Genomic DNA, 115,343 nt, shown 5'->3' with positions numbered 1-115,343 from the left:
GCTGACGGATGAGGCCTACGCCGGCTTGCCGGAGAGCGAGCGCGCCGCCTTTGACCGTGCCCCGGAGCAGGATGGGCGGCTGCATGTCTCCGTTACCGCGTACTCCGATACGGACGGCGGCACGTACGGCTACGATCTGGGCAGCCTGACCGACGGGAGAAGCCTCAGCGTCTCGAAAGCCAAGGACATCGCCATCGCAGCCGTCGAGGAACGCGGCGCGGGCGAGGCGACCGTACGCTACCGGCTGCGCGATTGGGGCGTCTCCCGCCAGCGCTATTGGGGCTGTCCGATCCCGATCATCCATTGCGACTCCTGCGGGATGGTCCCGGTGCCGGAAGACCAGCTTCCGGTGGAACTGCCGCGCGACGTCTCCTTCGACCGTCCCGGCAATCCGCTGGACCATCACCCGACCTGGAAGCATGTCGCCTGCCCGACCTGCGGCGGGAAGGCGACGCGCGAGACGGACACGTTCGATACCTTCTTCGAATCCTCCTGGTATTTCGCGCGCTTCTGCTCGCCCCATGCCGAGGAAGGGCTGGACGGGGCGGCCGTGGATTACTGGATGCCGGTCGACCAGTATATCGGCGGCATCGAGCATGCGGTCCTGCACCTGCTCTATTCCCGCTTCTTCACCCGCGCGCTCAGGCATTGCGGCTATCTGGGCGTCGACGAGCCCTTCGCCGGACTGATGACCCAGGGCATGGTCGTCCACGAGACCTACCGCGCGCCGGACGGGACCTGGCTCTATCCGGAAGAAGTGGAGTTGCAGGGCGACGCCGCCGTCCGCCTGTCCGACGGCGCGGCCGTTGAGCGCGGCCGGCTGGAGAAGATGAGCAAGTCCAAGAAGAATGTCGTCGGGCTTGAGCATGTGGTGGAATCGTACGGCGCCGACACGGCCCGGCTGCTGCTGCTGTCCGACAGCCCGCCGGAGCGGGACCTGGAATGGACCGATGCCGGCATCGAGGGCGCCTGGCGCTACGCCAACCGCCTGTGGCGGCTGGTCGATGACGGGCTGGCGGCCCTTCCCCCCGCCGGCGCGCCGAAGCCGGATCGCTTCTCCCAGCCCGCGCAGGCGCTGCGGTCGAAGGTGCACAAGACCATCCAGGGCGTCGATGAGGATCTGGAGAATTTCCGGCTCAACCGAGCGGTCGCCCGCATCCGGGAGCTGACCAACGCGATCGGCGAATTCACGCCCGCCGGAGACGGCGACGGCTGGGCCTATCGGGAAGCGCTGGAGGCTTCGGTATTGCTGATCGGCCCGATCATGCCCCATCTGGCCGAGGAGCTGTGGCAGGCGCTGGGTCATGCCGCGCCGGTGTCGGAAAGCCCGTGGCCTGCCTTCGACCCGGCGCTGACCGTGGACGACACCGTGACGGTCGCCATCCAGGTGAACGGCAAGCTGCGGACCACGCTGGCGCTGCCGAGGGATGTCGCCCGCGATATCGCGGAACGAACAGCGCTGGACGATCCGTCGGTCCAGCGCGCGCTGGACGGGTCGACCGTCCGGAAGGTCATCGTCGTGCCGAACAGGGTGGTGAATCTTGTTGTCTGACCTGCTGCGCCCGCTGGCGATCCTCTTCTGCCTGGTGGAACTGGCCGGCTGCGGCTACCAGCCGCTCTACGCCGAAACCCAGTCGGGCGTCGCGGTCAGCGAGGAGCTGGCCGCCGTGAAGGTGGAGATCATCCCCGATCGGCGCGGCCAGATCCTGCGCAACTACCTTCTCCAGAGCCTGAACCCGTCCGGGCAGCCCGATTCGCCGGAATACAGCCTGCGCGTCAATGTCAGCGAGGCGCGGCAGGATCTCGGCATCCAGGACGACGCCACTCGGACCCGGTCCAACCTGCGGGTGACGGCGACCTACACGCTGAACACGGTCGCCGGCGAGCGCGTGACATCCGGCTCTATCACCTCGATCACCAGCTACAACGTGCTGGACGACGAGTTTGCGACGCTGAGCGCCGAACGGTCGGCCCGCGAGCGCGCCCTTCGTCAGTTGAGCGAGGACATCCGCACGCGCCTGGCGCTTCATTTCACCCGAGAGACGTAGGGACCGGACTGGTGAAGATCTCGGCCTCGAAGGTCGACGCCTTCGTCGCCCGTCCGGCGGCCGGAATCCGCGCCATCCTCATCTACGGCCCCGACAGCGGCACGGCGCGGGAACGCGCCCAGGTCCTTGTCGCCGGCGTGCTGGGCGGAGAGGACGACCCCTTCCGTCTGTCGGAGTTGACGGGCCCGGAGATCATGAAGGACCCCGTCCGGCTGGTGGATGAGGCGACAGCGCGTTCCCTCACCGGCGGGCGGCGTGCCGTCAGGGTGCGCGATACAACCGATGGCGCGGCCGCCGCGATGCGCCTGGTGCTGGACAGCCCGGATTCCGACACGCTGATCGTCCTGGAGGCCGGCGATCTCGGCAAAAGCTCGGCCCTGCGGAAGCTCGCCGAGCAGAGCGACCGTATGGCGGCCCTGCCGTGCTACCTGCCGGAAGGCGGAGATATCGGCCTGATTGCCCGAACGGTCGCGCGGGAGGCGGGGCTGACGCTGGAAAATGGGGCGGAGGATGCCCTTATGTCCCTGCTGCCGCCCGACCGGCAGCTCGCCCGGCGGGAGATCGAGAAGCTGGCGCTTTACGTCCAGCCCGAAACGACCATCACCGCCCAGCATGTGGCGGCCTGCCTGGGCGATGCGTCCTCCAGGACGATGGATGATCTGGTTCTGGCGATGGCCGACGGCGACCGGGCGGGGGTCGACGGGGCGGTGCAGCGTCTGCTGGCGGAAGGTGAATCGCCGATCAGCCTGCTGAGGGCGGCCCAGCGTCATTTCGGACGGCTTCACGCCGCCGCCGGCGCGGTCAAATCCGGCCAGACGGCCGACCAGGCGATGGCGGGGCTGCGTCCGCCGGTCTTCTTCAAGGTGCAGCCGCGCTTCCGCTCCCAACTCCGCCGCTGGGCTCCGGAGCGCCTGGGCGACGCGCTACGGCGTCTGATCGATACCGAAATGGACTGTAAGAGAACCGGAATGCCGGCGGAAATCCTTTGCGCCCGGGCATTCCTGCAGATATCGAGCCTGGCAGGGCGGTAGATTTGTTCTGAAATCAGAACTATTCCTAAACCCGTCATGCTGGACTTGATCCCATAGGCGCTAACTTTGGTCGTAATTTTCCCCTCTCCTGCTTGCGGGAGAGGGAGGGGCCCACCGCGAAGCAGTGGGAGGGTGAGGGTGGCTCTGATGCTCACTGCCCCAAAGTTAGCGCCTATGGGACTTGATCCAGCATCCATACGGTGTCGATGGAAGCCAGGATCGCGCCTTTTCCTTTGCCGTCAGTGAAGCGGCGAGAGCCTATGGATTCCAGCCTCCGCTGGAATGACATTCCCCCTACCCCGGCGCGCCGCGGCTGCCGTGGCTCAGGCGGTGGAGGACGTCGTCGAGTTGCTCCAGTGTGCGGTAGTGGATCGAGAGCGAGCCGGCCTGGCTGCCGCCATCTTCCGTCTGGATCGAGACGCGCAGGCCGAGAAGATTGGACATCTCCTGCTCCAGGGCGACGATATCGGCGTGTTTTTCCGCCTCCCCCGTCTCCAGCGCCTTTCGGGGGACTGGAGGGGCCGAACTTTTTGCGCTGCCGGAGCCGGAGCGCGCTTTGGGCGCGGCGCCGTCGCGGGCGAGAGCCTCGGTCTGCCGGACATTGAGCCCGCGGCTCACGACCTCCCGCGCCGCGGCGTCCGGATCGGGACAGGCCAGGAGCGCGCGGGCATGGCCGGCGGTGAGCTGGCCTTCATGAAGAAGCCCGCGCACCCGCTCGGGAAGGTCCAGCAGCCTTAGCGTATTGGCGATATGGCTCCGGCTCTTGCCCACCGCCTTGGCCAGATCGTCCTGGGTGTAGCTGAATTCCTGGATCAGCCGGCGATAGCCTTCGGCCTCCTCCAGCGGCGTCAGGTCGGACCGCTGGACGTTCTCCACGATCGCGATCTGGAGGGCTTCGAGATCCGACAGCTCGCGGACGATGACCGGAACGTCGTGAAGCTGCGCTTTCTGGGCCGCCCGCCAGCGGCGTTCGCCGGCGATGATCTCATAGCGTGAATCGTCCCCGGCGATCGGCCGCACCAGAATCGGCTGGAGAACCCCCTGCTCTCGAACCGAATCGACCAGATTCTGAAGCGCCTCCTCATCGAACCGGCGGCGCGGCTGATGCGGGTTGGGGACAAGATGCTCTATCGGGACGGTGCGCGTCTGCCGCAGGCGGTCGAGCGGGCCATAGCCGTCGCCCTCCTCCCCGAACAGCGCATCGAGTCCCCGGCCCAGATTGGTGCGGCGGCGTCCCTGATCCTCGCCGGTCACGCCGACAGCCTCCGTTCGCGCCGGAGAACCTCGCTCGCCAGATGAACATAGGCCTGGGAGCCCGAACATTGCAGATCGTAGAGCAGCACCGGCTTGCCGTGCGACGGCGCCTCGCTGACCCGGACGTTCCTGGGAATCACCGTCTCATAGACCTTGGTTCCGAAATGGCTGCGGACATCCTGGGCGACGAGGTCGGAAAGGTTGTTCCGCTTGTCGAACATCGTCAGGACAACGCCCTGGACATCGAGATTGTTGTTAAAGGCCCGACGCACCCGCTCCACCGTGCGGAGAAGGTGGCTCAGCCCTTCGAGGGCGTAGAATTCGCATTGCAGCGGCACCAGGACCGAATCGGCCGCCACCAGCGCGTTCAAGGTGAGAAGCCCCAGCGCCGGCGGACAATCGATCAGCACATAGTCGAAACCGGACGGCGTCTGGCGCAGCGCCTCGCGAAGCCGGTATTCCCGCCGCTCCGCATTCACCAGCTCTATCTCCGCGCCGGACAAATCCACCGAGGAGGGGATGAGGCTGAGTCCGGGAACCGACGAGGCCGTAGCGTCGGTTCGGACGTCGATTTCCCCGAAGACGAGCTGGTAGGAGCCTTTTCCACGCTGCGCCCTCGGGACGCCGAGCCCCGTGCTGGCGTTGCCCTGGGGATCGAGATCGATGATCAGGACCCGCTTGCCGCAGGCGGCGAGTGCGGTGCCCAGATTGATGGCGGTGGTCGTCTTGCCGACGCCGCCCTTCTGGTTCGCGATCGCGATCACGCGGGTATCGTTCTTGATCAGGAACCGGGCGGCGGAAGGAATGGTAGGCGTAGCGGTGTCAGGCACGGCACAGCCCCTTGATGCGCAGAATGGTTGCGGAAGCGTCCGTGGCGCTGGGTACGGACTCTATATCCATCATCGTATCTTTAGTGGCGAGGGTCAATTCCTTCGCTACATCTTGTCCCTTTGGGAAGAGGCATATCCCGTTGGGGGCGAGCAGCCGGTGGGCCATTACCAGGAGCTTGTTCAACGGGGCCAACGCCCGGGCCGTCACGACATCGGCCTGGAGCGGCGGAGCCGCTTCGATGCGCATGGAGTGGAGCGTGACGGGAGCGTCTGTTTCACGTGAAACTTCCCGCAGGAAGGCTCCCTTGCGCCCGTCGCTTTCGATCAAATGCACTTCGGGAAAGCCCATGATCGCCAGCACCAGCCCCGGGAAGCCCGCGCCGCTACCCATGTCGGCGAGACGCTTTGCGTTGTCCGGGATGAGGGGAAGGAGCTGGGCGGAATCCAGCATATGACGACGCCAGAGGTCGGCCACCGTGGACGGGCCCACCAGATTGATCTTTGGCTGCCATTTCCGAAGCAGGCTGGCGTAGATCTCCAGTCGCTCCAGCGTTTCACGTGAAACGTCCGTCAGGCGGCGGAATCCCTCGGCATCAAGAAGGTCAGGCGCTGAGTCGGTCATCCCGCCGCTTCACATGTTTCAGAAGGGCGATTAGGGCAGCGGGAGTCACACCGGGCAGACGCGCTGCCGCGCCAAGCGTATGGGGGCGACTGGCCTCAAGCTTCTGCCGAACCTCGTTGGACAGGCTGCCGACGGCGGCGTAATCCAGGCTATCGGGAATCAAGAGCGATTCATCCTTGCGGAAGGCGTCGATATCCCTCTGCTGCCGATCCAGATAGCCGGAATAGCGGGCCTCGATTTCCGTCTGCTCGGCAATCTCCGGTTCGAACGCCGCCAACTCCCGCCAAACCGCGGCCAGGCGAGGGACGGTCACATCCGGCAGCCGCAGGAGGTCAAGGCCGGTTCGCCGCTGCCCGTCCTGGTTCACCGCCAGCCCTCGCCGTTCCGCCTCGGCGGGGGTGAGGCTGACGGAGGCGAGCAGGGACCGCATCCGCGACAGCGCGTCCCGCTTTAGGGAGAAGCGCGCCCATCTTTCGTCCCCGATGCAGCCGATCTCCCGCCCCCGCGCGGTGAGGCGTTGATCGGCATTGTCCGCGCGCAGCACCAACCGGTACTCGGCGCGTGACGTGAACATGCGGTAGGGCTCCAGCGCTCCCCGCGAAATCAGATCATCGATCATGACGCCGGCATAGGCTTCCGATCGATCCAGCGTGAAGGTCCGGCTCTGACCCTCCGCCAGCAGGGCCGCATTCAACCCGGCGACAACGCCCTGGGCGGCCGCTTCCTCATAGCCGGTCGTGCCGTTGATCTGCCCGGCGAGAAACAGGCCGGGGAGTCGCCGCGTCTGCAATGTCGGTCCCAGCTCACGCGGGTCGATATAGTCATATTCGATCGCATAGCCGGGCCGGATCATCTCCACCTCTTCCAGCCCCTCGATCGCGCGGACCAGCCGAAGCTGCACGTCGCGGGGAAGGGAGGTCGAAATTCCGTTGGGATAGACGGTCGGATCGTCCAGCCCCTCGGGCTCCAGGAAGATCTGATGGCGCGACTTGTCCGCGAACCGGACGATCTTGTCCTCGATGGAGGGGCAGTAGCGCGGGCCGATGCTTTCGATCTGGCCGGAATAGATCGGCGACCGATGAAGATTCTCGCGGATGATGTCGTGGACCGCCGGCGTCGTATAGGCGATGCCGCATTCGATCTGCGGCGTGGCGATGCGGTCGGTCATGGTGGAGAAGGGCTGGGGAGGATCATCCCCCGGCTGGCTCTCCAGCCGATCCCACGCGATCGTCCTTCCGTCGAGGCGGGGCGGCGTGCCGGTCTTGAGCCGGCCCATCGCAAAGCCGGCGCTGCGGAGGGTGCGCGACAGGCCGATCGACGGGGCCTCGCCCACGCGGCCCGCCGGAATTCTCTCCTCGCCCAGATGGATCAACCCACCCAGGAAGGTGCCGGTGGTCAGCACCACCGCGCTGGACCGGATGATCTCCGAATTTTCCAGGATCACGCCGGCGGCGGCGCCATTCTCCGACCGATGGATGTCCTCCACGGCGCCATCGAGGATGTCGAGATTCCGTTGCTCGCGCAGAAGGCGCTGCATGGCCTGCCGGTACAGCTTCCGGTCCGCCTGGGCGCGGGGGCCGCGCACGGCGGGGCCCTTGCTCCGGTTCAGCACTCTAAACTGGATGCCGGCGGCGTCGATCGCCCGAGCCATCAGCCCGTCGAGCGCATCGATCTCCCGCACCAGATGGCCCTTACCCAGCCCGCCGATGGCAGGGTTGCATGACATCTCACCGATCGTGTCGATGCGATGGGTCACCAGAAGGGTGGCCGCACCAAGCCGCGCCGATGCGGCCGCAGCCTCGCATCCGGCATGGCCGCCGCCCACGATGATGACGTCATAGCTCTTCATGGCGCGGAATTTAGGAGCGTCAGCCCGTCAAGTCAAAGCGGCCCGTCACGTTTCACGTGAAACATCGCTCATTTTCCGATGCAGAAATCACGGAAGATCACGTCCAGCAGATCCTCGACATCAACCTTGCCGGTGATGCGGCCCAGCGCGCGGGTCGCCAGCCTCACATCTTCCGCGCTCAACTCCGGCAGCGCCGCCTCAAGCGCGCGGGCGAGGTGGGAGCGGCAATCCTCCAGCGCCTCCCGATGGCGGGCGCGGGTGAGGGCGATATCCGGTCCGCCGATAGCGGCCGCAACCTTCTTCTCCAACAAAGCCAGCAGTTCCGGCAATCCGTCGCCGGTCCGCACGGATACCGCCAACGCGCCCGAAAGGGGCGCTTCGTAATCCGGCAGCAGATCCGTCTTGTTGAAGACGATGATGGCGCCGTCGCCGGCCAGATCGCCAATGGAGCGGGGGAGGCTCTCCCGCGCGTCGACCAGGATGAGCTTGAGGTCCGCCGCTTCGGCGCGGTGCAGGGCTCGTCGCACCCCCTCATCCTCGATCGCGTCCGATGTCTCCCGCAGCCCGGCGGTGTCCGCCAGGATCACCGGATAGCCGCCGAGGTCGAGATGAACCTCGATCACGTCCCGCGTCGTTCCCGCGACCTCCGACACGATGGCGACATCCCGTTGCGCCAGCACGTTGAGCAGGCTCGACTTACCGGCATTGGGCGGCCCCACTATGGCGATCTGCACTCCCGATCTCAGCCGCTCTCCCCGGCGGTTGTCGGCGAGATGGGCCTCGATCGCCGACAGCAACTCCACGATCTTCGGGCGGACCTGATCGGCGACGTCCTCGGGAAGATCCTCGTCCGGGAAATCCAGGTCGGCCTCCAGATGGGCCAGCACCCGGATCAGCCCCCGCCGCCAGCCCTCATAGAGACGGCCCAGCGCCCCGCCCATCTGGTCCAGGGCCTGGCGGCGCTGCGCCTGCGTCTCCGCATCGATCAGATCCGCCAGCCCCTCGGCCTCGGTCAGGTCCATCTTGCCGTTTGCGAAGGCGCGACGGGTGAATTCCCCGGGCTCAGCGACCCGCAGACGGGGGAACGACGAGAGCGCCTCCAGCACGCCATCCACGACGGCGCGTCCGCCATGCAGGTGAAGCTCCGCCGCGTCCTCTCCGGTGAAGCTTCCGGGGGCCGGGAACCAGAGCGTCAGCGCCTTGTCCAGCAGCTCTCCCGTCCGCGGGTGGCGGAGAGCGCCCAGTGTCGCGACCCGCGGACGCGGCCTCCTCCCGGCGACGAGACCGTCGAGAGCGACACCGGCATCAGGACCGGAGACGCGGATGATCGCGACCCCGCCCCGGCCCGGCGGGGTGGAGACCGCATAGATCGTGTCGGCCATACCCAGGCCGACCGCTAGCTCTTGTCCGAACCGGAGGACTTGCCGGCGGAGGCCTGACCCCAGAATGCCTTCTGAAGCTGCTCCCAGTTCTGCAGACCGGCCGGCAGCCAGGTCTTCATCAGCGAATCGGCGTCCATGGCGGAGAGGTTCTCCCGCATCTTGTCCGTCAGCTCCGCCATCATGGCGTCCTGCATCGGCTTCACGTCGGGAAGCCCCAGAAAGGCGCGCGCCTCTTCCGGCGTGCAATCGATATCGATGGTGACTTTCACTGTCGTTCTCCCGCCGGTTGTCGAAGGTTGGCCAAGGGTCTCGTCGAAAGGGGGTTGGGCTGATCCGCCCGCAGGGCCACACTATAGAGGAGTCCGAAGAGCCGGAAGTCGCCAGACCATGAATGCTTCGACCAACGCCGCCGTGAACGCCCTTGCCGGCGAGACGAGCCCCTATCTTCTCCAGCACGCCGACAATCCGGTCGATTGGCGGCCCTGGAACGCCGAGGCACTGGAAGAGGCGGCCCGCTCGAACAAGCCGATATTGCTGTCGATCGGATATGCCGCCTGTCACTGGTGCCATGTCATGGCCCATGAAAGCTTCAGCGATCCTGAGATCGCGCGGCTGATGAACGAGCGCTTCGTCAACATCAAGGTCGACCGGGAGGAGCGTCCGGACCTGGACCATATCTACCAGGCGGCGCTGGCGATGCTGGGACAGCAGGGCGGCTGGCCGCTGACCATGTTCCTGACTCCAAAGGGCGAGCCCTTCTGGGGCGGCACCTATTTCCCGCCAACCGGGCGCTGGGGTCGGCCGGGATTCCCCGACGTTCTGAAACTGATTTCCTCGACCTACGCCGACGATGCCGACGCCGTTTCGCAGAATGTGAAGGCGCTCCAGGCGGGGCTGGAGAAGCTGAACGTCAACCAGGGCGGCGACCGGCCGTCACGGGAGATCGTCGAACGCTGCGCCGCGCGATTCCTGGAGGAGATCGACACTCTCCATGGCGGCATCGGCCAGGCCCCGAAATTCCCCCATACCGAAATCCTGCGCCTGCTCTGGCAGACCGGCCTGCGGACGGAAAACGCCGGCATGAAGGAGGCGGTCGTGCTGTCGCTGACTGCCATGTGCCAGGGCGGGATCTACGACCATCTGGGGGGCGGCTTCTCGCGCTACGCCACAGATCGCGAGTGGCTGGTCCCCCATTTCGAGAAGATGCTCTACGACAACGCGCTGCTGGTGGATCTGATGGTCCAGGTCTGGCGGCGCACACGGCTGCCGCTGCTGGAGGCCCGCATCCGGGAAACCGCGGCATGGCTGATCGAGGAGATGTCGGCCGAAGGCGGCGCGTTCGCCGCTTCCTTCGATGCCGACAGCGAGGGGGAGGAAGGGCGCTTCTATGTCTGGCGGGCGGAAGAGGTGGAGTCCGTGCTGGGGCAGGACGCGCCTCTGTTCGCCGAATATTACGATGTGACCGAGGAAGGCAACTGGGAAGGCTGGACGATCCTCAACCGCCGCCGCGCGCCCGCGTCGACTGACGATCGGGCCGAGGCGCTGCTCGCCAACTGCCGGCGACGGCTCAAGAAGACACGCGACCGGCGGGTATGGCCGGCGCGGGACGACAAGGTGCTGGCGGACTGGAATGGCCTTGCGATCGCCACGCTGGCCCGCGCCGGCCGGACGCTCGGGGAGAGGCTCTGGATAGAGCGCGCCGCGAGAGCCTTTGCCTTCGTCAAGGAGGCCATGTCGGAAGACGGACGTCTCCGCCACTCCTTCAGGGCCGGCCGGGCGGCTCATACGGGACAGTTGGAGGACTACGCCAACATGGCCGATGCGGCCCTTGCCCTGCATGAGGCGACAGGCGAGAAGGCCTATCGCGACGATGCCGCCCGATGGGTCGAAATCCTGGACCGATGGTTCTGGGACTCCGCGAATGGCGGCTATTTCCAGACGGCCGCGGATGCCGATCCGCTGATCGTCCGGCCGAAGACCGCCCATGACGGCGCGGTTCCCTCCGGCAACGGTACGATGATCGGCGTGCTGGCCCGCCTGGCGCTGCTGACCGGCGATACCGCCTATGCCGATCGCGCCGAGGCGCTGGCCGCCGCCTTTGGCGGAGAGATTGAGCGCAACGTCTTCCCGCTGGCGTCGTTCCTGGCCAATCTCGCCTGGCTGGACGATCCTCTCCAGATCGTCATTGTCGGCGAATCTGAGGATCTTCATCGCATGGCGCTCGATCTAGCACCACCGGCGAGTGTGATCGTCACGCCGAAGCCGGACGAGCCGCTGCCGGCGGGACATCCGGCGGCCGGAAAGCGGATGGTCGAGGGGCGGCCGACGGTCTATGTCTGCCGCGGAATGACCTGCTCGCCGCCGACGACCGAGGCGGCCGGGCTGGAAAGCCTCCTGACGGAGATGCCGCATTGACGAGCCGCACGCTGAAGGCGCCCATCGGCCTGCTTACGGTGACGGAGCGCGACGGCGCGCTGGTCGCGATCGATTGGGGCATCGAGGCCGAGCACCAGGATCGCCGATCGCCGCTGCTGGACGAGACCGAGCGGCAGATCGCGGCCTATTTCGACGGGAAGCTGAAGCGGTTCGACCTGCCGGTGGCGCCGGCGGGATCGGCCTTCCAGCGCCGCGTCTGGGATATGATCGCGGAAATCCCGTTCGGAGAGAGAGCGAGCTACGGTGGAATCGCCCGGGGGCTGGAAACCGCGCCCCGCGCCGTCGGCGTCGCCTGCGGCCGGAACCAGCTGGCGCTGGTGGTGCCCTGCCACCGTGTGGTCGGCGCGGGCGGCCTGATCGGCGGGTGGTCGGGGTTCGGCGGGCTCGACACCAAGAAATGGCTTCTGGCCCATGAAGGCCAGCCGGTCGCCTGAACATTCCCAGCCCAGCAACAGGAGAGGAACCAGATGACCAAGGTAATGATCGATGCCGCCGATGGCGGACAGTTCTCCGCCTACCTGGCCGCGCCGGAAGGCGATGAAGGGCCGGGCGTCGTCGTGATCCAGGAGATCTTCGGCGTCAACAAGGTGATGCGCGATACCTGCGACGCCCTGGCGAAGCAAGGCTATTTCGCCATCTGTCCCGACCTGTTCTGGCGGCAGGAGCCGGGCGTGGACATCACCGACCAGAGCAAGGAGGAATGGGACAAGGCGTTCTCGCTGATGCAGGGGTTCGATATCGACAAGGGCGTCCAGGACCTTGCGGTGACGCTCGCCCATCTGCGGGAGAATCCGGGCTGCAACGGCAGGGTCGGTGCGGTGGGCTTCTGCCTGGGCGGGCGGCTCGCCTATCTGATGGCGACGCGGACGGATGTCGATTGCTCCGTCGGCTATTACGGCGTCTCGCTGGAAACGATGCTGGACGAAGCCGGCAACATCCGGAAGCCGCTGATGCTCCATGTCGCGGAGAAGGACAAGTTCTCCTCGCCGGAGGCCCGGGCCAGGATCGAGGCCGCGCTGGGCGACCTGCCGAAAGTGACGCTTCATTCCTATCCCGGAATGGACCATGCTTTCGCCCGCGTCGGCGGCGAGCATTATGACGCCGAGGCGGCCGAGCTTGCCAACCGGCGCACGGCGGAATTCTTCAAGTCGAACCTGCAATAGAACGGAATTAACAGGACATGGTCCACGCGATCCGCATCCATCAGACCGGCGGTCCGGAACAGCTTCACTGGGACGAGGTCGATCCAGGTTCTCCCGGGCCGGGACAGGCGAGGGTCCGGCACGGCGCCGTCGGCGTCAACTATATCGACACCTACCACCGGACGGGCCTCTACCCGCTGCCGCTGCCTGCGGGCATCGGCATGGAGGGCGCGGGCGTGGTGACCGAGGTGGGGCCGGATGTGCCGGATCTCAAGGCGGGTGATCGCGTCGCTTACGCCGGCGGCCCGCCGGGTTCCTATGCGGAGGAACGGGTGATGCCGGCCGACCGGCTGGTGAAGCTGCCGGACGGCATCAACGATAAGCAGGCCGCAGGCATGATGCTGCGCGGCATGACGGTGCAGTACCTGCTGGAATCGACCTTCCCCGTCAAACGGGGTCAGACCATCCTGGTCCATGCTGCGGCCGGCGGCGTCGGGCTGATCCTCTGCCAATGGGCGAAGCATATCGGCGCGACGGTGATCGGCACCGTTGGGTCGGAGGAAAAGGCGAAACTGGCGCGGGCCAATGGCTGCGACCATCCAATCCTCTACAAGACCGATGATTTCACGAAGGCGGTCAAGGACATCACCGGCGGCGAGGGCGTGCCGGTGGTCTATGACGGCGTCGGCAAGGATACCTTCTCAGGCTCGCTCGACTGCCTGTCGCCGCGCGGCATGATGGTGCTGTTCGGCGCGGCGTCCGGCCCCGTCCCACCCTTCGACCTCAGCCTGCTCGCCAGCAAGGGCTCTCTCTTCATCACCCGCCCGACCCTGTTCACCTATACGGCGAAGCGGCCGGACCTGCTGGCCAGCGCGGAGAGCCTGTTCAAAGTGGTGACCGGCGGGGCGGTGAAGATCGATATCGGCCAGGAGTTCCCGCTGAAGGACGCGGCGGAGGCGCATCGAGCGCTGGAAGGCCGACGGACGACAGGATCGACGATCCTGATCCCGTAACGAAAAGGCCCCGGTTCGTCTGAGCCGGGGCCTCAAGTTCCGCACCTATTGGTTCATGCTGTCGAAGAAGTCCGAATTGGTCTTCGTGTGCTTCAGCTTGTCCAGCAGGAAGTCCATGGCGTCGGTGGTGCCCATGGGCATCAGGATGCGGCGCAGGACCCACATCTTGCTCAGCACGCCGCGATCGACCAGCAGCTCTTCCTTCCGGGTGCCGGACTTGCCGATGTCGATGGCCGGGAAGGTCCGGCGGTCGGCGATCTTGCGGTCGAGGATCAGCTCGGAATTGCCGGTGCCCTTGAACTCCTCGAAGATCACCTCATCCATGCGGCTGCCGGTGTCGATCAACGCCGTGGCGATGATGGTCAGGCTGCCGCCTTCCTCGATGTTCCGGGCCGCGCCGAAGAAGCGCTTCGGCCGCTGCAGGGCGTTGGCGTCGACGCCGCCGGTCAGCACCTTGCCGGAGGACGGGACGACGGTGTTGTAGGCGCGGGCGAGGCGGGTGATCGAATCCAGCAGGATCACCACGTCCTTCTTGTGCTCGACCAGGCGCTTGGCCTTCTCGATCACCATTTCCGCCACCTGGACGTGACGGACAGCCGGCTCGTCGAAGGTCGAGGATATGACCTCGCCCTTCACCGACCGGTCCATGTCGGTCACTTCCTCCGGCCGCTCGTCGATCAGAAGGACGATCAGATAGGCTTCGGGGTGGTTGGTGGAGATCGAGTTGGCGATGTTCTGCAACATCACCGTCTTGCCGGTGCGGGGCGGCGCGACGATCAGCGCGCGCTGGCCCTTGCCGATCGGCGATACCAGATCGATGATCCGGGAGGTGAAGTTCTTCTTGGTCGGATCCTCGACCTCCATCGCCAGCCGCTCGTCGGGGTAGAGCGGCGTCAGATTGTCGAAATTGATCCGATGGCGGACCCGGTCGGGATCCTCGAAATTGATCGTGTTGACCTTGGTCAGGGCGAAATAGCGCTCGCCATCCTTCGGCGCCCTGATCTGGCCTTCGACCGTGTCGCCTGTCCGCAGGCCGAACCGCCGCACCTGGTTCGGCGATACATAGATGTCGTCCGGCCCCGGCAAATAATTCGCTTCGGGAGACCGAAGGAAACCAAATCCATCCGGCAGAACCTCAAGAACGCCAGATCCGAAGATCGCGACGTCGTTATCGGCCAACTGCTTCAGGATCGCGAACATCATATCCTGCTTTCGCAGGTTACTGGCGTTCTCGATCTCCAATTCTTCGGCATACGCCAGCAAATCGGCTGGCGATTTGTTCTTAAGCTCTTGCAGATGCATTAGGGGGTCCCGATGCCGGGTTCGTTGGCGCCCGTGAAGGCATGGCAGGTTGGGGAAAGGGGTCGGTAGCGGCTGCCCGCGGTGGTTGAAACGCCGCGAGTCGTTGGGATCGAAGCCAGCGACCGACCATCAAGACTTGCAGATGGTTACCGAAACGGCCTTGGCAAGTCAATCTATCCCGATCCTCCCATTTCACCTGTTGGTAACCGGGTGTGGGGGAAACTCCCGGTCCATGATGAAATCCTACGTCGTCCCCTGTTCCTCCCGCTTCCGCGACGCCGTGACCGACCTGGCGCGCCGGCGGGGCGCCACCCTGTCCGGGCTCGCGCGGGAGGCCATCTGCCTCGGCGTCGACCGGGCCGAGCGACTGGCCGATCCCGGCGATGCGGAGCGCGGCGACCGTGAGGAGATACGGCTGCGCCGCGGCCCCCGTCGGGGCCGGACGATGCGCCGCAAGCCGCGCCTCCAGCTCCGGCTGCCGGACGGGCTTTCATCGCCGGCGATCCGCCGGCTGCTCGCCCTGCGCCTGGCCGTGGAGGAGCGCGACCCGCTGGCGGCGCTTGAGGAAGCGGTGGCCGAGGCGCGGGCGGAAGCGGCCGATCTGCGCCGGGACCGGGCGGTTCTGGCGTTCGACCTCCTGCCCGGCGGCGTCAGAACCGCGCGGGACGCGCTCTACGTTCTGGGATTCCCGCCTTCCGCAAAGCCGGATCGTCCCGCCCAGAAAACGCGGTTCCGGGCCTTGTCGCTGATTTTCCATCCCGACCGGCCCGGCGGCGACGCGGCGCGGATGGCGCAACTCAACGAAGCGATCGCGCTGCTCGGCCGGGCAGCGCCGTGACGTCCGCGCTCAGAACGGGCGGACGATCACCATGATGACGATGACGACCATCAGAAGGGCCGGAACCTCGTTGACGATCCTGTAAAATCGTTCCGATCGCGTGTTCTTTCCGGCCTCGAAATCCTTGCGGCGCGCGGAAAGAAAGCCGTGGATGCCGCTCAATACAAGGACACAGGCCAGCTTCACATGCAGCCATCCCTGCTCCAGAAGGGCGGTGTTCATCACGATCATCGCGATGCCGAGGATCCATGTCGCCGCCATGGCCGGATTGATGATCGCGCGAAGCAACCTGCGTTCCATCACGACGAACTTGCCGGCGGCCTCGGAGTCCGGCGCGACCTGACAGTGATAGACGAAGAGCCGGGGCAGGTAGAGCATGCCGGCCATCCAGGCGATCACGGAGATGACGTGGAAAGCCTTGACCCAACTGTAGAGATCACCCGCCATGACTGCGACTCCCTGTCCCGCCGGATTTTACAGCGCCGCATCGTCCCGGGGCCGATCCGCGCTATATAGGCGGCAAGTCATAACCGAAATTGCCCCCTGAACGCCATGTCCTCCCTTGCCGCACCGCCAGAAAATTCCCGGCCCGCCGACCACCCGCGGATCGCGCCGGACGGAACCGGCGTCCTGCTGGTCAATCTGGGAACGCCCGACGGCACCTCCTATTGGCCGATGCGCCGCTATCTGAAGGAATTCCTCAGCGATCGCCGCGTCATAGAGATGAATCCGATCCTGTGGAAAGTTATCCTCAACGGCCTGGTCCTGACGACCAGGCCGTCGCGCAGCGGCAAGGCCTATGAGGCCATCTGGAACCGGGAGCAAAACGAATCCCCGCTCCTGACCGTGACCAGAAGCCAAGGCGAAGCGCTCAGCGAAAGGCTGGAAGGCGAGGTCAGAGTGGACTGGGCGATGCGCTATGGCGCGCCGTCGATCGAGGAGCGGCTGAAGGCGCTGATCGAAGCCGGTTGCCGCCGGATCCTCCTCTTCGCGCTCTACCCGCAATACAGCGCCGCCACCACGGCCACCGTCCACGACAAGGCGTTCGACGCGCTGAAGAAGATGCGCTGGCAGCCGGCGATCCGGACCGTGGGGTCCTATCACGACGATCCGGCCTATATCGACGCCCTGGCGCGATCGGTGGAAACCCATCTCGCCGGGCTGGACTGGGAGCCGGAAGTGGTGCTGGCGTCCTTCCACGGCCTGCCGAAGGATTACCTCCTGAGAGGCGATCCCTACCATTGCCAATGCGCGAAGACCGCGCGCCTGCTGCGCGAAAGGCTGGGTTGGGACGAAAGGCGCCTGCAACTCACCTTCCAGTCGCGCTTCGGCCGTCAGGAATGGTTGAAACCCTACACCGACGAGACACTGAAGCGCCTGGCCGAAAGCGGCGTGCGGCGGGTCGCCCTCGTCATGCCGGGATTCGTCGCCGACTGCGTGGAGACGCTGGAGGAGATCGGCATCGCCGGCCGGGAACTGTTCCTGGAAGCCGGCGGCGAACGCTTCGCCCGGATACCGTGCCTGAACGACAGTCCCGACGGAATGGACGCCATCGAACGGGTCGTCCGCCGGGAGCTTTCCGGCTGGATCGGCTGAGCTAGGCCGGGTTCGCGCCCCGGATCAGGTCGGCCAGCAGCCCGACATGCTCCGGCGGGGTGTGCTGAAGCACGCCATGGCCAAGATTGAAGATGTGGGGTCCGCCGGACAGCCCCTCGATGATGGCTTTCGCCTCCGCCTCAAGAGCTTCGCCGCCGGCCATCAGCATCACGGGGTCGAGATTGCCCTGAACCGGCATCCGCGATTGCAGGCGGTCGACGGCCCAACCCAGCGGGACGGAGGTGTCCAGCCCGATGGCCGTCACCTCCGTCTCCGTCGCATAACGTTCGTAAAGCGCGCCTGCTCCCTTCGGAAACCCGATGATGGGGACCGTCACGCCCCGCTGGCGGAGCCCCCGGACGATTCGCCGCGTCGGCGCGATCGACCAGCGGGCGAAGGCGGATTCGGGCAGGACGCCCGCCCAGCTATCGAAAAGCTGCAGCGCCTCCGCCCCCGCCTCGACCTGGGCCGCTAGGTAGCCGACAGTCGCCGTCACCAGAAGGTCGATCAGCGCCCCGAAGCCCACGGGATCCTGATAGGCGAAGCGTTTGACGGCGGCGAAATCCCGGCTGCCTCCCCCTTCCACCATATAGCTGGCGACGGTCCAGGGCGCGCCGGCGAAGCCGATCAGCGCGACCTCGTCGGGAAGGGCCGCCCGGACCCGCCTCACCGTTTCATAGACCGGCGCCAGCACCTCGTGCAGCCGGTCGTCCTTCAGCCGTGACACATCGCCAGCGCTCGTCACCGCGTCCAGTTTCGGGCCTTCGCCCTCGACATAGCGGAGCGGCTGGCCCAGCGCATGGGGCACGACCAGGATGTCGGAGAAGAGGATGGCCGCATCCATGCCGAAGCGCCGGATCGGCTGCAACGTCACCTCCGCCGCGAGAGCCGGGTTGTAACAGAGATCGAGGAAGCTTCCCGCCTCCGCCCTGACCGCCCGGTATTCCGGAAGATAGCGGCCGGCCTGCCGCATCAGCCAGAAGGGGGGGCTGGGAAGGCGTTCGCCATTGAGGGCGCGGAGGAAGGGTTTGGAGGTCATTCGAACGGTGTCCGGGTCTTCGCGATCGGCGGCCAAGGGGTACGACACTCCTCCTTCACATTAAAGAGGAATAGGGTTGTGGTAGTGGTGGATGGCTGTGAAACCCGGGGATCACCGGAAGCCGCCGGATTGTCCACACACTTATCCTCGACCGGTGGATTGTTTGGCCACCTCTGTGGATAACCCCGTGGATTGCGAGCAAAAGCGGTAGGCGGAAGGACCTGAATCGCCGGGAAAAGGTATCGCGTCCGAACGTCACTCCCGCTGTGGCGGGCCAAGCAGCGATCTTTGTCCACGGGTGGAAGATGAAGTCCGCGCTTTCCGTCCCAGCGGGGATCGTTGGCGACCGGCCGGCCCGGGCGGCGGAGTTGCCCACATTTTTGGACAGACTTTCCCCAGAGCGCTGGTAAAACTTGGCTCCATGATCGAATCCAAGAACTTTCATCTCCATCTCGTTTCCGACTCCACCGGCGAAACGATCCAGAGCGTCGCGCGCGCCTGCGTTGCCCAGTTCGAGGGCGTGGAGCCCGTGGAGCATTTCTGGAACCTGGTGCGAACCGATCGGCAGCTCGATCTGGTGCTGGAGGATGTGCAGCGGAATCGCGGGATTGTCGTCTATACGCTGGTCGACGACCATCTGAGGCAACGGCTCCAGGATATCTGCCTGCAGCACGACGTGCCCTGCGTCTCGGTCCTCGACCCCGTCATGGTCGCCTTCGCCCGCCATTTGAACATGCAGAGCCAGAGCCGGCCAGGCCGCCAACATATGCTGAACGCGGCCTATTTCAGCCGGATGGAGGCGATGGATTTCGCGCTGGGCCACGATGACGGCCAATCGACGGAGGAGTTGCACCGGGCCGACGTGATCCTGGTCGGCGTCAGCCGGACTTCCAAGACGCCGACCTGCCTCTATCTCGCCAACCGGGGGGTGAGGGCCGCCAACGTGCCGTTCGTGCCGGGCGTCCCGCTGCCGACGGAGTTGGACCAGCTTGCCCAGCCGCTGATCGTCGGGCTGACCAAGGATCCCGACCGGCTGATCCAGATCCGGCGGAACCGGATGAAGATGCTGAACCAGGGCGGCACCACCAACTATATCGACCCGGAGGTCGTGCGGGCGGAGGTCATGGAGGCGCGGCGGTACTTCAACCGGCGCGGCTGGCCGATCATCGACGTGACGCGCCGGGCGATCGAGGAGACGGCGGCGGAGATCTTCACCCTCATGTCCCGCCGCCGCCCGCCCGGCGCGCCGCCGGTGGAAATAGCTCCATGACGGGGCTTGTCCTGGCGTCCGGCAGCCGCGTACGTCTCTCGCTTTTGAAGGAGGCGGGCGTCGCCGTGACGGTCGATCCCGCCGCGATCGACGAGGACGAGGTGAAGGCCGCCTTCCGCGCCGACGGGGCGGGCGCGGAGGATGTCGCCGAGGCGCTGGCCGAGATGAAGGCCCGGCTGGTCAGCCGCCGGCATCCGGGCCGGCTCGTCATCGGCTGCGACCAAATGCTGGACTGCAACGGCGTCTGGTTCGACAAGCCGCCGGACATCGACCATGCCAGGGCGCAGCTTGCCGCCCTGCGCGGCCGGTCCCACCGCCTGGTCTCCTCCGCCGTGGCGGTAAAGGACGGCGAGCGGCTGTGGCACCATACCGACCGGGCGACGCTCGCCATGCGGCCCTTCAGCGACGGCTTTCTCGATTCCTACCTGGCGCGCGTCGGCGGGGCGGCGCTGACATCGGTCGGGGGCTACCAACTCGAAGGGCTGGGCGCGCAGCTCTTCAGCCGCATCGACGGCGACTATTTCACGATCCTTGGCATGCCGCTGCTGCCGATCCTGGATTATCTGCGCGTACAGGGGCTTCTGGACATATGAGGCGTCCCACCGGCAAGTCCGCGCTGGCGGGGGTGATGGGATGGCCTGTTTCCCATTCCAGATCGCCCGTATTGCACACGCACTGGCTGGACCGGTACGGGGTGGACGGCGCGTACGTGCCTCTCCTGGTCGCGCCTGACAGGCTGGAGGACGCGCTGCGGGGACTTCCGGCGCTGGGCTTCCGGGGCTGCAATGTGACCCTGCCGCACAAGGAGGCGGCGCTGACGCTGGTCGATGGCGTCACCGGCCGGGCGCGGCGGATCGGCGCGATCAATACGGTGACGGTCCGGGAGGATGGCGGGCTGGAAGGCGACAATACCGACGGGTTCGGCTTCCTGGAAAGCCTCCGCCCCGCCGGCATTGATATCGCTCGCGGTCCAGCCGTCGTGGTCGGGGCCGGGGGCGCGGCGCGGTCGATCCTGGTGGCGCTTCTGGACGAGGGCTGTCCGGAGATCCGGCTGGTCAACCGGTCGTTCGACCGCGCCCGCTCTTTGGCCCACGCGCTGGACGGTCCCGTGACGGCGCTGCCCTGGGTGGAGCGGACAGAGGCGCTGGCCGGCACCGGCCTGCTGGTCAACACCACCTCCCAGGGCATGGTCGGGCAGCCGCCCCTCGATCTCGCGCTGGATTTGCTGCCGACGGACGCGCTGGTGACGGACATCGTCTACACGCCGCTGGAGACGCCGTTGCTGGCAGCGGCGCGGGGGCGGGGCAATCCGGCGACGGATGGGCTCGGCATGCTGCTCCATCAGGCGCGGCCGGGATTCCGGGCCTGGTTCGGCATCGATCCCACCGTCGACGCCGCCCTGCGCGCCGCCGTGCTGGCGGCGTGACCCGAAGAATGGTCATCATCGGCCTGACCGGCTCCATCGGCATGGGCAAGACGACGGCCGCGCGCATGCTGCGGCGGATGGGGGTGCCCGTCCATGATTCCGACCGGGCGGTCCGGACCCTGCTGGAGCGGGACCGGGAGGTGATCTCCGCCGTGGCGGCCTTGTTTCCCGACGCGGTGCGAGACAGCGTCGTCGATCGCGCAGCGCTGGGCCGGAAAGTCTTCGCCGATCCCGAGGCGCTGGAACGGCTGGAAGCCATCCTCCATCCCAGGGTCCGGGCGCGGTCGGATGAGTTTCTGCGCCGCGCCGCCCTCGCCGGCGCGCCGGTGGCGGTGCTGGACGTGCCGCTGCTGCTGGAAACCGGCGGCGACCGCCGGTGCGGCCTCGTCGCCGTCGTCAGCGCCCCGGCTTTCGTTCAGCGGCAGCGCGTTCTGGGCCGCCCGGGCATGACGGCGGAGCTTTTGGCCGCTATCCTGGACCGGCAGATGCCGGATCGGGAAAAGCGCCGCCGCGCCGATATCGTGGTTCCGACCGGCCTCGGCCGCGCCGTGACCTGGCGGGCATTGCGGCGGATGGTGGATTCCGCGCGGAAAACGGACGAACGGGGACGATGAGAGAGATATCGCTGGATACCGAGACGACCGGCCTCAGCCCCGAAGAGGGCCACCGGATCGTCGAGATCGGCTGCGTGGAGCTGTTCAACCACATTCCCACCGGCCGGACCTTCCACCGGTACGTCAACCCCGAGCGCGACATGCCGGCGGAGGCGTTCGCGGTTCACGGGCTGTCGGACGAGTTCCTGGCGGACAAGCCGCTCTTCGCCCAGATCGCGGGGGAGTTCCTGGATTTCATCGGGGACAGCCGGCTGGTGATCCACAATGCCGAATTCGACATGCGGTTCATCAATGCGGAGTTCAGGCGGCTGGGCCTGGCGATGCTGCCCAAGGCGCGGTCCTTCGACACCGTCGCGCTCAGCCGCCGCCGCTTTCCCGGCGCGCAGGCCAGCCTGGACGCGCTCTGCCGGCGCTACGGCATCGACAATTCCAACCGGATCCTGCACGGGGCCCTGCTGGACGCGGAGCTGCTGTCGGAGGTCTATCTGGAGCTGATGGGCGGCCGCCAGCCGGGCCTGACGCTGGGCGGCGCGATCTATGAGGAGACGGAGGTCACGGTGGTCGCCGTCTCGCGGCCCCGGCGGGAGCCGCGACCCCATGCGCCGACAGCCGACGAGCTGAAGGCGCATGAGGCGTTCCTGGCGCGCCTCAAGAATCCGCTATGGCTGGCCCAGGGTAACAACGCAGCCGACAAGGCGCGGCTGGAGGCCTGACGCTCAGTTCACCGGGGCGTTGGCCGGCGGCGCGGCCGCCTGACCCTGCTGCTTGGCCTTCAGGGCCTGGAGCTGGCGGCGGAAGAGATCGGCGAAATCGATCGGCTGGACCAGCATCGGCGGGAACCCGCCATTGCGCGTCGCCTCGGCGATGACCGAGCGGGCGAACGGGAACAAGAGGCGCGGCACCTCGATCAGCAGCAGCGGCGCGGTGTGCTCCTTCGCCACGTTGGCGAGCGTGACGATGCCGCCATAGGACAGCTCCACGATGAAGGCCTGACGGTCGCCGGCCTTCGCGTCGCCCTTGATGTTCAGCACCACCTCATAGGTGGTGTCGGAGATCTGGTTGGTCCGGACATCGACATTGACCGCCACCTGCGGGGAGGTCTGGCCGCCCATCAGGCTCTGCGGCGCGTTCGGGTTCTCGAACGACAGATCCTTGACGTACTGCGCGGAGATCTGGATCGGCACAGCGCCCGATTTCGGGGCCGCCGCGCCTGCGGGCGGCTGTGCGCCATTGTCGGTCTTGGGGGTTTCGTCGGTCATGGGCGGGCTCCTGAGGCACTGGAAAAAGAAGGCGCTTGGCTAGCACGGATCGGAGGACGGCGACAACCGCGGGTCCCGGCTGGTTCTAGGGGCGGCTGTCGGGCCGCCAGCGGGATTCCTTCGCCGGCGGCAGGTCGCCATCGGAATCGTCCACCTCCTGATAGTCGCCATCGATCACATCGGGACGGCCGGGGGATCGCGGGGGGCCGCCGGGCGTCACGATCGTCATCCTGCCGTGCTTCCGGAAATAGCGTATCACCGCCGCCCCCGCCCAATGGCGAACCGGGGGGATCATGAGAAGGAAGCCGATCGCGTCGGTGATGAAGCCCGGCGTCAGCAGGAAGGCGCCGGCGAAGAACAGGCAGACGCCGTCCACCAGCTCCCGGACCGGCGCCTCGTTGCGGTTGAGGCTCGCCTGGGCGTCGCGCACGGTCTTCAGCCCCTGCCGCCTGAGCAGCCAGAGGCCCAGCACGGCGCTGAGCACGATGCAGAGAAGGGTGGGGCCAAGGCCGATGAGCCCGCCCACCTGGATGAAGACCGCGATCTCCGCGATCGGGACGAGGATCAGCGCGAGCAGCACCAAAGCCATGAGTTTTCCTTGCCGTTTCAGGCTTGACGGCCTATCTGTCACGATAGAACGCCGTCGGTAACGATACAGAAGGCGGCGCCGAGCGAAGAGGGCGGCCGCGCCATCGCTGTCACGTAGTGTGTCGGCCCTCCGAGGTCCAGGAAAACCCTAATTGCGCCAGGCGGCGCTTGAGCGACTCATGGGCGACGGCTTGTACTTCATCGATATCCTTCTCCTCGCGATGATCGCGGCTTTCCTGATTTTCCGGCTGAGGAGCGTCCTGGGCCGGCGGACGGGGAATGAGCAGCAGCGACCGAACCCCTATTCCTCCCGTCGCGACGCGGAAGGGTCGGGCAACGACAATGTCGTGAACCTGCCGGAGCGCAACGGCCCGCCGCCCCCGCCGGACCCGGCGACCGCCGGTCAGGACCACGGCCTGACCCAGGTGAAGATCGCCGATCCCAGCTTCGACCCGCGCAGCTTCGTGGGCGGCGCGCAGGCGGCGTTCGGGATGGTCGTGGAAGCGTTCGCCCAGGGCGACACGGCGTCGCTGCGGCCGCTGCTGAGCGACGATCTCTACGACGAATTCTCCAGCGCCATCCGCACCCGGATCGCGGAGGAGGAGAAGCTGGAAACCACGATCGAGCAGATCAAGAGCGCCGAGGTCGTGGACGGCCGCGTCGAAGGCAGGACCGCCTTCGTCACCGTCCGGTTCGTCTCCAGCCAGGTCAACGTCACGCGCGACGCCGATGGCGCGGTGGTCGACGGCGATCCGGAACGGGTTCTGGATGTGACGGACATCTGGACCTTCGCCCGCAACACGCGCTCCTCCGATCCGAACTGGACGCTGGTGGAGACGGGCACGCCGGGCGAGCCCTGATCCGCTTCCGGTCCGGCCCCTCCCCTTGCCAGCATTGGTAATACCAGCCATTCTGATGCTCGGATTCCAGGGGCTTCGGGATGTGTCCCGCCGTCCCGAAAGCAGCGGGATATCAACGCCATGACGGAAGTCCCCGCCCGCGATGGCGCGCCGCCTCGCGTCGGGCTGTTCGTGACCTGCCTCGTCGATCTCTTCCGGCCGACCGTCGGCTTCTCCGCGCTGAAGCTGCTGGAGGATGCCGGCTGCGTCGTTGAGGTTCCGCAGGCCCAGACCTGCTGCGGCCAGCCCGCCTACAACAGCGGCGACCGGGCCGACACCGTCGCCATCGCCCGGAACGTCGTCGAAGCCTTCGAAGGCGTCGATTATGTCGTCGCGCCCTCGGGCTCCTGCGCCGGGATGATCCGCAAACATTATCCCGATCTGCTGGCGGACGATCCGCGCTGGGCCGCCCGCGCCGGGGACCTCGCCGGCCGGACCCATGAGCTGATCTCCTTCCTGGCCGACGTGATGGGGGTGCGGCGCGTCGACGCGCCCGGCTTCGACCGGACGGTGACTTATCACGACAGCTGCTCCGGCCTGCGGGAACTGGGGGTGAAGGCCCAGCCCCGCGCGCTTCTCAAGAGCGTGGAAGGCGTCCGGCTCAAGGAACTGCCGGGCGCGGAAACGTGCTGCGGGTTCGGCGGGACCTTCTGCGTGAAATATCCGGAGATTTCCAACCGCATGGTCGCCGACAAGGCGCAGGCGATCGCCGACACCGGCGCCGATGCGCTGCTGGCGGGCGATCTGGGCTGCCTGATGAACATGGCGGGCAAGCTGAAGCGGTTGGAGTCGGAGGTCGAGGTCCGGCACGTCGCCGAGGTGCTGGCCGGGCTGACGGACGGGCCGGCGATCGGCGTCGGGGAGCCGCGCTGATGCAGCCCACCAGCCACGCCTTCAAGGAGAACGCCCGTTCGGCGCTGGGCGACGCGCAGCTCCGCAAGGCGCTGGGCAGCATGAAGGCGGGATTCCAGGACAAGCGCGCCCAGACCATCGGCAAGCTGCCGGAATGGGAAAGGCTGCGCGACGAGGGCAAGCGCATCAAGGACGACGTGCTGCGAAACCTCGATACCTATCTGGAGGCGTTCGAGGGCAAGGTCGTCGCCAATGGCGGCCACGTCCATTGGGCCCGCACGGCGGCCGAGGCGCGGGAGGCCGTCCACGATATCTGCCGCCGCGCCGGCGCCCGGACGGTGACCAAGGGCAAATCCATGGTCACCGAGGAAATCGGCCTCAACGACTATCTGGAGGCCAAGGGGCTGACGCCGATCGAGACGGATCTGGGTGAATACATCATCCAGCTCCGCAAGGAATTGCCCAGCCACATCATCGCGCCGGCCATCCATCTGACCAAGGAACAGGTGGCGGAGAGCTTCTTTCAGCACCATGAAGGATTCGATCCCGCCCGTTCGCTGGAGGAACCGCGCGCCCTGACGGACGAGGCGCGCGCCGTCCTGCGGCAGAAATTCCTTTCCGCCGATGTCGGCATCACGGGCGCCAATTTCCTGGTAGCGGAGACGGGGTCGACCGTCATCGTGACCAACGAAGGCAATGGCGACCTGACGCAGAACCTGCCGAAGATCCATGTCGTCGTCACGTCGCTGGAGAAGATCGTGCCGACGCTGGAGGATGCGTCGACCATCCTGCGGCTGCTGGCGCGCTCCGCGACCGGGCAGGAATTCAGCGCCTACACGACCTTCTCCACCGGGCCGAAGCGGCCGGGCGATCTGGACGGGCCGGACGAATTCCATGTCGTCATCGTCGACAATGGCCGGTCGGCGCTCCTGGGCACGGAGGCCGAGGAGGCGCTTCGCTGCATCCGCTGCGGGGCCTGCATGAACCATTGCCCGGTCTATGCCGCCATCGGCGGCCACGCCTATGGCTGGGTGGTTCCGGGGCCGATCGGCGCGGCGCTGGGGCCGGGGCTGATCGGCCTGGAGGAAGCCCACGACCTGCCCAACGCCTCTACCTTCTGCGGGAAGTGCGAGGAGGTGTGCCCGATGCGCATCCCGCTGCCGAAAATCATGCGCCATTGGCGAGAGGAGGAGTTCCGGAGGAATCTATCCCCCGCCGCCGCGCGCTACGGCATCAGGCTGTGGGCCTTCGCGGCGCGCCGCCCCCGGCTCTACAGGCTGGGCGTGGACCTTGCGGCCCGACTGTTGGGCCGGCTGGGCGGCCGGAAGGGGCGGTTCCGCAGGATGCCGCTCGCCGGGGGCTGGACGGACTGGCGGGACCTGCCGGCGCCGGAGGGGCGAACCTTTCAGCAGCTCTACGCCGACCGGAAGGGCGACAGGCCATGAGCGGCAGCGTCGATTCCCGGTCGCAGATCCTGGCTTCCGTCCGCCGCGCGGCGGGACGTGATCGGCAGGGGGAAAGCGGTGCGGCGGACCGGTTGGCCCGGCATTCCCGCAACCTGATCCCCGCCCGCACCGATATCGACCCGGCCGCGCGGGTCGCGCTGTTCGTCAGGATGGCGGAGGAGGTGAACGCGACCGTTATCCGTGTTGCATCACTGGACGGTGCCCCGGACGCGGTCGCGAACTATCTGGCCGGCCACAATCTGCCGGCGGCGGTAAGGGTCGCTCCCGATGCGGCGCTCGACGCCGTTCCGTGGGCGAAACGGCCGACACTGACGGTCGCCAGGGGCAAGGCGGAGGAATCCGACCTGTCGAGCGTCACGGGCGCGGTCGCCGGCATCGCGGAGACCGGGACGTTGATGCTGGCGTCCGGCCCCGGCAGTCCGACGACGCTGAATTTCCTGCCCGACAACCATATCGTCATCCTGCGGGCCGATCAGATCGTCGGGCCCTATGAGGACGCCTGGGACCGGCTGCGCGCCGAAGGGCCGATGCCGCGCACTGTCAACTTCGTCACCGGTCCTTCGCGAACCGGCGACATCGAACAGAAGATCCAACTGGGCGCGCACGGCCCGCGCCGCCTGCACATCATCCTGGTCGGCGAGCCGGAAACCTGAGCCCGCCTGTCCATGTCCCGATCCCGGAAACCGACCGCCGACGAAAAGCGGCTGTGGCGCGCCGTCATGCAGGGCGTGACGCCGCTGCGCCCGGACAATCCCGTGCCCGAGGACGTGCCGCCGCCGGCCGCGCCCGCCGATGAGCCGGCGCGGCGGCTGAAAGAGGCGATCAAGGCGGCCCCGCTGCCCGCGCCCAAACCGCCCTTGCCGCCGCTCGCGCCCGGAAAGACGCCCGGGCTCGATCGCCGGTCGGCGGATCGGCTGAGGCGGGGACGCATGGATATTGACGGAAGGCTAGACCTGCACGGCATGAGCCAGGCCGTGGCCCATGATGCGCTGACCGGCTTCGTGCTGGCCAGCCACCGGATGGGCCGGCGCGCCGTGCTGGTCATCACCGGCAAGGGGCTCTACGGCGAAAGAAGCGGCGTGTTGAAATCCGCCGTCCCCCGATGGCTGAACGATGCGCCGCTGCGCGACAAGATCCTCGCCTTCCAGCCGGCCCAGCCGAAGGATGGCGGCTCGGGCGCGCTCTATGTCCTTCTCAAGCGCCGGCGGGACGGCTGATCGGACTTTCGCCCGGACGGCCATTCTGGGAGGCTGGAAGGATGACGGACCGGCGATCCTTCCGACCGCGCGACATCAGCCTTCGCGACGGGCGGATCTTCCATCTGCGCCCGATCGATCCCGCCGACGGGCCGCTGCTTCGCGACATGATCGACCGGTCCGCGCCGGAGGATATAAGGCTGCGCTTCTTCGCGCCGATCCGCAGCCTGACGGAAGAGGCGGCCGAACGGCTGTCGAGGGTCGATCCCGCGAACGGCATGGCGCTCGTGGTCGAGGCCCCGGAGGATGGACGCAACGCCATATTGGCCGTCGGACGCTTCGCCATCGGCCCGGCGGCGGACGAGGCGGAATACGCCGTGATGGTCCGGTCGGACCTCAAGGGCCAGGGGCTGGGCTATCTGCTGATGAGGGAGATCATCGCCTACGCCCGGAATCACGGGCTGCGGCGGCTCTATGGCGAGGTTCTGCGCGAGAACGCGACCATGCTGCGCATGGCGGACGAGCTGGGCTTCCAGCGGCGAGAGGATCCCGACGATCCGGGGCTGGTGCGGGTCATCGTCGACCTTGCGGCGAAGATTGCTTGAAATAGTACGATCGTTCGTTTAATTTCTCTTCATGGGCAAGGGCGAACGGACACGCGCGGCGATTCTGGACCAGGCGATCGACCTGGCGAGCGTCCGCGGGCTGGAGGCGATCAGCATCGGCGATCTGGCCGGCCGGATGAGCCTGTCCAAGAGCGGGCTGTTCGCGCATTTCGGCTCCAAGGAAGCCTTGCAGAAGCAGGTTCTGGAAATATCCGTTGAGCGGTTCAGGGAGATGGTGCTGCGGCCGGCGCTCAAGCGCCCGCGCGGCGAGCCGCGCCTGCGGGCGTTGATCGATCTCTGGCTTATCTGGAACGACGATCCCGAACGGCCGGGCGGATGCCCGCTGCTGGCCGCATCGCTGGAGCTGGACGACGTGCCGGGGCCGCTCAGGGACTATCTGGCGGACATGCGCCGCCAGTTCCTGGAGTCCATAGCCCGGATCGTCGAGGGCGGGATCACCGAAGGACAGTTTCGTCCGGATCTGGACGCCCATCAGGTGGCGTTCGAGATCAACGCCCTGATCTACGGCCACACCTTCGCCAGCCGGCTGCTGCGCGACCGGGAGGCCGACCGCTTCTTCCGTGCGGCCTTCGACCGCCTGCTGGAAGACGCCCGCTCCCGTTCCTGAACGTTCAAGAGGGAAGACAGCCATGTTTCGCTATTTCAGGAATTTTAAAAGCACGAACGTTCGTTTGAGGATTGCATTGCCGGAACCCTCGTCGGAACGCCATCAACTGACGATCTGGGACTGGCCGGGACATCTGGCGGTCTGGAGCTGGGGGCGCGGGCCCGTGCTTCTCCTCCTCCACGGTCCCGGCGGCGGCGCCGGCGATCTTGCGCCGCTGGTCGATCCGCTCGTCGCGACGGGCTACCGGGTCGTCGCTCCAGACCTTCCGGGCCATGGCGACAGCGACGGCGATCCGCACGATTCGGCCGATGCGGTCGCGGTGATCACCCGGCTTGTCGGCCCGATCCGCGCCACTGCCGGCATGGCCGACGGGCTGGTGGACTATCGCCTGACGGATTCTGGCCCGGCCGCCCTGGACCGGCTTCTCGCCTGCCTTGACGACGAGGTCCCGACGGCCAAGGTGGCGTGAGCCGCAAATCTACCATGGCTTTCGTGACAGATTTGTTACATCCTCCCCGATGGGAGGAAACATCATGAAACAAAAATTTGCACTTGGCGCCCTGACCGTCCTTGGCGTTGCCGGCTTCGCGGCGGCCGCGGAGGCGCAGTCGGGGGAACTCACCCTCTATTGCGCCTTGCAGCCGGAATGGTGCCAGGCGATGGCCACGGCGTTCGAAGCGGAGACGGGGATCACCGTCAACATGACCCGCAAGAGCTCCGGCGAGACCTATGCCCAGCTCCTGGCCGAAGCGTCCAACCCGCGCGGCGACGTGTGGTGGGGCGGAACGGGCGATCCCCATCTCCAGGCCGCCGAGGAAGGCCTGACGATGGAATACCAGTCCCCGATGCTGGAGCAGCTTCAGCCCTGGGCGGTGTCCCAGGCGGAGGCCAGCGGTTACCGCACGGTCGGCATCTATGCCGGCGCGCTGGGCTTCGGCTACAACACCGAATGGCTGGAAGCCAACGATCTGGAGGCCCCGGCCTGCTGGTCGGACCTGGTGGAGGAGCAGTATCGCGGCGAGATCCAGATCGCCAATCCGAACTCGTCCGGCACCGCCTATACGGCGCTCTCCACCTTCGTCCAGCTGATGGGCGAGGAGGAGGCGTTCGAGTACATGCGGGCGCTGAACGAGAACGTCAACGAATACACCCAGTCCGGCTCCGCCCCGATCAAGGCGGCGGCGCGGGGCGAAACCGGCATCGGCATCGTCTTCATGCATGACGCCGTCCAGCAGGCGGTGGAAGGATTCCCGATCGAGGTGGTCGCGCCCTGCGAGGGCACGGGCTACGAGATCGGCTCCATGAGCATCGTGAAGGGCGCTCCCAACCTGGAGAACGCCAAGATCTGGTACGATTGGGCGCTGTCGCCGGAGGCCCAGTCGATCGCGGCGACGGTCAACGCCTTCCAGGTGCCGTCCAACGTCAACGCCGAAACCCCGCCGGAGGCCCCGGATCTCGATTCGATCAAGCTGATCGACTACGATTTCGAGACCTATGGGTCCTCGGAGGAGCGGACCCGGCTGCTGTCCAAGTGGGACGAAGAGATCGGTTCGCTGCCGCACTGAAGACGGTTCAAGAGAGCGTTTTCAGTGTAATGAATCGACCTGTCCTGTTCTGGCTTGCCGTGGGGGGCGTCGCTTTCGCGGCGCTCCCCTGGTACGCGCTGGAGGAAAGCTTCTTCGCCTTCCTCTGGCCCGCCCTGCTGGACGATCCGGCGGGCGCGCCGGGGCTGTTCCAGGCGGCATTCCATGGGCGGTGGTGGCTTTGGCCGCTGATCCTGCCGCTCGGGCTGGCCGCCATCGCCGCCCTCCGGCCCCGCGCCGACCGTGCGGCGGCCACCCTGCTGGTCCTCGCCGGGGCTGGCGGACTCGCCTATCTCACCTTCCAGGGCCTTTCGATCGACCATCAGGGCCCGCGCCTTGCCCTATTCGCGGCGGCGGAGGGTGGGCAGCCGGGCCTCGGCTGGGGCGCGGTGCTGCTGGTACTCGCCTTCGCCGCCTTCCTCTCCCACGGGCTGGCGGCGCGCGGGATCATGCGGGGCGACGCCTTCATGATCGGCGCCATCGCGCTGGTCATGGGGCTGGTCCTCGTCTTCATCTTCTTCCCGCTGGGCCATGTGCTGGTCGCCGCCTTCCGGGGGGAGGACGGCCTGTCGGCGGGTGCGTTCCTGGCCAGGGCCGTGGGCGCGGACATCTGGCGGCTGGACTGCATCATCGGGGTCAACCGCTGCGGCATCGCGTGGAATTCGCTGTTCCTCGCGAGCTTGAGCGGCCTCACCTGCACCACGCTTGGCTTCGCCTTCGCGCTTCTGGTCACGCGCACCGCCTTTCCGGCGAAGAAGTCGGTGCGGCTCCTGACCGTACTGCCGATCGTCACCCCGCCCTTCGTGGTCGGGCTCGCGATCATCCTGCTGTTCGGCCGGTCGGGCACCGTCACCCAATGGGTGAGCGAGCTTTTCGACCTGCCCCGGTCGCGCTGGGTCTATGGACTGCCCGGCATCTGGTTCTCGCAGACCCTGGCCTTCACGCCGATGGCCTTCCTGGTGATGATCGGGGTGGTGGAGGGCGTCAGCCCGTCCATGGAGGAAGCCGCGAAGACGCTGCGCGCCAACCGGCTGACGACCTTCCGCACGGTGACGCTGCCGCTGATACGGCCGGGCCTCGCCAACGCCTTCCTGCTCTGCTTCATCGAAAGCCTGGCGGATTTCGGCAACCCGATCGTCATCGGCGGCGGCTTCGAGGTGCTGTCGACGCAGATCTTCTTCGCCATCGCCGGCGCGCAATACGACCAGGGCCGCGCCGCCGTGCTGGGCATCATCCTGCTCAGCTTCACGCTGACGGCATTCTGGGCGCAGCGCTACTGGCTGGGCCGCAAATCCTACACGACCATCACCGGCAAGGGCGATTCCGGCGGGCACGACCTGCTGCCCCGCGCGGTCGCCTGGCCGGTATATGCGATCACCCTGCCCTGGGTGGCGATGACCTTAGTCATCTACGGGACGATCCTCTTCGGCGGCTTCGTGGAGATCTGGGGCCGCGACCATACGCTGACCTGGAGCCACTACATCGACGCCTTCGGGATCATCCTCGGCGAACACGGGATCGTCTTGGCCGGAGGGGCCTGGAATTCTTTCTGGACGACCCTCTGGATCTCCGCCGCCGCCGCGCCGCTGACCGCCGCCACCGGCCTGCTGACCGCCTACATACTGGCGCGGCGGCGGTTCGTCGGGCGCAACGCGTTCGACTTCATGACCATGCTCAGTTTCGCCACGCCGGGCACGGTCATCGGCCTCAGCTACATCATGGCCTTCAACGTCCCGCCGATCGAGATCACCGGGACGGCGCTGATCCTGATCGTGTCCTTCATCTCCCGGAACATGCCGGTCGGCATCCGCGCCGGCGTGGCGGCGATGAGCCAGATCGACAAGAGCCTGGATGAAGCCTCGGTGACGCTGGGGGCCGGCAGTTTCACCACGCTGCGCCGGGTCATCCTGCCGCTGTTGCGTCCGGCTATCGTCGCGGCGCTGGTCTACAGCTTCGTCAGCGCCGTCACCGCCGTCAGCGCGATCATCTTCCTGGTCAGCGCGGAGTATCAATGGGCGACCGCCTACATCATCGGCCGGGTGGAGAACGGGCAGTACGGCCTCGCCATCGCCTATTGCTCGGCGCTGATCGTTCTGATGATCGCCATCGTTACCCTGATCCAGCTCGTCGTCGGCTCCCGCCGGATCGGCCGCCGCGACGCCACCGCCGGAGTGCTTACATGACCGTCGACCCGTCCGCCGGAACCGTCCTGCTCGACGCCGTCACCAAGCGGTTCGGGGCCGTGGTTGCCGTCGACGACGTCTCGCTGACCATCGAAGCCGGGACGCTGGTCACGCTGCTGGGGCCTAGCGGCTGCGGCAAGACGACGACGCTGCGGCTGATCGCGGGGCTGGAGCTGCCGTCGGCGGGCAGGGTCGTCATCGGCGGGGAGGACGTGACCACGGTCGCGGCCGACCGGCGCGACATCGCGATGGTGTTCCAGTCCTATGCCCTCTTCCCGCACATGACGGTGCTGGACAACGTCGCCTACGGGCTGACGGTCGGCCGGACGCCCCGGCGGCAGGCCCATGAGGCGGCGCGGGCGACGCTCGCCCAGGTGGGGCTGGAAGGATACGACGACAGGCTGCCCAGCGAGCTTTCGGGCGGCCAGCAGCAGCGGGTCGCGGTCGCCCGGGCGCTGGTGCTGGAGCCCAAGGTGCTGCTGTTCGACGAGCCGCTCTCCAACCTCGATGCCAAGCTGCGCCGGCAGGTGCGGCAGGACATCCGCGATCTGCAGCAGAGGCTGGCGCTGACGGTCGTCTACGTCACCCATGACCAGGAGGAGGCTCTGGCCGTCTCCGACCGGATCGTGGTCATGCAAAACGGCAGGATCGCCCAGGAAGGCAGCCCGCGCGACCTCTACGAAACGCCGGGCAGCCGCTTCGTCGCGGACTTCATCGGGGACGCGAATCTGGTGCCCGGACGGGTGGAGCGGTCGGGCGAGGGCGGTCCGGCGGTGCGGGTCGGCGGCCTGCTGCTGAAGGCTCAGGCGGCGGATTTGCCGGACGGCGCGGTGACCGTCGCGCTGCGGCCGGAGGCCATCGCCCTCCATCGCGAGCCGGCGGCAGACCGGCTGACGGCCACGGTGAAGAGCGCGGCCTATCTGGGCACGCATATGGAATATTTCGTCGCGACGGAGGTCGGGGATCTGTTCATCACCGATGGCGACGTGGTCGATTCGGCCGCGCCCGGAACGACCGTTCATCTCAGCCTGTCAGGGCACGGCGCGGCGATCGTGCCGGAGTGACGGCGGGAACCAACGAAACCACCCTCACCCCCAACCCCCTCTCCCGCAAGCAGGAGAGGGGGCTATTGGACTCCCTCCCCTGCGAAGCGGGTCGGGGTGGGGGTGAGGTTCAGTCCGGGTTGGCGTCGAGCGCGTAGCCGGCGGAGCGGACGGTGCGGATGACGTCGGGGTCGGAATCGTCATTGTTCAGCGCCTTGCGCAGGCGCCGGATATGGACGTCGACGGTCCGGGGCTCGACATAGACGTCGTGGCCCCAGACGATGTCCAGAAGCTGCTCGCGGGAGAAGACGCGGCCGGGATGCTGCATGAAATGGCGCAGCAGCCGGAATTCGGTGGGGCCCAGATGGACGTCGCGGCCGGCGCGGCGGACGCGGTGGGCGGCCAGGTCCATCGATACGTCGGCGAAGGCCAGGCTCTCCTGCGCCATCGCCGGGGCGGACCGGCGCAGCACCGCCCTCATGCGGGCGACCAGCTCCGTCGTGGAGAAGGGCTTGGTGATGTAGTCGTCCGCGCCGCTGTCCAGCCCGCGCACGCGGTCGCCCTCCTCCCCCCTCGCCGTCAGCATGATGATCGGCACGTCCCGGGTCTTGGACGACCGGCGAAGCTGGCGGCAGACCTCCAGCCCGGATTTGTGCGGCAGCATCCAGTCGAGGAGGATCAGGTCGGGCCGCTGCTCGGCCGCCGCCAGAAGCCCCTCGTCGCCATCATAGGCGGCGCGGGTGCGGAAGCCTTCCTTCTCCAGGTTGTAGGTCAGGAGGGTGACGAGGTCGGTTTCGTCCTCGACCACCAGGATCAAGGGCTGGACGCTGGCGCGCATGTCGCGTTCCTTACTTCACGGGCTCGACGACGGCGAAGCTGGACTGGTCGCCCTTCGGACGGTCCTCCCGGATCGCGCGGCCGGTGATGAGGAAATGGACCGTCTCGGCGACATTGGTCGCATGGTCGCCGATCCGTTCGATATTCTTCGCGATGAAGACCAGATGGGTGCAGGGCGTGATGTTCCGGGGATCTTCCATCATGTAGGTCAGGGTTTCCCGGAACAGGCTGGTGTAGAGATCGTCCAGCTCCTCGTCCCGCTCCCACGCGGCCAGCGCCTTGTCCAGGTCGCGTTCGGTATAGGCGTCCAGCGTGTCCTTGATGATCTCCTGCGCCAGCTTTCCCATGCGCGGGATCGCCGTCACCGGCTTCACCTGGGGCACCTGGGAGAGGGCGATCGACCGCTTGGCGACGTTGGCGGCGTAGTCGCCGATGCGCTCCAGGTCCGACGCGATCTTCAAAGCGGAGACGACCTCGCGCAGATCGCCCGCCATCGGCTGGCGCAGCGCCAGCATCCGGACGGTGGCGTCGTCGATCTCGTTCTCGTAACGGTCCAGCCGGTCGTCGCCGCGCACCACCTGGGCGGCCAGGTCGGCATCGCGCCGGACGACGCAGCGGATCGCCGTCTCCATCTGGCTTTCGGCGATCCCGCCCATCTGGAGGATGGTCCGCTTGAGCTGCTCCAGCTCCTGCTCGAAGGATTTGACGATGTGTTCGCTGGCCATGCTTGCGCTTCCGATGTTGCGGGGGCGGAGATCCGGAGGGTAGGCGGAGGTCAGCCGAAGCGGCCGGTGATGTAGCCCTGTGTGCGTTCGTCCCGGGGGTTGGTGAAGATCTCCTCGGTCGGGCTGTGCTCGACCATGTCGCCCAGATGGAAGAAGGCGGTCTTCTGGCTGACCCGGGCGGCCTGCTGCATGTTGTGGGTGACGATGACGATGGTGAAGTTGCGCCTCAGCTCGTCGATCAGCTCCTCGATCACCGCCGTCGCGATCGGGTCCAGCGCGGAGCACGGCTCATCCATCAGGATCACCTCCGGATTGACGGCGATCGCCCGCGCGATGCACAGGCGCTGCTGCTGGCCGCCGGACAGGCCGGTGCCGGGCTCCGCCAGCCGGTCCTTGACCTCCTTCCACAGGCCCGCGCTCTCCAGCGACTGCTGGACGATCCCTTCCAGCTCGTCGCGCCGCGTCGTCATGCCGTGGATGCGGGGGCCGTAGGCGACATTGTCGAAGATCGATTTCGGGAACGGGTTGGGCTTCTGGAAGACCATTCCGACCCGGGCGCGAAGCTGCACGACGTCGAGCTGCCGGTCGTAGATGTCCTCTCCGTCCAGCGTGATCGTGCCGGTGACGACCGCGTTCTCGATCGAATCGTTCATGCGGTTGAGGCAGCGCAGGAAGGTGGACTTGCCGCAGCCCGAAGGGCCGATCAGCGACAGGACCTCGTTCTCCGGAATGTCGATGTTGATGCCGTGAAGGGCTTCCTTTTCGCCATACCGGACCTTCACCTCCCGCGCGGTCATCTTGAGACTGGGTGCGGGGGTAGAGCGCGGCGGCGTGTCGTCGCGCTGTGTCGCCATGTGAGCCGTCATTGGTTTACCACCGTCGTTCGAATTTCTTGCGGAGCCAAACGGCAAGGCCGTTCATCAGGATGAGGAAGCCGAGCAGCACCATGATCCCGGCCGACGTGCGCTCCACGAAGCCGCGTTCGGGGCTGTCGGCCCAGATGTAGATCTGCACGGGCAGCGCGGTCGACGGGTCGGTGAACCCGTCCGGCACCGAAACGATGAAGGCGACCATGCCGATCATCAGCAGCGGCGCGGTCTCGCCCAGCGCGCGGGCCATGCCGATGATCGTGCCGGTCATGATGCCCGGCGTCGCCAGCGGCAGCACGTGATGGGTCACGGTCTGAAGCTTCGACGCCCCCATGCCCAGCGCCGCCTCGCGGATGGACGGCGGGACGGCCTTCAGCGAGGCGCGGCCGGCGATGATGATGACCGGCAGGGTCATCAGCGCCAGCACCAGCCCGCCGACCAGCGGGGCCGATCGCGGCAGCCCGAAGACCTGGAGGAAGACCGCCAGGCCCAGCAGGCCGAAGACGATCGACGGCACGGCGGCCAGATTGTTGATGTTGACCTCGATCAGGTCGGTCCAGCGGTTCTTGGGGGCGAACTCCTCAAGATAGACCGCTGCGGCGACTCCGATCGGGAAGCTGATCGCCACACAGATGACCAGCGCGTAGAACGACCCCATCACCGCGCCCCAGATGCCCGCCAGCTCGGGGTCCCGGCTGTCGCCGGTCTGGAAGAAGGCCAGGTTGAAGGTCGATGTGATGAGGCCGCGTTCGGCCAGGCTGTCGTATGCGTCCAGCTTCTCCTGGCTGACCGGCAGGCGATCGGGCGGCAGGTCGCGATTGATAGCTCCCTTGTGAAGCTGGTCGATCTCCGACGACAGCAGCGCCTCATAGGAGATCGTCTGGCCGATCAGGTCCGGATTCTCCACCACAATGTCGCGCAGGTCGTAATTCACCCCGGCGCTCAGCATGTCGCGCAGGGCGCCGCGATCCCGGCCCGTGATCTCCGGGAACAGATCGTAGAGCGCCTGATTGGCCAGACCCTGGTAGTTGGCCCCGGAAAGGACCGCCGGATCGCGTTCGCCGGACGGATCGATCTCCGCCGGGTCCAGGAACACATCAAGCTCGACCCGCGTCTGGACGAAGGCGGTGTAGCCCTGGGAGGTGATGGTGACCAGGATGGTCGCCAGCATCGCCATGGCGACCAGGATGGCCCCCAGCCCGTAGAGCTTGAAGCGCCGTTCGGCGGCGTAGCGCTGCTTCAGCCTCCGGGCGGCGCGGTCGGAACGGTGGTAGCCGGTCGCGGGCCGCGCGTCCGCTTCGGGACGGTCTGTCGTAAGTTCGGCCATCAATCGTACTTCTCGCGGTATTTCTGGACGACGCGCAGGGCCACCACGTTCAGGATCAGCGTGATGATGAAGAGCAGCAGGCCCAACGCGAAGGCAGACAGGGTCTTGGCGCTGTCGAAGGCCTGGTCGCCGGTGAGATTGGTGACGATTTGCACGGTCACCGTCGTGACCGCCTCGAACGGGTTGGCGGTCAGGTTGGCGGCCAGCCCCGCCGCCATGACGACGATCATGGTTTCCCCGATCGCCCGGCTGACCGCCAGCAGCACCGCGCCGACGATGCCGGGCAGCGCCGCCGGCAGCACCACCTGCCGGATCGTCTCCGACTTGGTCGCGCCCAGCGCCGCCGACCCGTCGCGCAGCGACTGGGGAACGGCGTTGATGACGTCGTCGGACAGGGAGGAGACGAAGGGGATGATCATGACGCCCATGATCAGGCCGGCGGTCAGCGCGCTGTTCGCGGCGACATCCAGCCCGACGCTTTCCCCAATATCGCGGAACAAGGGCGCGACCGTCAGCACGGCGAAATAGCCGTAGACGACGGTCGGCACCCCGGCCAGGATCTCCAGCATCGGCTTGGCGACCGACCGCAGCTTCCGGGGCGCGTAATCGGACATGAAGATGGCCGACAGCAGGCCCAGCGGCACGGCGATGACCATGGCGATCAGGCTGATGAGCGCCGTGCCGGCGAAGACGGGCACGGCCCCGAACGCGCCGGAGGAGCCGACCTGGTCGGGCCGGATCGCCGTCTGCGGGCTCCATTGCAGGCCGAACAGGAACTCCGTCACCGGCACGCGGTCGAAGAAGCGCAGGCTTTCGAACAGCAGCGACAGGACGATGCCCAGCGTCGTGAAGATGGCGATGGTGGAGCAGAGAATCATGAACCCCGTCACCGCCGTCTCGACCGCGTTGCGGGCGCGGAGCGCGGGGGTTATGCGCCGCCGGGCGAACCAGAGACCGATCGCCGCCAGCACGAGGACGAGCACGAGCTGTGCCGCGTCCGACAGGGTCTGGAGGGAGTTCAGCCGCTGCGCGGCTTCCAGCACCGCGTCGTTGGCTCCCGCCGTCGCGCCCGCGGCGGCGTTGGCGATCTTGAGCCAGAGGAAATCGACCGGGAAGGCCTGCTTGGCCTCGGCCGGGACGCCGCTCAGGACGAGCTGGCGGACCAGCGCGCTTTCGCCGAACTGCCAGACCAGCAGCAGGAGAAGCGCCGGCACGCCGCACCAGAGGGCAACGAACGCGCCATGATAGTTGGGCACCGAATGCAGCGACCGCACGCTGTCGCCGGCGGTGGCGAAGGCGCGCCTCCGGCCCAGGAAGAAGCCGGCGATGCTGAGCGCCAGCAGGACCATCATCAGCGTCGACATCGACATCGGGCGGTTTCCTAAGACTTCAGGCAGTGGCGGCCCCGCCGGGCGAATGCCGAAGCGGGGCCGCTGGTATCCGGGGCGACGCCTACTCGCGCACGCCCGTCATGGCGGTCAGGTTCGTCGCGATCGACCGCTGTTCCGCCGCCTCTTCCTCCGGCAGCGGGATCAGGCCGCGATCGACCAGATAGCCCTCAGGCCCCATGGCCCGCTCGCTGGTGTATTCGGCGACGAACTCGGCAAGGCCGGGGATGACGCCGACATGGGCGTTCTTCACGTAGAAGAACAGCGGCCGGGAGATGGAGTAGCTGCCGTCGGCGATGGCGTCGAAGGTCGGCGCGACGCCCTCGACCATGGACCCCTGGAGGGTGTCCTGGTTCTGGTCCAGGAACGAGAAGCCGAAGATGCCGTAGGCTTCCGGCGCGTTGCTCAGGCGCTGGACGATCAGATTGTCGTTCTCGCCGGATTCGATGTACTTGCCGTCCTCGCGGATGGTCGCGCACACCGCCTCGAACCGATCCTCGTCGCTCTCTTCAAGCGCGGCGATCGCCGGGAACTCGACGCAGGCCGCTTCCATCACCAGCTCGACCCACGCATCGCGGGTGCCGGAGGTCGGGGGCGGGCCGAACACCTGGATCTCGGTCTCCGGCAGGGAAGGATCGATCTCGCTCCACGTCTCGTACGGGTTCGGGACGATCTCGCCATCGACCTCGACCTCAGCCGCCAGCGCCTGGAAGAGCTGCTCCTTGGTGACGTCGAGCTGCTCAGCGGAGGCGGAGTTGGCGAAGACGATGCCGTCATAGCCGATCAGCACCTGGGTGATGTCGGTGACCCCATTTTCCTGGCACAGTTCGAACTCCGACGCCTTCATGGCGCGGGACGCGCCGGTGATGTCGGGATGCTGCTCGCCGATGCCGCCGCAGAAGAGCTGCATGCCGCCGCCGGTGCCGGTCGATTCGACCACGGGCGCCGGGAACTGGCCGGCGCGGGCGAAGTTCTCCGCCGCGGCGGTGGAGAACGGGAAGACCGTCGAGGAGCCGACGACCTGGATGTTCTGGCGGGACTGCGCATGCGCGGCGCCGGTGATGGCCACCGTCGCGACGGCGGCGAGGAGAAGCGACTTCTTCATAAGCTTTTGGCCTCCGATTGGGATAGGCGATCGGCCCGTTCGCCCTGCACCAGGCCTCCGGACCGCCGGTGATCGGGATAGGAAGGATTTTACCTTCCCAACTCGTTCGTGGCGGAACCTACAGTCGGTCGAAGATCGATTTACTACGGTTCGGTTACAGTTTGATGACACGAACGCGGGAATCTCGTTTCAGCGCGAAGAAATCTTCTCCGCCGTCTCTCGGGCCATCTCCCGGGACCGCCGCGTCACGGCCGGAATCGCCGGCGGGACCGGGGCCGTCGGCAGGAGGACGGTGAAGGTGCTGCCCGCGCCCACCTGGCTTTCGATGGTCAGCCGTCCGCGATGGCGGCTGACGATGTGCTTGACGATCGCCAGCCCCAGACCGGTCCCGCCCATCGCCCGGCTGCGCGCCGGATCGACCCTGTAGAACCGCTCCGTCAGCCGGGGGATATGGCCGCGGTCTATGCCCGGCCCCCTGTCCTCCACCGCCACCGACAGGAAGGCGCTCCGCCCGCCGCCCAGCCCGGTGACGGACTTGACCGCCACCACGACCTCCGTGCCGGGCCTTGTATAGTTGACCGCATTGTCGATCAGGTTCTGGAACACCTGGGTCAACTGATCGTCGTCGCCCACCACGCCCGGGATGGCCTTCGGCGCGACCAGCCTGATCTTCACCTTCCGCTCCGCCACCTTGATCTCCAGCGACGCGATGACGGCCTTGAGCACCCGGCCGACATCGACGACGTCGGTCGGTGGCGTGTGCTCGTCCAGCTCGATCCGCGACAGGGACAGGAGGTCGCTGACCAGCCGCGACATCCGGCTCGTCTGCTCATGCATGATGGACAGGAAGCGCTCGCGGGCGTCGGGATCGTCCCGCGCCGGGCCGCGCAGCGTCTCGATGAAGCCGCCCAGCGTCGACAGCGGCGTGCGCAGCTCATGGCTGGCATTGGCGACGAAATCCGCGCGCATCTGCTCCGACCGCTTGATCGCGGTGATGTCGTGGAAGGTGACCAAAGCCGCCGGAAGCGCGGCCTGCCGGCGGCGCGGCTCCTCCGGCTCGTCCTCCTCCATCCTGCCGTCGGGCGGCGCGTCGAAGGGCGTGATGCGGACGATGAAGGTCCGCTCGATCGGCACCGGCTGGGTGTATTCCAGCGATCGCGACGCTCCGCCCTTCAGGACGGCGTCCACCGCGGCCAGCACGTCGGGATGGCGCAGCCGATCGGCCAGGTCGCGGCCCGGCAGCCTTTCGCCCAGAAGCGCCTCGGCCGCCGCGTTGGCGGTGGTGACCGAACGCCGCGAATCCAGGACGAGCAGCGGGTCGTGCAACGCCTCGATCGTTGCCGACGCGGCGTTGAGCTGAAGGCCGAGCGACCGTTCCCGGTGCCGCCAGGACCGTTGCAGCCGCGACAAGGCCGATGTCACGGCGCGGCCCAGCCCGGATACCGGCTGCGGCGGCCGCGCGGCCTCCTGCCCCGGCCGGCCGACATGGTCCAGGAACCGGGCGATGGCGACGGCCTCGCGGTAATAGAAGAAGACGATCGCCGCCGTCGCCGCCGCGACGGCTATCGATCCCGCGGCCGCCTCGGCGAGAGTAAGCCGGTCCATTGCCGCCAGAAGGGCGAACACGACCGGCCCCGGCGCGACGAACAGTGCGCAGGTCCGAAGGAAGGGGCCTGGAGAGATCGCGGTCTTGGCCATCGTCGCCACCCTATAGCATGGGCGTCAGCCGATGTTCGACGCGTCCGCGCCGGCGGGAAAGTTAAACTTTGGCGACAGTTCGTCCTTTCGCGTCCTGGGCCACCGCGTCATGAGCCGCCATCGCGGCGGCCGTCACCAGATCGTTCACCGTCGCGCCCATCTGGGCGACCTGCGCCGGCTTGGAAAGGCCGATCAGCAGCGGCCCGATCAGCGTGCCGCCGCCCATCTTCTGAAGCAGCTTCGCGCCGATATTGGCGGCGTGCAGCCCCGGCATGATCAGCACGTTGGCGGCGCCCGACAGGCGACAGAACGGGTAGAGCCGGTTCCGCAGATCGTCGTCCAGCGCGACCTCGGTGCTCATCTCCCCGTCATATTCGAAGTCTATCCCGCCATCGGCCGCGCGCTCGTCCAGCAGGCCGACCGCGTCGCGGATATGCTTCGACAGCACCCGCATCGGCTGGCCGAAATTGGAGAAGGACAGCATCGCCACCCTCGGCTCGTGCCCCATCTCCCGCGCCTTGGCGGCCGCCTGGATCGCGATGTCGGCAAGCTGCTCCGGATCGGGGCGTTCGTTGACCGTGGTGTCGGCCACGAACACGGTCCGGCCCCGCACCACCATGATCGAAAGACCGAACAGGATGTGGTCGGGCTGCGGATCGATGACGCGGGTGATGTCCTCGAAACAGACGGAGAAGCTGCGCGTGAGGCCGGTGACCATCGCGTCGGCGTCGCCCTGCTGCACCATGCAGGCGGCGAAGATGTTGCGGTCCTGATTGACCATCCGCTGGGCGTCCCGGCGCAGCGAGCCGCGCCGCTGGAGCCGGCCGTAGAGGAAATCGATGTAGCGCTGATTGTGGCGGGACAGCTTGGCGTTGTGGATCTCCAGATCGTCCGCGCCGACCAGCCCGGCCGCGCGCATCGTCTCGCGGATGCGCTCCTCCCGGCCGATCAGGATGGGCGTGCCCAGCCCGACATTGCGGAAGGCCAGCGCGGCGCGGATCGTGCGCTCCTCCTCCCCTTCGGCGAACACCACCCGCTTCGGCTGGGCGCGCACCTTCTCGAAAATGAATTGCAGGCTGTCGGCGGTGGGATCGAGGCGGGAGCGCAGTCCCTGCCGGTACTGCTCCATATCCGCGATCGGCTTCCGCGCGACGCCCGATTCCATCGCCGCCTCCGCGACCGCCGGCGGCACGGCGGCGATCAGCCTCGGGTCGAACGGCACCGGGATGATGTATTCCGGGCCGTAGCGCAGCCGGCGGCCGGAATAGGCGGCGTCGACCTCGTCGGGCACGTCCTCCCGCGCCAGCTCCGCCAGCGCGCGGGCGGCAGCGATCTTCATGGCGTCGTTGATGGTCCGGGCGCGCACGTCCAGCGCGCCGCGGAAGATATAGGGGAAGCCCAGAACGTTGTTGATCTGGTTGGGATAGTCCGACCGGCCGGTGGCGATGATGGCGTCGTCGCGGATCGCGCGCACCTCCTCCGGCGTGATTTCAGGGTCAGGGTTGGCCAGTGCGAAGATGATCGGCCGGGCGGCCATGGAGCGGATCATCTCCGCCGTCACCGCGCCCTTGACCGACACGCCCATGAAGACGTCCGCGCCCGCCATGGCATCGGCCAGGGTGCGGGCGTCCGTCTTCACCGCATGGGCAGCCTTCCACTGGTTCAGCCCCTCCTTCCGGTCGGCATGGATCACGCCCTTGGTGTCGCAGAGCAGGACGTTCTCCGCCTTCAGCCCCATCGATTTGAACAGCTCCACGCAGGCGATCGCCGCCGCGCCTGCCCCGTTGATGACCATCCGGACGTCCTCCATCCGGCGGCCGGTCAGATCCAGCGCGTTGATCAGGCCGGCGGCGGCGATGATCGCCGTGCCGTGCTGGTCGTCATGGAAGACCGGGATGTCCAGAAGCTCCCGCAGCCGGTCCTCGATGATGAAGCAGTCCGGGGCCTTGATGTCCTCCAGATTGATGCCGCCGAAGGATGCGCCCAGGAAGCGCACGCAGTTGACGAACTCGTCGACATCGGAGGTGGAGACCTCCAGGTCGAATCCGTCCACGTCGGCGAAGCGTTTGAAGAGGACGGCCTTGCCCTCCATCACCGGCTTGGACGCGATCGCGCCCAGATCGCCCAGCCCCAGAACCGCTGTGCCGTTGGAGATGACGGCCACGATGTTGCCCTTGGCGGTGTAGTCGTAGGCCAGGCTCGGATCGTCGCGGATGCGCAGGCACGGCGCGGCGACGCCGGGCGAATAGGCCAACGCCAGATCCCGCTGGGTGGTCAGCGGCTTGGTCGCCATGATCTCCAGCTTGCCGGGGCGGCCCGAGGCGTGAAGGGAAAGCGCTTCTTCGTCGAGGGATTTTCCGGCCATCGGGCGGTCATGCTCCAGGAGGCTTGGGGAGGTGGGCTGAAGGATCGCCCAACGGGCAGGGCCGTTCAGTGGGCCGGACCGGGCGGGAATCGTCAAGCCTCCTCGGCCCCGCCGCCGAATCGCCGCGATATGAACGCCGAATCGCCCCCGCTCCTTCCGGAACCAAAAATCCGCCGCCTCCGTTGTTCATTCGATGTCGTCACCAGGCCGCTGAAGCCTGGTCCCGCGCGCCCACCGGCGCTGACGGTCTTCTAGGGCGGCTCCCGACCTTCATTGGAGGACAACGTCATGACCATCGTTCGAAGTCTCATCGCCCTCACCTTCGCGGGCGCGCTGCTGGCGGCCTGCGGTTCCAGCCCCGGCGACCGGGCGCTGACCGGCGGCGCCATCGGCGCCGGCACGGGCGCCGCGGTGGGCGCGGTCACGGGCGGCAGCGCCGTCGGCGGCGCGCTTCTCGGCGGTGCGGCTGGCGCGGCGGCCGGCTATCTGACCGATGAGGAAGACATCGATCTGGGCGAGCCGGTCTACCGGTAACGCACTCATCGACACTCTCTCTTCCAGGCGACGGGGGCCTCGATCGAGGCCCCCGTTTCTTTTGCGCGGGCGGTGGTGATAGGGTGCGCTGCCTTCCCAATCCAGCCGCCGCGACAGCCCCTTGCCAGACGCCCGACCCCCTTCCACCGTCAGCCCCATGATGGCGCAGTATCTGGAGGCGAAGGCCGCCTATCCGGACTGCCTGCTGTTCTTCCGCATGGGCGATTTCTACGAGATGTTCTTCGACGACGCGGTCAAGGCCGCGGCGGCGCTGGACATCACGTTGACCCGCCGGGGCCAGCATGGCGGCGAGGACATCCCGATGGCCGGGGTGCCGGCCCATTCCCACGAAAGCTACCTCGCCCGGCTGATCCGCAAGGGCTTCCGCGTCGCGCTCTGCGACCAGATGGAAGATCCGGCCGAAGCGAAGAAGCGTCCCGGCAAGACCATCGTCCGTCGCGACGTGATCCGGGTGGTGACCCCCGGCACGCTGACCGAAGACAATCTGCTGGAAGCCCGCGCCAACAATTATCTGGCGGCGCTGACCGATGCCGGCGGGGCGCTCGGCCTCGCCTATGTCGACATCTCCACGGGCGAGCTGGCGCTGGAGCCGGCGGAGCGGGACCGGCTGGGCGCGGCGCTGGCACGGCTGGATGCGGGGGAGATCCTGCTGCCCGAACGGCTGGTCCAGGACCCTAACCTCTTCGAGCTGTTCGGCGAATGGCGGTCTCGGCTGACTGTCCAGCCCAACAGCCGGTTCGACAGCGAGAATGCACGGAAGCGGCTTCTGGACCTCTACAAGGTCGGCACGCTGGACGCCTTCGGGGCCTTCTCCCGTGCGGAGATGGCGGCCGCCGGCGCGCTCGTCGACTATATCGACCTGACCCAGAAGGGACGGATGCCGCGCCTCTCCCCACCGCGCCGGACGGGCGACGGCTCGGTGATGGAGATCGACGGCGCGACCCGCCGCAATCTGGAGCTGACCCGCACCCTTTCGGGCGACAGGCGGGGCAGCCTGCTGGCGACCATCGACCGCACCGTCACCGGGGCCGGGGCGCGGCTGCTGGCGGCCTGGCTGGGCGCGCCGCTGACCGATCCGGCCGCGATCGGCCGGCGGCTGGACGCGGTCCAGTTCTTCACCGACGCCGAACGGCTGCGCGAGGAGGCGCGGGACCTCTTCCGCCGCTGCCCGGACGTGGAACGCGCGCTGGGCCGCCTGACGCTCGGCCGGGGCGGCCCGCGCGACCTCGCCGCCGTGCGCGACGCGCTGGACCGCGCGGCGGAGCTGAAGACGCTGATGGAGAAGGACCGCCTCGCCCCCTGCCCTCCGCTGGCCGCCGATGCGGTGGCCGATCTGGGCGATCACGGGCCGCTGCGCGACCGGCTGACGCGGGCGCTGGCCGCCGACCTGCCGGTGCTGACCCGCGACGGCGGCTTCATCGCCGCGGGCTATGAGGCGCGGCTGGACGAACTGCGGGGCTTACGCGATGACAGCCGGCGGCTGATCGCCGGGCTCCAGGCGAAATATGCGGAGCTTTCGGGCGTATCGGGGCTGAAGATCCGGCACAACAACGTGCTCGGCTATTATATCGAAGTGACGCCGACCCATGCCGACAAGCTGACGGCAGCACCCCGGAACGAGACCTTCATCCATCGCCAGACACTCGCCAGCGCCGTCCGCTTCACGACGGTGGAGCTGAACGGGCTGGAGCGGGAGATCGCGGAGGCGGCGGAGAAGGCATTGGCGATCGAACTCGCCATGTTCGACGACCTGGTCGGCGAGGTGATGGCCAGGGCCGAACCCGTGGCCGCGACGGCCCGCGCGCTGGCCCTGCTGGACGTGACGGCGGCGCTGGCCGATCTGGCGGCCGAGCGCCGCTATGTCCGCCCGGTCGTGGATGACGGGCTGGATTTCGCAATCGAGGGCGGCCGCCATCCCGTGGTCGAGGCGGCGCTGGAGGCCGATCGCGCCGGACCCTTCGTCGCCAATGATTGCGATCTCAACCCCGAAAACCGGCTGTGGCTGCTGACCGGCCCGAACATGGCCGGCAAATCGACCTTCCTGCGCCAGAACGCGCTGATCGCCGTGATGGCGCAGATGGGCGGGTTCGTGCCGGCCGCCGCCGCCCGGATCGGAATCGTCGACAGGCTGTTCAGTCGCGTCGGCGCGTCGGACGACCTGGCGCGCGGCCGGTCGACCTTCATGGTCGAGATGGTGGAGACGGCGGCCATCCTGAACCAGGCGGGTCCCCGCGCGCTGGTCATCCTGGATGAGATCGGGCGCGGCACCGCGACCTTCGATGGCCTCTCCATCGCCTGGGCGGCGGTGGAGCATATCCATGAGGGCAATGGCTGCCGCGCCCTCTTCGCCACCCATTATCATGAGCTGACGGCGCTTGCCGCCAAGCTGGCGGCGCTGCGCTGCCATTCCATGCGGGTCAAGGAATGGCAGGGCGACATCGTCTTCCTGCATGAGGTCCAGGCTGGGGCGGCGGACCGCTCCTACGGCATCCATGTCGCCAAGCTGGCCGGGTTGCCGCCTTCCGTCATCGGCCGGGCGGAGGATGTGCTGAAGGGGCTGGAAAGCGACGGCAAGGCCGGCGGCGTCGCCCGGCTGGCCAACGATCTGCCGCTGTTCAGCGCCATGCTGGCGCGGCCTGAGCCGGCGTCGGCCGTACCGTCGGCGGTGGAGGGCGCGCTGGCGGAGATCAATCCCGACGAGCTGACGCCCCGCGACGCGTTGGAGGCGCTCTACCGGCTGAAGGGTCTCCTGCCGTCCGGCTAGATCATTCCGCTGGGCGCGCGGCCCCTGTATGCTCGCCGCCGCCATGCTGAACATGTTCAAGAAACACCAGGCCCCCGACGCGCCGGCGGACGAGACCATCGCCGATCATGCGGCGATCGTCCAGCCGCTCGCCCTCGCCGACCGGCTGACCGACCTCGCCCGGTCGTCCGGCGCCCCCGCCGACGCCCGGAACGCGATCCTGAAGGCGCTGCGCGAGGCGCTGGAGGATGGCAGGACGGAGATCAGGCGCCGTTTCCTGGAGGAGCTGACCGGCGGCGATGCCTGCGTCACCGAACAGGTCTATCTCATGGACCGGATCGTCCGGGCGCTGGCGGACGTGACCGTCGGCAGCATCTATCCCGCGCCAAACCCGACGGTGGGCGAACGGTTCGCGATCGTCGCCATCGGCGGCTACGGGCGCGGCGAGCTGGCCCCGCAGTCGGACATCGACCTCCTCTTCCTCCTGCCCTACAAGCGCAACGCTCAGGTCGAGCAGGTGGTGGAGTTCATGCTCTACATGCTCTGGGACCTCGGGCTGAAGGTCGGCCATGCGGTTCGTTCCGTGGACGAATCGATCCGCGGCGCGAAGGCCGACATCACCGTCCGCACCAGCCTGCTGGAAAGCCGGGCGCTGTGGGGGGAACGGGCGCTCTACGAGGATCTGCGGCGGCGCTTCGTGAAGGAGATCGCCGCCGGCACCGGTCCGGAATTCGTCGAGGCGAAGCTGGCGGAGCGCGACGCCCGCCACGACAAGATGATCGACAGCCGCTACGTGCTGGAACCGAACATCAAGGAGGGCAAGGGCGGCTTGCGCGACCTCCAGACACTCTACTGGATCGGCAAGTATCTCTATCAGGTCGACGATGTGGAAGGGCTGGTCCGGGCCGGCGTCCTGATCGGGGAGGAGGCCGAGCGGTTCGAGAAGGCGCAGACCTTCCTGCGCACCGTCCGCTGCCATCTGCATTATCTGACCGGGCGGCCGGAGGACCGGCTGACCTTCGACACCCAGGCGGAGATCGGCCGCCGCATGGGCTATACCGACCATGCCGGCGCTTCGGGCGTCGAACGGTTCATGAAGCACTATTTCCTGATCGCCAAGGACGTTGGCGATTTGACCCGCATCTTCTGCGCCACGCTGGAGGCCGAAAGCCAGCGCGCGCCCCGGCGGATGCGGTTCCTGACCGGCGGGCGGAAGACGCTGGAAGGCTTCGTGGTGGAGGGCGAGCGGCTGACCGTGGCCGATGACAGGCAGTTCCGCGCCGCGCAGGTCGACATGATCCGCCTCTTTCAGGTCGCGCAGGCGAACGATCTGGACATCCACCCCCACGCACTCAGACTGATCACCCGCTCACTGCGCCTGATCGGCCCGAAGCTGCGCCGCGACCCTGAGGCCAACCGCCTCTTCCTGGAGATCCTGACCTCTCCGAAGGATCCGGAACTGGCGCTCCGGCGCATGAACGAGGCCGGGGTGCTGGGCCGTTTCCTGCCGGATTTCGGGCGGGTCGTGGCCCAGATGCAGTACGACATGTATCATGTCTTCACGGTGGACGAGCACACGCTGTTCGCCATCGGCATCGTCTACGATATCCTGTCCGGGCAGCTTGAGAAGGAGCTGCCGACGATCACCCGGGTCGGCCGGAAGATCGTGTCGAAGCGGGCGCTCTACGTCGCCATGCTGCTGCACGACATCGCCAAGGGGCGCGGCGGCGACCATTCGGTCCTGGGCGCCAAGGTGGCGCGGAAGCTGTGCCCCCAGATGGGCCTCGACGACGAGGAGACGGAGACGGTCGAATGGCTGGTGCGCTGGCACCTGCTGATGAGCGACACAGCCTTCAAGCGCGACATAGAGGACGACCAGACCATCCGCGATTTCGTGGCCCAGGTCGAAAGCCCCGAAAGGCTGCGCCTGCTGCTGGTGCTGACCACTGCGGACATCAGGGCCGTCGGGCCCGGTCGCTGGAACGCCTGGAAGGGGACGCTGCTCAACCAGCTCTTCTACCGGGCGCGGGACATGATGTCCGGCGGCTTCGACGGGGAAGGGCGCGAACAGCGCATAAGGGCGGCCCAGGCCGCGCTGCGCGAGAGGCTGGCGGACTGGCCGGCGGCCGAGATCGACGCCTTCCTGGCGATGGGCTACGCGCCCTACTGGCTGTCGCTGGACCCGCCGGCCCATGAGCGGCACGCCCGGCTGGTCCGGGCGGCGGAACGCGACGGCAACCCGCTGACTGTCGACACGCGGGTCGACAGGGAGGCCGGGGTGACGGAGGTGACGCTGGTCGCGGCCGACCATCCGGGCCTCTTCTCCCGCCTTGCCGGCGCGCTCGCGCTCGCCGGGGCGGACATCGTCGACGCCAAGATCTTCACGCTGGCCAACGGCATGGCGGTCGACGTCTTCTCCGTCCAGGACGCCGGGGAGGGCGGGGCGTTCGAATCGCCGGACAAGCTGGCGCGGCTGGCCGTGATCGTGGAGCGCAGCCTGTCGGGCGAGGTTCGGCCGATCGCGGAGCTGGCCAAGCGCAAGCCGGCCTACCCGGCGCGCACCCGCGTCTTCCGCGTCCAGCCCCGCGTGCTGATCGACAATGACGCCAGCCGGACCCATACGGTGGTGGAGGTCAACGGCCGCGACCGGCCGGGCCTGCTCTATGACGTGACCCGCGCCGTCACCGGCCTCAACCTCCAGATCTCCAGCGCCAAGATCTCGACCTACGGGGAACGGGCGATCGACGTCTTCTACGTCAAGGACGTGTTCGGCCTGAAGATCACCCATGAGGCGAAGCTGGCCCGCATCCGGGAGACGCTGCTGGAGGCGCTGGTCGATCCTGAGGCGCCATCGACGGCGGAACGGAAGCCGCCGGTCCGGCCGAAACGCCGCCGCCGCGCGGCGCGGCGCGTGGCCGAGACGGCCTGAACGGGCCGATGAGCCTCTTCCGGGCCGTCGCCACGGTCGGCGGGCTGACGGCGGTCAGCCGCGTGGCGGGCTTCGCGCGCGACATCCTGACCGCCGCCATCGCCGGGGCGGGCCCGATGGCGGACGCCTTCTTCGTCGCGCTGAAGCTGCCCAACCTGTTCCGGCGGCTGTTCGCGGAAGGGGCCTTCAGCGTTTCCTTCGTCCCGCTCTTCTCCGCGATGCTGGAGCGGGAGGGGCGGCCGGCGGCGATGCGGTTCGCCGAGGCGACGCTGGCGATGATGATCGCCATCCTGGCCCCGTTCACCCTCCTGGCCGTCCTGACGATGCCCTGGACGCTGACGCTGATCGCGCCCGGCTTCATCGACGATCCGGCGCGCTATGCCCAGGCGGCGCTGTTCGCCCGGATCACCTTCCCCTACCTGCTGCTGATGTCGCTGGTCGCGCTGATGGGCGGGATGCTGAACGCGATCGGCCGGTTCGCGCCCTTCGCCGCGATGCCGATCCTGTTCAATTTGACGCTGATCACAGCGCTGCTCTTCCTTGCGCCGCGGCTCGGCAATGCCGGGCTCGCCTTGTCGTGGGGCGTCCTGGCGTCGGGGATCCTCCAGCTCCTGTGGATGGCGTGGGCCTGCAGGCGCGCCGGGCTGTCGCTCCGTCTGCCCCGGCCGCGTCTGACGCCCGAAATGCGGCGGCTGTTCCGGCTGATCGGACCGGGGGCGATCGGCGCTGGGGCGATGCAGGTCAATCTGTTCGTCGATGTGCTGATCGCCTCCCTGCTGCCCACCGGCGCGATCAGCTTCCTCTATTACGCCGACCGGCTGAACCAGCTTCCGCTGGGCGTCGTCGGCATCGCGATCGGCACCGCCCTCCTGCCGCCGCTCACCCGGCAGATCGCCGCCGGCAAGGCGGGCGCGGCGGGCGATACGCAGAACCGGGCGCTGGAATATGGGCTGCTGTTCGCCCTGCCCGCCGCCGTCGCGCTGGCGATCATTCCGGAATCGATATTGTCGGTGCTGTTCGAACGCGGTGCTTTCGGCCCGGCGGAAACGGCGGCGACGGCGGCCGCGCTCACCGGCTATGCCGTCGGCATCCCGGCCTACATCATGGCCAAGGTCTTCTCCACCGCCCATTTCGCCCGGCACGACACGACAAGCCCGGTTCGCGCCGCCGTCGCCGGGGTGGTCGCCAACATCGTCCTCAGCCTCGCCTTGATCGGCTGGCTGGGCCATGCCGGCATCGCGCTCGCCACCGGCCTGTCGAGCTGGCTGACCGCCGGGTTGCTGGCGCGGGGGCTCCACCGCGAGGGATCGCTGCGGCCGGACCGACGCCTGCGCCGCCGGCTGCCGGGGTTCCTCTTCTCCGCGTTGCTGCTGGCCGGCGCGCTCGACGTGATGTCGGAGATGCTGGCGCCGATACCGCCGGGGCTGGAAGGCGCGGGGCCGCTCGCCTTGCTCATCCTCGGCGGCGCGGCGGTCTATTTCTCCGCGGCGATCCTCACCGGATCGGTCCGGCCGGGGGAGATCCGGTCCCTTCTCAGCCGGTCCCTGGCCGACAAGGCCTCTTGACCCCTCGCGGACGGCGCGGCGATAACGCGGGCGCTTTCCCCCGCACCCCATCCAACGCAAGGGCTCCATGAAGCGCATCTTCTCCGGCATCCAGCCGACCCACAAAATGCATCTGGGCAATTATCTGGGCGCGGTGCGGAACTGGGTCGCGCTCCAGGGGCCGGAATATGAGACGATCTATTGCGTGGTCGACCTCCACGCCCTGACGCTGCCGCAGAACCCCGACGATTTGCGGGCGCAGACGCGGGAGCTGGCGGCAACCCTGATCGCCTGCGGCATCGATCCCGCGAAATCGATCCTGTTCGCGCAGAGCCAGGTGACGGCCCATAGCGAGCTTTCCTGGCTGCTCTCCTGTCAGACGCCGCTCGGCTGGCTGAACCGGATGACCCAGTTCAAGGACAAGGCCGGCAAGCAGCGGGACAATGCCGGGCTGGGTCTCCTAGCCTATCCGGTCCTGATGGCGGCCGACATCCTGGTCTATAAGGGGACCCACGTTCCGGTCGGCGAGGACCAGAAGCAGCATCTTGAGCTGACGCGGGAGATCGCGGGGTCGTTCAACCATCGCTACGGCCGCGACTTCTTCCCGCTGACGGAGCCGCAGATACTGGGCGCGGCGACCCGCGTCATGAGCCTGCGCGACGGCACGAAGAAGATGAGTAAGTCCGACGAATCGGACTATAGCCGCATCAACCTCACCGACGATGCCGACACGCTGGCCCTGAAGTTCCGCAAGGCGAGGACCGATCCCGAACCGCTGCCGTCGGAAGAAGCCGGACTGGAGACGCGGCCGGAGGCGCGCAACCTCGTCACCATCTTCTCGGCGCTGGCGGAACGGCCGGTCGACGAGGTGCTGGCGCAATATGGCGGCAGCCAGTTCTCCGGCTTCAAGTCCGATCTGGCCGACCTCGCGGTGGCGAAGCTCGCGCCCATCGCGGATGAGTTGGCGCGCCTGATGGCCGATCCGGCCCATGTCGATTCAATCCTCCGCGACGGCGGCGCCAGGGCGCGCGCCATCGCCGACCCCATCCTCCGCGAGGTCCAGGACATCATGGGGCTGATCCGGGTGTAGGGCGTGACGGGGGCGGGACGCCGGCCCTGTTCCGCTCACGTCTTTCGGGGGTTCGTCTCGCACAATCCGTTCCTTGCTTTCGAGGTAGCCGATCGCCCCCTTGCGGGTGTTTTCCTCAGTCGGCAATCGAACGAATGACCCGCGCCGGATTTCCTCCGACAAGGACATTAGGCGGAACGTCCCTGGTGACCACCGAACCTGCCGCAACAACCGAGTTTTCGCCTACCCTTACGCCACCGATGATGGTCGCGCCGGCGGCGATCCAGACGTTTCTCTCGATGACGATGGGCTTTGCGATAACAAATGCGCGCCGCCGGGAAGGTTCAATGGGGTGACCGGTCGTGATGAGGCTCACGTTCGGCCCGATCATCACATCGTCGGCGATGTCCAGGCCGCCAAGGTCATAGAAAGTGCAATTCTGATTTACGAATACATTACGTCCGACACTGATATTGACCCCGCTTTCCGTGTAGAACGGCGGGATCAATGAAAAACTGTCGTCCACCTTCTTCCCGATAAGGTCGCTGAACAGGGCACGGACTTCATCGGCATCGTCATACGTCAAACGGTTGAGAGCGGCGGTGATCGCCATCGCCCGTTTGACGTTCGCCACCATGGCTGCGGATTCAGGCGTTTTCCTTGGAACGATCCTGGTGCGATCATCATTCGCCACTTGCTATTTTCTCCGGGTACGGGCGGACGGGGGTTCAGCGCATGATTGCTGCGCCGAGATTCACCGAGTGTAATCACAAGGTCGCGAAGCCGGAATCCACGCCGGAACCGGGGTTCGTAAAGTTTGCTGGCGAAGCAGAAGGTGTGGCCGGAGCGGATTAATCTTATAGCGGATGTAATCCGCGGCGCGGCAATATCCGGGATGATCCCAAGCCATTGTTCAAAAAAGCGTTCGCGGGGTCTTTCAGTCGAATCGCCGCCAAGCTAAGGTGCCGTTAACTCCCGCTCGGGCAAACATAGGCCCCGATGCAGATCTACCTGCCCATCGCCGAAATGTCGGTGAACCTCTTTCTCATCCTGACGATGGGCGGAGCGGTCGGATTCCTGTCCGGCATGTTCGGCGTCGGCGGCGGATTCCTGATGACTCCGCTGCTGATCTTCATCGGCGTGCCGCCGGCGGTCGCGGTCGGAACCCAGTCCAATCAGCTCGTCGCCGCGTCCGTCTCGGGCGTGCTCGCCCACTGGCGCAAGGGCAATGTCGACGTGAAGATGGGCGTGGTCATGCTGGCCGGGTCGACGGTGGGGACGCTGCTGGGCGTGCTGCTGTTCGGCTGGCTGCAGCGGCTGGGCCAGATCGACCTCGTGATCTCGCTCTCCTACATCCTCTTCCTCGGCGTCATCGCGATCCTGATGCTGGTGGAGAGCCTGCGGTCGATGCTCAAGCTGCGCCGCACCACCGGCCAGCGCGGCAAGCTCCACAAGCACAACGCGCTGCACGGCCTGCCGCTGAAGACGCGGTTCCCGAAATCGCGGCTCTACATCTCAGCCCTGCTGCCGCTGGGCATCGGGTTCATCGGCGGCGTCATGGTCGCGATCATGGGGATCGGCGGCGGCTTCTTCCTGGTCCCGGCGATGATCTACGTGCTGGGCATGCCGGCGACGCTGGTCGCCGGAACGTCGCTCTTCCAGGTCATCTTCTCCTCCGCCATCGCCGCCTTCCTCCAGGCCTACCAGAACCAGACGGTCGACCTCCTCCTGGCGCTGATGCTGCTGGCCGGCGGCGTCATCGGGGCGCAGTTCGGCACCCGGGCGGCGAACGTGCTGCGGGGCGACCAGGCGCGCGCCCTGCTGGCCGCACTGGTGCTGGCGGTCTGCCTGAAGCTGAGTTTCGACCTCGTCGCCCCGCCCGATGAGCCCTTCTCGCTCCAGATCGTCACCGCCTTCCTGGCCGGCGCGGATGCCGGGCGGATCGCATGATCGCCCGGCTCTGGCTCTCCGTGCTGCTGGTCGCCTGGGCGGCCGCCGGCGCCCGGCCGGCGTCTGCACAGGATCTGGTGGCCGATTTGTCGAATCATCTGATCGCCATCTCCACCGACTTCACCGGGACGGAGGTGGTGCTGTTCGGCGCGCTGGACGAGCCGGGGGACATCGCCGTGGTGGTGCGGGGCCCGGCGGAGGATGTCGTCGTCCGGGAGAAGGAACGCGTGCTCGGCATCTGGGTGAACACGACCAGCGTCACCTTCCTCGGCGTGCCCAGCTTCTACCGCGTGGCCAGCAGCGTTCCGCTGCCCCAGCTCGCCGACGAGTCGACCCTGCGGCGGCACGGTATCGGGCTCCAGCATCTGCGCCTCGCGGTGGGCGAATCCTCTGACCTCGACGAGGCGGAGGTGTCGGCCTTCCACGACGCGCTCATCCGCTCCCGCCAGCGCGACGGGGTCTTCGGCGTCGGCAGCGGACAGGTGGCGTTTCTCGGCGGGCGGCTCTTCCGGACGCGATTGGACTTTCCCGCCAGCGTCCCGACCGGGCAATATATCGTCAGCGTATATCTTATTCGCGACGGCGCCGTGGTGGACGCCCAGACAACCCCGCTGGTGGTGAGCAAGATCGGCCTGGGCGCCGATATCTACGCCTACGCCCAGCGCCAGGCCGCCGCCTACGGCCTTCTCGCCATCTTCATCGCGGTGGCGGCGGGATGGCTGGCCAGCGTGGTGTTCCGTCGCGGCTGACCCCTTGCCGGAAGGATCCGACATGACCGACACCCCGTCCCAGAGTGCCGGCCGACACGCCTCGAACCGGATATTCCTCGTCGTCATCGACGACAGCGCGGAATGGCGCGCGGCGCTTCGCTTCGCCTGTCGGCGGGCGGAACATACCGGCGGTCGCGTCGCGCTCCTCCATGTTGTGGAGGAGCCGGAGTTTCAGCATTTCATGGCCGTGGAGGAGGTGATCCGCGAGGAGAAGCGCCAGGAGGCCGAACAGAGGCTCCAGAAGGTCGCCAAGGAGGTGAACGAGCTGAACGGACAGATGCCGGTGCTCTATGTCCGCGACGGCGCGACCCATGACGAGCTGCTGAAGCTGATCGACGAGGAGCCGACGATCTCCATCCTGGTGCTGGGCGCCAATCCCGGCAGCGAGGGGCCAGGGCCGCTGATCTCCTATCTGACCGGAAAGCGCATCGGGCAGTTGCGCATCCCGATCACCATTGTCCCCGGCGGGTTGTCGCTGGAGGCCATCGACACGCTGGGCTGAGCTTCAGAAATATTATGAGCCGCCGGTCGCAAGCGGTGGGAATTGAATATTTATTCGCGGATTCCGGCTTTTCGCGCATGGTCGCCATACGCAGGAAGGTCTTGATCTCGCCCTCCATTTTGACCAACTTGCCCGTTAACCTGCCGTTTACGAAGTTGGCAGGCGACGGAGAGCGTTGATGTTTATCCAGACTGAACAGACCCCCAACCCGGCCACCCTGAAGTTCCTTCCGGGCATGTCCGTGCTGGGGTCCGGCACCGCCAATTTCCCCTCGCGCGAGGAAGCGTCGTCGTCGCCGCTGGCCGAGCGTCTTTTTGAGGTTTCCGGCGTGTCGGGCGTCTTCTTCGGCGGCGATTTCATTACGGTCGCCAAAGACGACGACAAGGATTGGTACCTGCTCAAGCCGTCCATCCTCGGGGTCATCATGGAACATTTCACCGCCGGCCGTCCGGTCATGGCGGAGGCGGTGTCCACGACCCCGGAACAGTCCGGATCGGACGACGATGACGAGTTGGTCTCCCAGATCAAGGAGCTCCTGGACACGCGGGTCCGTCCCGCCGTGGCCCAGGACGGGGGTGACATCATCTTTCAGGGGTATGAGGACGGCGTGGTCTACCTGCACATGCAGGGCGCCTGCTCCGGCTGCCCCTCATCGACGATGACTCTGAAGGCGGGTATCGAGAACATGCTGCGCCACTACATCCCTGAAGTTCAGGAGGTCCGCGCCGTCATGTGACGGCCTTTCCCCCCGACAGTCTCCCTTAAAGCCGCGGGCAGACGCGGATTCGACCCCTTGAAGGCCGGGTCCGGGACCGTCCGCCTCGCGCATGCCGAAAGAGATTGCCGATGACGACAATAAGCATAACCCCGCGATGCCGGCGCAGCCGAACGCGGGGCAATCTGGTTCTGTTGACGGTCCTGAGCGCGGGGTTGATCGTCCCCGCCTCGGTCTGGAACAGCGGTATCCTCTCCGGCGGGACCTACGACCCCGCCCGCCCCGTCGCCAGCGACGAGACGGGCGAGCCCGTGGATCCGGCCCCGATCGTCGATGCGGCGCTGCTCCAGCCGGTGGATTTCGAATTCTCCGGCGGGGACGGCGCGGAAGACGTGCTGTCCGGCGTCTTCATCGAGGAACTGGACACCATCAGGCCGTCGCCGATCGACAAGGATTCCGAATCGGTCCTCGAGGTCGGTTCGGTCGAGGATCTGGCGCGGAAGTTCGCCGCCCTCGACTATTCTGTGCAGGAGATCCGCGAAGGCGACGCGCTGGTGCCGCGCGTTTTCGTCGCCTCCTTCCCCGAAGACCTTGACGGCATCGAAACGATCGACCAGCGCAAGAGCCTTTTCTTCAAGACCATGCTGCCGCTGGTCCTGCGCGCCAACGAACAGGTCCAGCATGATCGCTGGCGGCTGCTGGGGCTGCGGGAGCGGATCGAGAACGGCCGCGCCTTGACACGCGACGACCGGCGCTGGCTGGGCGCGCTGGCGGAGGAATACCGGCTGGACGAGGTCGATATCGACGAGCTTCTCCTGCGCGTCGACATCGTGCCGCCCTCGATGGCGCTGGCCCAGGCGGTGGTGGAATCCGGCTGGGGCCGCTCGCGCTTCGCGCAGGAGGCTAACGCCGTCTTCGGACAGATCACCATCGCGGAGACCGGCATCGTGTCGGAGTCCGACGGCCAGCGCTTCGCCTCATTCCCCCAATTGCTGGACGGCACGGAATCCTACGTCCGCAACCTCAACACCCATCGGGCCTATGCGGATTTCCGCGCGCTCAGGGCCCAGCAGCGCGCTTCGGGCGGCAGGCTCGACGGCAGCGAACTGCTCGCCGGCCTTCTGCGCTATTCGGAGCTGGGGCAGGACTACATCAACTATGTCCGCGGCGTGATCGACGATAACGATCTGGCCCAGTTCGACAGGGCGCGCCTCGCCGTTCCGGAAAGCCAGGTGGCCTCGGTCATCTGACCCCCGGTTCTTCCCGGGATGGGCGGCGGGCCGCCGGAAGAAGGACCCGAATGATTTGACCGGAAGCATCGTGACCGACGCGGCGCTGGACCTGCTGTTCCGCGAGGCGCGGACCTATCGCCATTGGCGGGACAAGCCGGTCAGCCCCATCCTGCTGGAGGCGGTCTACGATCTGGCGAAGATGGGTCCGACCAGCGGCAATTGCAGCCCGATGCGGGTGGTGTTCGTGGTCGGTCCGGAAGCCAAGGCGCGGCTGAAGCCCTGCCTGTCGCCCGGCAATGTGGACCAGACCATGGCGGCCCCCGCCACCGCCATCATCGCCCATGACATGGATTTTCCCGACCTCATGCCGCGCCTCTACCGGAAGGAGGATGCGCGGTCCTGGTTCGCCGGGAAGCCCGACCTGATCGCGGAGACCGCCTTCCGGAACGGCAGCCTGCAGGGCGCCTACCTGATCATGGCGGCGCGCGCGCTCGGCCTCGATTGCGGCCCGATGTCCGGCTTCAACAGAGCGAAGACCGACAAGGCCTTCTTCGAAGGTCAAAGCTGGCGGTCGAACTTCCTGGTCAATCTCGGCTACGGGCTGGACGACACGGTCGATCCCCGCGACGACAGGCTGGATTTCGATGAGGCCTGCCGGATCGAGTGACCGGAGGTCAGGCGACCATCGGCCGGTCCAGAACGCTGTCGGACAGAAGCGGGTAGCGCTCCGGATGGGGCAGGTTGAAGTGCCACCATTCCGGATCGTAATGCGCCCATCCGGCCGCGATCATCAGCCCCAGCAACAACCGTCGGTTCCGCTGCGCCGCCGCCGGGACCGAGATGGAGGAATGGCGCGACGCCTCCGCCATCTCGTCGAAGCCCGTGCCCATGTCCAGGATCCGGCCGCCCGGCGTCTCCAGCGTCAAATCGATGGCGACGCCGCGGCCATGGGCGGACCCGAGCCTGGGATCGGCCACGAAGCGCGCGTCCGGCAGCGTCTTCCACAGCAGCCATTGCGCCTCTGGCGGCCGGAAGGCGTCATAGATCCTGAAGCGAAGCCCCAGCGGGCGGGCAAGATCGACCGCGCGGCCCAGCGCCGCCGCGGCATCCGGGTGGAGGTAGGCGCCCGCCCGCCGGTAGATCGCCGCGCCGGTCAGGTTGTCCGGCGTGGCGTAGCGCAGATCGATGCTCACGCCGTGGCTTTCGGCGGTGATCGGCAGAAGGGTCATGGGTCTCGGGAATGCTCGGGGTGCGGGGACAGGCGATTCGCTGCTATGACTTTAGACCCTGGTGGTCTGATCGTAACGCTTGGTTCCCAAGCGTTACGTGAATCAGTCCACCAATTTGTTGACTAGTCCCTGAACAAGGCATGAAGCGCGCGTGATCGTCCTGGCCATCGATACCGGCGGAGCGGCCTGCTCCGTCGCCCTTCTCCGTCACGATGCTGTCCTGGCGCGCGATGTGCGCCCGATGGCGCGCGGCCATTCCGAGGCGTTGACGCCTCAGATCGCCGGAGCCCTGGCCGATGCTGGTCTCGGCTTCGCCGATATCGGGCTGATCGGCGTGACCACCGGGCCCGGCGCCTTTACCGGCCTGCGGATCGGGCTGGCCGCCGCCGGCGGGCTCGGCCTCGCCACCGGCGCGCCGATCGTCGGAATCTCCAGCTTCGATGCGGTCGCCGCCGCTGTGCCGGACGGCCCCAACCCGCTCCTGGTGGTGATCGAGAGCAAGCGGGAGGAGCTTTTCGCCCAGACCTATCGGCCCGATGGCGGGCGCGAGGGCGGTCCGCTCTGCCTTGCGCCCGATGCGATAGACCAGGCAGCGCCACAGGGGAGGGTGCGGTTGGCCGGCGACGGCGCCGCCCGGTTCCTGGAGAAGGTCGTGCAACCTGATCGTTACGAAATCGTTCCAAACTCCGATATGGTCGACCCCTCGGTGATCGCAAGGCTGGCGCTGGCCGGTGCCGGCCGGGCGCAGGCGGACCCGCCGCCGCCCGACTATCTGCGTCCGCCCGATGCCGTTCCGGCCAGGCCGGCCCGCGCCCGTGCTTCCTGACCCGGCCGCCGGAGCGCTGCGCCCGATCGGCCCGTTCGATCCGGGGCCGCTCGCCAGCCTGCACGCCCGGTGCTTCGACGCCGGGTGGAGCGAGGATTCCTTCGCGCGGCTGCTGGCGGGGCCGGACGGTTTCGGGTTCTGGATGATGGGGGCGGCGGACGCCCCTTCAGGGTTCGTCCTGGCCAGGGTCGCGGCGGAGGAATCGGAGATTCTGACCATCGCCGTCGATCCCGCCTTGCGGAAGCGGGGGACCGGCCGCCGCCTCATGGAAGCCGCGATGGATGAGGCCGCCTCGCGCGGCGCGGCGGAGATGTTCCTGGAGGTCGCGGAGACGAACGGGCCGGCGCTGGCGCTCTATCGGCGCTGCGGCTTCCGGTACGTCGGCAGGCGGCGCGAATATTATGAAGGGCCGAATGGAAAACTGGATGCGCTGATCCTCAAACGCGTGCTGGCGGGCTCAACGCTTGCGGATCCGTAAACGATAGCAACCCTCCGGCGTCGCTTCATCTTCCACGTACATGCCCAATACGTCGTGTCCCAGTTCCAGGGCGGACCTTGGCACGTTCTCGCGCGGCTCATGGCCTTGCAGCCGCACCTCCAGAATTTTGCCCGGCTCCATCCGTTCCAGAAGCAGTTTGGTCCGCACAAAGGTAAAGGGGCATACCTCTTGGGAGATATCCAGGAAGTAATCCGCGTCCTTTAGCTGCGACATCGGTTTCTCTTCTTTTGTGTCACCGGTTATTGAAATAGCTTGGTGAAGCACTTATAAATTTAGGCAGAAAAAATTGGAGCCTAGGTGATGACCAGCCAAACCCCGTCGAGCGAACTGCTGTCCCTGACCAGCCAGATCGTTTCGGCGCATGTCGGCAACAATTCGGTCCCGACATCCGATCTTCCGCAATTGATCGAACATGTCTACCGGACATTGGCCGGCATCGGCACGGAGCCGCCGCCGCAGCCCGAACGGCCGCAGCCTGCCGTGCCCGTGAAGAAATCCGTCACTCCCGACTACATCGTCTGCCTGGAGGACGGCAAGCAGCTCAAGATGCTGAAGCGGCATCTGAAGACGGCCTACGACATGACGCCGGAGGAATACCGCGAGCGTTGGAACCTGCCGTCCGACTATCCGATGGTCGCCCCGAACTATGCCCGCCAGCGCAGCCGACTGGCCAAGCAGATCGGCCTCGGCACCCGCGCTCGCAAGGGCGATTGAGGTATCCCGGCCGCCGACCCCGTGGCGGCTGTCCCGCTTTCCCGCTATAATCGTTCCGCGCGCCCGCATGGGGTTTCCCCCGCGGACGGCGGCGCGAAGCCGGAATGGCCGCCGGGCCGTTGTCACGAATCCTTAGCTAAGCTTTCATTGCCCCGGACAGTCCGACTTTGTTAGAGGGGGTCGAAAGGGGCCGAGCCGGCCCGCTCAGGCGAATGCAGGGACGATGGCAGAAACGACCCCGGTAGGGGATTATGGCTGGAGCTTCCGCGCCGGCAGCCTGGAGGTCAGGCTGGCCCGGACGGCGCCGGAGGTGGAGGCCGCCCAGTCCCTCCGCTACGACATCTTCTATGGCGAGATGTCGGCCAAGCCGTCCTTCGAGATGGCCGCCCGGAAACGCGATTTCGACGTCTATGACGCGGTCGCCGACCATCTGCTGGTGATCGATCACGAGCGGGGGCCGGGCGCGGACGGCGTCGTCGGCACCTACCGGCTGATCCGGCGGGAGGCGGCCGGGCGGATCGGTTCGTTCTATTCCGCCGGCGAATACGACATTGCGACCCTGCTGCGCTATCCGGGCGAGATCCTGGAACTGGGCCGGTCCTGCGTCCATGCGGATTTCCGCACCGGCCAGACCATGCAGCTTTTGTGGCGGGGGATCGCCGCCTACGTCTTCCAATACGATATCGAACTGATGTTCGGCTGCGCCAGCATTCCCGGCGTCACGCCCGAAGCGGTCTCGCTGCCGCTTTCCTACCTCTATCACTATCATCTGGCGCCGCCGGCGCTCAGGCCGAAGGCCCTGATCGAGCGCTACGTGCCGATGAACCGGCTGCGCGTCGACGACATCGACCGGCGGGCGGCGCTCGCGGCGCTGCCGCCGCTCATCAAAGGCTATCTCCGCCTCGGCGGGCTGGTCGGCGACGGCGCGGTCGTCGACCATCAGTTCAACACCACCGACGTGTGCGTCGTTGTGAAGACCGATCTGGTGACGGAGAAATATTACCGTCACTACGAAAAGCGCGAACGAAGGCCGGTCCTGGCCTATCAGCGTCTCTGATCCCGGAGGGGCGTCGCCGTTCCGATGGGGTCTCCGCTTCTGGGAAGCTGCCGGCTCGCCGTCTATCTGGCATGGACGGCGCTTCTGATCCCCATCCAGGCGGTGGCGGTCTGGGCGCGGCTGGGCTTCGTCCGCGACCGGCTGCCGCTTCTCTACCATCGCGCCTGCTGCCGCATCGTCGGGCTGGATCTGGAGGTCGAGGGCGCACGCTCGACCGTCCGGCCGACCCTCTTCATCAGCAACCATTCCTCCTATCTGGACATCATGGTGCTGGGCGCGCTGATCGAAGGCAGCTTCGTCGCCAAGACGGAGGTCGGCACCTGGCCGCTGTTCGGCCTGCTGGCGAAGCTCCAGCGCAGCGTCTTCGTCGACCGCCGGGCGCGCAACGCCGACCGGGATCGAAACGAGGTACGGGAAAGGCTGGAGGCGCGGGACAATCTGATCCTGTTTCCCGAAGGCACGTCCAGCGACGGCAACCGGACGCTGCCCTTCAAGACCGCCCTCTTCGCCGTGGCGTCGATGGAGGTGGATGGCAAGCCGATCCAGCTCCAGCCGGTGTCGGTCACGGCCACGCGCCTGGACGGCATTCCGCTCGGCCGGGCGCTCAGGCCCTGCTACGCCTGGTATGGCGACATGGACCTCGCGCCGCATCTCTGGGAGATGGTGAAGCTGGGGCGGTTGCGGGTCTCCGTGCGCTTCCACCCGCCGGTCGCGCTGGAAGGGTTCGCCGGGCGCAAGGCGCTGGCCGACCATTGCTGGCGGACGATCGCCGGGGGCGTCGCGGACGCCAATGCGGGGGTCGGGGCGAGAATCGAATCGGCCTCGCGGTCTTGATTTCCCACGGGATTCGGGTCATGTGGGGGAGGCGCGCCCGTACCGGGCGCCGGTTGATCGCGGACGGGCGGTGACAAAGAAGCTTTTCATCAAGACCTATGGCTGCCAGATGAACGTCTACGACTCCGCCCGGATGGCGGATGTCCTGGCGCCTCTGGGCTATGTCGCGACGCCGGCCCCCGAAGATGCCGACATGGTGATCCTCAACACCTGCCATATCCGCGAGAAGGCGACGGAGAAGGTGTTCTCCGAACTGGGCCGGCTGCGTGAACAGCGGCGCGACCGGAAGGCTTCCGGCCAGGACATGATCATCGCCGTCGCCGGCTGCGTCGCCCAGGCGGAGGGCGAGGAGATCATGGCCCGCGCCCCCTATGTCGACATGGTGTTCGGCCCGCAGACCTATCACGCCCTGCCGGAGATGGTCGCCCAGGCGACAAGGCGGACCGGCGGCGTGCTCAACACTGATTTCCCGCTGGAAAGCAAGTTCGACCATCTGCCGGAGGAAAGCGCAGGCCAGGGCGTCTCGGCCTTCCTGTCGGTTCAGGAAGGCTGCGACAAGTTCTGCACCTTCTGCGTCGTGCCCTACACGCGCGGGGCGGAATATTCCCGGACGCCGGAACAGATCCTGGCCGAGGCGCGGCGGCTGGTCGCCGGCGGCGCGCGGGAGATCACGCTTCTGGGGCAGAACGTCAACGCCTTCCACGGGCAGGCGGCGGACGGGACCGTCTGGGGGCTGGGCCGGCTGATCCGCGAGATGGCCGGGATCGCGGGGCTGGAACGCATCCGCTACACCACCTCCCACCCCCGCGACATGGATGACGATCTGATCGCCGCCCATGGCGAGGTGCCGCAGCTCATGCCGTTCCTCCATCTGCCGGTGCAGAGCGGATCCGACCGCATCCTGGCCGCGATGAACCGCAAGCATGGCGCGGACGATTATCGCCGGGTCGTCGACCGGTTGCGCGCCGCCCGGCCGGATCTCGCGCTCTCCTCGGATTTCATCGTCGGCTTCCCCGGCGAGACCGACCGCGATTTCGCCGACACGCTCAGGCTCGTCACCGATATCGGCTACGCCCAGGCCTACAGCTTCAAATACAGCGCCCGCCCCGGCACGCCGGCTTCCGGCATGGACGGCCAGGCGCCTGAATCGGCGAAGTCGGACCGGCTGGCGGCGCTCCAGCAGCTTCTGAACGAGCAGCAGATCGCCTTCAACCGATCGACGGTCGGACGGACGATCCCTGTGCTGCTCGACCGGCGGGGCAAGCGGGAGGGCCAGCTCGTCGGCCGCAGCCCGCACATGCAATCCGTTTACCTGACCGCCCCGGACCGGCTTTTCGGGACGGTCGCCGAAGTCTGTATCACGGACGCGTTCGCCAACAGCCTGACCGGCGGCATCGTCACCGGCAAACATGTCCACCAGCCGATGGAGCGGCTTTCCGCGTGACGGATCTGGCCGACAGAAGCATCTCAGTCGCGTTCGATGATAACCGGCTGGTCCCCCTGCTCTATGGGGAGCACGACACCAACCTCCTGCGGATCGAACACCAGCTCGGCGTCTCCCTTGCCTCGCGCGGCAACCAGGTCACGATCCGGGGCGGCGAGGGCGCGGCCGACCGGGCGCTGCTGGTGCTCAACACCCTCTGGGAACGGCTGGGGAGGGGACTTCCCGTGGCCGCGGCCGATGTCGACACGGTGATCCGCTTCGCCGAGGAGGGCGGGGGCGCGCCCGACGCGCTGAAACGGTCGGAGGTCGGCGTCCGGACGAAGCGGCGCGTGGTGACCGCCCGCAGCGGCAACCAGGCAAGCTATATCGAGGCGCTGGAAAGCCACGACCTGGTCCTGGGGCTGGGCCCCGCCGGCACCGGCAAGACCTATCTGGCGGTCGCCCAGGCCGTCGCCATGCTGATCGCCGGCCGCGTCGACCGGATCATCCTCTCCCGCCCGGCGGTGGAGGCGGGGGAAAGGCTGGGCTTCCTGCCCGGCGATCTGAAAGAGAAGGTCGATCCCTATCTGCGGCCGCTCTACGACGCGCTGCACGACATGCTGCCGCCCGATCAGGTGGCCAAGCATATGGAGACCGGCGTCATCGAGATCGCGCCGCTCGCCTTCATGCGCGGCCGCACCCTGTCCAACGCCTATGTGATCCTGGACGAAGGCCAGAACGCGACGGCCATGCAGATGCGCATGTTCCTGACCCGGTTGGGCGAGAACAGCCGCATGGTCGTGACCGGCGATATCAGCCAGATCGACCTGCCGCCGGGCGTGAAGTCCGGCCTGAAGGAGGCGATCGAGATCCTCGACGGGGTGGAGGGCGTCGCCTTCGTCCGCTTCGACCATCGCGACGTGGTCCGCCACGCACTGGTCACCCGCATCGTCCGCGCCTATGACGCGCTGGACCGAAAGCGGCGGGAAGGCTCGCCGTGACGGCCGCTTTCGCCGACCGCCTCGATCTCGCCGTGACGGTCGAGGATGATCGCTGGCGGGAGATGCTGGGCGAGGACGCCGAAGGCCTGGTCACGCCGTTCGTCATCGCTGCGCTGGAGGCAGGCGACGCGGCGGAGGAAGAGGTGGAGATCGGCATCGCCTTCGCCGACGATGAGAGGGTGCGGGTCCTCAACCGCGACTATCGCGGCAAGGACAAGCCGACCAACGTCCTGTCCTTCGCGCTTACCGAGGGGGAGGAAACGCCGGCCCCCATGGGCGGTCCGGTGATGCTGGGCGACCTGGTCCTGGCGCGCGAGACAGTGCTTCGCGAAGCCGCCGAGCAGGGCAAGGCCCCACGGGACCATGCGGTCCATCTGATCGTCCATGGCGTTTTGCATCTTCTCGGTTATGATCATCTCACCGACGCCGACGCCCTCCTGATGGAGCGGACGGAAGCGGCGGTATTGGCGCGGTTCGGCCTTGCCGACCCTTACGCCGAAGTCGGCCCGACGGAAGGCGCTCGCGCCGCCCCGACAGCCCCATCCCAACGACGGTAATGACCGATACATCTGTCAGTCGACCGCCCCGCCAGAGCGGGGCCGAACAATCCTCCCAGACACTGCCGGGCCTGTTCCGCACCTGGCTCCGGGCGTCGCTCCGGGGCAAATCGGAGGCCAACTGGCGCAACACGATCGAAGAGCTGATCGAGGATGGCGGCGAACCGGACGTTCCGGCGGCCGTGCATGAGCGGATGCTTCTCTCCAACATCCTGCGGCTCAAGGATCTGACCGCCTACGACGTGATGATACCGCGCGCCGACATCACGGCGCTGGAGGTCGACACGCCGGCCGAGGAGATCGCGGCCATCCTGTCGCGCAACGCCCACAGCCGCGTCCCGGTCTATCGGGAATCGCTCGACGACGTGATCGGGATGCTGCACATCAAGGACGTGCTGGCCCGCATCGCGTCGGGCGAACCTTTGCGCCTCCAGGAATTGCTGCGCGACGTTCTGATCATCGCGCCGTCGATGCCGATCCTGGACCTGTTGCTGGAGATGCGGGAGAACCGCCAGCACATGGCGCTGGTGGTCGACGAATTCGGCGGCATCGACGGGCTGATCACGATCGAGGATCTGGTCGAGGAGATCGTGGGCGAGATCGAGGACGAACACGACATCGACGAGGCGCCCCGGATGGCCGAACGGCCGGACGGCAGCTTCGTCGCCGATGCGCGCCTGCCGATCGAGGAGTTCGAGGACAAGGTCGGCGCCATCCTGGAGGAGGATGAACGGGAGGACATCGACACGCTGGGAGGCCTCGTCTTCTCCATGGCCGGCCGGATTCCGGCGCGCGGCGAATTGCTGCGCCACGCCCGCGGCCTGGAATTCGAGGTGATGGACGCCGACCCGCGCCGCATCCGCCGCCTCCGCGTGCGCCGCACCGAGCCCGAGATCGCCGTCGACGATGCCTGACCACGCCGCGCCGGCCGGCGCTTCCCGCCGGTCGGCGACAACCGCCGGCCGCCTGCGTACGCGGATCGCCGCGCTCACCGGCTGGCGGCGTCATGCCGCCGCGATCGCGCTGGGGGCGGTGGCGGCGCTCGCCATGCCGCCCTTCTGCGCCGCGCCGCTGCTGCTGGTCGCCTTCCCGGGCCTTCTCTTCCTGCTGGACGGGGCGGAGCGGGGCCGGGCCGCCTTCGCGATCGGCTGGTCCTTCGGCTTCGGCTTCTTCGTCGCCGGCCTCTACTGGATCGCCTGGGCGCTCACCGTCGACCTGGCGCGCTTCTTCTGGCTGATCCCGTTCGCCGTCGCCGGCCTGCCGGCGCTGCTGGGGATCTTCACCGGGCTCGCCCTCTGGCTGCTCCACGGGCTTCGGCTCCAGGGCGTCTCGCGGGTGCTGGCCTTCGCGGTGCTGTGGACGCTGGCGGAATATCTGCGTGGCCACATCCTGACGGGGTTCCCCTGGAACCTGATCGGCTATAGCTGGGTCGGCTGGATTCCGGTGCTGCAGAGCGTCGCCTGGATCGGGATATATGGGTTGAGCGCCCTCACCGTCGCGGCGATGGCGATGCCGGCGGCGATCGGCCGTCGCGGCGGCGGCGTGGCGACGGCGCTGGGGCTGCTCCTGTTCGCCGGCCTCTCGGTCGCCGGCTGGCTGCGCCTCCAGGACGCCACCACCGCGACGGTGGAAGGGGTTCGGCTGCGGCTGGTGCAGCCCGCTACCTCCCAGGCCGACAAATGGAACCCCGACCTCTGGCCGCAGATCTTCCAGCAGCATCTGGCGTTGAGCGCGCGGCCGGCGACGCAGCCGGTGACCCATATCATCTGGCCGGAAACCTCCGTCCCCTATTTCCTCAGCCGCGACGCCCATGCGCGGGAGGCGATCGCGCGGGTGGTTCCCGATGACGGGCTGGTGATCGCCGGCGCGCCGCGGATCGTGGAGAGCGGCGGTCCGGTCCAGTACTTCAACAGCCTGGCCGCGATCGACGGGGCGGGCGCGGTGGTCGGAACCTATGACAAGTTCCATCTGGTGCCGTTCGGGGAGTACGTCCCCTTCCGCTCGGTCCTGCCGATCGACAAGATCACCTCCGGGACCACCGATTTCTCGGCTGGCCCCGGTCCCCGGACGCTTGAGCTGCCCGGCCTGCCGCCGGTCAGCCCGCTGATCTGCTATGAGGTCATCTTCCCCGGCGAGGTGACGGCGGAAGGCGAAGACGCCGTTCGGCCGGCCTGGCTGCTCAACCTGACGAACGACGCCTGGTATGGACAGACGGCGGGTCCGCATCAGCATTTCGCCATCGCCCGCACCCGCGCGGTGGAGGAAGGGCTCCCGCTGGTCCGGGCGGCGACCACGGGGATCAGCGGCGTGGTCGACGCCTATGGCAGGGTGACGGCCCGGCTGGGGCTGGGCGAACAGGGCGTCCTGGACGCCGACCTGCCGGTCGCGCTCGCGGAGCCTACGCTCTACGCCCGGTTCGGCGACCGCGGGTTGTGGCTGTTGCTGGCCTTGTTCTCGGTCGCCGCGATCGGTCTGCGCCGCCTTGGCCGCGCTTGAGCCTCATCTCTTGCAAAAGGCTAGGCAAAAGGCTGGCCTGCCGGCTTGAAACGCCGTAATACAGCATACGACCGTATGACGGATTTCGCTGGCGACATCATCAGAGAGCTTCCGCATTGACATCCGAACCTCCCAGGAGAAAGGCCGGCCGGCCGCGGCTCGGCACGCCCAATCCCGTCGACATCCATGTCGGAAGCCGTGTCCGCCTGCGCCGTACGCTTCTGGGGATGAGCCAGGAGAAGCTGGGCGATGCGCTGGGACTGACCTTCCAGCAGGTACAGAAGTACGAGCGCGGGGCCAACCGCATCGGCGCCAGCCGCCTGTTCGATCTGAGCCGCGTGCTCGACGTACCGGTCAGCTATTTCTTCGACGAAGCGCCGGCCGGCCCGGCTCCTGCCGCCGCGCCGGGCCTGGCGGAGGAGCCGGCGCCCTATGCCCATGAGCTGGACCCCATGGCCAAGCGGGAAACGCTGGAGCTGGTCCGCGCCTATTACCGCATCACCGATCCGGCGATCCGCAAGCGCCTTTTCGACCTGACCCGGACCATCGCCGGCGCTCATCGCGGCGATCCGGAGGACAGCCGCGGCTGACGGCTGCCCCCTCGGTTCGGCTTTTCCCGGCGGCTTTTCCCATAAGCTTTTCATTGACCGTCCGCCGCTTCCTTGCAAGAAACGGCGGATTGCGCGCCATGGAACCGCCGCCAATCCCGCTTCCGACCGTCAGAATGAAGGGCCCGCCGTGCGTCAGGGAAACTACGTCTTCACCAGCGAATCCGTGTCCGAAGGCCATCCGGACAAGGTCTCCGACCGGATTTCCGACGCCATCGTCGACACCTTCCTGACCGCCCAGCCGGAAGCGCGCGTGGCGGTCGAGACCCTGTGCACGACCAACCACATCGTCATCGCCGGCGAGGTAAGGGGTCCCGAGGCCGTGACCGCCCGGGTGATGGAGGATGTCGCCCGGCAGGCGGTCAAGGAGATCGGCTACGAGCAGGGCGGTTTCCACTGGCGGGACGCGAAGGTGGACGTGCTGGTCCATCAGCAGTCGGCGGACATCGCCCAGGGCGTCGACGCGCTGGGCAACAAGGATGAGGGCGCGGGCGACCAGGGCATCATGTTCGGCTACGCCTGCCGGGAGACCGACGCCTTCATGCCGGCGCCGATCCATTTCGCCCATTCGATCCTGAAGAGCCTGGCCGAGGCGCGCCATTCCGGGGCGCAGCCCAATCTCGGCCCCGACGCCAAGAGCCAGGTCAGCCTGCGCTATGTCGACGGCAAGCCGATCGGCGCGACCTCGGTCGTGGTCTCCACCCAGCATGCCGACGGGCTGGACCAGGACGAGATCCGGGAAATCGTGCGTCCCCACGTCGTCAACGTCCTGCCCGACGGCTGGATGTGCCCGGAGGACCAGTTCTACGTCAACCCGACCGGCCGGTTCGTGATCGGTGGCCCGGACGGCGACGCCGGCCTCACCGGACGCAAGATCATCGTCGACACCTATGGCGGGGCGGCCCCCCATGGCGGCGGCGCGTTCTCCGGCAAGGACCCGACCAAGGTCGACCGCTCGGCAGCCTATGCCGCCCGCTACCTGGCCAAGAACGTGGTAGCGGCCGGGCTGGCCGACCGCTGCACCATCCAGCTCAGCTACGCCATCGGCGTGTCGGAGCCGCTGTCGGTCTATATCGACACCCACGGCACCGGCAAGGTGGACGAGGACCGGCTGTCGGGCACGCTCCGGGGACTGATGGATCTCAGGCCGCGCGGCATCCGCACCCATCTCGGCCTCAACCGGCCGATCTATGCCCGCACCGCCGCCTACGGGCATTTCGGGCGCACCCCGGAAGCCGATGGCGGCTTCTCCTGGGAACGGCTCGATCTCGTCGACCCGCTGAAAAGCGCCTACGCGTAGCCTCCATGTCGGGGACCGGACAGCCGGCCGCGCGCCGGCTCTACGGCCGCCGCCAGGGACGGAAGCTGCGGACCGGGCAGGCGGCGCTGCTGGACGACGTCCTGCCGCGTCTCCGCATCGCCCTGCCCGACCCGCCGGTGACGCTCGACCCTGCGGCGCTCTTCCCCCGGCCGGTCGACGATCTGTGGCTGGAGATCGGGTTCGGCGGCGGCGAGCATCTCTCCTGGCAGGCGGACCGGAACAGGAATGTCGGCCTCATCGGCTGCGAGCCCTTCATCAACGGCATCTCCACCCTCCTGCGGGATGTCGAGGCGCTGGGGCTGGACAATGTCCGCATCCATCCCGACGACGCCCGGCCGCTGATCGAGGCGCTGCCAGACGGCTGCGTCGGGCGGACCTTCCTCCTGTTCGCCGATCCGTGGCCGAAGGCGCGCCATCACAAGCGCCGTTTCATCCAGCCCGAAACGCTGGACGTCCTGGCCCGCATCCTGCGCAGCGGGGCGGAACTGCGCCTGGCCAGCGACAATCCGGGGCTGGTCGACTGGATGCTGTTCCACACCAGGCGGCATCCCGCCTTCCGCTGGACCGCCGAACGCCCCGCCGACTGGCGGACCCGCCCCGCCGACTGGCCCGCCACCCGCTACGAGAAGAAACGCCTGCACGGCGTCCCCGCCTTCCTCCGCTTCGTGCGACGGTGATATCGGTCATCTCGAAAACGGTTGCGGCGGATCGTGAACTGGCTATAGTGCGCCTCCAACATCCCATAACGGTCCCGTCCTGGTGGCTGGACTGATAGAAGGGTGGGCCGGCGGCCCGCCTTTTTTCATTTTGGGGAAAATTCATCGCCGCGCCCGCCCGCGCGGCCGGAAACTTCGCGAACGCCCGCCCATGGATCGTACGGACAAAGTCGGCGCCATCATCGCCCCCTCGCTCGAGGCCATGGGGTATGAGCTGGTGCGCGTCCATATGACCGGCGGCATGCGCCCGACCCTCCAGATCATGGCGGAGCGGGCCGACCGGGCGGAGATGACCGTGGAACATTGCGCGGAGATCAGCCGCGCGGTTTCGGCCCTTCTGGACGTGGAGGACCCGATCCGGGAAGCCTACACGCTGGAGGTCTCCTCGCCGGGAATCGACCGGCCGCTGACGCGGTTGGACGATTTCGACCGGTTCGCGGGGTTCGAGGCGCGGGTCGAAAGCCGGGTCGCCGTCGAGGGCCGCAAGCGGTTCCGCGGCAAGCTGCACGGCACGGAAGGGCGCGAGATCAAGATAGAGGTCGAAGCGCCGGCCGAAGGTCCCGAAGCCGAGACCGCCCCGGCCGTGGCGCGGGTGCCGTTCGACGAGATCGTGCGCGCCAAGCTGGTGTTGACGGATGAACTGATCGCCGCCTCCGGCGGTCACGGCTGACGGGCTTCCCCGTCGGCCAGGGAAATAAAGGAAGTCGGGTCAGGATCCCATGGAACTGCTGCAAGTCGCTGACGCGGTCGCCCGCGAGAAGAATATCGAGCGCGATGAAGTGCTGCTCGCCATGGAGCAGGCGATTCAGAAGGCCGGCCGCTCCAAATACGGGCTGGAGCACGATATCCGCGCCCATATCGACCGCAAGTCGGGCGAGATCCAGCTTACCCGCTATCTGGAGGTCGCCGATCCGGTGGAGGACGACGCCACCCAGATCTCGCTCAAGGAAGCGCGCTCCATCAAGGAGGACGCCAATGTCGGCGACTTCCTGACCGACGCGCTGCCGCCGATCGATTTCGGACGCATCGCCGCCCAGACCGCCAAGCAGGTGATCGTCCAGAAGGTCCGCGAGGCCGAGCGCAAGCGTCAGTACGAGGAGTACAAGGACCGCGTCGGCGAGATCGTCAACGGGCTGGTCAAGCGGGTGGAATACGGCAACGTCACCGTCGACCTCGGCCGCGCCGAGGCGATCCTGCGCCGCGACGAGCTGCTGCCGCGCGAGCATTTCAAGGTCGGGGACAGGGTGCGGTCCTACATCTTCGACGTGCGGCAGGAACCACGCGGGCCGCAGATCTTCATGTCGCGCTCCCATCCGCAATTCATGGCGAAGCTGTTCTCCATGGAGGTGCCGGAGATTTATGACGGCATCATCGAGATCAAGGCGGTCGCCCGCGACCCCGGCTCCCGCGCCAAGATCGCCGTCATCAGCCACGACAATTCGATCGATCCGGTCGGCGCCTGCGTCGGCATGCGCGGCAGCCGCGTCCAGGCGGTCGTCGGCGAATTGCAGGGCGAGAAGATCGACATCATTCCCTGGTCGCCGGAAGCCGCCACCTTCATCGTCAACGCCCTGGCCCCTGCGGAGGTCAGCAAGGTGGTGCTGGACGACGAGCAGCGGCGGATCGAGGTGGTGGTCCCCGACGAGCAGCTTTCGCTGGCCATCGGCCGGCGCGGGCAGAATGTCCGCCTCGCCTCGATGCTGACCGGCTGGGAGATCGACATCCTGACGGAGGCCGAGGAGAGCGAGCGTCGGATCGAGGAGACGCGCCAGCGCAGCCAGCTCTTCATGGATGCGCTTGATGTCGACGACGTGATTGCCCATCTGCTGGTCGCGGAAGGCTTCACGGGGCTGGAGGAAATCGCCTTCGTGCCTCTGGAGGAACTGACCGAAATCGAGGGTTTCGACGAGGATATCGCGGCCGAACTCCAGAACCGCGCCCAGACCTATCTGGAGACCCGGGCCCGCGCCGATGAGGAGCGGGCGGGCGAGCTCGGCGTTTCCGACGAGCTCAAGGCTCTCGACGGGCTGACGCCGGCGATGCTGGTGAAGCTGGGCGAGGCCGAAATCAGGACGCTCGACGATCTGGGCGATCTGGCGAGCGACGAGCTGATCGAGATCGTCGGCCAGGGCACGATGGACGAGGCCGCCGCCAACGAGGTCATCATGGCCGCGCGGGCGCACTGGTTCGAGGATGACGAAACCCCGGCCGCCCCGGAGGCGGCCTCGGAATCGGCCTGATCCGGGACCAGGGAGCGGCCTTGACCGAAGACGGCGCCGGAAGCCCGGAGCGGGCGGAGAAGCGCTCTCCGCTTCGGCGATGCCTCGCTACCGGGGAGACGCTGCCCAAGGAGCGGCTGATCCGCTTCGTCGTCGGCCCCGACGGTTCGGTGGTTCCCGATGTCGAGGGGAAGCTTCCCGGCCGGGGCCTCTGGGTCGCCGCCGACCGCTCGGCACTTGACCGCGCGGTGCGAAAGGGTCTTTTCTCGCGCGCCGCCCGGATGACGGTGCGGCCGCCGGAGGATCTGGCGGATCGGGTCGACGCCCTGCTGACGGCGCGCTGCCTCGCCCTCCTGGGTCTGGCGCGCGGGGCGGGGCAGGCGGTCGCCGGGTATGAGAAGGTCCGCGCCTGGCTCAAACAGGGGCAGGCGGCGGTCCTGGTGGCGGCCAGCGACGGCGCGGAGGACGGACGCGCCAAGCTGCGGGCGCTGGCGCCGGCCCTGCCGGTCGTGGCGCTGTTCCCGGCAAACCGGCTGGGGACCTGCTTCGGACGCGATCATGCGGTCCATGCGGCCGTGGCGCCGGGAGGATTGGCGAGAGCGTTCCTGGGCGAGGCGGCGCGCCTTCAAGGCTTGCGCGCCGGCCCCGAGGGCGCGGCTTGACGGAACAAAGGACGGGGCGGACCATGCCCCGCCGCAAGAGACAAAGGCGGACACGCTGGAAGAGATGAGCGAGAGCGACAACAAAGAAGACCGCAAGACGACGCTGAGCCTGGGCAACCGGAGCAAGCTCGGCCTGTCGCCGAAGGGCGGAACGGATGGCCAGGTGCGTCAAAGCTTCTCTCATGGCCGGTCCAAGACCGTCCAGGTGGAGGTGAAGCGCAAACGCGCCGCCGAGAAGGGACCCGCCGCCGGCCTGGCCGACGGCGGCGCCGCTGCTCGCCGTGCCGCCGAAGGCGCGCCGGCCTCGTCCGGGCAGGCTCGTTCCAAGGGCGGCGGCAGCGCCCCCCGCACCCTGACCGAGGCTGAGCGGGAGGCGCGGGAACGCGCTCTTCGCGCCATGCATGCGGAGGCCGAGGACGCCCGCCGCCATCAGGAGGAACAGGCCGCCGCCAGGGCCGCCGAACAGCCTTCCGAGGAGGCCGGCCCCTCCGAGCCGCCTCCCGCGCCGGAGCCGGTGATCCTCGACGCCGAGGAGTTGCGCCGCCGCGAGATGGAGGAGCTGCGCAAGATCCAGGAAGAAGAGGCCGAGCAGAAGCGCGCTCGCGACGAGGCCGACAAGGCCCGCGCCGATGAGGAAGCGCGCAAGCGTCAGGCCGAGAAGGCTCAGGACGAGCAGCGCCAGGCCGCCGTCGACCGCACCACCCAGGCCGCCGCCGCCCGTGTCGGCGCGCTGCCGGAGGAAGAGGACGATCGCGGCCGGGGCGGGCGCGGCAAGGCCGGGCCAGGGCCGAAACGCGCGGCGCCGACCCGGACCCGCACCGATTCGCGCCGCCGGGGCGGCAAGCTGACCGTCGTCCAGGCGCTGGAGGGCGGCGTCGCCGAACGCACCCGCAGCCTGGCCGCCGTCAAGCGCGCCCGTCAGAAACAGCGCGGGGCCGATTACGGCCAGCCGCAGGAGAAGATCGTGCGCGACGTGGTGATTCCCGAAGTCATCACCGTCCAGGAACTGTCCAACCGCATGGCCGAACGCGGCGCCGACGTGATCAAGGCGCTGATGAAGATGGGCGTGATGGCGACCATCAACCAGTCGATCGACGCCGACACGGCTGAGCTGCTGGTCAGCGAGTTCGGCCACCGCATCCGCCGCGTCGCCGAAAGCGACGTGGAGATCGGGCTGAAGGGCGAGGATGATTCCCCTGAATCCCTGAAGCCGCGTCCGCCGGTGGTCACGATCATGGGCCATGTCGACCACGGCAAGACCTCGCTGCTGGACGCGCTGCGCCAGACCGATGTCGCCGCCAGGGAAGCCGGCGGCATCACCCAGCATATCGGCGCCTATCAGGTGACGCTGGAGAATGGCGGCAAGATCACCTTCATCGACACGCCGGGCCACGAGGCGTTCACGGAGATGCGGGCGCGCGGCGCCAACACCACCGACATCGTGATCCTGGTGGTCGCCGCCGACGATGGCGTCATGCCGCAGACGATCGAGGCCATCCGCCACTCCAAGGCGGCGGGCGTGCCGATGATCATCGCCATCAACAAGAGCGACCTGCCGGACGCCAACCCGGACCGGGTCCGTAACGAGCTGCTTCAGCACGACATCGTGGTCGAGCAGATGGGTGGCGACGTGCAGACGGTTGAGGTTTCGGCCAAGACCCGCATGGGCCTCGACAAGCTGGAGGAGGCGATCCTCCTCCAGGCCGAGATCCTGGAGCTGAAGTCCAACCCCGACCGCGCCGGCGAGGGCACGGTGGTCGAAGCCAAGCTGGAGAAGGGCCGCGGCTCCGTCGCGACCGTCCTGATCCAGCGCGGCACGCTCAAGGTCGGCGACATCTTCGTCACCGGGTCGGAATGGGGCCGTGTCCGCGCCCTGGTCAACGACCGGAACGAGCAGATCGAGTCCGCCGGACCGGCCGAACCGGTCGAGGTGCTGGGCCTGAACGGCACGCCGCTGGCCGGCGACGATTTCGTCGTCCTGGAGACGGAGGCCCGCGCCCGCGAGATCGCGGAGTTCCGCGACCGCAAGAAGCGGGACGCCGCCCAGGTGGCTTCCGGCCGCGGCACGCTGGAGCAGATGTTCTCCAAGATCGCGGCGGGCGAGGCCAAGGAGCTTCCGGTCGTCGTCAAGGGCGACGTCCAGGGCTCCGTCGAAGCCATCGTCGCCAGCCTGGAGAAGGCAGCCGGCGACAATGAGGAGGTGAAGGCCCGCGTGCTGCACTCCGCGGTCGGCGCGATCAACGAAAGCGACATCACGCTGGCCAACGCGACCGGCGCGATGATCATCGCCTTCAACGTCCGCGCCAATCCGCAGGCCCGCGACCTGGCCCGCCGGGACGGTATCGAGATCCGCTATTACAGCGTGATCTACGACGTGATCGACGATGTGAAGGCGGCGCTGTCCGGCCTGCTGTCGCCGACCCTGCGGGAGACCTTCATCGGCAATGCCGAGATTCGGGAAGTCTTCAACATCACGAAGGTCGGCAAGGTCGCCGGCTGCATGGTCACCGACGGGGTGGTCAAGCGCGGCGCCGGCGTCCGCCTGCTACGCGACAACGTCGTGATCCACGAAGGCACGCTGAAGACCCTCAAGCGCTTCAAGGACGAGGTCCGCGAGGTCCGCGAGGGCTACGAATGCGGCATGGCCTTCGAGAATTACGACAACATCCAGGTCGGCGACGTGATCGAGGCTTTCGAGCGCGAGGAAGTCGCCCGCCAGCTTTAAGGGCAACGAACCGAACACCCCTCACCCTCCCGCTTCGCGGGTCCCTCCCTCTCCCCCTAAGGGGCGAGGGTAAAAGGTAGCCCTCTCCCCGCCGGGGAGAGGGTTGGGTGAGGGGGCGGTTGGTTCCCCGAGGTATCCCAATGACAACCAACATCCCCAAACCGCCTTCCCAGCGCCAGCTACGCGTCGGGGAGCAGGTGCGGCACATCCTCGCCGGCCTCTTCCTGCGCGGCGACCTGCACGATCCGGACCTGCACGACGTGTCCGTGACGGTGACGGAGGTCCGCATCAGCCCGGACCTCAAGAACGCGACGGCCTTCGTGATGACGCTGGCCGGGACGGAGATCGAGCGGACGATGGACGCGCTGCGCCGCGCAGCGCCCTTCCTCAGGTCTCAGATCGCCAAGGAACTCAGCCTGCGCTACGCGCCGCGCCTGTCCTTCCAGCCGGACACCTCCTTCGACTACGCCCAGAAGATCGACCGGCTGCTCCATTCCGACGAGGTCGCGCGCGACGTCGCGGCCGGACATGACGGCGACCCTGCCGACGATGACGGGGAACCCGGCCGTGGGGCGTAGGCGGAAGGGCGAGCCGGTCCATGGCTGGCTGGTCGTGGACAAGCCGGAAGGGCTGACCTCCACCCAGGTGGTGTCGAAGGTCCGCCGGCTGTTCAACGCCGCGAAGGCCGGCCATGGCGGCACGCTGGACCCGATCGCCACGGGCATTCTGCCGATCGCCTTCGGCGAGGCGACCAAGACCGTCTCCTACGCCATGGACGGGCGGAAGACCTACCGCTTCACCGTCCGCTGGGGCGAAAGCCGCGACACCGACGACCGCGAGGGCAAGGTGACCGCGACCGGCGACAAGCGGCCGTCGCGGGAGGAGATCGAGGCGATGCTGCCCCGCTTCACGGGGGAGATCGTCCAGACCCCGCCCGCCTTCTCGGCGATCAAGGTCGATGGCGAACGGGCCTACGACCTGGCCCGCGACGGGGAGATTGTGGAGCTTCGGCCCCGCCTCATCCGGATCGACGCGCTGCGGCTGGTCGAGACGCCGGACGCCGACACCGCGGTGTTCGAGGCGGACTCCGGGAAGGGCGCCTACATGCGCGCCCTGGCGCGGGATTTCGGCGTCTTCCTGGGCACGCCGTCGCACCTGACGGCCATCCGCCGCACGGCCGTCGGGCCCTTTATCCTTGACGACGCGGTCACCCTGGAGCATATCGAGGCCGCCGCTGGTGACCCGGCGGCTTTGGAAAGCACCTTGCTTCCGATCGAGACCCCGCTGGACGACATCCCGGCGGTGGCCCTGACGGAAGCAGAAGCGCATCGCATGAGATGCGGCCAGCCGGTGACGTTGTTGCGCCGATCGGACCGGGAAAGGCTGGAGAGCCTGACCCGCGATCTTTCGGACGACGACGTCTTTCGTGCTGTCGACACGATCGTTCTTGCGGTCCTGGGCGATCTGCCCGTGGCCCTGGCGCGGGTCGACGGGGCCGAACTTCATCCGGTGCGCGTTCTCAACCTGGTTTGATGTAAGGAGCCCCGATGTCGATCACGCAGGAACGTAAGCAGGAAGTCATCGGCGAATACGCCACCAAGGAGTCCGACACCGGCTCGCCTGAAGTGCAGGTCGCCGTGCTGACGGAGCGCATCGCCAACCTGACCGAGCATCTGAAGACCCACAAGAAGGATTTCCACTCCCGCCGTGGGCTGCTGATGATGGTCGGCCGGCGCCGCCGTCTCCTCGACTATCTGAAGAAGAAAGAACACAGCCGCTACGACGGTATCGTCAAGCGCCTGGGTCTTCGCCGCTAAGGCGGTCGGTCGCGATGCAGCGCCGACGCACGATCATGACGCCGATCCCGGCGACCTGATCCCAAGGGGAACGCCGTCCGCCCGATCCCGGGCGGCGGCGTTCTTCGTTTCAAAGGGACTGTTCGGTTCGAGGTCCCGGCCCGATCGCCCAATCCGGGGCGAGGGTGTCCGATGGAAGGAAAGCCATTCATGTTTAACGTCTACCGCAAGGAAATCGACTGGGGCGGCCGTCCGCTGGTCCTGGAGACCGGCAAGATCGCCCGTCAGGCCGACGGCGCCGTCCTGGCGACCTATGGCGGCACCGTGGTGCTCTGCACCGCCGTCGGCGCGAAGTCGCCGCGGCCGGGGATCGATTTCTTCCCCCTGACCGTGAATTACCAGGAGAAGACCTTCGCCGCGGGCAAGATCCCCGGCGGCTTCTTCAAGCGCGAAGGCCGTCCCAGCGAGAAGGAGACGCTGGTCTCCCGCCTGATCGACCGGCCGATCCGCCCGCTCTTCCACAAGAACTACCGGAACGAGACGCAGGTCGTCTGCACGGTGCTGAGCCATGATCTGGAGAATGATCCGGACGTCGTGGCGATGGTTGGCGCGTCGGCCGCGCTGACGATCTCCGGCATCCCGTTCCTCGGCCCGATCGGCGCCGCTCGCGTCGGCTACGCCGACGGCCAGTACCTGCTGAACCCGACCGCCGACGAGATGAAGGGGTCGGACCTCGACCTGATCGTCGCCGGCACGGAAGAAGGCGTGCTGATGGTCGAATCCGAAGCCGGCGAGCTGACCGAGGAGATCATGCTCGGCGCCGTCACCTTCGGCCACAAGGCGGCCCAGGAGGTCATCGATGCGATCATCGACCTGGCGGAGATGGCGGCCAAGGACCCGCGCGACATCGCCGAGACGCCGGCCGAGGTCGCGACGGTGGAGAAGAAGCTGGCCGATGCCGGCATCGGCGACGCCCTGCGCGAAGCCTACAAGACCGTCGTCAAGCAGGACCGCTACGCCGCCGTCGACGCGGTGAAGGCGAAGGCCCGCGAAGTGCTGGGCGACGAGGAGGCCGAACTGGCCGTCTTCGGCGGCGTCTTCAAGGCGATGGAAAGCGACATCGTCCGGGGCAGCATCCTGGATACCGGCCTCCGTATCGACGGCCGCGACACCAGCACCGTCCGCCCGATCGTGGCGGAGGTCGGCGTGCTGGACCGGGCCCACGGCTCCGCCCTGTTCACGCGCGGCGAGACCCAGGCGCTGGTCGTCACCACGCTGGGCACCGGCCAGGATGAGCAGATCATCGATGCGCTGGCGGGCGAGTATCGGGAGCATTTCATGCTCCACTACAACTTCCCGCCCTATTCCGTCGGCGAGGCGGGCCGCATGGGCTCTCCCGGCCGTCGCGAGATCGGTCACGGCAAGCTTGCCTGGCGGGCGGTTCATCCGCTGCTGCCGGCCAAGGAGGCGTTCCCCTACACCATCCGCGTGGTGTCGGAAATCACCGAATCCAACGGCTCCTCCTCCATGGCCTCGGTCTGCGGCTCCTCGCTCGCCCTCATGGACGCCGGCGTGCCGCTGACCCGTCCGGTGGCGGGCATCGCGATGGGGCTGATCAAGGAAGGCGACCGCTACGCCGTCCTCAGCGACATCCTCGGCGACGAGGACCATCTGGGCGACATGGACTTCAAGGTGGCCGGCACGGAGAAGGGCATCACCTCCCTCCAGATGGACATCAAGATCACCTCGATCACCGAGGAGATCATGAAGATCGCGCTCGGCCAGGCCAGGGACGGCCGGCTGCACATCCTGGACGAGATGGCCAAGGCCCTGACCGCCGCCCGGGGCGAGGTCAACCAGAACGCCCCGCGCATCACCACCTTCACGGTGCCCAAGGACAAGATCCGCGAAGTCATCGGGTCCGGCGGCAAGGTGATCCGGGAGATCACGGAGACGACTGGCGCGAAGGTCGATATCGAGGATGACGGCACCATCAAGGTCGCCGCCGTGGACCAGAAGGCCGCCCAGGCCGCCATCGACTGGATCAAGGGCATCGTCGCCGAGCCGGAGATGGGCAAGATCTACAACGGCAAGGTCGTGAAGGTCGTCGATTTCGGCGCCTTCGTGAACTTCCTGGGCGCCAAGGACGGCCTCGTCCATATCTCGGAGATGAAGCCCTACCGGGTCAAGCAGGTCTCCGATGTCGTCAAGCAGGGCGACGAGGTGAAGGTCAAGGTCATCGGCTTCGACGACCGCGGCAAGGTCAAGCTCTCCATGAAGACGGTCAACCAGGAGACCGGCGAGGAGATGACCGAGGAGCAGCAGCGGGAAGCCGCCGAAAGCTGATCCTCCCGACCGACCACCCTCACCCCCGACCCCCTCTCCCGCAAGCAGGAGAGGGGGCTAAAGGACTCCCTCCCCCTGCGAAGCGGGAGAGCAGCATTCCCAAAACTCCCTCCCCTGCTTGCGGGGGAGGGTCGGGGTGGGGGTAAGGTCCGGGCGCGGGACGCCCGTCGCCGGATCGCAATCGAAACGTAATATACGATTGATTCACAGCTTCGCGTTTATATGAGGGCCTCTTCATATCAGGGGTCCCGAATGTTCCTCAATCGTCTCAAGATCGGCGTGAAATTGTGGCTGCTGGTCGGCCTGTCGATCGCTGCCATGGCCGCCGCCGCGGGCGCTGCGCTTTTCCTCATGCACGGCCAGATGATGAATGACCGGATGGAGCGGGTCCGCGCCATCACCGAAACGGCTCATGGCATCGCCACAGGCCTGCAGGAGCAGGTCGAGGCCGGGACGCTCGATCGCGAGCAGGCCACGGCCAGGTTGCGCGAGGTCTTCTCCGGCATGCGCTACGATGACGGGGAATACATGTTTGCCGTCACGCTCGACGGCGACATGGTGGCCCACGTCAATCCCGACAACATCGGCAAGAATTTCTGGGACTTCACCGATCCCGAAGGGAACTTCCTGTTCCGCGAACTGACTGCCGTGGTCGAGGAATCCGGGGAGGGCTCCCATGCCTATCTGTGGCCCCGCGCCGGCGAGGAAGAGCCGGTGGAGAAGATCTCCTATGCCAAGGGCGTGGAAGGCTGGGGCATCTATGTCGGCACTGGCATCTATCTCGACGATGTGTCGGCGGCGTTCTGGCGGCAGGCCGCCATCCTCGGCATCATGATCCTCGCCCTGGGCGCGCTGGTCGGCGGCGCGGCGGTGGTGATCAGCCGCAACGTCGCGGGACCGCTCCGCACGCTCAACGCGCAGATGCGGGACATCGCCGGCGGCGACCTCAAGGTCACGGTCTCCGGCATCAAGCGGGAGGACGAGGTCGGCGTGATGGCCCGCGCGGTGGAGGTGTTCCGCGCCGGCATGCTCGACAACCGACGCATGGCCGAAGAGCAGGAGACGATGAAGAGGCAGGCGGAGAAGGAGCGTCGCGACGCGATGCTGGCGCTGGCCTCCTCCTTCGAATCCAGCATCGGCGGCATCGTCGACGGCGTCTCCTCGACCTCGACGGAGCTTCACGGCAGCGCCGAATCCATGGCGGCGATTGCGGAGCAGACGACCGCCCAGGCCGGCCAGGTCGCCCGCGCCGGCCAGGACGCCTCGCGCAACGTGCAGACCGTGTCGGCCGCGACGGAGGAGCTTACCGCCTCCTTCGCGGAGATTGTGCGCCGGGTGACCGACGCATCCTCGGTGGCGCGGGAAGCCTCTGAAAACGCCCGCCATACCAACGACCGGGTGATCGGCCTGACCGCGACCGCCGAAAGCATCGGCGCCGTCGTCCAGTTGATCCAGGACATCGCCAGCCAGACCAACCTGCTGGCGCTGAACGCCACCATCGAAGCCGCCCGGGCGGGCGAGATGGGCAAGGGCTTCGCCGTCGTCGCGTCGGAGGTGAAGAACCTGGCCAACCAGACCGCCAAGGCGACCGAGGAGATCTCCGCGAAGATCCAGGGCATGCAGGCCGAAACCACGGAAACCGCGAAGGCCATCGGCGGGGTTGTCGAGACCATCACCCGGATCGACGAGATCTCCGCCGCCATCGCCGCCGCGGCCGAGGAGCAGCAGGCCGCGACGCAGGAGATCAGCCGCAACGTCCTGGAGGCGGCCACCAGCACGGAGGAGGTCTCCAGCAACATCGACGGCGTCGACCGCGCCGCGCGGGAGACGGGGGGTGCGTCCGCCGAGGTTCTGTCAGCCTCGCGCACCCTGTCCGACCAGGCGGAGCGGCTCAGGGGCGAGGTGGCGAGCTTCCTTTCGAACGTGAGGGCCGCCTGACCTCTTCGAACAGGCGGGAAGGCGGGCTATGGTGCCGTCTATGAAAGACGACGCGCCACTCTCCACCGGACCCGCCTTCCGCCCCGCCCGCCGCGACGACGTTCCCGCCATCATCCGCCTGCTCGCCGACGATCCGCTCGGCGTCAGGCGGGAGGAAGCGACCGATCCCCTGCCCGATTTCTATTGGCGGGCGTTCGAGGCGGTGGACCGCGACCCCAACAACCATCTGATCGTGGCCGACCTCGCCGGCCGGATCGTCGGCTGCCTTCAGCTCACGATCATCCCCGGCCTATCCCGCAAGGGGCTGACGCGCGGCCAGATCGAATCCGTCCGCGTGGCGGGGGAGATGCGCGGCCGGAAGATCGGCGAGGCGCTGATCGCCCATGCCGAGGCCGAAGCCCGCCGGCTCGGCGCCGGCGCCCTGCAGCTCACCACCGACAAGTCCCGCGCCGACGCCCACCGCTTCTACGAACGGCTGGGCTTCACGGCCACCCATATCGGAATGAAGCGCGAGCTGGGCTGAAGCGTCGACGCGCTTCCCTACCGTCATTCCCGACTTGATCGGGAATCCATAGGCCGTCGCCGCTTCGCCGTCGGCGAAGAATAGGGCGTAGTTCCGACCACCCATCGACGTCGCATGGATGCCGGATCAAGTCCGGCATGACGGTTTGGGCGATGTGAGGCGGCCGCCGCCCCGCCCCGTTCACTCCTTCCGCCACCAGGAATCGACCGTGGCGATGTGCCCGTAGAGCGGCTGGTGGTCGACGAAGCCGAGATCGCCCCAATAGGCGATATAGTCCTGCGCGGTGAAGTAGAGCGGGACGACGTAGTGCCCCGCCAACAGCACGCGGTCGAGCGCCTGGACCGCCGCCTCCAGCTCCTCCGCCGTCACCGCGTTGATAACCTCGTCGATCATGGCGTCCACCGCCGGGTCCTGGACGCCGGCATAGTTGCGGGTGCCGTTCTGCTCCGCCGCCCTGCTGCCCCAATAGGTGTATTGCTCCGTCCCCGGCGACAGCGACACCGCGTAGCGGTGGATGATCATGTCGAAGCTGAAATCATCCAGCCGGGCGACATATTCCGAGCTGTCGACCGTGCGGATGTTGGTCCGGACGCCCAGCCGGTCGAGATTCCGGGCGAAGGCCAGCGCGACCCGCTCGTCGGCCGCCGAGGACAGCAGGATCTCGAAGGCCAGCGGCTCCCCCGTCTCGGCGTTCACCCGAACGCCGTCGCGGACGATCCAGCCGGCTTCGTTCAGCATCTCCGCCGCCGTGCGGAGGTTGCGGCGGTTGTTGCCGCTGCCGTCGGTCGTCGGCAGGGAGGGAGGCTCGGTGAAGATCTCCGGCGGCAGCTCGTCCCGATAGGGCTCAAGCAGGGCCAGCTCCGCGCCCTCCGGCAGGCCGGTGGCGGCAAGCTCCGAATTGTCGAAGAAGCTGTCGATGCGCTCATACTGGCCCGCCAGATAGGCGCGGTTCACCGCCTCGAAATCGAAGGCGTAGGTCAGCGCCTCGCGCACCGCCGGGTCCTGGAAGACCGGTCGGCGGGTGTTGAAGACGAAGCCGCGCATGCCGTTGGCGCGGCCGTGGGGCGCCGGCATCATGGTCACCCGCCCGTCATGGGCCGCCGGGAAATCGTAGGCGGTGATCCAGCGTTCAGGATTGAACTCGATCCGGTAGTTGAAGGCCCCGGCCTTGAAGGCCTCCAACTCCACGGATTCGTCACGATAGAAATCGTAGCGCAGCCGGCCGAAATTCATCTGGCCGTTGAAATAGGGCAGCTCCGCCCCCCACCAATCCTCGACCCGTTCATATTGGATGAAGCGTCCCGGCTCGAAGGAATCGATGCGGTAGGGCCCGCCGCCGGGCGGCATCTCCAGGAAGGGCTGGGTGATGTCGCGGCCCTCCCACCACTCCTTCTTCAGGACCGGCATCAGCCCCATCAGCAGCGCCGTCTCGCGGTCCACGCCCTCCTCGAAGGTGAAGCGCACGCCGCGCTCGCCCATCCGCTCTGTCTCCACGATCTTCCCGTAGGCGCGCCGCTTGGCCGGCGTCCCCTGGTCGCGCAGGATCTCCATGGAGAAGATCACGTCGTCGACCGTGATCGGCGTGCCGTCATGCCATTCCGCCGCCGGATTCAACTGGAATTCCACCCAGCTCCGGTCGGGAGGCGTCATGACGGTTTCGGCGACATAGCCGTAGAGCGAGAAGGGCTCGTCCCAGCTTCGCGCCATCATCTGCGGGAAATAATATTCGTTGAGGCCGTCGGCCGCGCGCCCCGTGATGGCGTAGGGATTCAGGCTGTCGAAGGAGGTCAGCAGCCCCGCCCTGACCAGTTCCCCGCCCTTCGGCGCGTCCGGATCGGCATAGGGCAGGTGGGTATAGTCCGCGGGCATCGCCGGATCGCCATGCATGGCGATGCCGTGCATCGGCGCCGGCTCCTGCGCGCGAGGGCTGGCAGCCGGCAGGAAGGCGGCGGCCAGCATGACGAGAGCGGCGGCCGAAAGGCGGAAAGAACGGGAAATCGAGGACATGGGACGGACGGGTCGCCTCCGGTTGCGGGCCGGGAAGAAGCGGCAGTCTCGCAACGCCATGGCGGCGAACGCAAGGCGGTTTGACAGCTCTGCCCAAATGGCGTCATTTGCGCCTGCGAAAAGCAGCCTCCCTTTTGCATGAAGAACCAGAGCGAGCCCCCCATGGACCTCAAGAAAATCCAGGTCGGGAAGAACCCCCCCGCCGACATCAACGTCATCATCGAAAATCCGGTCGGCGGCGATCCGGTGAAGTACGAGCTGGACAAGGAAACCGGCGCGATGTTCGTCGACCGGTTCCTGCACACGGCGATGCATTATCCCGGCAATTACGGCTTCATCCCGCACACCCTGTCGGGCGACGGCGATCCGGTGGACGTGCTGGTCCTGGGCCAGGTGCCGGTGATGCCCGGCGCGGTGATGCGGTCGCGGCCGGTGGGCGTGCTGGTGATGGAGGACGAGGCCGGGGAGGACGAGAAGATCCTGGCGGTACCGGTCGACAAGCTGCACCCCTATTACGCCAACGTCTCGACCTACAAGGAGCTGCCGGAGATCCTGCTGGAGCAGATCGCCCACTTCTTCACCCACTATAAGGATCTGGAGAAGGGCAAATGGTCGCGCATCCTGCGCTGGGGCGACGCGGAGGAAGCCGGTCGGATGATCCTCAGCGGCGTGGAGCGCGCCCGCAAGGAAGCCTGACGGAAAGCCGGTCGCCGGCGAGAGAACGGTTCAGGACGCGGCGGTCCGCTCCGTGTCCTGACCGCCGCCCTCATCGTCAACCTCATCCTCCGGCGCGGCGGCCGGGTCGCCGTCCGACGCTTCGGAGGCCGATTCCTCCTCGCCGCGGTTCATCCGCTCCCGCGCCGCCGCGATGTCGGCGATGCGGGTGTGCCAGCCGGGATGGTTCTGCGACAGCCGGTCGAAATCCTCCCGCGACAGGAAGAAGAGATAGCCGTAGCTGATCGCCTTCACCTCGCCCTCGCGGCGGCGGTTGTTCAGAAGCGCCATCTCCCCGAAGAAATCGCCCCGGCCCAGCCGGTGGGTCTTGTCCCCGATAACGATCTCCACCGCGCCGGAGGAGATCAGGTAGAGTCCGTCCGGCGGATCGCCGGTGCGGACGATGCGGGTGTTGGGGGTGACCACGCGGGGGCGCAGGCGGCGGACCAGCGCCTTCATGTCTGAATCCGGCAGGTCCTCGAACAGCGGGAAGCTTCGGATCAGGTCGGGCGAAGGCAGCTTGAGATCGACCCGCGCCTTGGCGCGCATCCGGCTGTTGACCCGTTCCAGCTCGCTCCTCAGGTCGTCATGGAGTTCCGCGCCGATGACGCCGGTGTCGCGAAGCTCGTCGATCTCGTCCAGCTCCTCCCGATAGGCCAGCCTCTCCAGGAAGCCGCGCTGCAGCTCCACCGCGAAGGACGGGTATTGCAGGCGCAGCGCATCCAGGTTCCGTTCCACCTCCTCCGTCCGCTGGGTGAGGATATCCTGAAGCAGGTCCGCCAGCCGGTCGCCCAGCAGGTTGCGCAGCCGGAAATCGACATAGAGATTCAGTTCCTGGAGCAGGATCTGGGTCGACAGCAGCGTCTGGAAACGCTCGCCCAGCCGCCGGGCCACGAACCGCTCGATGCCCAGATGCATGTGCAGCCAGTTCGCGATCTGGAAGATCGGGGTCGATTGCAGCCGCCGCCGGGCGGCGCGGACATAGCCCAGCCGGCCCTCGGTGCGCGCGCCGTCGCGCATCTGCTCCACGCTGAACAGGATGCGGTCGGTGATCGAATTGGCCAGCCCGCCATAGCGGAGCTGGTCGATCACCAGCTCCCGCTCCTGGTTGGCCAGCGCGATCAGCCCTACGATCAGGCGATCACGGTCGGCGATGTCCTCGGCGAAGCGGTTGGCGTCCGCCACGCTCTTGATGCGCTGGGTGTAGGGGGCCACCACCTCCTGGACCAGGTCGTCATCCAGATCGTAGCGGCCGGCAGTCGCCTTGATCCGGTCCCGCGCCGTTCCCAGCGCCAGCGACAGCACCTGATGGCGCAGCGCCTGGTCGACCGGCCCCAGCCGGTCGAGCTGGAGGCCGCGGATCAGCGGCTTCAGCGTCGTGCCCTGGACCAGCAGGGTGAACAGCACGAATCCGGTCGCCTGGATGGCGACGAAGCGCTGGATTTCGTCGGAGACGAAGCGGTTCTCCGTCACGGCCAGCGCCAGCGCCAGCGTGACCGCGCCCCTGAGGCCGCCCCACAACATGACCGTCTTGAAAGGCGTCGTGACCGTCTGCGCCACCCCCGTCATCGAGAGGAAGGGCAGGAAGCCGAACAGGATCAGCGCCCGGGCGCCCAGCGCCGCCACGATCAGCGCGACCAGCGCCGCGATGTCGGCGATGCCCATGTTGCTCATCAGCCTCGGCACCAGGATCGCCGCCAGCACGAAGACCAGGGAGGAGGCCCAGAAGGCGCTCTGCTCCAGCACGCCGTCGAGGAAGCGGAACGTCTCCGGCTGGAACCGGGACCGGCCGACCGCGCTCAGGACCAGCCCGGCGACGACAACCGCCACGACCCCGGAAATGGCGAAGTACCTGTCCGCAAGCACATAGACTACATAGGGCGTGGCCATGGTCAGCGTGACCTGCGCCAACCGGAACAAGCGCAGGCGGGAGAGTACCGCCGCCAGCGCCAGCCCGGCCGCCACCCCCGCGACCCCACCGCCAATGAGCGAGATCAGAAGACGGCTGATCCCTTGCGCGTAATCCGGCTCGCCGCCGCGCACGACGACGACGAACAGCACCGAGAAGATGGCGATCGCAGTGGCGTCGTTCAGCAGGCTCTCGCCCTCGACAAGCCGGGTCAGCCGGGCGGGCGCGCCCAGCTCCCGGAAGATGGCGATGACCGCGCTGGGATCCGTAGTCGCGATGATGGAGCCGACCAGGAGGCAGACGATCAGCGGCATCGGACTGGCGACGGCCAGCGCCGCGCCGGCGACCAGCGTCGCCACCACAACGGCGATCACCGCCAGCAGCAGGATCGGCGCCAGATCCGTCGCCATGCGGCGGACATCGATGGTGATGGCGCCCTGGAACAGCAGGATCGGCAGGAAGACGTTGAGGAAGATCTGCGACGAGATCGGCAGTTCCAGGACCAGGATCGCGATATCGTTGAACGCGTCGGTCAGAGTCGTCCGCAACAGCCACGACGCCCCCGCCCCGATCACGATCCCGACGATCGCCAGAAGCACCGTGAAGGGCAGCCCGGTCACGCGACTGGCCGGCTGCAACGCCCCGATCAGGATCAGGAGCGCGGCGACGACCAGGACGAGATCGGCGATAGGCATGCGGAATCTTCCGGCGGCAGGGTCCCCAGGGCTGTTCCAGCCACGACCCCATAGCTTATGCCGGTCGAAACCGCCCGTCGCAAGGGCGGCGATGAGGCAATGTCGGGGCAATGCCTACCCGTGCCCCATGGCTCAAAGCCCGGACCTTCTGCAACCACCCCCACCTCCCCGCCCCTGACGGGTCGGGTCCCCTCCTCCCCCGCGTTGCAGGGGAGGAAATCGCCGACGACCTTGACTCCTCTCCTGCAAAGCGGAGAGTGAGTAAGAAGAGGAAGAGGCCGATGCGCATTACCTCCAAAGGGCAGGTCACGATTCCGGCCGGGATAAGGGAGCAGGCGGGCCTGCTGCCTCATACGCAGGTTGATGTCGAATTCGACGGCGAGGTCGTCAGGATCGTCAGGGCGAAAGCCGGCGGCCGACGGGGCGAGCGGTTGACGAGACGCCTGCGGGGCCGGGGCGACGTGACGATGAGCACCGACGCGATCATGGCCCTAACGCGTAGCGAATGACCGGCCCATGGCGCGCATCCTGGACCTTCTGCAACCACCCCCACCTCCCCGCCCCTGACGGGCCGAGTCCTCCTCCCCCGCTCCGCAGGGGAGGATGCTGCCACGATTGACTCCTCCCCTGCGGAGCGGGGGAGGAAGGGGCCCGGAGCGGTGGCTCCGGGAAGGTGGGGGTGAGAGTTTACAGGATGAACTTGCTCAGATCGGCGTTCTTCGCCAGGTCGGTGACGTTCTTCTGGACGTAGTCGGCGTCGATCGTCACCGTTTCGCCGGAGCGGTCGCTGGCGGTGAAGCTGATGTCGTCCAGCAGCCGCTCCAGCACCGTGTGCAGCCGCCGGGCGCCGATATTCTCCACGGTGCTGTTGACCTCCGCCGCCAGGTCGGCCAGCGCGTCGATGGCCTCGTCGGTGAAGTCCAGCGCCACCCCTTCGGTGTCCATCAGCGCTTTGTACTGGAGGATCAGGCTGTAGTCCGGCTCCGTCAGGATACGGCGGAAATCGTCGCGGGTCAGCGCCTGCAGCTCGACCCGGATCGGCAGCCGGCCCTGGAGTTCGGGCAGAAGGTCCGACGGCTTGGCAAGGTGGAAGGCGCCCGAGGCGATGAACAATATATGGTCGGTGCGCACGGTGCCGTGCTTGGTCGCCACCTGCGTGCCCTCGATCAGCGGCAGCAGGTCGCGCTGCACGCCCTCGCGGCTGACATCGCCGCCCTGCCGGTCGCTGCGGGCGGTGATCTTGTCGATCTCGTCCAGGAAGACGATGCCGTTCTGCTCCACCAGCGTGATGGCGTCGCTCCGGGCCTTGTCCTGGTCCAGAAGCTTGTCCGCCTCCTCCGCCACCAGCACCTCGTAGCTTTCCGCCACGCTCATCCGCTTGGGCTTGGTGCGGGCGCCGAACGCCTTGCCGAACATGTCGTTCAGATTCAGCATGCCCATCTGCGCGCCCGGCATGCCGGGAACGTCGAAGGTCGGCAGCTGGCCGAAGCCGGTGTCGGCCACCTGGATCTCGATCTCCTTGTCGTTGAGATCGCCTTCCCGCAGCATCTTGCGGAATTTCTGCTTGGTCTCCGCCGTCGCATTCTCGCCGACCAGCGCCGCGACCACCCGGTCCTCCGCCCGCAGCTCGGCCTTCGCTTCCACCTGCTTGCGGGATTTCTCCCGGGTCATGGTCAGCGCGATCTCCACCAAATCGCGGACGATCTGTTCCACGTCGCGGCCGACATAGCCCACCTCGGTGAACTTGGTCGCCTCGACCTTCAGGAACGGCGCGTCGGCCAGCTTCGCCAGCCGGCGCGCGATCTCCGTCTTGCCGACGCCGGTCGGGCCGATCATCAGGATGTTCTTGGGCAGCACCTCCTCCCGCAGGCCTTCGGGAAGCTGCTGGCGTCGCCAGCGGTTGCGCAGCGCGATGGCCACGGCGCGCTTGGCGTCGTTCTGGCCGACGATGAACCGGTCGAGTTCGGAGACGATTTCGCGGGGGCTGAAGTCCGCCATCAGAGAGATTCCAGGGTAACGTTGTGGTTGGTGTAGATGCAGATGTCCGCCGCGATCTTCAGCGCCTTGCGCGCGATCGCCTCGGCGTCATGTTCGGGCAGATCATAGAGGGCGCGGGCGGCGGCCAGGGCCATCGGCCCGCCGGAGCCGATGGCGATCAGATCGTCGTCGGGCTCCAGCACGTCGCCGGTGCCGGTCAGAAGCAGCGACACGTCCTTGTCGCAGACCGCCATCATGGCCTCCAGCCGGCGCAGATAGCGGTCGGTCCGCCAGTCCTTCGCCATCTCCACGCAGGCGCGGGTGAGCTGGCCCGGATGCTGCTCCAGCTTCGCCTCCAGCCGTTCGAACAGGGCGAAGGCGTCGGCGGTGGACCCGGCGAAGCCGGCCAGCACCTTGCCGTTGCCGATGCGCCGGACCTTGCGGGCCGTGCCCTTCATGACGGTGTTGCCGGCGGTGACCTGCCCGTCGCCGGCGACGACGATGCGGCCATCCTTGCGCACGGCGAGGATGGTCGTGCCGTGCCACGTCGTGGAATCGGTGTGGCTCATGAAATCCTTGGAAATCGCCAGAGAGGAACCGTGAGGGAAAACGGGGCCGAAACCCGATCCCGTATGTTGGAGCCGATCGCCGCCCGGTCAAGTCCGGAGCCTCTGGCCGGGCGGGACCGTGCCTGCTACAACCGGAGCCGCCATGGATACAGCCCAGCCCGAAACCGCCCGTCGCGCCCGGATAGAGCGCGCCACGAACGAGACCCGCATCAGCGTCGAGATCGCGCTCGACGGCGCGGGCCGCCACGACGTCAGGACCGGCGTGGGCTTTCTCGACCATATGCTGGAGCAGCTATCCCGCCACAGCCTGATCGACCTGACGGTCCGGGCGGAGGGCGACCTGCATATCGACGCCCACCACACGACGGAGGATACGGGCATCGCCATCGGCCAGGCGCTGGCGGCGGCGCTGGGCGACCGGAAGGGCATCGTCCGCTATGGCGAGGCCACCATCCCGATGGACGAGACGTTGAGCCGCGTCGCGCTCGACATTTCCGGTCGGCCCTATCTGGTCTGGAAGGTGGAGTTCACCCGCGACAGACTGGGCGACATGGATACCGAACTGTTCCGCGAATGGTTCCAGGGCTTCGCCCAGGCCGCCGGCATCACGCTCCATGCGGAGACGTTCTACGGCGTCAACAACCATCACCGGATCGAAAGCTGCTTCAAGGCGCTGGCCCGCGCGCTGCGGCAGGCCGTCGCCATCGATCCCCGGCGTCCGGACGCGGTGCCCTCGACCAAGGGGACGCTGGGCGGTTCCCTCTAGCGCCACCACCGTTTTCGAGACCCGATACAATGCAGACCGTCGCGATCATCGACTACGGCTCCGGCAATCTTCGTTCCGCCGCCAAGGCGTTCGAGCGGGCGGCCGGCGGCGGCCATCGGGTTCTGGTGACGGCCGATCCGGCGCAGGTGCGGGCCGCCGACCGGGTGGTGCTGCCCGGCGTCGGCGCGTTCGCCGACTGCATGGCCGGCCTCTCCGCCGTTCCCGGCATGCGCGACGCGCTGGAGGGGGCGGTGCGGCGGGACGGCCGCCCCTTCTTCGGCATCTGCGTCGGCATGCAGCTCATGGCGACGACGGGCCGGGAGTACGGAGAACATCCGGGCCTCGGCTGGATCGGCGGCGCGATCGTGGCGCTGATGCCGGGCGGCGGCCGCAAGGTGCCCCATATGGGCTGGAACGAGCTGGAGCCGACCCCGCGGGGCCGGGATCATCCCGTGCTGGCCGGGCTCGCAGACGCCGCTGCGCCGCACGCCTATTTCGTTCATTCCTACCGTTTCGAGACCGCAACAGATGACGATGTGCTGGCGACGGTCGATTATGGCGGCCCCGTCGCCGCGATGATCGGCCGGGACAATATGGTCGGCGCCCAATTCCATCCCGAAAAGAGCCAGGCCACCGGGCTCGGGATGATCGCCAATTTCCTGGAGTGGACGCCTTGACCGAAATCTCCCGCCCGCCCTCAGCGCTGGTCGAGAAGCTGGAGCAGTTCCGCGGCTCGGACATGCACGACCTCTGCGACGCCGCCGATCACGCCATCACCGATGGCGGCGGCTTCGGCTGGCTCGTCCCGCCCCAGCGCGACGTGATGGAGCGGTATTGGCGGGGCGTGCTTGCCGTGCCCGGACGATCGCTCTTCGTCGCCCGGCTGGAGGGGCTGATCGTCGGGTCGGCGCAGCTCATGCGGCCGCCGCCGAACAATGAGGCGGGCGCCTTTGCCGCGACGCTCACTACCTTCTTCATCGCCCCCTGGGCGCGCGGCCACGGGCTGGCGCGACAGTTGATCCAGTCGGTCGAGGACGAGGCGCGGGAGGACGGATACGATGTGCTGCAGCTCGACGTACGCGAGACGCAGTACGCCGCCCTCCAGCTCTATCGCCGGATGGGCTTCGTGCAATGGGGCGCAAACCCGATCTACGCCAAGGTCGATGGGCGGTTCCTGACCGGCTATTATTTCTACAAGATGCTGGATGAGGCTCGCGGCTTGCCGCCCGGTCCGGCCGATATTCCCACGCCACCGGCCGACGGCGCCCCGAAATGAACCTCTATCCCGCCATCGATCTGAAGGACGGCGCCTGCGTGCGCCTGGTGCGCGGCGAGATGGACGCCGCGACCGTGTTCAACCAGGACCCGGCCGAACAGGCGCGCATCTTCGCCGGCCAAGGCTTCGACTGGATCCATGTCGTCGATCTGAACGGCGCCTTCGCCGGCCGGCCGGTGAACGCCGAAGCGGTGGAAGGCGTGCTGGCGGCGGTCGACGTGCCGGTCCAGCTTGGCGGCGGCATCCGTGATCTCGCCATGGTCGAGGGCTGGCTGGAACGAGGCGTTCGTCGCGTGGTGCTGGGCACGGTGGCGCTCAAGGATCCCGCGCTGGTCAAGGAAGCCTGCCGGCTCTTTCCCGGCCAGATCGCCGTCGGCATCGACGCGCGCGACGGCTTCGTGGCGGTCGAGGGTTGGGCCGAGACCAGCACGGTCAAGACGCTGGATCTGGCGCTCAAATTCGAGGATTCCGGCGTCGCCGCCATCATCTACACCGACATCAACCGCGACGGCGCGATGGGCGGACTCAATGTCGAGGCGACGGCCGACCTCGCCTTCGCGCTGACGACGCCGGTCATCGCGTCGGGCGGGGTGACGACGCTGGACGACCTCCGCGCCCTGAAGCGGGAGGAGGAGGCCGGGATCGATGGGGTGATCTGCGGCCGCGCGCTCTATGACGGGCGGATCGACCCCAAGACCGCGCTCGCCATCCTGTCCGGCAAGGCGGCCGCCTGATGCTGAAGGCGCGGCTGATCCCCTGCCTGGACGTGAAGGATGGGCGCGTCGTCAAGGGCGTGAATTTCGTCGATCTGAAGGACGCCGGCGACCCGGTCGAGCAGGCACGGATCTACGACGCGGCCGGCGCGGACGAGCTGACCTTCCTGGACATCACGGCCTCCAGCGATAACCGGGCCATTCTCCACGACGTTGTGGCGCGGACGGCCGAACAGGTCTTCATGCCGCTCACCGTCGGCGGCGGCGTGCGGGAGCTTGAGGACATCCGCCGGCTGCTGCTGGCCGGGGCGGACAAGGTCTCGATCAATACCGCCGCCGTCCGGACGCCGGATTTCGTGCGCCGGGCGGCGGAGAAGTTCGGCCGGCAATGCATCGTCGTCGCCATCGACGCCAAGCGGACCGGCCCCGGCAAATGGCAGGTCTTCACCCATGGCGGCCGCAACGCCACCGGCCTCGACGCGGTCGAGTGGGCAGAGCGCATGGCCGAGTACGGGGCGGGGGAGATCCTGCTGACCTCCATGGACCGGGACGGCACCAAGGCCGGCTTCGACATCGACCTGACCCGCGCCGTCGCCGACGCCGTGACCGTGCCGGTGATCGCGTCCGGCGGGGTCGGCACGCTCGACCATCTGGTCGACGGCGTCCGCGACGGCCACGCCTCGGCCGTGCTCGCCGCCTCGATCTTCCATTTCGGAACCCATTCGATCGCTGAGGCGAAGCACCACATGGCGGCGTCCGGCGTGCCGATGCGGGAGGCGACGCCGTGACGACCTCTCCCGATTCCGCCGTGCTCGACCGGCTCTACGCACTGATCGCCAGCCGCAAGGGCGGCGATCCGGAGAAGAGCCACACCGCCCGCCTGTTCGCCCGCGGCCGGCCCAAGATCGCCCAGAAGGTGGGCGAGGAAGCGGTGGAGGCGGTGATCGAGGCGATGCGCGACGATCCCCGCGCGCTCGCCTCGGAAAGCGCCGATCTTCTCTACCATCTGCTGGTGCTGTGGGCCGATGCCGGCGTGCGGCCATCCGACGTCTGGGCCGAGCTGGCGCGGCGCGAGGGGACGAGCGGCGTCGACGAGAAGAAAAGCCGCCAGCCGACCGATAACCGGGCCGGAAAGTAATCAGAACGGAGGATGCCTTGGCCTACGATCCCGACAATATCTTCGCCAAAATCCTGCGCGGCGAGATCCCCTGCAAGAAGGTGTTCGAGGGCGATCACGTCCTGGCCTTCCACGACATAGAGCCCCAGGCCCCGACCCATCTGCTGGTCGTCCCCAAGGGCCAGTACGTCTCCATGGATGATTTCACCGCCAACGCCAGCAATGCGGAGATCGTCGCCCTCTTCCGCGCCGTCGGCGATCTGGCGCGCCAGGCCGGCGTAGCGGAGACGGGCTACCGGATCATCGCCAATGGCGGCCCCCACGCCCGCCAGGACGTCCCCCACCTCCACATCCACATCCTAGGCGGCCGCGACCTCGGCCGCATGCTGCCGCCGGCGCCGTAGGCGTCCGTCTTCTCCGTTCGTCATGCTTGACTTGATCAAGCATCCATACGGTGTCGAAGGAAGAAAACCGCGCCCGGCCCTTCGCCGCCGGTAAAGCCGCGCCGGCCCATGGATTCCCGATCAGGTCGGGAATGACGGGAAGGAGAAGTCCTCGCCCACTTCCTCATGGCGAGCCTGTCGAACCATGTGTGCACGCATCCTTCGATCGGCTCAGGATGAGGGGCAATCCCGTCATGCCGGACTTGATTCAGCTCAACAGCCTATCGCGCGAACAGCGCCGGTGGCGGTCGAGTAGTCGAGGATCTTCCGGTCGCGCGTCATGAGCGGAAGGCCCAGATGGCGGGCCGTGGCGATCAGCATGCGGTCGGCCGGATCGCCATGACAGGGTTCGGGCAGCGACGATGAGCCGGCGGCCGCTTCGACCGTCAGCGGCGCGAGCCTGATTCCGGCCTGGTCGAGGAACCGCCCGAACCAGCGCGCCGGATCGCAATCGAGGGTAATCCGCCCCTTGCGGACGAGCATCCCGATTTCCCAGGCCGAGACGGGGGAGACCAGCACACCGCCCGCGGGCCGGGCCGCCTCGATGGCGGCGATCGCCTCCGCTGCCAGTCTCTCGCCGGCGTCCAACCACAGGATGACATGGGTATCGAGCAGGAGCATGGGGCGGGTCAGAGGCCCGCTTCCGGATCGAACTCGTCTTCCTCGAAGGTCGGGCCCGTCAGATCGACGCCGGGCCGGACGATCATCGATCCGGAATGCGCCCCGTGGATCGGCGGCAAGGCGATGGAGGGGGGCGACAGTTCGGCGACCGGCTTGCCATGGCGCGTGACAACGACCTTCGAGACCTTATGGTCTGCCAGGTCGTCGAACAGCGACAGGCACTTGGCCTTGAACTCCGAAACGCTCAGCGTGAGGACCGGGTCATGCATGGGGCGGCTCCTGAATGGTCATAAATATATGACCAATATCTCGCGAATGACAATAGCCACCGGTTGACGGCCCGGTCCTTTTCCCCTTACCTCCGGTCTTGATCGTTACAGACGGGCCGCTCCCCCATGGATATCTCCTTCTCCGCCGCCGCCGATGCGGTTCGCCGGGCGCGGTGGGCGACGGCGGCGGTCTTCTTCGTCAACGGCGCGACGCTGGCGAGCTGGGTCCCCCACGTGCCGGAGGCCAAGGCGCGGCTGGGCATCGGCGACGGCGTGCTGGGGCTGGCGCTGCTGGCGATGGCGGCGGGAGCGGTGCTCGCCATGCCCCTGGCCGGTTTCGCGATCCGGCGCTTCGGCAGCCGGAGCGTCGTCGCGGTCGGCGCTCTGGGCTTCGTCCTCACCCTGGCCTTGCCCGTGCTGGCGCCAAGCCTGCCCCTGCTGGCCGGGGGGCTGTTCCTGTTCGGCGCGTCGAACGGGATCATGGACGTGTCGATGAACGCGCAGGGCGCGGCGGTCGAGCACGGCCTTCGCCGGCCTGTCATGTCCTCCCTCCACGCCATGTTCAGCCTGGGCGGGCTTATCGGGGCCGGCGCGGCGGGCCTGCTGCTGTGGGCCGGCTTGGCCCCCGCGCTCCAGGTGGCCGCCACCGTCCTGGTCATGCTGGCGGTCCTGGCGGTCGCGCTCCGCCTGCTGCTGCCCGCCGCCCACGACCTGAAGGGCGAGGGGCCGCATTTCGTGAAGCCCCAGGGCCCGCTGGTCGTGCTGGGCCTTCTGGCCCTCGGCGCGTTCCTCGGCGAAGGCGCGATGATCGACTGGAGCGCGGTCTATCTGCGGGAGGTGATCGGGACCGGGCAGGGCGCGGCGGCGCTGGGCTTCGCCGCCTTTTCCCTCGCCATGACCATCGGGCGCTTCATGGGCGACGGCCTGGCCCACCGTTTCGGCGGTCCCGCGGTGGTGCGGGCGGGCGGCCTGCTGGTCGCGCTGGGGCTCGGGCTGGCGCTGCTGGCGGAGACGATGGCGGCCGCCATGATCGGCTTCGCCTGCGCGGGTTTCGGTTTCGCCAACGCGGTGCCGATCCTGTTCAGCGCCGCGGCGCGCACCCCCGGCGTCGGGGCGGGGGCGGGCATCGCGGCGGTGGCGACGCTGGCCTATGCCGGCGGCCTCGCCGGGCCGGCGGTCATCGGCTTCGTGGCGGAGGCGACGACGCTTCCCGTCGCGCTCGGCATCGTGGTCGCGGCGGGGGCGGCGCTGGCGGTCTGGGCGCGGTCGGTGGAACGGCGGTAGCGATTCCGGCTCACCACCCTTGCGCCGGGCGTTCCGATCGCCGATATAGGGCCTCAGGAAGGCTGGCGGCGGACGGACCTCTCGCCAACCCGGTCAGGTCCGGAAGGAAGCAGCCGTAACGAGTTTCGGTCCGGGTCGTCCGTTCAGCCTTCCGCCTTCCCTCCTCATCTCCTCGTCATTGTTTTTATTGGTCATTCCGGACTTGATCCGGAATCCATAGGCCGTCGCCGCTTCGCCGACAGCGAAGGACCGGACGCCGCCCTGGCCTTCATCGATGCCGTATGGATGCCGGATCAAGGTCCAGCATGACGATGGTGCGCGATCGCCCGCCCCGGCGATCATCCCGCCCCTCTTTCCCCCTGCCGCTCAACGAACAGCAGGAAGTGCTGGCCGCCATCCTCCGTCCGGGCGACCGGGCACAGCGTCACCCGCGCACCGACCACACGGCCGGGCATCATATAGGTCAGGTGCCCGGCGATCGGCGTCGGCCGTTCAGGGTCCATGGCCTCGGCTGCCTCGGCCAGCGACCGGCCGAGATTGAGCCGGAAGAACTCCGCCAGCGGTCGTCCGTTCATCTGCCCCGGCGACGCCTGGAAGAAGGCCTCCAGCGCACGGTTCGCCGTCACGATGGTCCGGGCCGGGCTGATGATCAGGCAGGGCGCGGGACAGGCCGCCACGACCAGCGCGACATTGGTCCGGCCGGCCGAGGCGCGGGCCTCGGCAAGCTGCCGGCGCGCCCGGCGCAGGCAGAAGAGGCGCAGCCGCGCCGCCAGGTTCGGCGGCCCGTCCGGCGCGGCCGCCAGCTCGCCGACCAGCCGGTTGAGACGCACCCCAAGCTCCGACGCCGCGTCGCCCAGCGCCGCCCAGAAGGACGGTTCCACGCTGATCGCGTGGCGGCGTCCCTTGTGCTGCACCAGCCGCAACCGTGGGGAGTCCCCGACGGCCGGACGATCATCCGCGAAAAGCATAAAGCCATATAACCCACTATACGCTTTCGGGGAACGGTTAACTATGCGCCCGGAGACGTTATCGGTAATTTAATAAAGTACCGTGAAAAATTGGTCGAAATGGCTGTTCCAGTGAAACGCCGCCTTTCGACAAACGCGGGCCGTCCGTGACGCCAACCGCGTCCATCCATGAGGGAGTGGGAAGATGACCGAAGACCAGTTCACCGCGCAGGGCCAGGATAGCTCTCACGGGAATGCCCCGGAAGTCACGGACAACAGTGTAAGCGGGGGCGCGGACGGCATCGTCCAGGTCGCCCAGGCGGCAACCGGGGCGACCGCTTCGGCCGCTCCCTCGACCGGTCAGGCGCCGATGGTCATCGTGCTGGACGGTGCGGCCGTCTCCCGGACGGTGGAGCCCGGCCAGCCGATCGCGATCCAGGGCGCGGACATCGCCGCCCTTACCCTCGCGCAGGACGGCCAGTCCCTGGTCCTCAGCTTCGGCGACAGCGGGTCGGTGGAGCTGGAAGGCTATTTCGCGACGGTCGACCAGCAGGCCACGCCGACCCTCACGGTCAACGGCGTCGAACTGCCCATCGGCCAGTTGATCGCCCAGGTGCAGGAAGAAGCCAACCTGGTGGAGCCGGCCGCCGGCCCCGAGGCTGATGGCGGGCCGGGCGAACCCGGCGGCGGGGCGCGCTTCGACCCGACGGTCATCGGCTCGATCGGCGAGGGCATCGACACGCTGGGCCTGTTGGGGCCGACCGCGCTCACCTTCGGCATTCCCGATCCCGACCCGGCGGGCTCCGATACGCTGTCCGGAATCTTCGACATCAGCGTCACGACGGAGATCGTCACCGAACTGCCGGAAGGGTCGCTCTACCCGTCCAGCGGTCTCTATGAGGATTCCCAGCCGTTCAAGAATGTCGGCGACGACACCCTGTCGCGCGGCCGGCTGAACGTCTCGTTCGATTCCACCGGTTCCGCCGAAGCGTCGATTTCCAGCTTCGCCATCTCCGGCTTCCCGGAAGGTTCGGCACTGACGATCGAGGGGCTGCCCGGCGGGGAGAGCTTCACCATCTATTTCGGCGACGCCCCGTCCTCGTCTTCTTCCTCGTCCTTCTCGGCGTTCGCCTTCCTCTTCGCATCGAATCCGCTGGCAGAGCCGGCGGAGATGCCGCCCGCGCCTTCCGACGCGGACCTCTACGCGCCCTCCGGCGCGCTCGACCTGATCGAGATCCTGTCGGCCTATTTCGGCGGCCCGCTGACCGAGGAACAGTTCAACAGCCTGGACATCTTCCTGGGCGGCACGCCGTTCAGCGACGTTGATTTCGCCCTCACCTTCGACGCCACCATAGAAGGGGCGGGGCTGGAATCCAGCAGCTCCTTCGGTCCCTTCACGGTGGTGGTCGACGCCGTCGCCGACCAGGCGACCCTGGAACTCGGCGAAGGCGTGACCTACGACGAGGATAGCGGCGGGTTCGAACCCCCGCAGCAGCCTTCATTCGCGAGGAGCGCGTTCTCCGGCGAGGGCGAAGGCCGGGAGGGTTCCTCCTCCGATTGCGGTTGCTACGTGCTGGGCGGTGAGCCCGTCTACGCGGTCGGTTTCAGCGCCAGCGTCACCGATCCCGATGGTTCGGAGGGCATTACCAGGCTCGTCCTCTCGATCAACGACGACATTGAGGGCGAGGGCAGGGACCCCCGCCCGCTCGACCTCTATGGGCCGGAGGGGGACGGCGTCGATTCCGCCAGCATCATCATCGGCGGGGAAGAAATCGTCCCCGGCTCCAGCGCACCGGCCCTGATTCGAGCCGAAGTACTCGATCCGGCGACCGGGACCCTGAGCTGGCAGATGGTCGAGGCCCAGATCTCGTTCGACCCGGCGACGGGCGAGCTTTCCTTCGATTTCACGGGCGTCGACGGCCGGGTGCAGCGCATCGACTTGCGCGAGGGCGGCGATTCGACACTCGAAATCCGCCTGCCGGAACATTCCGACCATGATTTCGACCTGGAAATCGCGGTCACCACGCGCGAATTGCGCGCGGACTCCGAATCCGGCGATCAGGAACTGACCTTCGACAACAACGAGTCGACCGCCGAAGGCACGATCCGCGTCGAGATCGAGGCGGTAGCCGATGGGGCCAAGGTCACCATCGGCGATTACTGCCCGTGCTCGGCCGAGCCGGTCAGCGCGGACCTGACCCAAGGCGGCGACCTCAACGGCATCGTCCTCTCCGCCATCGATTTCGACGGGTCCGAAGGAACTGTCGTGCACCTCGCCAACGGCGCTGGCGTCGAGGGCGGCCGCGCCGGCACCCCTGCCGGGGCGACCGTGCCCCAGCAGATCAGCCACAATGACGACACTGACCAGACCCAGGCGCTGGTCGCGACGCTGCCGAAGGATGCGACCTGCGTCACCTTCACCGTCTCCAACCTGTACGAGAACGAGGCGGGCGGCGAGATCGGCATCGTCACCCTCTATGATGACGGCGTTGCCGTCGGAACCTTCGCCTTCGGCCCCGCCGACGACGCCGCTTTCGGCGGCGCTATCGAGGGCGTGGACGGCTACATTCCCGTCGAATCGCCGGGCAGTCTCCATGCCGGCTCGGTCACCATCGATGGGGATAATCTGCCGCCGGGCGTCGTCTTCGACGAAATCCGCTTTACCGCCACCGACCGGGCCGAGGAAGTCGCGGGCGACGAGGATTCCAGCGACTATTTCGTCAGCGGAATCGAATACACCCCGGCCGTCGCGCCGGGCGTGATCTGCGAATGCGACCATTCGGAGCCGGGCTACACGAAGGTCGTGGTGGTCGAGGACGGCAAGGCCGACCCCGGCCAGCATGGCGACAATGGAAGCGAAACCGGCCTCGTCCTGCCGCTGATGTTCAGCGCGTCGCTGACCGACACGGACGGTTCGGAAGCCGTCACCCAGGCCGTTGTGACCCTGCGTGACGCGGATGAGGGCGCGGAATTCGTCTATCTGGGCGCCACCGGCCCCGATCTGCCGCCGACTGTCACGATCAACGGCGTCACCTACAATGTGACGGCCGATGGCGATGAACTCATCATCACGCTCGATGACAGCGATCCCGCCAACGTCATCGCTGCGACCCAGCGGCCGATGGTCGATTTCTCCACGGAGTTCGGCGTCCAGCTCCCCGTCGATGATTCGACCAACTTCTTCGTCGATATCCAGGCGACCACCGCCGAGGTGAACGAGGAAGGCGAGATCGCGGTCGAGGAAAGCAAGCCGTGCCCACCCGCGACCATCGAGTTCGATATCCGCGGCGTGGTCGGCGAGGCGGCGACGGAACTGACCGCCGCCGACGATTGCGGTCAGACCATCGGCGGCGTCAACGCCGGGCCGGACGACTGGCAGGTCGACGGAATCACCATCAAGGGCGCGCTGTTCGGCAGCAGCGAGTACTCGACCGAAAACCTCGACTTCCGCGCCAACGGCGTCGGCGTGAAGGGCGCGAACCCCGACGGCACCGCCTCTCCGAGCGAGCAGTTGAACGACGGCCACGGCGACCAGGCGGGCAGCGAATCGATCGAGGTCGATTTCAACCAGACCGTCGCCAGCGCCACAATCACCGTCTCCAACCTGATCGCGGGCGAGAATGGCGGCGAGGTCGGGACCGTCGAGGTCTGGAACGGCGACGATCTCGTCGGCGAATTTACCTTCGGCAAGGCTGGCTCTGGCGCCCAGATCGAGGTCGATTATGTCGGCAATCCCGGCGTCGCGACCTTCACACTGGACGGCGCGTTGCTCGACGGTTCGACCTTCGACCGCCTGATCTTCGCCGCCACCGATTCCGGCAACGGCACGGGCGACGAGGGCGACAGCGACAGCAGCGATTATTTCCTGCGCCAGATCGAGTTCTCCCTGCCGGAGAGCGAAACCGCGGTCCTGGTCGAGGACGGCAAGAAGGATTCCGTCGACCATGGCGCGGAGGATGCCGGCCGGCTGATCCCGGTCCAGTTCACCGCCGCCACACAGGATACCGGCACGGGCTCCGACACTTCCGAAGGCATCGCCTCCATCACCCTTAACAAGGGCGAGAGCGACGGGACGTGGGCTTTCCAGGGCGCGGATATTGTCGATGGCTCCACCATCGAGGTGGACGGCCATGATGCCGTCGCCACTTTCGACGAGGACAGCAACCTCGTCCTGACCTTCACCGATGCGGACAGCGTCGAATCGGTCGACCTGTCCGGCGCCATCGGGATCCGCCTGCCGGTGGACGACTCGACCGACTTCACCCTGACGGTCACCACGAAGACCCAGGAATTCGACGACGATACGGGCGGCGCGGTTCACGCCGCGACCACCGAAACGACCGACAGCATCAACTTCCAGATCGACGGCGTCGCCGGCCCGGTCGTGGACGGTTTCGGCGAAGCCGACACCTCCTATGTCGAGGACAACGATCCGGACACCGGCGACCACGGCGCCGGCGCCACCGAGACGGGCCTGATCGTCGACGTGCCCTATTCGGCCGATACGCAGGATATCGACAAGTCCGAGGGCATCACCAAGGTCGTCCTGACCCAGAATGGCGACGGCGATTTCGTCAATGCCGATGGCGACAAGCTGGTCAACGGCCAGACCCTGATGATCGGCGCCGCCATTGCCACGGTCGGGTTGAGCGTAGACGGCCAGACCCTGACTCTGACCTTCGAGGACCAGGCCGGCGAACCGCAGATGGTCCAGTCCGTCGACCTGACGGGCGTGGTCCGGATCGAACTGCCGGTCGACGATTCCACCGATTTCGCCCTGACCGGCCAGTCCACCACCACCGAATATGACGACGACGCCTTCGACGCGGAAGGTAATTTCAACGGTCGCCCGGATGGCGGCTCCTGCGCCCAGGGCGAATACACCAGCCCTGCCGAGTCCATCGTCATCCATGTCGCCGGCGTCGCCGGCCCGGCAGACACGGGCTTCACACCCGATACCTATGGCGATGCGGTCGACAGCGCCACGGTCTGCGAAGTCGGCGGCAAGACCGTCCTGACCCTCAAGGTGTTCGAGGATGGGGAGGCCGATCCGGCCGACCACAAGAACAACCGGGAGCACAATGACGGCCCATTCGTCCTGCCGATCGCCTTCACCGCGACGGCGGAGGACGCCGACGGATCGGAGGGCATCACCTCCATCACCCTGAAGCTTGCCGAAGGCGATGGCGTCGACGCTTCCTTCGTCGTGCCGGAGGACCTGCCGGAAGGCGTTACCGTTACCGAGAGCGACGATGGCGGCAGCATCACCATCGAGTTCGCGGGAGAGGGTCTGGATTCCGTCAATCTCAACGACCTCGGAATCGGCGTCGAAATCCCGAAGGACAGCGACCGCGACTTCAGCATCGCCATCGAAACCGTCACCACCGAATTCGACGATGACGGCTCCGGCGTGAGCGAGGGCGGCGAAACCGCCACGGCCCATGACGAAATCGACGTGATCGTCGACGCTGTGGCCGACAAGCCGACGGCGAAGATCAAGATCGCGAACAGCAGCCCTGAAGGCGCGGACGGCGACGATTCAACCGTTGAATCGACCGACAAGCTGGACCTCCGGTTGAAGGCGACCTTCACCGACGTCGCCGATGGTTCGGAAATCCACCTTGTGACGCTGAAGCTGCCGGAAGGCTGGGATTTTGCCGATCCTGGCAACGAAGGCTTCGTGCATGTGTCCATCCCCTTGGTTTTCGAAGGATGGGTGAAGGCGGTCGACGGCCAGACCTTCAATGAGAAGGTCAGCTTCGTTCCGCCGTCCGAGGACCGCGAGAACGACGAGTTCACTCTGAATGCGGTTTCGCTCGATGTTCCGGATAACATCGCCAGCGAGATTCCTTGGGACAACGGCAGCAGCAACTTCTTCATACATCTGCTCTCCAACAACATCGCCATCTCCTCCGATGACGCCACCGTGGATGTGGGGCATCTGGACGATGGGCAGGATGACGGCTCGGTCGTCACCGCCACCGACGTTGACAAGGCCGAAGACGACGATTCCACGCCCGTCGGCCAGACCGACGATAACAACGACAACACGGCCGGAGACATCGCCGGACCGCTGACGATCAAGCCTCACTTCTCCGTCGACCTGGCGGACGATGGCGGCGTTGGCGGGCCGGAAGCGGTCATCAAGGTGGTCCTGTCCGGCATCCCGGCCGGCGTCGCCAACGTCACCGCGTTGGGACAAACCTATGCCGTTGCTTCGGACGGAACGGTCACCGTCAACCTTCCCGGCGGCGTGAGCGAGGCCGCATTGAACGCGGCTCTCAACGACCTCGAAATCACCCTCCCGCAGCATTATTCCGGCAGCTTCCCGCTCAAGCTCGACGTGACGGTGGAAGAGCCGATCACCGGCGAGACGGAAGTCTATAGCGGCGTCAGCCACGTCACCGTGGACGACGTGGCCGACATGCCCTTCAACACCTCCGCCAGTTCCGGCTCCGGCTCGGAAGGCAATACGGTCAGCCAGATCGTCTGCCTCAACACCGCCGGCCTCAACGGCCAGACGGTGCAGGAAAACTGGGCGGAATCCGGCGTCAACCTGCGCGGCGTCGTGCTGACCCCGGGCGCCGGTTCCTATGATCCGGCTGCCTATGCCGACCAGCCGCTCGGCGGCAAGAACGTCAACTTCACCCATGACGGCCAGTCCTGGAGCTATAACGGCGTCGGCGTGAACGCCGATGGCGACATCGACAATGGCGAAACCGACACGGTTGACGGCGCCAGCGACAATACCGTCGAAGCGCTGGAACTGACCTTCGACACCGCGATGGATTCGGTGACGGTCGAACTCGCCGCGCTCTTCGATGGCGTGGTCTATGACAACGGCCATCCCGAAAGCGCCCGCTGGGTCGCCTATGACGCCGCCGGAAACGAAGTCGACAGCGGCACGGTGGACAGCACCCTCAACGGCCTCGCCAGCTTCACCGTCGACGGGGAAGGGGCGATCAGCACGCTGGTCATCCATCCGGTGTCGAACGACGCCGGGGCCAACGGCAACAATTCCGATTTCGTGATCCGCTCGGTCAAGGGCGTCACGGTCGGCACGCCCTGCGATGAAGGCGCGCGCGTGGTCCGTGAAGACACAACCAGTGCCGTCGCCCTGACGGCGGCGGTCAGCTTCTCCGACCTCACCGACACGTCCGAACAGCACTTCATCGTCATCCGCCTGCCGGAAAATCCGGAAGGCGGTAACTGGACGACCGGCGACTTCACCGTCACCGGCGGCGATGGCGGCAGCTTCGACATCGTCTTGGGAGAGTCCCTCAACACCCACGGCATCACCCGTTTCGATGAGGAGGGCCAGTACCTCCGCATCCCGGTCGATGGCCAGCTCGACGGCGCGCAGGACACCGCCTCCGTCACCGTCTCCTTCCCCGCGCCGGAGGTCACGTCCTCCGAAGACCTCCAGTTCAAGGTCTATGGCGAGGCCTACGAGCATTCCGCGACCCCCGACACCGGGGACACCAACGACCGGGCCTTCAGCGAGGCCGGCGACTGCCTGACCATCGTCATCGACGACGTGCCGACGCTCCAGGCCAAGACGGCCTGCCTCTATGAGGGCGGGGAGCAGAAGGGCGGCGAGTTCCTCGATGGCGCCGAAAGCGGCGATGGCGGCCTGACCGTCACGGCGGTCACGGGCGCGGTGGACAGCGGAGATATCACCCTCGGCGACTTCACCGAAATCGACGGCGAATACGGCACGCTCCGCGTCTGGTCCGACGGCCGCTACGTCTACACCTCCGACCCCTCCGTCACGCACACCGATGGCGCGCCGCTGACCGAGCAGTTCACCTTCACCGTCGAAGACTGCAACGGCACGGTCGTGACGCAGACCCTCGACGTGACCGTGAAGGACCTGGGTCCGATCGCCGGCGAAACGGCAGGCACGGTCAATGAGGACACGCTGACCACGCCGCATGACGGCAATGACGCGGTCACCCCGACCGGCCCATCCTCCCTGGACGACCAGCCGCTCGACATCGACTGGCAGGCCGACGGGCCGGGCACTCTCGCCTTCACCGGGATCACCGACGGTCAGGTCCTTTCAGGCGTCACGTCGGAAGGCAACGAAGTCCGCCTGTTCCTGTCCGCCGGCGGGACGGTGCTGACCGCCATCGCCTATGACAGCTTCGGCAATGCGCTGGATGAGGTCTTCGCCCTGTCGCTGGACGCTGCTGGCTCCAGCTACGATTTCGTCCTGAAGGCGCCGCTGGACCATGAGGTCGACGGCCCGGCCTCCGATCCGGCCTCCCAGGACGGGTTGAACCTGTCCTTCGATTTCACCGCCACCGATGCGGACGGCTCGTCCGCCGATGGCGGGCTCACGGTGACGGTGGTGGACGACGTGCCGGTGGCGGGCCATGTGGACAAGGTCTGCGTGGGCGACGCCCAGGGGCCGGAGTTCGTGACCGATGTCATCCAGGTGATCGACACCAACAACAACCCCTCGGATGGCATCTTCCAAACCGAGATTCCGGAATTCGTCACCATCGAGGTCATCGGGAAGCCGGGCGCGACTGCGGACCTCAACACCGACGATCGGGGCTGGGGGGTCGATAGCGCGGGGGAGGGTTCGGCCGATCGCTTCAATGAGATCAATTTCTACGGCCTTGACGAGAATGGCGACCCCATCTCCGAGGTTCTGATCTTCGACCTTGGCGGCAAGGTGGCCTTCAAGGCGACCATCGAACTTTCGGAATTCTTCGCCAATGAAGGCGCGTATGACGAGGCCGGGCGGTTCATCCTTTACCGCGATGGCCAGGTCGTCGGCAGCCAGGATTTCGTGGCGGGCTCGGAATCCGGGCAGTTCACGATGGAAGGCCACGGCGCGTTCGATGAAATCCGCTTCATCGCCCTCTCCGGCGACGGCAATCCGGGTTCGGGCGACGACAGCGATTACAACGTGAAGAAGATCACGCTGGAATCGGCGGTCGAAGGCCAGCCGCTGGGCTATGCGAAGGGTGAGGTTCCCGGTGAGTTCGGGGCCGACGGCCCCGGCCGCTTCGCCATCGCCGAGGCGTTCGAGGGCGCGGCCCTCACCTCCGGCGGCCAGGACATCGCCGTCACCGTCAATGACAACGGGACCGAAGCCTACGGCACGGTCGGCGGCGAGACGGTGTTCGTCCTGTCGATGAACAACGCTACCGGCGACTGGGAGTTCTTCCAGTTCGGTGAGATCGACCAGAGCGATGTCGCCATCGACTACCAGGTCGTGGACGGCGACGGCGACGTGGCCAACGGAAGCCTCTCGCTATGCCCCAAGGCGTTCGTGGACGCCCCGATCGTGACCATCGGGCTCGAAGGCGACGCGCTCTGCATCGATGAGGACGGCAACGGCTCCTTCACCGTCACGGCGGCCACGGCCGACCCGGCCAATGGTGATACGCTCAGCGAGGTGAAGCTGACGCAGTTGCAGGCGCTGAACGGCGCCGGCTGGACCGTCACCGTCGATGACGGCGCGGCCACCGGCACGTACGATGAGACCACCGGCATCTACACGCCGGCGGTCGACACGAAATCCGTCACCCTGACGGTGACGCTGACGCCGCCGGCGAACAGCGATGAGGATGTGTGGACGGAAGTCGGCGCCGACATCACGGTGACGGCGACCGCGACGGACGGCTCCATTACGGCGACCAGCGATCCCACGATCATCGACGTGAATGTCGATGCGGTGGCGGATGCGCCGACGCTCACCCTGTCGAACGTCACCGAAACCGAGGATGACGGTTCCGCCGCCTGTCAGGTCGAGGCGACGGAAGGCACAATCTTCACCCTGCCGCTCAAGGCGTCCCTCACCGACACGGACGGGTCGGAGGATCTGGACCACGTCACCGTGGCGATGGGCGATGACGCGCCCGATGGCGCGGCCTTCACCTGGAATGGCGTGGAAATCACCTCCGCTGGCGTGACCGACGGGATCTACACCGTCGCCCTGAACGATGACGGCAGCGTCACCATCACGCTTGACGATGCCGGCAATCCGCAGAGCTTCGACAACGCCACGGTGCTCGGCGGCGGGCTCGGCATCCTGCTGCCGCCCAACGCCAACACGGGCGACGGGTCCTTCGACGTGACGGTCCAGGCCTGGTCGCAGGAAACTAACACCGGCGCCACCCACCCCGGCGATGCGGAGTGCGATACGGACGACAACTCCGCCGTCTCGGTTGCCGGAACCATCGCCGTCACCGTCACGCCGGCCAGCGACAGGCCGGAGGCCGACGATGTGGTGACGGAGAGCGACCCGCTCGCCGGCCTCGCCGCCATCGCGGCGACGCTCGGGATCACCGATCTCGACAACATCGCGCTGTTCAAGCAGCTCGACGTGTCCACCGGCGAAACCGAAATCGGCGATGCGGACACTGGCGCCGATGCCGACCTTGGCGGGTTCGATCTGGAGGATGGCGGCAATGTCACGTTCCACATCACCAGCGCCCCCAGCTACGGCACGATCTATGTCGTCGATGGCGGCGCTTTGGTCGCGACGATCCCCGCCGGATCGACCCCGCCCGACACCTTCTTCGACGCCGACGCCACGGTCTACTGGGCGGCGACGGTGGATGAGGTCGTGGACATCGCCACCGGCGATCCGACGCCCGTCACCTCCGTTCCCGGCAGCCTCGGCGGGCTGACCCTGACGGCCGAAGGGCTGGACGGCGCCGCCGCCGGCGTGACCTCGAACCCTGGCAACGGCTTCGGCATCGACACCGCCACCGCGGGCCAGCAGCTCGACTCGCCGTCCCAGATCGACGCCGCGAACGATGTCAACGACCAGAACGAGGCGCTGATCGCGACCTTCCCGAACGCGCAGACGGAAATCAGTTTCGTCGTGAAGCCGTTCAACCCGGACGAAAAGGGCCAGTACACCCTGCTCGACCAGAATGGCGACGCGATCGGCTCTCCGGTCGAATTCGCGGATGCCGGCGGGAACTCGTCCCAGACCATCGTGGTCGACCCCGGCGTTTCCTTCTGGGGCATCCGCATCGAAGCCGTGCCCCCGGCCGACGCCAACGGCAATAACAGCGACAAGTTCGCGGTCGACGAGATCTCCTGGACCAGCCAGGGCGAGGGCGGGGAACTGCCGCCCGTCACCTTCGATTATGAGACGAAGGACCAGACCGGCTGCCTCAGCGACCCGGCGACCGTGGTGATCGAACCGGGCGAGATTCCCGAGCCGGCGATCTCGATCACGGACAAGACGGTGACGGAGCCGGACAGCGGAACCGTGTCGATGACCTTCACGGTGACGCTGGACCATGCGTCGACGGAGACGGTGACGGTCGACTTCACGACCGTTGGCGTCACGGCGACGGAAGGGTCCGACTATACGGACGCGACCAGCAGCCTGACCTTCGCGCCGGGCGAGGTCTCGAAGACGGTGACGGTGACGGTGAATGCCGACGCCATCGCCAATGAGGGCGACGAGACGCTGAACGTCAATCTCAGCAACGCCACCAATGCGACCATCGCCGACAACCAGGGCATCGGCACGATCACCGACAGCGATCCCAAGCCGACGGTGACGATCGACGACGTGACGGTGAACGAGACCGACGGGACGGCGACGTTCACGGTGACGCTGAGCCAGGCGACGGCTTCGAACATCGCGCTGAACTACGCCACGGCGGACGGTTCGGCGCTCAATCCGGGCGACTACGTGGCCGAAACCGGGACGGTGATGTTCACGGCGGGCGGCGCGCTGACGCAGCAGATCACGGTGACGATCACCGACGATGCGGTGTTCGAGAACCCGGAGACGTTCACGGTCGACCTGACGGCGCAGGACGCCTCGCAGATCGACGTTGCCGGCTCCGACCTGTCGGGCACCGGCACGATCAATGACGACCAGGGCGAGCCGACGGTGTCGGTTGGCGACCAGACGATCTCCGAGCCGGTGAGCGGGACTGTGGAGATGAGCTTCACGGTGACGCTGGACCATGCGTCGTCGGAGACGGTGACGGTCGACTACTCGACCCTTGGCGGGACGGCGACCGAAGGACTGGACTATGCCGCCGGCGAGACCGGGACGGTGACGTTCGGCCCGGGCGAGACCGAGAAGACGGTCACCATCACGGTGAACGCGGACGACATCGCCAACGAGGCGTCGGAAGGCTTCACGGTCAACCTGAGCAACCCGAGCAACGCCACCGTCGATGACGGCGTGGGCGACGGCACCATCACCGACAGCGATCCGGTTCCGACGGTGTCCGTGAACGACTTCACGATCTACGAGGACTCTTCGGCGGGGCAGAACTCGGCCAGCTTCACGCTGACGCTGAGCCAGGAATCGGCGACCAACGTGACTGTGCCCTGGTCGATCACGCTTCCGGGTGCGCCCGACGCGGGCGAGGCCGGCGCGGCCGACCTTCAGCCTGTACTTCTCACCGGCACGGTGACGATCCCGGCCGGCAGCACGACCGTTACGGTTGGTCCGTTCGAGGCGTTCGACGACACTGTCTATGAGGTGAACGAAACGTTCGAGATCGTCCTTGGCGCGCCGACCGGCGCGACCGTGGGCGACGGGACCGGCGTCGGAACCATCGTCAGCGACGATCCGCAATACCTCCCGCCGGAAGCCGAAGACGAAGCGGCGGTGGTGACGGAGGCTGCTCTTTCCGACGGCGCCGGCGGCGATGACGACGGCACCGGGGACGATCCGGCGGCCGGCGTCGACACCACGGCCACGGGTGCGCTGGCGGGCGCCGAAGGCGGCAACGTCATCAGCGGCGTCAGCTTCACCAGCGGGCCGGGCGACGCTCCGACCGTCACCGACAATGGCGGCCAGTTCGTCGTCTCCAACAATCTGTGGGAGCTGACGGTCGACAAGGACGATGGCGACTACACCTTCACCCTGAAGGACAACGCCGACCATTCCGATGACGGCGCGGCCTTCGGCGGCGACCAGTTGCCGGTGAAGTTCGGCTACGAGGTGGAGAACCCCGCCGGCGTCACCGACACCGGTTCGCTCACCGTCGACATCAACGACGACCGCCCGGTGGCGGTGAACGAAGCTCCGGACTGCGTGGACGAAAGCAGCGGCGCGCCGCTGAACGTGGTCATCACGCTCGATGCGTCCGGCAGCATGTTCTACGAGATCGATCCTGCCACCGGCGAATACACCGATCCCGGCGATCCCGACACCGGCTCGCCGAACCGGATGGAGGCCCTCCAGGCTTCCGTGAAGGAACTGCTGGCGGCCTATGAGGCGACCGGCGCGCAGGTGAACGTCAAGTTCGTCACCTTCGGTTCCGACGCGTCGGAACCGAGCCAGGTCTACGACCTCAGCGACCCGGACGACTTCCAGGCCGCGAAGGATTTCGTGGACAACGTCAGCGACAGCGGCAACACCAATTACGAGGAGGCGCTGGAGGAATCGAAGCAGGCCATCACCGAGTTCGACGGCGATCCCGCCTATGCCGGCAACGAGACGAATTTCTACTTCTTCTCCGACGGCAAGCCGAACGAGGGCGATGGCTATGACGACGATTTCGGTCACTCCGATTGGGCAACCTTCCTCACCGACCATGGCGTCGTCTCGAACGCAGTCGGCATCAAACTGAACAGCGCCGATCCCGATCTCGACTTCATCGACAACACGCCTGACGGTGCGGTCTACAACGACGATATCGGCCAGTTGACGGACGATATCCTCGGCACCATGACGCCGAGCCTCACCGGCAACGTGCTGACCGATGGCGTGGATGACGAGTTCGGAGCAGATGGCCAGGGTTCGCCGGCCATTGTCAGCCTCGAATATGTCGATGAGTTCGGGGCCACCCAGACGGCCGAGCCGACCGACACCGACACCGAGGTCACGGTGACCACCCAGCATGGCGGCCGTCTGACCTTCGATTTCGCGACGGGCGACTACAGCTACATCGCCCCGAACGTCAGCACCGACGTGACGGAGAACTTCACCTACAAGATCGAGGATGGCGACGGCGACACCGCTACCGCGACGCTGGACATCTGCGTCAGGGACGGCGTGCCCGAAGCCTATGACAATCTTGCAGAGGTGACGGACGGCGTCGCCGTCGACGAGATTGTCGGGGATTTCGAAAACGGGCTCGACGCCGGCTGGGCAAGCATCGGTGAAACCGACATCACTGATGATGGCTGGGCGGCCGATCCGCAGCATGGGGATAACGCCATTCTGCTGGAGACCAATAATGACGCAACTGGCGAAAACAATGTTGCCGACTTCCTTGGACTCACGAACCAGGCACTCGATAACCTGAGCGACGATGGTGCAAATGAGGGTTCGGCCCTTCGTCTGGAACGAACGATGTCCGCCGGCGACGTTCTGACCTTCAGGTGGAATTTCGCCACGGATGAGGACACGCCGAGCGGCTTCAATGACTTTGCCTTCTTCTCCGTCGTCGGTCCTGACGGAACGAGCCTGGATAAGCTTGCGGATACGCACTCCGGCTTCACCGATTACGACGGGACTAGCTTCGACGAGCAGACCGGCTGGCAGACCTACACCTTCACGGCGTCGGCGGACGGAACTTATGTCTTCGGCATCGGAGTCATGGATGAAGATGACTCGAAAGGTCACTCCGGCCTCTTCGTCGACGATGTCCGCGTCAATGGCCAGGTTGTCGGGTCGGTGTCCGGCAATGTCGTGGACGATCCCAACAACGATCCGCTGAGCGGCGATCCGGTCGGCGGCGCGGACATTTCTCCCGATGCGGCGTCGGTGACGGCGGTCAGCTTCGGCGGCGGCAGTCCCGTCTCGGTTCCCCAGGATGGCTCCTACGCCACGATCATCGGGGCGCACGGTACGCTGAAGATCAATATGGATGGCGACTACACCTACACGGCGGATAGCGTCACGGAAGCCGATGCCGGCGACGTGGAGGACCAGTTCACCTACACTTATACGGATGCGGATGGCGACACGGATACGGCCGTTCTCCGGGTGAAGGTGACGGACGGGGACTCCCCCTCCGGCGATCCGGAGCCGCCGACCTTCCTCAACGGCTCAATCACGACGAACACCAACGTCCGCGATCAGCAGGTTCGCCTGTCCTTCACGGAGGTCGGCAACAACCTCAACACCTTCGTCACGATGCTGGTGCTGAACGCCCAGGGCCAGCAGGACTCGACGGTCGACTTCTCGGTCGATACCGGTTTCGTCATCGATCCGGCGAAGGAATATCTGGTGACCGTCACAACGGTGGACGGGAAGAAGGCCATCGTCACCGACCTCCAGCTCGAAGGGGTGACCATCATCGATCAGGGCAACATCCAGATCGGCGATGGGTCCGCCAATACCGAGCATGGCTTCACCGCGGTCATCAAGCCTTCCGGCTCGGTGCTTGTCGAAGGGCCGACCGAATCCTTCGATGACCGCGCCTCGGTCAGCGATCCCGGCGACTATGCCGGCGGCAACACCCCCTACCTCCATGGGTCGGACGAAGGGGAAATCCTGACCGGCGGCAGCGGGGCGGATGTGTTGTCCGGCGGCGCCGGAAACGACACGCTCATCGGCGGCGATGGCGACGATATCCTGTTTGGCGATGCCGGCGACGATATCCTGATCGGCGGTCTGGGGCAGGATGTCCTGACCGGCGGAGACGGCGTGGATACCTTCGTCATCGACCAGCAGGCCTTCGATGAAATCGCCGCTGCCGGCCCCGGCTTGGCCGACCTCATCACCGACTATGACAAGGCCGAAGGCGACGTGATCGACCTCGGGGAACTGTTCGATCCGGGTGTCGCTGCGACCATCACCGAAGCCAATGTAGGCAGCTATATCAGGCTGGATGACGGCGGGAATCTTCAGGTGAATGTCGCTGGCTCCGGCAACGACGCCGACTTCACGACCGTCGCCACGGTCGAGAATGGCGGCAGCGGGGTCGACACCGTTCAGGTCTATGTCGATGACAGCGGAAACAAGCTGGACATTCCTTGATCCTTTGACCTAACCTGACCTTCTATAAAGCCCCGGCCTCGGCCGGGGCTTTTTCTTTGCCCGCTGGCCCCGTCCCAACCCCCATTACAACGTCATGCTGGACCCCGATCCAGCATCCATGCGCCACCGCAACCCGCACCGCCCGCGCCCGACTCTTCGCCACCTGTGGGAACGTCGCGGACCCATGGATTCCTGTGTGTTGGATGGTTGCTATGATGGGAGCGGGAAGGAGGCCGTTGGATTCGAGGTCGCCCGATCGGTAGACCGTATGCTGGCCTGGCCCCTTCCCGCTCGT

Annotated in this window: 99 protein-coding genes and 1 other RNA gene (1 of these 100 running past the window's edge); 71 read left to right on the top strand and 29 right to left on the bottom strand. The window is 67.2% G+C overall.

All coding sequences use genetic code 11. The features are described 5' to 3' along the window. The 3 genes in view from leuS to holA are tightly spaced (at most 11 nt apart) and all read left to right on the top strand, a layout consistent with a single transcriptional unit that may run on beyond the window. On the top strand, window positions 1-1,552 hold the 3' portion of the coding sequence (gene leuS, locus AAFN89_RS17190) for a leucine--tRNA ligase (protein WP_347540440.1). 1,100 nt of this gene lie to the left of the window's left edge; 1,552 of the gene's 2,652 nt are visible here — the last part of the coding sequence; the start codon falls outside the window, past its left edge; the stop codon is at window positions 1,550-1,552. Then, complete coding sequence (lptE, locus tag AAFN89_RS17185; RefSeq protein ID WP_347540439.1) at window positions 1,542-2,048, top strand: LPS assembly lipoprotein LptE; 507 nt, start codon at window positions 1,542-1,544, stop codon at window positions 2,046-2,048. The genes leuS and lptE overlap by 11 nt, the downstream gene beginning before the upstream one ends. Window positions 2,049-2,059: 11 nt before the next feature. Then, window positions 2,060-3,079: a DNA polymerase III subunit delta gene (gene holA / locus AAFN89_RS17180; protein ID WP_347540438.1), complete on the top strand. Its 1,020-nt coding sequence runs from the start codon at window positions 2,060-2,062 to the stop codon at window positions 3,077-3,079. Between the two features lie 294 nt (window positions 3,080-3,373). Here the strand turns inward: holA and AAFN89_RS17175 are convergent, their stop codons facing one another. The 6 genes from AAFN89_RS17175 to AAFN89_RS17150 form a co-directional block, all read right to left on the bottom strand. Next, window positions 3,374-4,333 carry a ParB/RepB/Spo0J family partition protein gene (locus AAFN89_RS17175; protein WP_347540437.1) on the bottom strand — a complete coding sequence of 320 codons (960 nt, stop codon included), beginning with the start codon at window positions 4,331-4,333 and terminating at the stop codon, window positions 3,374-3,376. Then, entirely contained in the window at window positions 4,330-5,118 is a 789-nt protein-coding gene (locus AAFN89_RS17170) for a ParA family protein (protein WP_347540446.1), read from the bottom strand. Before AAFN89_RS17170 ends, AAFN89_RS17175 begins: the two co-directional genes overlap by 4 nt. Before the next feature lie 37 nt (window positions 5,119-5,155). Continuing rightward, complete coding sequence (rsmG, locus tag AAFN89_RS17165) at window positions 5,156-5,785, bottom strand: 16S rRNA (guanine(527)-N(7))-methyltransferase RsmG (RefSeq protein ID WP_347540436.1); 630 nt, start codon at window positions 5,783-5,785, stop codon at window positions 5,156-5,158. Further along, window positions 5,766-7,634 (bottom strand): tRNA uridine-5-carboxymethylaminomethyl(34) synthesis enzyme MnmG, encoded by a 1,869-nt coding sequence (gene mnmG, locus AAFN89_RS17160; RefSeq protein ID WP_347540435.1) that lies wholly within the window; start codon window positions 7,632-7,634, stop codon window positions 5,766-5,768. The genes rsmG and mnmG overlap by 20 nt, the downstream gene beginning before the upstream one ends. A 68-nt stretch (window positions 7,635-7,702) precedes the next feature. After that, the gene (gene mnmE, locus AAFN89_RS17155; RefSeq protein ID WP_347540434.1) at window positions 7,703-9,016 is read right to left on the bottom strand and encodes a tRNA uridine-5-carboxymethylaminomethyl(34) synthesis GTPase MnmE; all 1,314 of its coding nucleotides are present in this window, start codon (window positions 9,014-9,016) and stop codon (window positions 7,703-7,705) included. 14 nt (window positions 9,017-9,030) lie between these two features. After that, entirely contained in the window at window positions 9,031-9,285 is a 255-nt protein-coding gene (locus tag AAFN89_RS17150; protein ID WP_347540433.1) for a DUF6489 family protein, read from the bottom strand. A 118-nt stretch (window positions 9,286-9,403) separates the two neighbouring features. Here AAFN89_RS17150 and AAFN89_RS17145 point away from each other — a divergent pair, with 118 nt between their 5' ends. Genes AAFN89_RS17145 through AAFN89_RS17130 form a run of 4 tightly spaced genes read left to right on the top strand, consistent with a single transcriptional unit; the run spans window position 9,404 to window position 13,607 of the window. Beyond that, window positions 9,404-11,431: a thioredoxin domain-containing protein gene (locus AAFN89_RS17145; RefSeq protein ID WP_347540432.1), complete on the top strand. Its 2,028-nt coding sequence runs from the start codon at window positions 9,404-9,406 to the stop codon at window positions 11,429-11,431. Next, a complete protein-coding gene (locus tag AAFN89_RS17140; protein ID WP_347540431.1) occupies window positions 11,428-11,886 on the top strand; it encodes a methylated-DNA--[protein]-cysteine S-methyltransferase in 459 nt (152 codons plus the stop codon). Before AAFN89_RS17145 ends, AAFN89_RS17140 begins: the two co-directional genes overlap by 4 nt. 33 nt (window positions 11,887-11,919) lie before the next feature. Continuing rightward, entirely contained in the window at window positions 11,920-12,615 is a 696-nt protein-coding gene (locus AAFN89_RS17135; RefSeq protein ID WP_347540430.1) for a dienelactone hydrolase family protein, read from the top strand. Window positions 12,616-12,632: 17 nt separating this feature from the next. Then, window positions 12,633-13,607, top strand: a complete 975-nt coding sequence (locus tag AAFN89_RS17130; RefSeq protein ID WP_347540429.1) for a quinone oxidoreductase — start codon at window positions 12,633-12,635, stop codon at window positions 13,605-13,607. A gap of 45 nt (window positions 13,608-13,652) precedes the next feature. Here the strand turns inward: AAFN89_RS17130 and rho are convergent, their stop codons facing one another. Next, entirely contained in the window at window positions 13,653-14,909 is a 1,257-nt protein-coding gene (rho, locus tag AAFN89_RS17125) for a transcription termination factor Rho (RefSeq protein WP_347540428.1), read from the bottom strand. A gap of 232 nt (window positions 14,910-15,141) precedes the next feature. On the opposite strand from rho, the gene AAFN89_RS17120 reads away from it, so the two are divergent. Beyond that, complete coding sequence (locus AAFN89_RS17120; protein ID WP_347540427.1) at window positions 15,142-15,747, top strand: J domain-containing protein; 606 nt, start codon at window positions 15,142-15,144, stop codon at window positions 15,745-15,747. A 9-nt stretch (window positions 15,748-15,756) separates the two neighbouring features. Here the strand turns inward: AAFN89_RS17120 and hemJ are convergent, their stop codons facing one another. Beyond that, complete coding sequence (hemJ, locus tag AAFN89_RS17115; RefSeq protein ID WP_347540426.1) at window positions 15,757-16,194, bottom strand: protoporphyrinogen oxidase HemJ; 438 nt, start codon at window positions 16,192-16,194, stop codon at window positions 15,757-15,759. A 105-nt stretch (window positions 16,195-16,299) separates the two neighbouring features. Here hemJ and hemH point away from each other — a divergent pair, with 105 nt between their 5' ends. After that, window positions 16,300-17,343, top strand: coding sequence for a ferrochelatase (hemH, locus tag AAFN89_RS17110; RefSeq protein WP_347540425.1), 1,044 nt, complete (start codon window positions 16,300-16,302; stop codon window positions 17,341-17,343). Between the two features lies 1 nt (window position 17,344). Here hemH and hemE read toward each other — a convergent pair whose 3' ends face one another. Then, window positions 17,345-18,382, bottom strand: a complete 1,038-nt coding sequence (hemE, locus tag AAFN89_RS17105) for a uroporphyrinogen decarboxylase (RefSeq protein ID WP_347540424.1) — start codon at window positions 18,380-18,382, stop codon at window positions 17,345-17,347. Between the two features lie 421 nt (window positions 18,383-18,803). Here hemE and AAFN89_RS17100 point away from each other — a divergent pair, with 421 nt between their 5' ends. Genes AAFN89_RS17100 through dnaQ form a run of 5 tightly spaced genes read left to right on the top strand, consistent with a single transcriptional unit; the run spans window position 18,804 to window position 22,405 of the window. Next, entirely contained in the window at window positions 18,804-19,652 is an 849-nt protein-coding gene (locus AAFN89_RS17100; RefSeq protein ID WP_347540423.1) for a pyruvate, water dikinase regulatory protein, read from the top strand. Continuing rightward, window positions 19,649-20,245, top strand: coding sequence for a Maf family protein (locus tag AAFN89_RS17095; protein ID WP_347540422.1), 597 nt, complete (start codon window positions 19,649-19,651; stop codon window positions 20,243-20,245). The genes AAFN89_RS17100 and AAFN89_RS17095 overlap by 4 nt, the downstream gene beginning before the upstream one ends. After that, on the top strand, window positions 20,242-21,078 hold the full coding sequence (locus AAFN89_RS17090; RefSeq protein WP_347540421.1) for a shikimate dehydrogenase: 837 nt from the start codon (window positions 20,242-20,244) through the stop codon (window positions 21,076-21,078). Before AAFN89_RS17095 ends, AAFN89_RS17090 begins: the two co-directional genes overlap by 4 nt. Window positions 21,079-21,086: 8 nt before the next feature. Next, window positions 21,087-21,692 carry a dephospho-CoA kinase gene (coaE, locus tag AAFN89_RS17085; RefSeq protein WP_347540420.1) on the top strand — a complete coding sequence of 202 codons (606 nt, stop codon included), beginning with the start codon at window positions 21,087-21,089 and terminating at the stop codon, window positions 21,690-21,692. Then, a complete protein-coding gene (gene dnaQ, locus AAFN89_RS17080) occupies window positions 21,689-22,405 on the top strand; it encodes a DNA polymerase III subunit epsilon (RefSeq protein WP_347540419.1) in 717 nt (238 codons plus the stop codon). The genes coaE and dnaQ overlap by 4 nt, the downstream gene beginning before the upstream one ends. Window positions 22,406-22,408: 3 nt before the next feature. On the opposite strand, the gene secB is transcribed toward dnaQ, so the two are convergent. After that, window positions 22,409-22,951, bottom strand: coding sequence for a protein-export chaperone SecB (secB, locus tag AAFN89_RS17075; RefSeq protein WP_347540418.1), 543 nt, complete (start codon window positions 22,949-22,951; stop codon window positions 22,409-22,411). A gap of 85 nt (window positions 22,952-23,036) precedes the next feature. Continuing rightward, entirely contained in the window at window positions 23,037-23,540 is a 504-nt protein-coding gene (locus tag AAFN89_RS17070) for an FxsA family protein (RefSeq protein ID WP_347540417.1), read from the bottom strand. Between the two features lie 178 nt (window positions 23,541-23,718). Here AAFN89_RS17070 and AAFN89_RS17065 point away from each other — a divergent pair, with 178 nt between their 5' ends. The 11 genes from AAFN89_RS17065 to AAFN89_RS17015 all read left to right on the top strand — a co-directional run bounded on the left by AAFN89_RS17065 (window position 23,719) and on the right by AAFN89_RS17015 (window position 34,015). Then, window positions 23,719-24,399, top strand: coding sequence for a Tim44/TimA family putative adaptor protein (locus AAFN89_RS17065; protein WP_347540416.1), 681 nt, complete (start codon window positions 23,719-23,721; stop codon window positions 24,397-24,399). A gap of 120 nt (window positions 24,400-24,519) precedes the next feature. Beyond that, window positions 24,520-25,311 carry a (Fe-S)-binding protein gene (locus tag AAFN89_RS17060; RefSeq protein ID WP_347540415.1) on the top strand — a complete coding sequence of 264 codons (792 nt, stop codon included), beginning with the start codon at window positions 24,520-24,522 and terminating at the stop codon, window positions 25,309-25,311. Then, entirely contained in the window at window positions 25,311-26,735 is a 1,425-nt protein-coding gene (locus AAFN89_RS17055) for a LutB/LldF family L-lactate oxidation iron-sulfur protein (protein WP_347540414.1), read from the top strand. Before AAFN89_RS17060 ends, AAFN89_RS17055 begins: the two co-directional genes overlap by 1 nt. After that, on the top strand, window positions 26,732-27,409 hold the full coding sequence (locus tag AAFN89_RS17050) for a lactate utilization protein (RefSeq protein WP_347540413.1): 678 nt from the start codon (window positions 26,732-26,734) through the stop codon (window positions 27,407-27,409). Before AAFN89_RS17055 ends, AAFN89_RS17050 begins: the two co-directional genes overlap by 4 nt. A 12-nt stretch (window positions 27,410-27,421) precedes the next feature. Beyond that, window positions 27,422-27,973, top strand: a complete 552-nt coding sequence (locus tag AAFN89_RS17045; protein WP_347540412.1) for a Smr/MutS family protein — start codon at window positions 27,422-27,424, stop codon at window positions 27,971-27,973. A 41-nt stretch (window positions 27,974-28,014) separates the two neighbouring features. Further along, window positions 28,015-28,557, top strand: a complete 543-nt coding sequence (locus AAFN89_RS17040; RefSeq protein ID WP_347540411.1) for a GNAT family N-acetyltransferase — start codon at window positions 28,015-28,017, stop codon at window positions 28,555-28,557. A 31-nt stretch (window positions 28,558-28,588) separates the two neighbouring features. Beyond that, complete coding sequence (locus AAFN89_RS17035; protein ID WP_347540410.1) at window positions 28,589-29,185, top strand: TetR/AcrR family transcriptional regulator; 597 nt, start codon at window positions 28,589-28,591, stop codon at window positions 29,183-29,185. A gap of 76 nt (window positions 29,186-29,261) precedes the next feature. Then, entirely contained in the window at window positions 29,262-29,654 is a 393-nt protein-coding gene (locus AAFN89_RS17030) for an alpha/beta fold hydrolase (protein WP_347540409.1), read from the top strand. 64 nt (window positions 29,655-29,718) lie between these two features. Beyond that, window positions 29,719-30,750, top strand: coding sequence for an ABC transporter substrate-binding protein (locus tag AAFN89_RS17025; protein ID WP_347540408.1), 1,032 nt, complete (start codon window positions 29,719-29,721; stop codon window positions 30,748-30,750). A 29-nt stretch (window positions 30,751-30,779) separates the two neighbouring features. Further along, window positions 30,780-32,951 carry an iron ABC transporter permease gene (locus AAFN89_RS17020; protein WP_347540407.1) on the top strand — a complete coding sequence of 724 codons (2,172 nt, stop codon included), beginning with the start codon at window positions 30,780-30,782 and terminating at the stop codon, window positions 32,949-32,951. After that, on the top strand, window positions 32,948-34,015 hold the full coding sequence (locus AAFN89_RS17015) for an ABC transporter ATP-binding protein (RefSeq protein WP_347540406.1): 1,068 nt from the start codon (window positions 32,948-32,950) through the stop codon (window positions 34,013-34,015). The genes AAFN89_RS17020 and AAFN89_RS17015 overlap by 4 nt, the downstream gene beginning before the upstream one ends. A gap of 109 nt (window positions 34,016-34,124) precedes the next feature. On the opposite strand, the gene phoB is transcribed toward AAFN89_RS17015, so the two are convergent. The 8 genes from phoB to AAFN89_RS16975 form a co-directional block, all read right to left on the bottom strand. Continuing rightward, window positions 34,125-34,832 carry a phosphate regulon transcriptional regulator PhoB gene (phoB, locus tag AAFN89_RS17010; protein WP_347540405.1) on the bottom strand — a complete coding sequence of 236 codons (708 nt, stop codon included), beginning with the start codon at window positions 34,830-34,832 and terminating at the stop codon, window positions 34,125-34,127. Window positions 34,833-34,842: 10 nt separating this feature from the next. Beyond that, a complete protein-coding gene (gene phoU, locus AAFN89_RS17005; RefSeq protein WP_347540404.1) occupies window positions 34,843-35,556 on the bottom strand; it encodes a phosphate signaling complex protein PhoU in 714 nt (237 codons plus the stop codon). 50 nt (window positions 35,557-35,606) lie between these two features. After that, complete coding sequence (gene pstB / locus AAFN89_RS17000; protein WP_347540403.1) at window positions 35,607-36,410, bottom strand: phosphate ABC transporter ATP-binding protein PstB; 804 nt, start codon at window positions 36,408-36,410, stop codon at window positions 35,607-35,609. A gap of 16 nt (window positions 36,411-36,426) precedes the next feature. Further along, the gene (pstA, locus tag AAFN89_RS16995) at window positions 36,427-37,752 is read right to left on the bottom strand and encodes a phosphate ABC transporter permease PstA (protein WP_347540402.1); all 1,326 of its coding nucleotides are present in this window, start codon (window positions 37,750-37,752) and stop codon (window positions 36,427-36,429) included. Then, window positions 37,752-39,122 carry a phosphate ABC transporter permease subunit PstC gene (pstC, locus tag AAFN89_RS16990; RefSeq protein WP_347540401.1) on the bottom strand — a complete coding sequence of 457 codons (1,371 nt, stop codon included), beginning with the start codon at window positions 39,120-39,122 and terminating at the stop codon, window positions 37,752-37,754. Before pstC ends, pstA begins: the two co-directional genes overlap by 1 nt. A gap of 82 nt (window positions 39,123-39,204) precedes the next feature. Beyond that, window positions 39,205-40,245, bottom strand: coding sequence for a substrate-binding domain-containing protein (locus AAFN89_RS16985; protein ID WP_347540400.1), 1,041 nt, complete (start codon window positions 40,243-40,245; stop codon window positions 39,205-39,207). A 189-nt stretch (window positions 40,246-40,434) separates the two neighbouring features. Beyond that, window positions 40,435-41,943 carry an ATP-binding protein gene (locus AAFN89_RS16980; RefSeq protein WP_347540399.1) on the bottom strand — a complete coding sequence of 503 codons (1,509 nt, stop codon included), beginning with the start codon at window positions 41,941-41,943 and terminating at the stop codon, window positions 40,435-40,437. Between the two features lie 61 nt (window positions 41,944-42,004). Next, entirely contained in the window at window positions 42,005-44,308 is a 2,304-nt protein-coding gene (locus AAFN89_RS16975) for an NADP-dependent malic enzyme (protein WP_347540398.1), read from the bottom strand. 288 nt (window positions 44,309-44,596) lie between these two features. On the opposite strand from AAFN89_RS16975, the gene AAFN89_RS16970 reads away from it, so the two are divergent. The 5 genes from AAFN89_RS16970 to trpS all read left to right on the top strand — a co-directional run bounded on the left by AAFN89_RS16970 (window position 44,597) and on the right by trpS (window position 53,169). Next, window positions 44,597-44,842, top strand: coding sequence for a hypothetical protein (locus AAFN89_RS16970; protein ID WP_347540397.1), 246 nt, complete (start codon window positions 44,597-44,599; stop codon window positions 44,840-44,842). 157 nt (window positions 44,843-44,999) lie between these two features. Further along, window positions 45,000-47,627, top strand: coding sequence for a DNA mismatch repair protein MutS (mutS, locus tag AAFN89_RS16965; RefSeq protein WP_347540445.1), 2,628 nt, complete (start codon window positions 45,000-45,002; stop codon window positions 47,625-47,627). Window positions 47,628-47,655: 28 nt separating this feature from the next. Further along, the gene (locus AAFN89_RS16960) at window positions 47,656-50,535 is read left to right on the top strand and encodes a [protein-PII] uridylyltransferase (RefSeq protein WP_347540396.1); all 2,880 of its coding nucleotides are present in this window, start codon (window positions 47,656-47,658) and stop codon (window positions 50,533-50,535) included. A gap of 8 nt (window positions 50,536-50,543) precedes the next feature. Further along, entirely contained in the window at window positions 50,544-52,100 is a 1,557-nt protein-coding gene (murJ, locus tag AAFN89_RS16955; RefSeq protein ID WP_347540395.1) for a murein biosynthesis integral membrane protein MurJ, read from the top strand. A gap of 67 nt (window positions 52,101-52,167) precedes the next feature. Beyond that, on the top strand, window positions 52,168-53,169 hold the full coding sequence (gene trpS / locus AAFN89_RS16950) for a tryptophan--tRNA ligase (RefSeq protein WP_347540394.1): 1,002 nt from the start codon (window positions 52,168-52,170) through the stop codon (window positions 53,167-53,169). A 115-nt stretch (window positions 53,170-53,284) separates the two neighbouring features. Here the strand turns inward: trpS and AAFN89_RS16945 are convergent, their stop codons facing one another. Further along, a complete protein-coding gene (locus tag AAFN89_RS16945; RefSeq protein WP_347540393.1) occupies window positions 53,285-53,842 on the bottom strand; it encodes a sugar O-acetyltransferase in 558 nt (185 codons plus the stop codon). Between the two features lie 305 nt (window positions 53,843-54,147). Between AAFN89_RS16945 and AAFN89_RS16940 the strand changes: the two genes are divergently transcribed. The 6 genes from AAFN89_RS16940 to AAFN89_RS16915 all read left to right on the top strand — a co-directional run bounded on the left by AAFN89_RS16940 (window position 54,148) and on the right by AAFN89_RS16915 (window position 58,984). Further along, window positions 54,148-55,098 (top strand): sulfite exporter TauE/SafE family protein, encoded by a 951-nt coding sequence (locus AAFN89_RS16940; protein ID WP_347540392.1) that lies wholly within the window; start codon window positions 54,148-54,150, stop codon window positions 55,096-55,098. Further along, window positions 55,095-55,847 carry a TIGR02186 family protein gene (locus AAFN89_RS16935; protein ID WP_347540391.1) on the top strand — a complete coding sequence of 251 codons (753 nt, stop codon included), beginning with the start codon at window positions 55,095-55,097 and terminating at the stop codon, window positions 55,845-55,847. The genes AAFN89_RS16940 and AAFN89_RS16935 overlap by 4 nt, the downstream gene beginning before the upstream one ends. A 22-nt stretch (window positions 55,848-55,869) precedes the next feature. Next, the gene (locus AAFN89_RS16930) at window positions 55,870-56,370 is read left to right on the top strand and encodes a universal stress protein (protein ID WP_347540390.1); all 501 of its coding nucleotides are present in this window, start codon (window positions 55,870-55,872) and stop codon (window positions 56,368-56,370) included. 178 nt (window positions 56,371-56,548) lie between these two features. Then, the gene (locus tag AAFN89_RS16925; RefSeq protein WP_347540389.1) at window positions 56,549-57,106 is read left to right on the top strand and encodes a NifU family protein; all 558 of its coding nucleotides are present in this window, start codon (window positions 56,549-56,551) and stop codon (window positions 57,104-57,106) included. A gap of 110 nt (window positions 57,107-57,216) precedes the next feature. Then, window positions 57,217-58,335 carry a glucosaminidase domain-containing protein gene (locus AAFN89_RS16920; protein WP_347540388.1) on the top strand — a complete coding sequence of 373 codons (1,119 nt, stop codon included), beginning with the start codon at window positions 57,217-57,219 and terminating at the stop codon, window positions 58,333-58,335. 55 nt (window positions 58,336-58,390) lie between these two features. Further along, the gene (locus AAFN89_RS16915) at window positions 58,391-58,984 is read left to right on the top strand and encodes a malonic semialdehyde reductase (protein ID WP_347540387.1); all 594 of its coding nucleotides are present in this window, start codon (window positions 58,391-58,393) and stop codon (window positions 58,982-58,984) included. 7 nt (window positions 58,985-58,991) lie between these two features. Here AAFN89_RS16915 and ddpX read toward each other — a convergent pair whose 3' ends face one another. Continuing rightward, window positions 58,992-59,546 (bottom strand): D-alanyl-D-alanine dipeptidase, encoded by a 555-nt coding sequence (ddpX, locus tag AAFN89_RS16910; RefSeq protein WP_347540386.1) that lies wholly within the window; start codon window positions 59,544-59,546, stop codon window positions 58,992-58,994. 151 nt (window positions 59,547-59,697) lie between these two features. Here ddpX and tsaB point away from each other — a divergent pair, with 151 nt between their 5' ends. After that, a complete protein-coding gene (gene tsaB, locus AAFN89_RS16905; protein ID WP_347540385.1) occupies window positions 59,698-60,372 on the top strand; it encodes a tRNA (adenosine(37)-N6)-threonylcarbamoyltransferase complex dimerization subunit type 1 TsaB in 675 nt (224 codons plus the stop codon). Next, complete coding sequence (rimI, locus tag AAFN89_RS16900; protein WP_347540384.1) at window positions 60,362-60,850, top strand: ribosomal protein S18-alanine N-acetyltransferase; 489 nt, start codon at window positions 60,362-60,364, stop codon at window positions 60,848-60,850. Before tsaB ends, rimI begins: the two co-directional genes overlap by 11 nt. On the opposite strand, the gene AAFN89_RS16895 is transcribed toward rimI, so the two are convergent. Continuing rightward, window positions 60,830-61,084, bottom strand: a complete 255-nt coding sequence (locus AAFN89_RS16895; protein ID WP_347540383.1) for a sulfurtransferase TusA family protein — start codon at window positions 61,082-61,084, stop codon at window positions 60,830-60,832. The genes rimI and AAFN89_RS16895 overlap by 21 nt on opposite strands. Window positions 61,085-61,171: 87 nt before the next feature. Here AAFN89_RS16895 and AAFN89_RS16890 point away from each other — a divergent pair, with 87 nt between their 5' ends. The 21 genes from AAFN89_RS16890 to AAFN89_RS16790 all read left to right on the top strand — a co-directional run bounded on the left by AAFN89_RS16890 (window position 61,172) and on the right by AAFN89_RS16790 (window position 83,807). Further along, window positions 61,172-61,585 carry a MucR family transcriptional regulator gene (locus AAFN89_RS16890; protein WP_347540382.1) on the top strand — a complete coding sequence of 138 codons (414 nt, stop codon included), beginning with the start codon at window positions 61,172-61,174 and terminating at the stop codon, window positions 61,583-61,585. A 223-nt stretch (window positions 61,586-61,808) separates the two neighbouring features. Further along, window positions 61,809-62,642 carry a GNAT family N-acyltransferase gene (locus AAFN89_RS16885; protein WP_347540381.1) on the top strand — a complete coding sequence of 278 codons (834 nt, stop codon included), beginning with the start codon at window positions 61,809-61,811 and terminating at the stop codon, window positions 62,640-62,642. A gap of 24 nt (window positions 62,643-62,666) precedes the next feature. Next, complete coding sequence (locus AAFN89_RS16880) at window positions 62,667-63,476, top strand: lysophospholipid acyltransferase family protein (protein ID WP_347540380.1); 810 nt, start codon at window positions 62,667-62,669, stop codon at window positions 63,474-63,476. A gap of 70 nt (window positions 63,477-63,546) precedes the next feature. Beyond that, window positions 63,547-64,920, top strand: a complete 1,374-nt coding sequence (gene miaB / locus AAFN89_RS16875) for a tRNA (N6-isopentenyl adenosine(37)-C2)-methylthiotransferase MiaB (protein WP_347540379.1) — start codon at window positions 63,547-63,549, stop codon at window positions 64,918-64,920. Then, window positions 64,917-65,900 (top strand): PhoH family protein, encoded by a 984-nt coding sequence (locus AAFN89_RS16870; protein ID WP_347540378.1) that lies wholly within the window; start codon window positions 64,917-64,919, stop codon window positions 65,898-65,900. Before miaB ends, AAFN89_RS16870 begins: the two co-directional genes overlap by 4 nt. Further along, on the top strand, window positions 65,897-66,457 hold the full coding sequence (gene ybeY, locus AAFN89_RS16865) for an rRNA maturation RNase YbeY (protein WP_347540377.1): 561 nt from the start codon (window positions 65,897-65,899) through the stop codon (window positions 66,455-66,457). The genes AAFN89_RS16870 and ybeY overlap by 4 nt, the downstream gene beginning before the upstream one ends. Next, window positions 66,457-67,371 carry a hemolysin family protein gene (locus AAFN89_RS16860; protein ID WP_347540376.1) on the top strand — a complete coding sequence of 305 codons (915 nt, stop codon included), beginning with the start codon at window positions 66,457-66,459 and terminating at the stop codon, window positions 67,369-67,371. Before ybeY ends, AAFN89_RS16860 begins: the two co-directional genes overlap by 1 nt. After that, entirely contained in the window at window positions 67,364-68,953 is a 1,590-nt protein-coding gene (gene lnt, locus AAFN89_RS16855) for an apolipoprotein N-acyltransferase (RefSeq protein WP_347540375.1), read from the top strand. The genes AAFN89_RS16860 and lnt overlap by 8 nt, the downstream gene beginning before the upstream one ends. Window positions 68,954-69,069: 116 nt before the next feature. Next, window positions 69,070-69,543, top strand: coding sequence for a helix-turn-helix transcriptional regulator (locus tag AAFN89_RS16850; protein WP_347540374.1), 474 nt, complete (start codon window positions 69,070-69,072; stop codon window positions 69,541-69,543). A 148-nt stretch (window positions 69,544-69,691) separates the two neighbouring features. After that, a complete protein-coding gene (metK, locus tag AAFN89_RS16845; RefSeq protein WP_347540373.1) occupies window positions 69,692-70,861 on the top strand; it encodes a methionine adenosyltransferase in 1,170 nt (389 codons plus the stop codon). Window positions 70,862-70,866: 5 nt separating this feature from the next. Further along, window positions 70,867-71,559: a tRNA (guanine(46)-N(7))-methyltransferase TrmB gene (locus AAFN89_RS16840; protein WP_347540372.1), complete on the top strand. Its 693-nt coding sequence runs from the start codon at window positions 70,867-70,869 to the stop codon at window positions 71,557-71,559. Between the two features lie 190 nt (window positions 71,560-71,749). Then, entirely contained in the window at window positions 71,750-72,268 is a 519-nt protein-coding gene (rimP, locus tag AAFN89_RS16835; RefSeq protein ID WP_347540371.1) for a ribosome maturation factor RimP, read from the top strand. A gap of 49 nt (window positions 72,269-72,317) precedes the next feature. Continuing rightward, the gene (gene nusA / locus AAFN89_RS16830) at window positions 72,318-73,838 is read left to right on the top strand and encodes a transcription termination factor NusA (RefSeq protein ID WP_347540370.1); all 1,521 of its coding nucleotides are present in this window, start codon (window positions 72,318-72,320) and stop codon (window positions 73,836-73,838) included. A 20-nt stretch (window positions 73,839-73,858) separates the two neighbouring features. Then, entirely contained in the window at window positions 73,859-74,479 is a 621-nt protein-coding gene (locus AAFN89_RS16825; protein ID WP_347540369.1) for an RNA-binding protein, read from the top strand. 64 nt (window positions 74,480-74,543) lie between these two features. Beyond that, window positions 74,544-77,204 carry a translation initiation factor IF-2 gene (gene infB, locus AAFN89_RS16820; protein WP_347540368.1) on the top strand — a complete coding sequence of 887 codons (2,661 nt, stop codon included), beginning with the start codon at window positions 74,544-74,546 and terminating at the stop codon, window positions 77,202-77,204. Window positions 77,205-77,344: 140 nt separating this feature from the next. After that, a complete protein-coding gene (gene rbfA, locus AAFN89_RS16815; protein WP_347540367.1) occupies window positions 77,345-77,782 on the top strand; it encodes a 30S ribosome-binding factor RbfA in 438 nt (145 codons plus the stop codon). Further along, window positions 77,772-78,737, top strand: a complete 966-nt coding sequence (gene truB, locus AAFN89_RS16810) for a tRNA pseudouridine(55) synthase TruB (protein ID WP_347540444.1) — start codon at window positions 77,772-77,774, stop codon at window positions 78,735-78,737. Before rbfA ends, truB begins: the two co-directional genes overlap by 11 nt. Window positions 78,738-78,751: 14 nt before the next feature. Beyond that, window positions 78,752-79,021: a 30S ribosomal protein S15 gene (gene rpsO / locus AAFN89_RS16805; RefSeq protein ID WP_347540366.1), complete on the top strand. Its 270-nt coding sequence runs from the start codon at window positions 78,752-78,754 to the stop codon at window positions 79,019-79,021. A 189-nt stretch (window positions 79,022-79,210) separates the two neighbouring features. Continuing rightward, window positions 79,211-81,346 carry a polyribonucleotide nucleotidyltransferase gene (gene pnp / locus AAFN89_RS16800; RefSeq protein ID WP_347540364.1) on the top strand — a complete coding sequence of 712 codons (2,136 nt, stop codon included), beginning with the start codon at window positions 79,211-79,213 and terminating at the stop codon, window positions 81,344-81,346. Window positions 81,347-81,598: 252 nt separating this feature from the next. Further along, window positions 81,599-83,284 carry a cache domain-containing protein gene (locus tag AAFN89_RS16795; protein WP_347540362.1) on the top strand — a complete coding sequence of 562 codons (1,686 nt, stop codon included), beginning with the start codon at window positions 81,599-81,601 and terminating at the stop codon, window positions 83,282-83,284. Between the two features lie 40 nt (window positions 83,285-83,324). After that, window positions 83,325-83,807 (top strand): GNAT family N-acetyltransferase, encoded by a 483-nt coding sequence (locus AAFN89_RS16790; protein WP_347540359.1) that lies wholly within the window; start codon window positions 83,325-83,327, stop codon window positions 83,805-83,807. Window positions 83,808-83,987: 180 nt separating this feature from the next. Here AAFN89_RS16790 and AAFN89_RS16785 read toward each other — a convergent pair whose 3' ends face one another. Then, on the bottom strand, window positions 83,988-85,814 hold the full coding sequence (locus tag AAFN89_RS16785; protein WP_347540358.1) for an extracellular solute-binding protein: 1,827 nt from the start codon (window positions 85,812-85,814) through the stop codon (window positions 83,988-83,990). Window positions 85,815-85,976: 162 nt separating this feature from the next. Here AAFN89_RS16785 and ppa point away from each other — a divergent pair, with 162 nt between their 5' ends. Beyond that, window positions 85,977-86,510 carry an inorganic diphosphatase gene (gene ppa / locus AAFN89_RS16780; RefSeq protein WP_347540356.1) on the top strand — a complete coding sequence of 178 codons (534 nt, stop codon included), beginning with the start codon at window positions 85,977-85,979 and terminating at the stop codon, window positions 86,508-86,510. A gap of 30 nt (window positions 86,511-86,540) precedes the next feature. On the opposite strand, the gene AAFN89_RS16775 is transcribed toward ppa, so the two are convergent. Beyond that, entirely contained in the window at window positions 86,541-89,132 is a 2,592-nt protein-coding gene (locus AAFN89_RS16775; protein ID WP_347540354.1) for a cation:proton antiporter, read from the bottom strand. A 281-nt stretch (window positions 89,133-89,413) separates the two neighbouring features. Here AAFN89_RS16775 and AAFN89_RS16770 point away from each other — a divergent pair, with 281 nt between their 5' ends. Further along, window positions 89,414-89,641 (top strand): AbrB/MazE/SpoVT family DNA-binding domain-containing protein, encoded by a 228-nt coding sequence (locus AAFN89_RS16770; RefSeq protein ID WP_347540352.1) that lies wholly within the window; start codon window positions 89,414-89,416, stop codon window positions 89,639-89,641. 178 nt (window positions 89,642-89,819) lie between these two features. Here the strand turns inward: AAFN89_RS16770 and hslU are convergent, their stop codons facing one another. Both hslU and hslV read right to left on the bottom strand, forming a co-directional pair. Next, on the bottom strand, window positions 89,820-91,130 hold the full coding sequence (gene hslU / locus AAFN89_RS16765; protein ID WP_347540350.1) for an ATP-dependent protease ATPase subunit HslU: 1,311 nt from the start codon (window positions 91,128-91,130) through the stop codon (window positions 89,820-89,822). After that, window positions 91,130-91,678: an ATP-dependent protease subunit HslV gene (hslV, locus tag AAFN89_RS16760; protein WP_347540348.1), complete on the bottom strand. Its 549-nt coding sequence runs from the start codon at window positions 91,676-91,678 to the stop codon at window positions 91,130-91,132. The genes hslU and hslV overlap by 1 nt, the downstream gene beginning before the upstream one ends. Before the next feature lie 142 nt (window positions 91,679-91,820). On the opposite strand from hslV, the gene hisB reads away from it, so the two are divergent. From hisB to AAFN89_RS16725, 7 genes are read left to right on the top strand one after another with little or no spacing between them, the layout of a single operon-like run. Further along, window positions 91,821-92,444: an imidazoleglycerol-phosphate dehydratase HisB gene (hisB, locus tag AAFN89_RS16755; protein ID WP_347540346.1), complete on the top strand. Its 624-nt coding sequence runs from the start codon at window positions 91,821-91,823 to the stop codon at window positions 92,442-92,444. Between the two features lie 29 nt (window positions 92,445-92,473). After that, the gene (gene hisH, locus AAFN89_RS16750; RefSeq protein WP_347540344.1) at window positions 92,474-93,121 is read left to right on the top strand and encodes an imidazole glycerol phosphate synthase subunit HisH; all 648 of its coding nucleotides are present in this window, start codon (window positions 92,474-92,476) and stop codon (window positions 93,119-93,121) included. Next, a complete protein-coding gene (locus AAFN89_RS16745) occupies window positions 93,118-93,720 on the top strand; it encodes a GNAT family N-acetyltransferase (protein ID WP_347540343.1) in 603 nt (200 codons plus the stop codon). Before hisH ends, AAFN89_RS16745 begins: the two co-directional genes overlap by 4 nt. Next, window positions 93,717-94,454, top strand: coding sequence for a 1-(5-phosphoribosyl)-5-[(5-phosphoribosylamino)methylideneamino]imidazole-4-carboxamide isomerase (gene hisA, locus AAFN89_RS16740; RefSeq protein WP_347540341.1), 738 nt, complete (start codon window positions 93,717-93,719; stop codon window positions 94,452-94,454). Before AAFN89_RS16745 ends, hisA begins: the two co-directional genes overlap by 4 nt. Continuing rightward, window positions 94,454-95,221, top strand: a complete 768-nt coding sequence (gene hisF / locus AAFN89_RS16735) for an imidazole glycerol phosphate synthase subunit HisF (RefSeq protein ID WP_347540339.1) — start codon at window positions 94,454-94,456, stop codon at window positions 95,219-95,221. Before hisA ends, hisF begins: the two co-directional genes overlap by 1 nt. Continuing rightward, window positions 95,218-95,571 (top strand): phosphoribosyl-ATP diphosphatase, encoded by a 354-nt coding sequence (locus AAFN89_RS16730; protein ID WP_347540337.1) that lies wholly within the window; start codon window positions 95,218-95,220, stop codon window positions 95,569-95,571. Before hisF ends, AAFN89_RS16730 begins: the two co-directional genes overlap by 4 nt. A 17-nt stretch (window positions 95,572-95,588) precedes the next feature. After that, on the top strand, window positions 95,589-95,954 hold the full coding sequence (locus AAFN89_RS16725; protein WP_347540335.1) for a histidine triad nucleotide-binding protein: 366 nt from the start codon (window positions 95,589-95,591) through the stop codon (window positions 95,952-95,954). Window positions 95,955-96,206: 252 nt separating this feature from the next. On the opposite strand, the gene AAFN89_RS16720 is transcribed toward AAFN89_RS16725, so the two are convergent. Continuing rightward, window positions 96,207-96,614, bottom strand: coding sequence for a type II toxin-antitoxin system VapC family toxin (locus tag AAFN89_RS16720; protein ID WP_347540334.1), 408 nt, complete (start codon window positions 96,612-96,614; stop codon window positions 96,207-96,209). A gap of 8 nt (window positions 96,615-96,622) precedes the next feature. Beyond that, a complete protein-coding gene (locus tag AAFN89_RS16715) occupies window positions 96,623-96,883 on the bottom strand; it encodes a type II toxin-antitoxin system Phd/YefM family antitoxin (RefSeq protein WP_347540333.1) in 261 nt (86 codons plus the stop codon). 126 nt (window positions 96,884-97,009) lie between these two features. On the opposite strand from AAFN89_RS16715, the gene AAFN89_RS16710 reads away from it, so the two are divergent. Continuing rightward, a complete protein-coding gene (locus AAFN89_RS16710; RefSeq protein WP_347540331.1) occupies window positions 97,010-98,167 on the top strand; it encodes an MFS transporter in 1,158 nt (385 codons plus the stop codon). 57 nt (window positions 98,168-98,224) lie between these two features. After that, window positions 98,225-98,322, top strand: an RNA gene (ffs, locus tag AAFN89_RS16705) — signal recognition particle sRNA small type. Between the two features lie 183 nt (window positions 98,323-98,505). On the opposite strand, the gene AAFN89_RS16700 is transcribed toward ffs, so the two are convergent. After that, the gene (locus AAFN89_RS16700; protein WP_347540330.1) at window positions 98,506-99,135 is read right to left on the bottom strand and encodes a ribbon-helix-helix domain-containing protein; all 630 of its coding nucleotides are present in this window, start codon (window positions 99,133-99,135) and stop codon (window positions 98,506-98,508) included. 184 nt (window positions 99,136-99,319) lie between these two features. Between AAFN89_RS16700 and AAFN89_RS16695 the strand changes: the two genes are divergently transcribed. Further along, on the top strand, window positions 99,320-115,048 hold the full coding sequence (locus tag AAFN89_RS16695) for a Calx-beta domain-containing protein (protein ID WP_347540328.1): 15,729 nt from the start codon (window positions 99,320-99,322) through the stop codon (window positions 115,046-115,048). Window positions 115,049-115,343 lie beyond the last annotated feature (295 nt).

It is taken from the genome of Inquilinus sp. CAU 1745 (genome assembly GCF_039839375.1).
In the GTDB taxonomy this organism is placed as follows: domain Bacteria; phylum Pseudomonadota; class Alphaproteobacteria; order DSM-16000; family Inquilinaceae; genus JBDOQU01.
The sequence above is the reverse complement of the archived record's forward strand: the minus strand, read 5'-3'. Positions and strand labels throughout refer to the sequence as shown.

Bases quoted from the DNA above. Each gene is read 5' to 3' on its own strand.
- trpS (WP_347540394.1), top strand. From the start codon at position 52,168: ATGAAGCGCATCTTCTCCGGCATCCAGCCGACCCACAAAATGCATCTG.
- AAFN89_RS16975 (WP_347540398.1), bottom strand. From the start codon at position 44,308: ATGGCCGGAAAATCCCTCGACGAAGAAGCGCTTTCCCTTCACGCCTCG.
- AAFN89_RS17090 (WP_347540421.1), top strand. From the start codon at position 20,242: ATGAGGCGTCCCACCGGCAAGTCCGCGCTGGCGGGGGTGATGGGATGG.
- AAFN89_RS17095 (WP_347540422.1), top strand. From the start codon at position 19,649: ATGACGGGGCTTGTCCTGGCGTCCGGCAGCCGCGTACGTCTCTCGCTT.
- ppa (WP_347540356.1), top strand. From the start codon at position 85,977: ATGGACCTCAAGAAAATCCAGGTCGGGAAGAACCCCCCCGCCGACATC.
- dnaQ (WP_347540419.1), top strand. From the start codon at position 21,689: ATGAGAGAGATATCGCTGGATACCGAGACGACCGGCCTCAGCCCCGAA.
- lnt (WP_347540375.1), top strand. From the start codon at position 67,364: ATGCCTGACCACGCCGCGCCGGCCGGCGCTTCCCGCCGGTCGGCGACA.
- AAFN89_RS16775 (WP_347540354.1), bottom strand. From the start codon at position 89,132: ATGCCTATCGCCGATCTCGTCCTGGTCGTCGCCGCGCTCCTGATCCTG.
- hslV (WP_347540348.1), bottom strand. From the start codon at position 91,678: ATGAGCCACACCGATTCCACGACGTGGCACGGCACGACCATCCTCGCC.
- AAFN89_RS17015 (WP_347540406.1), top strand. From the start codon at position 32,948: ATGACCGTCGACCCGTCCGCCGGAACCGTCCTGCTCGACGCCGTCACC.
- rimP (WP_347540371.1), top strand. From the start codon at position 71,750: ATGGATCGTACGGACAAAGTCGGCGCCATCATCGCCCCCTCGCTCGAG.
- AAFN89_RS16785 (WP_347540358.1), bottom strand. From the start codon at position 85,814: ATGTCCTCGATTTCCCGTTCTTTCCGCCTTTCGGCCGCCGCTCTCGTC.
- AAFN89_RS16920 (WP_347540388.1), top strand. From the start codon at position 57,217: ATGACGACAATAAGCATAACCCCGCGATGCCGGCGCAGCCGAACGCGG.
- AAFN89_RS16980 (WP_347540399.1), bottom strand. From the start codon at position 41,943: ATGGCCAAGACCGCGATCTCTCCAGGCCCCTTCCTTCGGACCTGCGCA.
- phoB (WP_347540405.1), bottom strand. From the start codon at position 34,832: ATGCGCGCCAGCGTCCAGCCCTTGATCCTGGTGGTCGAGGACGAAACC.
- AAFN89_RS16795 (WP_347540362.1), top strand. From the start codon at position 81,599: ATGTTCCTCAATCGTCTCAAGATCGGCGTGAAATTGTGGCTGCTGGTC.
- hslU (WP_347540350.1), bottom strand. From the start codon at position 91,130: ATGGCGGACTTCAGCCCCCGCGAAATCGTCTCCGAACTCGACCGGTTC.
- AAFN89_RS16935 (WP_347540391.1), top strand. From the start codon at position 55,095: ATGATCGCCCGGCTCTGGCTCTCCGTGCTGCTGGTCGCCTGGGCGGCC.
- pstB (WP_347540403.1), bottom strand. From the start codon at position 36,410: ATGGCGACACAGCGCGACGACACGCCGCCGCGCTCTACCCCCGCACCC.
- AAFN89_RS16720 (WP_347540334.1), bottom strand. From the start codon at position 96,614: ATGCTCCTGCTCGATACCCATGTCATCCTGTGGTTGGACGCCGGCGAG.
- AAFN89_RS17060 (WP_347540415.1), top strand. From the start codon at position 24,520: ATGACGGAAGTCCCCGCCCGCGATGGCGCGCCGCCTCGCGTCGGGCTG.
- phoU (WP_347540404.1), bottom strand. From the start codon at position 35,556: ATGGCCAGCGAACACATCGTCAAATCCTTCGAGCAGGAGCTGGAGCAG.
- murJ (WP_347540395.1), top strand. From the start codon at position 50,544: ATGAGCCTCTTCCGGGCCGTCGCCACGGTCGGCGGGCTGACGGCGGTC.
- pstA (WP_347540402.1), bottom strand. From the start codon at position 37,752: ATGGCCGAACTTACGACAGACCGTCCCGAAGCGGACGCGCGGCCCGCG.
- AAFN89_RS16890 (WP_347540382.1), top strand. From the start codon at position 61,172: ATGACCAGCCAAACCCCGTCGAGCGAACTGCTGTCCCTGACCAGCCAG.
- coaE (WP_347540420.1), top strand. From the start codon at position 21,087: ATGGTCATCATCGGCCTGACCGGCTCCATCGGCATGGGCAAGACGACG.
- AAFN89_RS17045 (WP_347540412.1), top strand. From the start codon at position 27,422: ATGTCCCGATCCCGGAAACCGACCGCCGACGAAAAGCGGCTGTGGCGC.
- rho (WP_347540428.1), bottom strand. From the start codon at position 14,909: ATGCATCTGCAAGAGCTTAAGAACAAATCGCCAGCCGATTTGCTGGCG.
- AAFN89_RS16925 (WP_347540389.1), top strand. From the start codon at position 56,549: ATGTTTATCCAGACTGAACAGACCCCCAACCCGGCCACCCTGAAGTTC.
- AAFN89_RS16960 (WP_347540396.1), top strand. From the start codon at position 47,656: ATGCTCGCCGCCGCCATGCTGAACATGTTCAAGAAACACCAGGCCCCC.
- AAFN89_RS16715 (WP_347540333.1), bottom strand. From the start codon at position 96,883: ATGCATGACCCGGTCCTCACGCTGAGCGTTTCGGAGTTCAAGGCCAAG.
- AAFN89_RS16860 (WP_347540376.1), top strand. From the start codon at position 66,457: ATGACCGATACATCTGTCAGTCGACCGCCCCGCCAGAGCGGGGCCGAA.
- AAFN89_RS17055 (WP_347540414.1), top strand. From the start codon at position 25,311: ATGCAGCCCACCAGCCACGCCTTCAAGGAGAACGCCCGTTCGGCGCTG.
- AAFN89_RS16770 (WP_347540352.1), top strand. From the start codon at position 89,414: ATGCGCATTACCTCCAAAGGGCAGGTCACGATTCCGGCCGGGATAAGG.
- pnp (WP_347540364.1), top strand. From the start codon at position 79,211: ATGTTTAACGTCTACCGCAAGGAAATCGACTGGGGCGGCCGTCCGCTG.
- rsmG (WP_347540436.1), bottom strand. From the start codon at position 5,785: ATGACCGACTCAGCGCCTGACCTTCTTGATGCCGAGGGATTCCGCCGC.
- AAFN89_RS16985 (WP_347540400.1), bottom strand. From the start codon at position 40,245: ATGAAGAAGTCGCTTCTCCTCGCCGCCGTCGCGACGGTGGCCATCACC.
- hemJ (WP_347540426.1), bottom strand. From the start codon at position 16,194: ATGGCGGGTGATCTCTACAGTTGGGTCAAGGCTTTCCACGTCATCTCC.
- hemH (WP_347540425.1), top strand. From the start codon at position 16,300: ATGTCCTCCCTTGCCGCACCGCCAGAAAATTCCCGGCCCGCCGACCAC.
- AAFN89_RS17145 (WP_347540432.1), top strand. From the start codon at position 9,404: ATGAATGCTTCGACCAACGCCGCCGTGAACGCCCTTGCCGGCGAGACG.
- AAFN89_RS17070 (WP_347540417.1), bottom strand. From the start codon at position 23,540: ATGGCTTTGGTGCTGCTCGCGCTGATCCTCGTCCCGATCGCGGAGATC.
- mnmE (WP_347540434.1), bottom strand. From the start codon at position 9,016: ATGGCCGACACGATCTATGCGGTCTCCACCCCGCCGGGCCGGGGCGGG.
- ddpX (WP_347540386.1), bottom strand. From the start codon at position 59,546: ATGACCCTTCTGCCGATCACCGCCGAAAGCCACGGCGTGAGCATCGAT.
- AAFN89_RS16940 (WP_347540392.1), top strand. From the start codon at position 54,148: ATGCAGATCTACCTGCCCATCGCCGAAATGTCGGTGAACCTCTTTCTC.
- hisF (WP_347540339.1), top strand. From the start codon at position 94,454: ATGCTGAAGGCGCGGCTGATCCCCTGCCTGGACGTGAAGGATGGGCGC.
- AAFN89_RS17035 (WP_347540410.1), top strand. From the start codon at position 28,589: ATGGGCAAGGGCGAACGGACACGCGCGGCGATTCTGGACCAGGCGATC.
- rbfA (WP_347540367.1), top strand. From the start codon at position 77,345: ATGACAACCAACATCCCCAAACCGCCTTCCCAGCGCCAGCTACGCGTC.
- AAFN89_RS17025 (WP_347540408.1), top strand. From the start codon at position 29,719: ATGAAACAAAAATTTGCACTTGGCGCCCTGACCGTCCTTGGCGTTGCC.
- hisB (WP_347540346.1), top strand. From the start codon at position 91,821: ATGGATACAGCCCAGCCCGAAACCGCCCGTCGCGCCCGGATAGAGCGC.
- AAFN89_RS16895 (WP_347540383.1), bottom strand. From the start codon at position 61,084: ATGTCGCAGCTAAAGGACGCGGATTACTTCCTGGATATCTCCCAAGAG.
- AAFN89_RS17120 (WP_347540427.1), top strand. From the start codon at position 15,142: ATGATGAAATCCTACGTCGTCCCCTGTTCCTCCCGCTTCCGCGACGCC.
- secB (WP_347540418.1), bottom strand. From the start codon at position 22,951: ATGACCGACGAAACCCCCAAGACCGACAATGGCGCACAGCCGCCCGCA.
- nusA (WP_347540370.1), top strand. From the start codon at position 72,318: ATGGAACTGCTGCAAGTCGCTGACGCGGTCGCCCGCGAGAAGAATATC.
- pstC (WP_347540401.1), bottom strand. From the start codon at position 39,122: ATGTCGATGTCGACGCTGATGATGGTCCTGCTGGCGCTCAGCATCGCC.
- mnmG (WP_347540435.1), bottom strand. From the start codon at position 7,634: ATGAAGAGCTATGACGTCATCATCGTGGGCGGCGGCCATGCCGGATGC.
- AAFN89_RS17130 (WP_347540429.1), top strand. From the start codon at position 12,633: ATGGTCCACGCGATCCGCATCCATCAGACCGGCGGTCCGGAACAGCTT.
- AAFN89_RS17065 (WP_347540416.1), top strand. From the start codon at position 23,719: ATGGGCGACGGCTTGTACTTCATCGATATCCTTCTCCTCGCGATGATC.
- AAFN89_RS16790 (WP_347540359.1), top strand. From the start codon at position 83,325: ATGAAAGACGACGCGCCACTCTCCACCGGACCCGCCTTCCGCCCCGCC.
- AAFN89_RS16695 (WP_347540328.1), top strand. From the start codon at position 99,320: ATGACCGAAGACCAGTTCACCGCGCAGGGCCAGGATAGCTCTCACGGG.
- hisA (WP_347540341.1), top strand. From the start codon at position 93,717: ATGAACCTCTATCCCGCCATCGATCTGAAGGACGGCGCCTGCGTGCGC.
- hisH (WP_347540344.1), top strand. From the start codon at position 92,474: ATGCAGACCGTCGCGATCATCGACTACGGCTCCGGCAATCTTCGTTCC.
- mutS (WP_347540445.1), top strand. From the start codon at position 45,000: ATGATGGCGCAGTATCTGGAGGCGAAGGCCGCCTATCCGGACTGCCTG.
- AAFN89_RS16885 (WP_347540381.1), top strand. From the start codon at position 61,809: ATGGCAGAAACGACCCCGGTAGGGGATTATGGCTGGAGCTTCCGCGCC.
- AAFN89_RS16710 (WP_347540331.1), top strand. From the start codon at position 97,010: ATGGATATCTCCTTCTCCGCCGCCGCCGATGCGGTTCGCCGGGCGCGG.
- AAFN89_RS16930 (WP_347540390.1), top strand. From the start codon at position 55,870: ATGACCGACACCCCGTCCCAGAGTGCCGGCCGACACGCCTCGAACCGG.
- AAFN89_RS16700 (WP_347540330.1), bottom strand. From the start codon at position 99,135: ATGCTTTTCGCGGATGATCGTCCGGCCGTCGGGGACTCCCCACGGTTG.
- AAFN89_RS17100 (WP_347540423.1), top strand. From the start codon at position 18,804: ATGATCGAATCCAAGAACTTTCATCTCCATCTCGTTTCCGACTCCACC.
- AAFN89_RS17040 (WP_347540411.1), top strand. From the start codon at position 28,015: ATGACGGACCGGCGATCCTTCCGACCGCGCGACATCAGCCTTCGCGAC.
- AAFN89_RS16970 (WP_347540397.1), top strand. From the start codon at position 44,597: ATGACCATCGTTCGAAGTCTCATCGCCCTCACCTTCGCGGGCGCGCTG.
- AAFN89_RS16840 (WP_347540372.1), top strand. From the start codon at position 70,867: ATGTCGGGGACCGGACAGCCGGCCGCGCGCCGGCTCTACGGCCGCCGC.
- infB (WP_347540368.1), top strand. From the start codon at position 74,544: ATGAGCGAGAGCGACAACAAAGAAGACCGCAAGACGACGCTGAGCCTG.
- rpsO (WP_347540366.1), top strand. From the start codon at position 78,752: ATGTCGATCACGCAGGAACGTAAGCAGGAAGTCATCGGCGAATACGCC.
- AAFN89_RS16880 (WP_347540380.1), top strand. From the start codon at position 62,667: ATGGGGTCTCCGCTTCTGGGAAGCTGCCGGCTCGCCGTCTATCTGGCA.
- AAFN89_RS17020 (WP_347540407.1), top strand. From the start codon at position 30,780: ATGAATCGACCTGTCCTGTTCTGGCTTGCCGTGGGGGGCGTCGCTTTC.
- hemE (WP_347540424.1), bottom strand. From the start codon at position 18,382: ATGACCTCCAAACCCTTCCTCCGCGCCCTCAATGGCGAACGCCTTCCC.
- AAFN89_RS17135 (WP_347540430.1), top strand. From the start codon at position 11,920: ATGACCAAGGTAATGATCGATGCCGCCGATGGCGGACAGTTCTCCGCC.
- AAFN89_RS17050 (WP_347540413.1), top strand. From the start codon at position 26,732: ATGAGCGGCAGCGTCGATTCCCGGTCGCAGATCCTGGCTTCCGTCCGC.